At 52.9% G+C, this 115,343-nt stretch carries 90 protein-coding genes, 2 pseudogenes and 1 other annotated feature (2 of these 93 cut by a window edge); of the genes and pseudogenes, 18 read left to right on the forward strand and 74 right to left on the reverse strand.

The genetic code is table 11. The features are described from left to right. From MKX70_RS30010 to MKX70_RS30040, 7 genes are all read right to left on the reverse strand, one after another. A protein-coding gene (locus MKX70_RS30010; RefSeq protein WP_340841429.1) for an alpha/beta fold hydrolase crosses the window boundary here: on the reverse strand, nt 1-43 show its 5' end (the start). 854 nt of this gene lie to the left of the window's left edge; only the first 43 of its 897 coding nucleotides appear in the window; its start codon is at nt 41-43; its stop codon lies beyond the left edge, outside the window. A 32-nt stretch (nt 44-75) separates the two neighbouring features. Beyond that, nucleotides 76-735, reverse strand: coding sequence for a TetR/AcrR family transcriptional regulator (locus MKX70_RS30015; RefSeq protein WP_340841430.1), 660 nt, complete (start codon nt 733-735; stop codon nt 76-78). Nucleotides 736-1,679: 944 nt separating this feature from the next. Continuing rightward, nucleotides 1,680-1,934: an aspartyl-phosphate phosphatase Spo0E family protein gene (locus MKX70_RS30020; RefSeq protein ID WP_231637810.1), complete on the reverse strand. Its 255-nt coding sequence runs from the start codon at nt 1,932-1,934 to the stop codon at nt 1,680-1,682. A 193-nt stretch (nt 1,935-2,127) separates the two neighbouring features. Continuing rightward, nucleotides 2,128-3,318: an aminotransferase class I/II-fold pyridoxal phosphate-dependent enzyme gene (locus MKX70_RS30025; RefSeq protein WP_340789076.1), complete on the reverse strand. Its 1,191-nt coding sequence runs from the start codon at nt 3,316-3,318 to the stop codon at nt 2,128-2,130. A 13-nt stretch (nt 3,319-3,331) separates the two neighbouring features. After that, complete coding sequence (locus MKX70_RS30030; protein ID WP_039308379.1) at nt 3,332-3,832, reverse strand: Lrp/AsnC family transcriptional regulator; 501 nt, start codon at nt 3,830-3,832, stop codon at nt 3,332-3,334. A 207-nt stretch (nt 3,833-4,039) separates the two neighbouring features. Then, the gene (locus tag MKX70_RS30035; RefSeq protein WP_042234146.1) at nt 4,040-4,438 is read right to left on the reverse strand and encodes a spore coat protein; all 399 of its coding nucleotides are present in this window, start codon (nt 4,436-4,438) and stop codon (nt 4,040-4,042) included. Between the two features lie 129 nt (nt 4,439-4,567). Beyond that, on the reverse strand, nt 4,568-4,801 hold the full coding sequence (locus MKX70_RS30040) for a hypothetical protein (RefSeq protein WP_039308384.1): 234 nt from the start codon (nt 4,799-4,801) through the stop codon (nt 4,568-4,570). Nucleotides 4,802-4,988: 187 nt separating this feature from the next. Here MKX70_RS30040 and MKX70_RS30045 point away from each other — a divergent pair, with 187 nt between their 5' ends. Further along, on the forward strand, nt 4,989-6,227 hold the full coding sequence (locus MKX70_RS30045) for an NAD(P)/FAD-dependent oxidoreductase (protein ID WP_340841431.1): 1,239 nt from the start codon (nt 4,989-4,991) through the stop codon (nt 6,225-6,227). Nucleotides 6,228-6,366: 139 nt separating this feature from the next. Here MKX70_RS30045 and MKX70_RS30050 read toward each other — a convergent pair whose 3' ends face one another. Beyond that, nucleotides 6,367-7,926, reverse strand: coding sequence for a flavocytochrome c (locus MKX70_RS30050; protein WP_340841432.1), 1,560 nt, complete (start codon nt 7,924-7,926; stop codon nt 6,367-6,369). Nucleotides 7,927-8,105: 179 nt separating this feature from the next. Here MKX70_RS30050 and MKX70_RS30055 point away from each other — a divergent pair, with 179 nt between their 5' ends. Then, entirely contained in the window at nt 8,106-8,564 is a 459-nt protein-coding gene (locus MKX70_RS30055) for a hypothetical protein (protein WP_340789086.1), read from the forward strand. Nucleotides 8,565-8,670: 106 nt separating this feature from the next. Here MKX70_RS30055 and MKX70_RS30060 read toward each other — a convergent pair whose 3' ends face one another. The 4 genes from MKX70_RS30060 to MKX70_RS30075 are packed head-to-tail and all read right to left on the reverse strand — an operon-like array spanning nt 8,671 to nt 12,939. Continuing rightward, on the reverse strand, nt 8,671-9,465 hold the full coding sequence (locus tag MKX70_RS30060) for a PHP domain-containing protein (RefSeq protein ID WP_340841433.1): 795 nt from the start codon (nt 9,463-9,465) through the stop codon (nt 8,671-8,673). Between the two features lie 34 nt (nt 9,466-9,499). Beyond that, nucleotides 9,500-10,333 carry an energy-coupling factor transporter transmembrane component T family protein gene (locus MKX70_RS30065; protein WP_340789092.1) on the reverse strand — a complete coding sequence of 278 codons (834 nt, stop codon included), beginning with the start codon at nt 10,331-10,333 and terminating at the stop codon, nt 9,500-9,502. Beyond that, nucleotides 10,320-12,068, reverse strand: coding sequence for an ABC transporter ATP-binding protein (locus tag MKX70_RS30070; protein WP_340841434.1), 1,749 nt, complete (start codon nt 12,066-12,068; stop codon nt 10,320-10,322). The genes MKX70_RS30065 and MKX70_RS30070 overlap by 14 nt, the downstream gene beginning before the upstream one ends. Beyond that, nucleotides 12,061-12,939, reverse strand: coding sequence for a cell division protein FtsQ (locus MKX70_RS30075; RefSeq protein ID WP_340841435.1), 879 nt, complete (start codon nt 12,937-12,939; stop codon nt 12,061-12,063). The genes MKX70_RS30070 and MKX70_RS30075 overlap by 8 nt, the downstream gene beginning before the upstream one ends. 178 nt (nt 12,940-13,117) lie before the next feature. On the opposite strand from MKX70_RS30075, the gene MKX70_RS30080 reads away from it, so the two are divergent. Then, complete coding sequence (locus MKX70_RS30080; protein ID WP_340841436.1) at nt 13,118-13,951, forward strand: MurR/RpiR family transcriptional regulator; 834 nt, start codon at nt 13,118-13,120, stop codon at nt 13,949-13,951. 139 nt (nt 13,952-14,090) lie between these two features. Here MKX70_RS30080 and MKX70_RS30085 read toward each other — a convergent pair whose 3' ends face one another. The 6 genes from MKX70_RS30085 to MKX70_RS30110 form a co-directional block, all read right to left on the reverse strand. Then, on the reverse strand, nt 14,091-14,813 hold the full coding sequence (locus MKX70_RS30085) for a response regulator (protein WP_340841437.1): 723 nt from the start codon (nt 14,811-14,813) through the stop codon (nt 14,091-14,093). Beyond that, nucleotides 14,810-16,444 carry a DcuS/MalK family sensor histidine kinase gene (gene dcuS / locus MKX70_RS30090; RefSeq protein WP_340841438.1) on the reverse strand — a complete coding sequence of 545 codons (1,635 nt, stop codon included), beginning with the start codon at nt 16,442-16,444 and terminating at the stop codon, nt 14,810-14,812. Before dcuS ends, MKX70_RS30085 begins: the two co-directional genes overlap by 4 nt. A 91-nt stretch (nt 16,445-16,535) precedes the next feature. Further along, nucleotides 16,536-17,756 carry an MFS transporter gene (locus MKX70_RS30095; protein WP_340841439.1) on the reverse strand — a complete coding sequence of 407 codons (1,221 nt, stop codon included), beginning with the start codon at nt 17,754-17,756 and terminating at the stop codon, nt 16,536-16,538. 78 nt (nt 17,757-17,834) lie between these two features. After that, entirely contained in the window at nt 17,835-18,383 is a 549-nt protein-coding gene (locus tag MKX70_RS30100) for a hypothetical protein (protein ID WP_076242632.1), read from the reverse strand. A gap of 137 nt (nt 18,384-18,520) precedes the next feature. Continuing rightward, a complete protein-coding gene (locus tag MKX70_RS30105; RefSeq protein ID WP_340841440.1) occupies nt 18,521-18,940 on the reverse strand; it encodes a DUF350 domain-containing protein in 420 nt (139 codons plus the stop codon). A gap of 24 nt (nt 18,941-18,964) precedes the next feature. Beyond that, nucleotides 18,965-21,331, reverse strand: a complete 2,367-nt coding sequence (locus tag MKX70_RS30110; RefSeq protein WP_042135061.1) for an endonuclease MutS2 — start codon at nt 21,329-21,331, stop codon at nt 18,965-18,967. Nucleotides 21,332-21,483: 152 nt separating this feature from the next. On the opposite strand from MKX70_RS30110, the gene MKX70_RS30115 reads away from it, so the two are divergent. Beyond that, the gene (locus tag MKX70_RS30115; RefSeq protein WP_039308415.1) at nt 21,484-21,831 is read left to right on the forward strand and encodes a phage holin family protein; all 348 of its coding nucleotides are present in this window, start codon (nt 21,484-21,486) and stop codon (nt 21,829-21,831) included. Between the two features lie 120 nt (nt 21,832-21,951). On the opposite strand, the gene MKX70_RS30120 is transcribed toward MKX70_RS30115, so the two are convergent. Next, on the reverse strand, nt 21,952-23,007 hold the full coding sequence (locus MKX70_RS30120; protein WP_336102494.1) for a GGDEF domain-containing protein: 1,056 nt from the start codon (nt 23,005-23,007) through the stop codon (nt 21,952-21,954). A 311-nt stretch (nt 23,008-23,318) separates the two neighbouring features. Here MKX70_RS30120 and MKX70_RS30125 point away from each other — a divergent pair, with 311 nt between their 5' ends. Further along, entirely contained in the window at nt 23,319-23,711 is a 393-nt protein-coding gene (locus MKX70_RS30125) for a cupredoxin domain-containing protein (RefSeq protein WP_039308420.1), read from the forward strand. Between the two features lie 117 nt (nt 23,712-23,828). On the opposite strand, the gene MKX70_RS30130 is transcribed toward MKX70_RS30125, so the two are convergent. The 9 genes from MKX70_RS30130 to pheS form a co-directional block, all read right to left on the reverse strand. Beyond that, complete coding sequence (locus tag MKX70_RS30130) at nt 23,829-25,022, reverse strand: sugar ABC transporter permease (protein WP_076242628.1); 1,194 nt, start codon at nt 25,020-25,022, stop codon at nt 23,829-23,831. A 2-nt stretch (nt 25,023-25,024) separates the two neighbouring features. Continuing rightward, nucleotides 25,025-26,536 (reverse strand): xylose ABC transporter ATP-binding protein, encoded by a 1,512-nt coding sequence (locus MKX70_RS30135; RefSeq protein ID WP_340841441.1) that lies wholly within the window; start codon nt 26,534-26,536, stop codon nt 25,025-25,027. Nucleotides 26,537-26,624: 88 nt separating this feature from the next. After that, the gene (gene xylF / locus MKX70_RS30140) at nt 26,625-27,680 is read right to left on the reverse strand and encodes a D-xylose ABC transporter substrate-binding protein (RefSeq protein WP_340841717.1); all 1,056 of its coding nucleotides are present in this window, start codon (nt 27,678-27,680) and stop codon (nt 26,625-26,627) included. A 239-nt stretch (nt 27,681-27,919) separates the two neighbouring features. Continuing rightward, nucleotides 27,920-29,500, reverse strand: a complete 1,581-nt coding sequence (locus tag MKX70_RS30145) for a helix-turn-helix domain-containing protein (protein ID WP_340841442.1) — start codon at nt 29,498-29,500, stop codon at nt 27,920-27,922. A gap of 29 nt (nt 29,501-29,529) precedes the next feature. Beyond that, entirely contained in the window at nt 29,530-30,963 is a 1,434-nt protein-coding gene (locus MKX70_RS30150; RefSeq protein ID WP_340841443.1) for a sensor histidine kinase, read from the reverse strand. After that, nucleotides 30,960-31,952 carry a sugar-binding protein gene (locus MKX70_RS30155; protein ID WP_340841718.1) on the reverse strand — a complete coding sequence of 331 codons (993 nt, stop codon included), beginning with the start codon at nt 31,950-31,952 and terminating at the stop codon, nt 30,960-30,962. Before MKX70_RS30155 ends, MKX70_RS30150 begins: the two co-directional genes overlap by 4 nt. A gap of 531 nt (nt 31,953-32,483) precedes the next feature. Beyond that, nucleotides 32,484-34,649, reverse strand: a complete 2,166-nt coding sequence (locus MKX70_RS30160) for a hypothetical protein (RefSeq protein ID WP_445323727.1) — start codon at nt 34,647-34,649, stop codon at nt 32,484-32,486. 202 nt (nt 34,650-34,851) lie between these two features. Further along, entirely contained in the window at nt 34,852-37,296 is a 2,445-nt protein-coding gene (gene pheT / locus MKX70_RS30165; RefSeq protein ID WP_340789122.1) for a phenylalanine--tRNA ligase subunit beta, read from the reverse strand. Nucleotides 37,297-37,642: 346 nt separating this feature from the next. Further along, nucleotides 37,643-38,677 carry a phenylalanine--tRNA ligase subunit alpha gene (gene pheS, locus MKX70_RS30170; protein ID WP_042234103.1) on the reverse strand — a complete coding sequence of 345 codons (1,035 nt, stop codon included), beginning with the start codon at nt 38,675-38,677 and terminating at the stop codon, nt 37,643-37,645. A 59-nt stretch (nt 38,678-38,736) separates the two neighbouring features. Continuing rightward, nucleotides 38,737-39,024: a binding site (T-box leader), on the reverse strand. A 272-nt stretch (nt 39,025-39,296) separates the two neighbouring features. Between pheS and MKX70_RS30175 the strand changes: the two genes are divergently transcribed. The 5 genes from MKX70_RS30175 to MKX70_RS30195 all read left to right on the forward strand — a co-directional run bounded on the left by MKX70_RS30175 (nt 39,297) and on the right by MKX70_RS30195 (nt 47,556). Beyond that, nucleotides 39,297-41,948, forward strand: coding sequence for a hypothetical protein (locus MKX70_RS30175; protein ID WP_340841445.1), 2,652 nt, complete (start codon nt 39,297-39,299; stop codon nt 41,946-41,948). Nucleotides 41,949-42,010: 62 nt separating this feature from the next. Then, nucleotides 42,011-43,519 carry an efflux RND transporter periplasmic adaptor subunit gene (locus MKX70_RS30180; protein WP_340841446.1) on the forward strand — a complete coding sequence of 503 codons (1,509 nt, stop codon included), beginning with the start codon at nt 42,011-42,013 and terminating at the stop codon, nt 43,517-43,519. Next, the gene (locus tag MKX70_RS30185; protein ID WP_042234100.1) at nt 43,516-44,217 is read left to right on the forward strand and encodes an ABC transporter ATP-binding protein; all 702 of its coding nucleotides are present in this window, start codon (nt 43,516-43,518) and stop codon (nt 44,215-44,217) included. Before MKX70_RS30180 ends, MKX70_RS30185 begins: the two co-directional genes overlap by 4 nt. Next, nucleotides 44,214-45,386: an ABC transporter permease gene (locus MKX70_RS30190; RefSeq protein ID WP_042234098.1), complete on the forward strand. Its 1,173-nt coding sequence runs from the start codon at nt 44,214-44,216 to the stop codon at nt 45,384-45,386. Before MKX70_RS30185 ends, MKX70_RS30190 begins: the two co-directional genes overlap by 4 nt. 565 nt (nt 45,387-45,951) lie before the next feature. Next, nucleotides 45,952-47,556 (forward strand): diguanylate cyclase domain-containing protein, encoded by a 1,605-nt coding sequence (locus MKX70_RS30195; protein ID WP_340841447.1) that lies wholly within the window; start codon nt 45,952-45,954, stop codon nt 47,554-47,556. Between the two features lie 71 nt (nt 47,557-47,627). On the opposite strand, the gene MKX70_RS30200 is transcribed toward MKX70_RS30195, so the two are convergent. Together MKX70_RS30200 and MKX70_RS30205 are read right to left on the reverse strand one after the other, a co-directional pair. Then, on the reverse strand, nt 47,628-48,587 hold the full coding sequence (locus tag MKX70_RS30200) for an alpha/beta hydrolase (protein WP_340841448.1): 960 nt from the start codon (nt 48,585-48,587) through the stop codon (nt 47,628-47,630). A gap of 36 nt (nt 48,588-48,623) precedes the next feature. Next, entirely contained in the window at nt 48,624-49,478 is an 855-nt protein-coding gene (locus tag MKX70_RS30205) for an SDR family oxidoreductase (RefSeq protein ID WP_340841449.1), read from the reverse strand. A gap of 176 nt (nt 49,479-49,654) precedes the next feature. Between MKX70_RS30205 and MKX70_RS30210 the strand changes: the two genes are divergently transcribed. Then, entirely contained in the window at nt 49,655-50,032 is a 378-nt protein-coding gene (locus tag MKX70_RS30210) for a MerR family transcriptional regulator (protein WP_039310237.1), read from the forward strand. 85 nt (nt 50,033-50,117) lie between these two features. Here MKX70_RS30210 and pulA read toward each other — a convergent pair whose 3' ends face one another. The 14 genes from pulA to MKX70_RS30280 form a co-directional block, all read right to left on the reverse strand. After that, nucleotides 50,118-52,520 carry a type I pullulanase gene (gene pulA, locus MKX70_RS30215; RefSeq protein ID WP_340841450.1) on the reverse strand — a complete coding sequence of 801 codons (2,403 nt, stop codon included), beginning with the start codon at nt 52,518-52,520 and terminating at the stop codon, nt 50,118-50,120. Between the two features lie 328 nt (nt 52,521-52,848). Then, a complete protein-coding gene (locus MKX70_RS30220) occupies nt 52,849-54,090 on the reverse strand; it encodes an MFS transporter (protein WP_340841451.1) in 1,242 nt (413 codons plus the stop codon). Nucleotides 54,091-54,271: 181 nt separating this feature from the next. After that, nucleotides 54,272-55,984, reverse strand: coding sequence for a phosphoenolpyruvate--protein phosphotransferase (gene ptsP / locus MKX70_RS30225; protein WP_042234094.1), 1,713 nt, complete (start codon nt 55,982-55,984; stop codon nt 54,272-54,274). Then, nucleotides 55,977-56,252, reverse strand: a complete 276-nt coding sequence (locus tag MKX70_RS30230; RefSeq protein WP_039309348.1) for an HPr family phosphocarrier protein — start codon at nt 56,250-56,252, stop codon at nt 55,977-55,979. Before MKX70_RS30230 ends, ptsP begins: the two co-directional genes overlap by 8 nt. A 98-nt stretch (nt 56,253-56,350) precedes the next feature. Then, nucleotides 56,351-58,408 (reverse strand): glucose-specific PTS transporter subunit IIBC, encoded by a 2,058-nt coding sequence (gene ptsG / locus MKX70_RS30235; RefSeq protein WP_042234092.1) that lies wholly within the window; start codon nt 58,406-58,408, stop codon nt 56,351-56,353. 241 nt (nt 58,409-58,649) lie between these two features. Beyond that, a complete protein-coding gene (gene glcT, locus MKX70_RS30240) occupies nt 58,650-59,528 on the reverse strand; it encodes a glucose PTS transporter transcription antiterminator GlcT (protein ID WP_042234091.1) in 879 nt (292 codons plus the stop codon). 140 nt (nt 59,529-59,668) lie between these two features. Further along, nucleotides 59,669-61,288: a hypothetical protein gene (locus tag MKX70_RS30245; RefSeq protein ID WP_340841452.1), complete on the reverse strand. Its 1,620-nt coding sequence runs from the start codon at nt 61,286-61,288 to the stop codon at nt 59,669-59,671. Further along, nucleotides 61,281-61,988 (reverse strand): ABC transporter ATP-binding protein, encoded by a 708-nt coding sequence (locus MKX70_RS30250; protein ID WP_042234087.1) that lies wholly within the window; start codon nt 61,986-61,988, stop codon nt 61,281-61,283. Before MKX70_RS30250 ends, MKX70_RS30245 begins: the two co-directional genes overlap by 8 nt. A gap of 89 nt (nt 61,989-62,077) precedes the next feature. After that, on the reverse strand, nt 62,078-63,652 hold the full coding sequence (locus tag MKX70_RS30255; RefSeq protein WP_042234084.1) for a flotillin family protein: 1,575 nt from the start codon (nt 63,650-63,652) through the stop codon (nt 62,078-62,080). Further along, the gene (locus tag MKX70_RS30260; RefSeq protein WP_042234082.1) at nt 63,652-64,188 is read right to left on the reverse strand and encodes a hypothetical protein; all 537 of its coding nucleotides are present in this window, start codon (nt 64,186-64,188) and stop codon (nt 63,652-63,654) included. The genes MKX70_RS30255 and MKX70_RS30260 overlap by 1 nt, the downstream gene beginning before the upstream one ends. 263 nt (nt 64,189-64,451) lie before the next feature. Continuing rightward, nucleotides 64,452-65,615, reverse strand: coding sequence for an iron-containing alcohol dehydrogenase (locus tag MKX70_RS30265; protein WP_340841453.1), 1,164 nt, complete (start codon nt 65,613-65,615; stop codon nt 64,452-64,454). A gap of 698 nt (nt 65,616-66,313) precedes the next feature. Further along, nucleotides 66,314-67,897 (reverse strand): UDP-glucose--hexose-1-phosphate uridylyltransferase, encoded by a 1,584-nt coding sequence (locus MKX70_RS30270; RefSeq protein ID WP_042234077.1) that lies wholly within the window; start codon nt 67,895-67,897, stop codon nt 66,314-66,316. A 332-nt stretch (nt 67,898-68,229) separates the two neighbouring features. Then, a complete protein-coding gene (gene galE / locus MKX70_RS30275) occupies nt 68,230-69,216 on the reverse strand; it encodes a UDP-glucose 4-epimerase GalE (protein WP_042234075.1) in 987 nt (328 codons plus the stop codon). A gap of 1 nt (nt 69,217) precedes the next feature. Next, the gene (locus MKX70_RS30280; RefSeq protein WP_042234073.1) at nt 69,218-70,396 is read right to left on the reverse strand and encodes a galactokinase; all 1,179 of its coding nucleotides are present in this window, start codon (nt 70,394-70,396) and stop codon (nt 69,218-69,220) included. 195 nt (nt 70,397-70,591) lie between these two features. Between MKX70_RS30280 and MKX70_RS30285 the strand changes: the two genes are divergently transcribed. Continuing rightward, entirely contained in the window at nt 70,592-71,494 is a 903-nt protein-coding gene (locus MKX70_RS30285) for an AraC family ligand binding domain-containing protein (protein WP_042234072.1), read from the forward strand. 100 nt (nt 71,495-71,594) lie between these two features. On the opposite strand, the gene mgrA is transcribed toward MKX70_RS30285, so the two are convergent. From mgrA to MKX70_RS30305, 4 genes are all read right to left on the reverse strand, one after another. Then, nucleotides 71,595-72,599 carry an L-glyceraldehyde 3-phosphate reductase gene (gene mgrA / locus MKX70_RS30290; protein ID WP_042234069.1) on the reverse strand — a complete coding sequence of 335 codons (1,005 nt, stop codon included), beginning with the start codon at nt 72,597-72,599 and terminating at the stop codon, nt 71,595-71,597. A 99-nt stretch (nt 72,600-72,698) separates the two neighbouring features. Next, nucleotides 72,699-73,439: an NAD-dependent protein deacylase gene (locus MKX70_RS30295; RefSeq protein ID WP_042234068.1), complete on the reverse strand. Its 741-nt coding sequence runs from the start codon at nt 73,437-73,439 to the stop codon at nt 72,699-72,701. 35 nt (nt 73,440-73,474) lie between these two features. Further along, entirely contained in the window at nt 73,475-74,245 is a 771-nt protein-coding gene (locus tag MKX70_RS30300; protein ID WP_042234066.1) for an HAD family hydrolase, read from the reverse strand. Nucleotides 74,246-74,294: 49 nt separating this feature from the next. Further along, nucleotides 74,295-75,044, reverse strand: a complete 750-nt coding sequence (locus MKX70_RS30305; protein WP_042234063.1) for an alpha/beta hydrolase — start codon at nt 75,042-75,044, stop codon at nt 74,295-74,297. 201 nt (nt 75,045-75,245) lie between these two features. Between MKX70_RS30305 and MKX70_RS30310 the strand changes: the two genes are divergently transcribed. Both MKX70_RS30310 and ilvD read left to right on the forward strand, forming a co-directional pair. Next, a complete protein-coding gene (locus tag MKX70_RS30310) occupies nt 75,246-76,286 on the forward strand; it encodes an acyltransferase family protein (protein WP_340841454.1) in 1,041 nt (346 codons plus the stop codon). A gap of 384 nt (nt 76,287-76,670) precedes the next feature. Further along, entirely contained in the window at nt 76,671-78,356 is a 1,686-nt protein-coding gene (gene ilvD / locus MKX70_RS30315) for a dihydroxy-acid dehydratase (RefSeq protein WP_042234058.1), read from the forward strand. 253 nt (nt 78,357-78,609) lie between these two features. Here the strand turns inward: ilvD and MKX70_RS30320 are convergent, their stop codons facing one another. The 12 genes from MKX70_RS30320 to MKX70_RS30375 form a co-directional block, all read right to left on the reverse strand. Further along, complete coding sequence (locus MKX70_RS30320; protein WP_445323728.1) at nt 78,610-80,937, reverse strand: glycoside hydrolase family 3 N-terminal domain-containing protein; 2,328 nt, start codon at nt 80,935-80,937, stop codon at nt 78,610-78,612. 55 nt (nt 80,938-80,992) lie between these two features. Next, nucleotides 80,993-82,573, reverse strand: coding sequence for a response regulator transcription factor (locus tag MKX70_RS30325; protein ID WP_340789176.1), 1,581 nt, complete (start codon nt 82,571-82,573; stop codon nt 80,993-80,995). Next, a complete protein-coding gene (locus MKX70_RS30330; RefSeq protein WP_340789179.1) occupies nt 82,563-84,371 on the reverse strand; it encodes a cache domain-containing sensor histidine kinase in 1,809 nt (602 codons plus the stop codon). Before MKX70_RS30330 ends, MKX70_RS30325 begins: the two co-directional genes overlap by 11 nt. Before the next feature lie 71 nt (nt 84,372-84,442). Continuing rightward, nucleotides 84,443-85,273, reverse strand: coding sequence for a carbohydrate ABC transporter permease (locus MKX70_RS30335; RefSeq protein ID WP_042234052.1), 831 nt, complete (start codon nt 85,271-85,273; stop codon nt 84,443-84,445). Nucleotides 85,274-85,303: 30 nt separating this feature from the next. Continuing rightward, the gene (locus MKX70_RS30340) at nt 85,304-86,179 is read right to left on the reverse strand and encodes a carbohydrate ABC transporter permease (RefSeq protein ID WP_340789181.1); all 876 of its coding nucleotides are present in this window, start codon (nt 86,177-86,179) and stop codon (nt 85,304-85,306) included. Nucleotides 86,180-86,279: 100 nt separating this feature from the next. Continuing rightward, a complete protein-coding gene (locus MKX70_RS30345) occupies nt 86,280-87,584 on the reverse strand; it encodes an extracellular solute-binding protein (RefSeq protein ID WP_042241936.1) in 1,305 nt (434 codons plus the stop codon). Nucleotides 87,585-87,918: 334 nt separating this feature from the next. Further along, nucleotides 87,919-88,935 carry a glycoside hydrolase family 130 protein gene (locus tag MKX70_RS30350; protein ID WP_042234048.1) on the reverse strand — a complete coding sequence of 339 codons (1,017 nt, stop codon included), beginning with the start codon at nt 88,933-88,935 and terminating at the stop codon, nt 87,919-87,921. A gap of 138 nt (nt 88,936-89,073) precedes the next feature. Further along, nucleotides 89,074-90,090, reverse strand: a complete 1,017-nt coding sequence (locus MKX70_RS30355) for a sugar kinase (RefSeq protein WP_340789185.1) — start codon at nt 90,088-90,090, stop codon at nt 89,074-89,076. Further along, complete coding sequence (gene dagF / locus MKX70_RS30360) at nt 90,083-90,838, reverse strand: 2-dehydro-3-deoxy-phosphogluconate aldolase (RefSeq protein WP_042234044.1); 756 nt, start codon at nt 90,836-90,838, stop codon at nt 90,083-90,085. The genes MKX70_RS30355 and dagF overlap by 8 nt, the downstream gene beginning before the upstream one ends. Further along, nucleotides 90,831-91,943, reverse strand: a complete 1,113-nt coding sequence (locus tag MKX70_RS30365) for a DgaE family pyridoxal phosphate-dependent ammonia lyase (RefSeq protein WP_042234040.1) — start codon at nt 91,941-91,943, stop codon at nt 90,831-90,833. The genes dagF and MKX70_RS30365 overlap by 8 nt, the downstream gene beginning before the upstream one ends. After that, complete coding sequence (locus MKX70_RS30370) at nt 91,897-93,027, reverse strand: amidohydrolase/deacetylase family metallohydrolase (protein ID WP_042234038.1); 1,131 nt, start codon at nt 93,025-93,027, stop codon at nt 91,897-91,899. The genes MKX70_RS30365 and MKX70_RS30370 overlap by 47 nt, the downstream gene beginning before the upstream one ends. A 359-nt stretch (nt 93,028-93,386) precedes the next feature. Then, complete coding sequence (locus MKX70_RS30375) at nt 93,387-94,772, reverse strand: polysaccharide deacetylase family protein (protein WP_042234036.1); 1,386 nt, start codon at nt 94,770-94,772, stop codon at nt 93,387-93,389. Nucleotides 94,773-95,022: 250 nt separating this feature from the next. Between MKX70_RS30375 and MKX70_RS30380 the strand changes: the two genes are divergently transcribed. Continuing rightward, nucleotides 95,023-96,249, forward strand: coding sequence for an AI-2E family transporter (locus MKX70_RS30380; protein ID WP_042234034.1), 1,227 nt, complete (start codon nt 95,023-95,025; stop codon nt 96,247-96,249). Here MKX70_RS30380 and MKX70_RS30385 read toward each other — a convergent pair. The 3 genes and pseudogenes from MKX70_RS30385 to MKX70_RS30395 all read right to left on the reverse strand — a co-directional run. Next, nucleotides 96,210-98,015, reverse strand: a complete 1,806-nt coding sequence (locus MKX70_RS30385) for a peptidoglycan D,D-transpeptidase FtsI family protein (RefSeq protein ID WP_042234032.1) — start codon at nt 98,013-98,015, stop codon at nt 96,210-96,212. The two genes, MKX70_RS30380 and MKX70_RS30385, sit on opposite strands and share 40 nt — an antisense overlap. Nucleotides 98,016-98,123: 108 nt before the next feature. Continuing rightward, on the reverse strand, nt 98,124-100,187 hold the full coding sequence (locus MKX70_RS30390; protein ID WP_156123030.1) for a methyl-accepting chemotaxis protein: 2,064 nt from the start codon (nt 100,185-100,187) through the stop codon (nt 98,124-98,126). Nucleotides 100,188-100,327: 140 nt separating this feature from the next. Then, nucleotides 100,328-100,588 (reverse strand): annotated as a pseudogene (locus MKX70_RS30395) (glycoside hydrolase family 130 protein); the annotation flags it as partial. 100 nt (nt 100,589-100,688) lie between these two features. On the opposite strand from MKX70_RS30395, the pseudogene MKX70_RS30400 reads away from it, so the two are divergent. The 3 genes and pseudogenes from MKX70_RS30400 to MKX70_RS30410 all read left to right on the forward strand — a co-directional run bounded on the left by MKX70_RS30400 (nt 100,689) and on the right by MKX70_RS30410 (nt 103,799). Next, nucleotides 100,689-101,367 (forward strand): annotated as a pseudogene (locus tag MKX70_RS30400) (glycoside hydrolase family 113). 45 nt (nt 101,368-101,412) lie between these two features. Then, nucleotides 101,413-102,627 (forward strand): AGE family epimerase/isomerase, encoded by a 1,215-nt coding sequence (locus MKX70_RS30405; protein WP_340841456.1) that lies wholly within the window; start codon nt 101,413-101,415, stop codon nt 102,625-102,627. After that, entirely contained in the window at nt 102,627-103,799 is a 1,173-nt protein-coding gene (locus MKX70_RS30410; RefSeq protein WP_340789199.1) for a glycoside hydrolase family 130 protein, read from the forward strand. Before MKX70_RS30405 ends, MKX70_RS30410 begins: the two co-directional genes overlap by 1 nt. 125 nt (nt 103,800-103,924) lie before the next feature. Here the strand turns inward: MKX70_RS30410 and MKX70_RS30415 are convergent, their stop codons facing one another. The 11 genes from MKX70_RS30415 to alaS all read right to left on the reverse strand — a co-directional run. Further along, complete coding sequence (locus MKX70_RS30415) at nt 103,925-104,887, reverse strand: alpha/beta fold hydrolase (protein WP_340841457.1); 963 nt, start codon at nt 104,885-104,887, stop codon at nt 103,925-103,927. Nucleotides 104,888-105,113: 226 nt separating this feature from the next. Further along, nucleotides 105,114-106,178 (reverse strand): LacI family DNA-binding transcriptional regulator, encoded by a 1,065-nt coding sequence (locus tag MKX70_RS30420; protein WP_340789202.1) that lies wholly within the window; start codon nt 106,176-106,178, stop codon nt 105,114-105,116. Between the two features lie 226 nt (nt 106,179-106,404). After that, nucleotides 106,405-108,603 (reverse strand): methyl-accepting chemotaxis protein, encoded by a 2,199-nt coding sequence (locus tag MKX70_RS30425; protein WP_231637806.1) that lies wholly within the window; start codon nt 108,601-108,603, stop codon nt 106,405-106,407. A 649-nt stretch (nt 108,604-109,252) separates the two neighbouring features. Continuing rightward, nucleotides 109,253-110,575 carry a peptidase U32 family protein gene (locus MKX70_RS30430; protein ID WP_042234016.1) on the reverse strand — a complete coding sequence of 441 codons (1,323 nt, stop codon included), beginning with the start codon at nt 110,573-110,575 and terminating at the stop codon, nt 109,253-109,255. 260 nt (nt 110,576-110,835) lie between these two features. After that, nucleotides 110,836-111,768, reverse strand: coding sequence for a peptidase U32 family protein (locus MKX70_RS30435; RefSeq protein WP_340789234.1), 933 nt, complete (start codon nt 111,766-111,768; stop codon nt 110,836-110,838). A 48-nt stretch (nt 111,769-111,816) separates the two neighbouring features. After that, nucleotides 111,817-112,863, reverse strand: a complete 1,047-nt coding sequence (gene mltG, locus MKX70_RS30440) for an endolytic transglycosylase MltG (RefSeq protein WP_197073055.1) — start codon at nt 112,861-112,863, stop codon at nt 111,817-111,819. 134 nt (nt 112,864-112,997) lie between these two features. Beyond that, entirely contained in the window at nt 112,998-113,306 is a 309-nt protein-coding gene (locus MKX70_RS30445; protein ID WP_039295631.1) for a DUF1292 domain-containing protein, read from the reverse strand. Then, entirely contained in the window at nt 113,299-113,607 is a 309-nt protein-coding gene (locus MKX70_RS30450) for a DUF1292 domain-containing protein (protein WP_036696606.1), read from the reverse strand. The genes MKX70_RS30445 and MKX70_RS30450 overlap by 8 nt, the downstream gene beginning before the upstream one ends. A 13-nt stretch (nt 113,608-113,620) precedes the next feature. Continuing rightward, nucleotides 113,621-114,037 carry a Holliday junction resolvase RuvX gene (ruvX, locus tag MKX70_RS30455; protein WP_042140895.1) on the reverse strand — a complete coding sequence of 139 codons (417 nt, stop codon included), beginning with the start codon at nt 114,035-114,037 and terminating at the stop codon, nt 113,621-113,623. Next, the gene (locus tag MKX70_RS30460) at nt 114,037-114,312 is read right to left on the reverse strand and encodes an IreB family regulatory phosphoprotein (RefSeq protein ID WP_036696603.1); all 276 of its coding nucleotides are present in this window, start codon (nt 114,310-114,312) and stop codon (nt 114,037-114,039) included. The genes ruvX and MKX70_RS30460 overlap by 1 nt, the downstream gene beginning before the upstream one ends. Nucleotides 114,313-114,631: 319 nt before the next feature. Next, a protein-coding gene (alaS, locus tag MKX70_RS30465; protein WP_042234012.1) for an alanine--tRNA ligase crosses the window boundary here: on the reverse strand, nt 114,632-115,343 show its final stretch. The gene runs 1,922 nt beyond the window's last position; 712 of the gene's 2,634 nt are visible here — the last part of the coding sequence; the start codon falls outside the window, past its right edge; its stop codon occupies nt 114,632-114,634.

The raw sequence follows: 115,343 nt of genomic DNA on the forward strand, positions 1-115,343 counted from the left end.
GAACCCGTTCTTTGCCGGCATCGCTTTTAAATACCTTGACCATGGCTGATTCCACCTTTTCGGATATAGAATGGGCTAACGATCTTTTTTCATGAAGCGCAGTACCAGTTCAGCCGATGGAAAAGGAGCAGCAGCTGTGGTCTGTACCCTTGCTATGCCAAGCCCTTGTATGAATGAGAAATAGGCGACGGCGATTTCGACCGGATCACCCGGAACAATCTCCCCTGCCTGCTGCCCGGCAATAATCAGGGGAATGAGATGCTCGAACGGCTTCATAATCTTCTCCTTGGCTACACGCTTGGCTTCCTCCGGAATGGCTTCCGAAGTTGCCGTCTGCAGCAGAATAAGCCGGAAGTGCTGCAAGGCAATACTGTCCGGTGACAGGAAGGCCTCCGTCAGCCAGGTGATCCGCTCCATCGGGCTTCCCTCCAGCTCTGCTGCATATTGCACCGACATCCCGGCTCCGTCCGAAGCCAGCTCAACAATCCTGGTGAAGATATCGTCCTTGGATTTGAAATACATATAGACATACCCCTGGCTGAAGCCTGCACTGGCGGCGATATCCTTGATTTTGGTCCCGGCATAGCCTTTCTTGGAGAATACCTCGACAGCATGATAAATGATCTGCCGGATCGCCTTGTCCGGAGCCAATTGCTCAAAGCCCTCAATGAATTTACGTTCCAGTAATTTGCCGTTGTCGCTCATGCTGTTATCACTCTTGCTGTTATCACTCACGATTCCCATCTCCCTCAAAATGAATGACTGTTCATTCATTTTACTGCGAAAGGATATTTATGTAAATCGAAAGAGGGGTGACTCTTTGCCACGGGCAAATGATAAGTACCCGTTTATCATTATATTTTTATATCATTCTTCGATTCAGTACAACTCATGCTAACAGGTAAATTAATCTGGTGCTTATGCGGCTTATGATGCCTGTGCAACATATGCAGATATTAAAGCTACCTCCCAATACTTTCCTAAGAATACTTCCGGGGCAGTCCCCTGCGAAATTGCTCACCAGAGCTTCTCCTTTCCTCCTTTTGCGTGCAACCTGTGAAGCGCTTCCGGCCGATTCAGGGGCACTTTTGCCCCTCATTTCCTCCTGCCGCCCGCTTCCGGCGGATTCAGGGGCACTTCTGCCCCTCATTTCCTCCTGCCGCCCGCTTCCGGCGGATTCAGGGGCACTTCTGCCCCTCATTCCCTCCTGCCGCCCGCTTCCGGCCGATTCAGGGGCACTTCTGCCCCTCATTTCCTCCTGCCGCCCGCTTCCGGCGGATTCAGGGGCACTTCTACCCCTCATTTCCTCCTGCCGCCCGCTTCCGGCCGATTCAGGGGCGCTTTTGCCCCTCATTTCCGCATCCCACCTGGCGTTCGGCGTATTCAACGGGATTTATCCCTTTGATTATCCCATCCCGCCCACGTTCGGCGTATTCAAAGGGATTTATCCCTTTGATTCACCCTACCGCCCACTTTCAACGGAGTCAGCGGGATTCCTGATACAAGAATAGTTCCGTCCTTCAGACGGTCAGCTCCCAGTTACAAAAAGACTTATCCACAACTGACGAAAATCATACTCACCTCTAATCATAATCACCTCTAGATGGTGCAACTGTGAGGCAGACTAAAAAACGGACATCCCCCTAAGGGAAATGTCCGTTTCAATATAAATCAGCCGGTTAATTGTTCTTACGGTGGCGGCCTCTCATATACTCATTAATCTTCAGGTCCAGCAAGCTGCTGATGGCAATGACATTATCCGAGGTAAAGGAATTCTCCTGTAAAAAGAGTTGTTCCATTCTGCTGCGGAGTACCTGTATTTCATTTTCCAGCGAGAGTCTGCGTGCATGTGCATCACCCCTGGGAGGATGTTTCCCGCTTCCGGAACTACATTCCCCGCCATAGGAAGGTAAGTAATAATCTGCGCTCAGCACAATCATCCCTCCTAATGTATTATTGCGCGATATCCGAGTACTGATTCTGAATGCCTTCCTACTCGCACCCTGCGCCCTATCCAGAATAAGAGCTCCATGTAAGTGTATTACAGGTGTTTCCTGTCCTTAGAGTAAAATAATACCATATAGAAAGGTGATCGGCTATAGTTCAATTTACTTCATTACCCTTACATTACTCTGCCCGCTCGCGGGCCAGTTGTGAGACAAATGCCCCAATTCGTTCTACCGCTTCGTTCAGCTGGGATACCGAGGTTGCATAAGAGCAGCGGAGGTACCCTTCACCGCCCAGACCGAATACACTGCCCGGAACTGCAGCCACCTTATATTCCAGAAGCAGGCGCTGGGCGAATTGATCGGAGGTCAGTCCGGTGTGCTGAATACTCGGGAAAGCATAGAACGCGCCTTGCGGCTCATGGCAGTCCAGCCCGGCATCACGCAACCCTTTGACGATCAGCCGGCGCCGCTGATTATAGGAATCCGCCATCCGGTCTTTCTCTTCCATTCCGTTGGTCAATGCCTCCAGAGCAGCCACCTGGCCCATCGAAGGCGCGCACATGACTGTGTACTGGTGAATCTTCAGCATCGCGGAGATCAGATCCGGGTGACCGCAGGCATACCCCATCCTCCATCCGGTCATCGCGAAGGCTTTGGAGAAGCCGCTGACCAGGATGGTGCGGTCAATCATACCCGGAAGGGAGGCAAAGCTTACATGATTGCTTCCATAGGTCAATTCAGCATAAATTTCATCGGAAATTACTATGAGATCATGTTTCTCTACCACTTTGGCAATCGGTTCCCAATCCTCACGGCTCATAATCGCACCCGTCGGATTGCTCGGATAGCAGAGAATGAGAATCTTGGAGCGCGGGGTGATCTTGGCTTCCAGATCAGCCGCCGTAAGCTTGAAGTTATTCTCTCCGAAGGTCTCAATACCGACCGGAATCCCGCCGCCAATTGCTGTTATCGGTGAATAAGAGATATAGCAAGGCTCGGGAATCAGAATCTCGTCTCCCGGTGAGATCAAGGCCCGGAGGGCCAGATCTATTGCTTCACTGCCGCCGACGGTGGCGATAATCTGGTTCGCAGGATCATATTGCACCGCGAAGCGGGTCTGCAGATATTCGGCAATGCCATCGCGTAGCTCCGGCATGCCTGCATTGGAGGTATAACCGGTGAAGCCGCGCTCCAGCGAGTATACGCAAGCTTCCCTCACATGCCAGGGAGTTTTGAAATCCGGCTCCCCGACACCCAGTGAAATAATATCCTTGCTACCTGCCGCCAGATCAAAAAACTTGCGGATGCCCGAGGGCTGTATCTGCTGGACCAGCGGGGCCAAATAGGAATTCATCGACTTCGTAATCATGGCATTACATCCTTCACGGAGATATCATCAGACGGTTGTCTTCTTCATGCTCTTCAAAGATGATACCGTCCTGTTTGTATTTTTTGAGCGTAAAGTTAGTTTTGGTAGAGAGTACCGCATCAATCGGCGACAGCTTCTCGGAGACGAAATTGGCGACCTCCCGCAGATTGCGGCCTTCCACTTCGACCAGCAAATCGTATGCGCCGGACATCAGATAGACGGATTTGACCTGCGGATACAGATAGATCCGCTCGGCGATTCCTTCGAACCCGCGGCCCCGTTCCGGTGTGATCTGAACCTCGATCAGTGCAGTTACCCGTTCATCGTCCACCTTATCCCAATTGACCACAGTAGCATATTTCACAATGACATGATCCTGTTCCATTTGTGCAATTACGGTCTTGACATCTTCTTCTTCCGCACCAAGCAAGGTTGCCATTAAAGCCGTTGAGCTTCGCGCGTCCTCCTTGAGCAGTTCCAGCACTTTCCTCTTCAAATCATTCATTTCCTTCATGCCTTCCCTCCGGATAGTTCGCCAGTCCGGTACCCCTGCTTCAGGGCAGAGCGCCTGCGAAAAGAGTTTAGTATTAATATGACACGAAAATGACAGTTCTGCAAACAAAATAACCCCGCCGGGGCGGGGTTACAATGGATCTTTTTATTTGTGTTTCTCCACACCAGCGGACGGGGAGTCCTATGCTTCATCCGCCCCGCGTGAGGGTTACATATAGTAAGAACCATTATTATGCTGCTGCACATTAGCCTGGTGCACAGGAACATTGGAGGCCTGGTTATAGGCACCGGCTCCACCTGTCTTCTCACGCACGAACTGCTGGCATTTCTGCTGTGTCTGCTGGGCGCTCTGAATCTGCTTGTCGATATCCTGACGCAGCGCTTTCCCCGGAGGGGTATACATGTTGAGCTGCGACATTTGCATATACAGCTCACCCTGAAGTCTGAGCGTATCCATCGTTAAATCGTTGAACACGCGGCGTACCGTCTGACAATTCGACTCTGTGGCTGCTGTTGTATATTCACGGACTGTCCGCTTCAAATCAGCCAGAACTGTGTTCAGTAAATCTTCATCCGCCATGAATGGCGTTCCGTTTTGTGCGTACACAGTAAAACCTCCCTAAAGTTTGTGAGCCTATGCTTCTTGAGTGATCTTCGTACAAACTCACTCCGAAAGCATACGCTAAGTTTGTGTGTAATAATTTCGTGAGCTACTGCTTCCTGCAGTCCGCAGTATTTATTGCGGCTGCGTCGGCGCATATTGCTGATGCTGATGCAGCAGCTGTACAAGCATGTCCATATGGTGTGTGTGGCTTTGAATCTGCTGTACACAGATTCCTTGCACCGTGGAGTTTTGAGTGGTTCCGGCTGTAGCGGCCAGCTGCTTAATCAGCAAATCCTCGTTGGAAATGGAATCAGCGATATATTCCAGTTCTTTTCCGCTTAGTGCCTGCATTTGGTTCGATTGCATGTTCGGTAATCCCTCCTTCTGGATGTTCAAGCGTTCCTTAGTATGCCGCAGAGCGGAATTCTTTATGTGCCAAAAAGCGCAAAGGTGCCTTCAGCAAAATTGATTCATCACCGTTATACCAGCGCATGAGCGGCTGAACATTTGCAAATAATACCCTATCGTTATCATACAAAGGAGCGACCAAACCATGAAACTCAACAGCGGGCAACTGCCCTGGGAGAATACTCTGCCTCATCCGCCGGTTTATCCGGTACTTGAAGGAGATATCACCTGCGACTGTCTCATTATAGGCGGCGGTATGGGCGGAGCGATAATGTCCTACCGCATGTCCCTCAGCGGAGCAGATACAGTCCTCATCGACAAAAGAGCGGTAGGCAGCGGAAGCTCCCACGCCAATACGGGACTGCTGCAAATCGCGAATGACAAATCGCTGACCGCCTGCATGAATACCTTCGGGGAAGAGAACGGCGTGCTGTTCTACAAGCTGTGTCAGCAGGGCGTCCGCTCCATTCTCGAATTGCCGGGCAAGCTGGACATCGATCCGCAGATCATCGCCCGCAGCAGTCTGCTGTATGCCAGCGTTCCTGAAGATGTACCCGCTCTGCGGCTGGAGCATGAGAACCTGACACGGCACGGATTTGATTCAGAGTTCTGGGATGAAGAAACCATCCGCTCGCATTATTCCTTCTCCAAACCGGCTGCGCTCTTCTCCAGGGGAGATGCCGAGACTAATCCGCTGCGAACCGTGCACAGTCTGATTGACAAAGCGCATTCCGGCGGAGTCCGCGTCTACGAGCATACCCAAGCCCTTAATTATGAATATAGTGCTGACGGCGTAGTCTGCCACACGGAGAATGGCCGGATCATTGCGAAGAATGTTGTGTTTGCCATGGGGTATGAAACCCAGGATATGAAAAAGGACCGGGGTGCGGAGCTGATCAATACCTACGCTATTATGACCAAGCCTGTTCTGAACTTTCTAAAGTGGTATGAACATAGTCTGCTCTGGGAAACCGCGCGGCCCTATTTGTACTTCCGGACCACTCCGGACGGCCGGATCATTGCCGGAGGCAAGGATGAGCAGCTCACCAGTCCGGAGCGCCGCGATGTTCGTGTGCTCTCCCAGAGCCAGCGACTGCTGGAGGAGCTTGTCGCCCTGTTCCCGGAGCTTCAGGGAATAGAAGCCGAATATTCCTGGGGAGCGGTCTTCGGCTCCACCCGTGACGGATTGCCTTATATAGGGCCGCATCCGGAGTACCCGCACTGCTATTTCATTGAAGGCTACGGGGGCAATGGAACCGTCTACAGCATGATCGCGGCCGAACTTCTCTCAGATACTCTTGCCGGCAAGGTACGCCCCGAGCTGGAGCTGTTTTCACTAACCCGTACAGCGAAGCCTTCGCCGTCCCCGGCAATCCAGGCGTAACCAGCATAGAGCATAGCTAAGGGAGCCTTGCTGCTTCCGGCGGGAGCAGCAAAAGGCACATGCAAAAAGGGATGTCCGCGAGCCTGATGGCTGCGGAGCATCCCTTTTTATGATAAACCCGATAATATGGAATAATAGCTTATTGCGCTTTTACAAATTCAGCAGATTTGATCCCTGCCTGGCGTCCGAAAATAATGATCTCGGCTACAGAGTTCCCGCCGATCCGGTTCTGGCCGTGTAATCCGCCGACTACCTCGCCTGCTGCAAAAAGTCCAGTGATCGCTTTGCCGTCTTTGTTCAAGACCTCTGTATTGGTGTTAATCACCACACCGCCCATGGTGTAGTGAATTCCCGGGCCGATTTGAATCGCATAGTACGGTGCGCCGGATAGATCATTGTCCATACCTGTAGTTCTGCCGAATTCCGCATCCGACTTATTCTTCACTGCGCTGTTCCAGGTATCTATGGTCGTTTTCAGCTGATCTGCCGGAACATTCATTTGTTCTGCCAGCGCCCGGGTGGTATCCGCTGTTTTGACAACACCCATCTTGATGTACTGGTCCACCGCTTTGACACGGGACTTCACACCGGAATCAAATACCAGATAAGCGGATTTCTCTGGAAGCTTATTGATGGAAGCCGTCACTTTATCGCGGGTATCCATTTCATTACCGAAACGTTTGCCGGTGCTTGAGACAAGGATTGCGCCTTCGCCCCGCACAGCTTCACCGATCAGGTAGGATTTCTCCTGCTGTACTGTCGGGTGAACCTGGATCTGATCCATATCCACCGTTGTGCCGCCAACCTTCTCAATCATCTTGATGCCGTCGCCGGTGCTGCCGATCTGATTCGTGGTTACTAATCCTTCCAGATCAGGTCTAACCTCGGAGATCAATTCCTTGTTCGCACCGAAACCGCCGGTTGTAACAATAACTGCTGCTCCAGTAATCAATTTCTCATCGGCCTGGTTAAACAGCACCTTGACACCGTTCACCTTGCCATCTTGCACTGTAAGTTCCTTCACGTCCGCATTAACGAACAATGGAATCCCTTGCTCTTGTACATTTCTTACGAGTCCTGCAACCAGATATTGACCGACTGCTGAACCGTCTTCGGGACGGTGGGTACGCTTCTCTTTCATTCCGCCGGTAATCGTAATATTGTTCAAACGGATTCCAATTGAATCCAGCCAGTCAATGGCACTTGCGGAATTATCCACGAAGAAACGGAGCAATTCCTTGTTATTCGTGTCGTGACCGCCTTTTAGCGTCTCTTCATAGAACAGATCATTGGTGTCCTCGATGCCCTGCTCCTTCTGGAACTTCGTATGCGAAGCGTTCATACCCGAAGAGGATTTGGTAGTATTACCGCCGGCAACCGGCATTTTCTCGAGAATAACCGGGTTCATGCCGTTAGCCTTGGCTTCCAGCGCTGCCGACATTCCGGCACCGCCTGCGCCGACAATGATGATATCATATTTATCTTTTAACTGATCGTACGGTGTATAGCTCGCTTCGGATGCTCCCGATACGGCTTCGGCTGTCTCTTTAGGTGCAGTGGTTGCTGCAGGCTCTGTGGTTGCGCTGTTCTTACCCTTGCTCTCATTGACACTGCCGCCCGCATTGTTGTTACCGCAGCCTGCGATAACCAGCATAACGGAAAGAACGAGTATAAGAGTCGCTGCAAATCTCTTTTTCATAGTAATGCTTGCCCCCTTGTGCATATTTTCACAATTAGCATAGCGGCAAAAGGGCTGTCCTTGGAAGCTTACGTAATTAAAGAAATCATTAAGTAACTAAAGTAAGTGAATTTGCGTACGGAAGTTTATAGTTTTATAATTGGGACTTACACATTCGTATGAGTAGGAGGAACTGAACCATGGACAAAAGCAAAAAATATGTGCTTACCGGCGCCATCCTGACCGCAGCTGGTGTTTCTCTAATGACCTATACAGCAAACCGTTACACTTCCTTCAACAAAGTGGTGTCCAGAACCATCCGGCTGGAGGATATCGCCTCCCTTGAAATCACCCGTCTGTCCTCTGTTCCCGGTGAACAGAAGGATATTGTGGTTACGGAGCCTGAGGCCATCAAACAAATATGTGATGATTTCGCCGACGTCCGGTTAATGAAATCAGCGCGGAATGTAAGCACAGACAACAAATACAGCTATTATATTACCATCGTACAGGCTGACCGGAAGCAGCGGTTTGATATCATTCTCAAAGGCGGGCAGCATATGATAATTTACGATAATGATATGAACAATCCGCATTTGAAAGCTTATAAAATTATGGGTTCCTTCCATCCGCAGGCATTGAAGCTGGCTTTTGCTTAAAACCGCAAGGCGTAGCGTAAATCATCCCCGGAAGCATAGAAGACATTACCTATGAAGTCATGGCCGGAGGAGTCCGGACATGACTTCATAATATTTTAGGGCCGCTTTAAGCCAGATAGCCAATCTCCGCTTCATCCCTGGAAGGCACTTCGCCGGCAAGCTGCTTCAGCAGCTTCTTCATCATGACCGAAGCCTTCACCTTGGTATGGAGACACGGTGAAAGCTCCATCTCATAGTCCCCCTGCTTAATAGCCTCCTTCAATTCCTCAACTGTAGAGCAGGATACATGTAGCCGGTTTATTACGCTGCCATACTGCAGGCATTGATGACTGTCACTGCCGGCAACCACAGGAACGCCAATCTTCTCTGCAAATGGCGTAATCAGGTTCTTGTAGGCTTCAGCCCCCTGCACGTAAATATCTTTAGCATTGAAATCAAACGCATCCAGCCGCTTAAGCAGCTGAAGGTCTAAATGATGAAGTGGAGTAGAGGTGCGGAACGGATGGGCCCCTATTTTCCACAGATTGAATTCATCCGCCAGATCCAGCAGTCTTTTGAAAGGAATAAAGCTACACTGAGCAGTGTAATCTTCCAGCAAAGAACGGACAGCAAGAACATTCTCCTTAAGCCCGATCAGCAAGATGTGGCCTGTCTCGGCAATATCCACTTCCATTCCCGGAAACAGCTTCAGCCCGTCCACATCATAGTAATGTCCGTTATACGGATACATCTGATCCAGTGCCTCGTACATTGCGAAGAAATTAGAAGTATTAAAATGCTCTGTCAAAGCGGCTGCCTGCAGTCCGTTCACTTTAGCTTCCGACATCATTTCTGCGAAATACGCCGGGGAAAATGCTGATTTCTTAGACAATTTTCCGTGTGTGTGCAGATCAATATTCATATAGGTTAGGCTCCTTTTAAGTTTGCAGATTAGGTTAATACACCAGCTCAGGGTACAGGGTTCCAAACCAGAACAGCAGTATAATGTAAATCGTTGAACCGGATAAAAAAGCCCAGTCCGGCCTCTTCATCCGCAAATAGGACAGCTTGATCTTCTTCACCTTCGGATTGCTGAGACCGTAGCTGAATCCACGTGTCTCCAGTGCTTCAATCGTGGTTCGCGACCGTTTGGCTGTATTGAGCATGAGCGGGTAGAAGACCAGCACCACAATCCGCAAATAATACGCAACTGTTCTCCAGTAGAACACCCCGTGACGATGCGGTCTTTGCCCCCTGAGTCTGAAGGACAACAATATCTGGTGGAATTCTTCCAGCAAAGTAGGCAGAATACGATAACCGTAAGATAAACTAAATGCAAAGGCATCAGGTATGCCTAAGGATAAAAGTCCGTCACTAAGCCGTTCGGGATCCAGACTGGAGAATACAGTGATGCTCGCCAGTGAAATGACAGAAAGCTTCAGCGTCAGCGTTAACATTGGCAGCAGGGATTCACTCCCCCCTCCGAAAAAAAGCGTCAGCACGAACATCCAGCCGATCTGTCCGGTCAGGCCAAGACACAGGATACAGATGATTAGCGGACTAACCCGTGACAGGACAGTTGTTATGACCATGAACACGAACATTCCTAATAAGATTGTCCGGTTATGCACAAACCAGGGCACGATGGCAAAAAACAAATACCATAACAGCAGTGTCCGGGGGTCAAGCCTGCCCAGAAAGGTAGCGCTGTTGTTATACGCGGTCCCCAGTAATTCCAGCTTGATCTGTTCTACAGAGATCCGGTCCAGCGCTTTTTTAACAGCCTCCATAGATTCCGGCCACCTCCTTCTGTAGCTCCACTTGGCTCACAAACTCGTCCAGGCTGCAGCAAATGCGCGGCAGGCCGAGTATGCGGCTTAGCTTCATTAATTGTGTCTCTGCCAATCCGGCACGCCTCAAGAGCATTCCGTCAGCAAATATTTCATCCTTCGTTCCGTCAGCAATGATCTGTCCCTGATGCATAACAATAATTCTACTGGCCCATTCAGACACAAGCTGCATATCATGAGTGGCGATTACCACCGTCTCCACATGGCTCCGCAATGTCTCAAGGACGCTAACCATTTCCTGCTTGGTCGAAATATCCAGATTCGCGGTGGGCTCGTCAAGCAGCATAACTGCAGGGCGGATAGCGGCACCGATTGCCAGGGATACCCGCCGCTGCTGACCGCCGCTCAGCAGACGGGCATCCCTCTCAGCGAGCTCACTAAGCCGGAACGCCTGGAGCATCTCTTCTACTCTCCGGTCTGTATCCGCTAACTTCCGGGCCTTCAGATAATAGGAGATTTCTTTGCGTACAGAATCCTCGATAAACATATCCTCCGGATTCTGAAATACATAAGCAACCGTACCGGACAGGCGCTCGGGCGGCACACCATTGACTTCTATGCCTTTCACATTAACCGTTCCTGAGGAGGGTCTGGCAATACCTGAAATCAGTTTCATTAAGGATGATTTCCCTGCACCGTTATTCCCGATAAGGGCTACCGATTCCCCGTGTTTCAGCTCCAGCTTTACCCCGTTCAGAACAGGATGAAGTGTCTTGTGAATCGTGCGGTACGACAGGTGAACATCCTTCATTTTAACGATAGAATCCACATCCCCCATGCCTGTGCGGATCTGCCCGCAGACTGGATAGGCGGACCCGGCCTGTCCAGCCGGCCCTTTACGGAGGATCATCCGGGCAAGCCCCCCCTCAGGGGTCAAAGGGAACGGTCCTGCGTTCCGGTCATTCTCCTCCAGCATCCAGACAGCTCTGGTCACATCCGGCGGATAAATGCCAAGCTCCAGCAATTCTTGTACCGAGGACAAAGCTTCACGCACCGGCTTCTGCCAGCGTATGGATCCTTTATCCATTAAGATAACGTTCCTGCAGTATTCTGCTATAAATTCGGCATGGTGCTCAATGACTACGATGGTCTTCCCGTGCAGCTCATTCAATTGCCGCAGGATATCATAGATATGACGTGCATGCTGTGGATCAAGCTGGGCAACCGGCTCATCTATGACCAGTATTTCCGGATCCATTGCCAGTGCTCCCGCGAGAGCAAGCAAGTGCTTTTGCCCGCCGCTAAGCTGCCAGATAAATTCATTTCTCAGTTCGCTAAGTCCGGTCAACGCCAGCGCCCGTTCTCCCCGTTCCTTGTAGTCCGCAAAACCATAGTTCAGCGGGGTAAAAGAAACATCATCAAGCACGGTCGGACGCACCAGCTGGTTCTCGAAGTCCTGATAGACATAACCGATATGCCTCGACAGTTCAGCGACACTCCGCCCTTCCGCCGGTTGACCGCAAATCACCGCTTCTCCGGCGAAATCGCCTGTGTAATAATGCGGGATTAATCCATTGAAGCATTTACAGAGCGTGGATTTGCCGGATCCGTTGCTGCCGATCACGGCAACAAAATCCCCTTTCTCCAGTTGCAGAGATACATCCCGCAGTACAGATTGTTCCGCCCCCGGGTAAGTAAAGGACACTCCTCTAAGCTCCAGGACCAGTTCATGCATCTGCCTGTCCTCCTTCCTGACGCCTGCGTGCAGCACGCCGGATTAGCGATAGAATGGTCACAACCGCAATGATGACGGCAACCAGCATACTCAGCCAGATCAGCTTTTCCTCACCTGATTCAGCCCAGGCAAATTCAAAATCACCGAAGTTCCAGCCTGATTCCGACAACAATTCGGAACCCAGCGCAACCATGATCAGAATCGTACCTGAAATGACAAGCTTTGGCGACAGCCAGACCCCGGATGCGTATTTCATATTCCGCTCACGCGGCTTCATGCCGAGCAGCGGCTCAATCTTGCCGTATAAGCGGGGAACCAGATACATCGTAGGCAGAAGGGCGAACAGAATGCCCGAGAACAGCACATCATTCAGAAACCCGACACCTTCGATGATGACGATACTTTCCGCCAGACCCTTAACCGCTTCCAGTTCCTCCACACCGACCCATACCTTCAAGATATCTACCGCTGAGCTAAAAAACTGGTGAATCGCCACTCCGGTAATTGCGGCTACGCCTACCTGTCTGCGGTTCTTAGGATCGGATACCATAAGGCCTGCTGTATACATCGCAAGAGAGAAGGTAATGAATTTCTCCAGCTCGCCCAGTCCGCCGAATTGACCCAGCATCAGCTCACCAAAGATCACTTCACCGACAGCCGCTCCAACAGCTGCATACAACGGGTGAAACAGCATACATAAGGTCAGAGGAATGAAAGCGAAATATTCAATCGACAATTCAACCGGACCCAACTGGATGCTAGGCACTAGCTCCGTAAACATATTAGACAAACCATACAGCGACATCGACAGCACAAAAATCATCATTTTTTGAGATTGGGTCAGCGTGTAGCGGGTCTTTAACGTGCTCATAAACAGGTGGCCTCCCTACAGGAATTTATCTTTATTATAAAAAGGCCATGTCAGCACAGGTTTTTCCATTTGTTAAGCTGGAGTAATATTTTTTTCAAAATTTTTAACGCTGTAAAAATATTTACAACATCTTCAAGCGTTATATTGTGTAAAAAGGATACATCCGGAGGAAACGCATATGTATAAAGACTGGAATCACCGCCCGTTCTCACCCAACCAGCGGATCATCGCCGATTTTATCCAGAAGAATGAGCAGCGGGTTGTCTATATGACAGAGCAGGAAGTTGCTGACGAGCTCCATTTGAGCATCGCCTCCGTCTCACGTTTCTGGAAAGCAGCCGGCTACAAGCATGCCAAGGATTTCAAAAACCGGCTACGGTTCCGGTTCGAATCTACGCCCTCGGTCAAAATGCGTGACGCAATGGAGCGATCCGATGAAAGTTCACTCCCCCAGCTGCTGCTGAATAATTCCCTTCACCATCTGCAGGAGACACACCGTTATTTGAATGAGACGTCCCTGCAGTCTGCGGTAAACAGTCTGTCTGCTGCACGGATTGTATATGTTTATTGTCCCGGCCCCTGCGGCGGACTGGCTGAACTGATGATCTACCGGATGGCGCGCTTTGGTCTTCAGATGAAGCGGATGGCTCCGAGCGGCCACGAGCTGCTGGAGACCCTAATGCATGCAGACAAACAGGATGTGGTACTGGTTTTTGGATTTGTGCAGCTGTTACCCGAAATCGAGGTGATTCTGGACCATTCACGGGAGGCAGCTTATCAGGTCATTCTGATCACTGACCGACTTGTATATCCCCGGTCACAGGATGCAGATATCGTGTTGTATGCAGGAAGAGGCGAGGTTTGGGAGTTTCATTCAATGGTCGGCCCTATCTACATCATTGAGAATCTGATTCTCGGTGTAGGACTGGTGGGCCGGGATCATAACCTGAGCAATCTTGACAAGCTCCAGCAGCTGCGGGCGCAGTATGGAGGGAAGCTTCCGCGTACCTGAACCCGCAATTAAGCTCCAAAGAAACAGGATACCGATTCTTTTTCACACTGTTCAATTTTCACAGGCTATACGAACGTGCTCAGCCACGCACGCAATGATAAAAAAAGGACCCGAAGGTCCCCGCTAACACGCTTGCCGCTTATAAATATTTACTTATATTGTCCTTCCCCTCCGGCTTCACCTTGTACATATATACCGGTCTGCCTACCGCGCCATAGCTGAGCTCCATCTCCAGAATGCCTGCCTCGGTCAGAAAAGCCAGATATTTGCGGACGGAGATCCGCGAGATCGGCGCCTGGCTGCTGATATCTTCAGTGGAGAATACCGGGTTCTGCAGTTGCTTAATTGTATCCCAGATGCTCTCCAGTGTGCCTTCGGTAAGACCTTTGGGCAGGCTCTGCGCCCCAATCTTGTCTTCTTCAGCCTCCGGAACGGAATGGCGCAGCAGCTTATCCAGCTGTTCCTGGCTCAGATGCTCCTTGTGCATTAACCGAAAGTCTTCGCGGTATGCCGACAAAGCCGCCTGAAAACGTGCAAACTCAAATGGCTTGATTAGGTAATCCACAGCCCCGTTCTGCAGCGCCTTGCGGATGCTCGCATTATCGCTGGCGGCAGAGATCACGATGATATCCGCCTTGCTCCCCTTCTCCCGTAGCGTGGACAACAGCTGAAGCCCGCTTGTACGGGGCATATAGATATCCAGCAGCAGGAGATCGATCTCCTGTTCCGCCAGCATCTTCAAGGCCTCTTCTCCTGAAGCCGCCCAGCCCGCGAACTCGAAGCCCTGTATCTGTTCAAGATAATGGCGGTTGAATTTCGCTACCATCGGGTCATCTTCTACAATCAGTACTTTAATGTTCATTGGCTCTCCTCACCCTTTGCCGTATATGGCACATCAACGATGAACGTGGTTCCCTGCCCGCCGCAGGCGGAAATCTGTAGATGTCCCTGCAGTTTGTCTACACTCTTCCTGACCAAATACAGTCCGATCCCCCGGTGTTCCCCCTTGGAGGAGAAGCCCTGGACGAAGATCTGCTCCCGGAGTGCCTCCGGAATCCCCGGTCCGTTGTCGCTAACCTCACACAGCAGCCTTCCCTCTTCATAGTGAAAAGCAAGTCCGATGCGCTTATTGCTGTGTACATCTCTGCTGTGTTCGTCAGGCCCGGGCCCGCCCAGCGCTTCCATCGCATTGTCCAGCAAATTCCCGGCAATGGTAATCAGCTCATGAATAACCTGCGAATCTGCCGATTCCGGCAGATAACTGTCCGCAGTCAGCAGCAGTTCAATTCCCGTCTCGCGCGCCCGGCTCAGCTTACCCAGCAGAAAACCCGCCATAGCCGGATCTTTAATCTGTCTCGTGATAGCCCCGATCTCCTGCTGGTAGTTATTTGCCGTTCCCAGAATATACTGCTGCAGCTCGTCATATAAGCCCATATGCGTCATGCCCATAATTACATGCAGCTTGTTCATGAACTCATGGGCACCTGCCCGCAGGGCGTCTGCATAGACAGAAATACCCGACAGCCGTTCGGCCAGAACTGCCAGCTCAGTCTTGTCACGAAATGTAGCGATGGCTCCGGCAATCTCGCCGCCTACGCGGACCGGCAGGCTGCTTACGAGCAGGGAGATACCGCCCAGCTCCAGCTCCTGGTCCTGCCTGCCTTCCCCGCTGGCCAGCACATGCTCCAGACGCAGCTCTGGCCAATAATCGGCAATCTGCCGGTTTACAACAGCGCCGTTGATCCCTGCCGCCTTGAGAAGCCGGTGCGCTTCCATATTGATAAGCGTAATGCGCGCTTCCTGGTCAATCGCAATAATCCCCTCGCGAATGGACTCCAGCATGGCGCTGCGTTCCTGCAGGAGTCTGGAAATATCGGCAGGCTCCATGCCGAATATCATTTGCTTGATCCTCCTGGCCAGAACAAAGGCGCCTCCGGCTCCAAGCAGCGCGCCTGAGACCAGAATGGCAATAATCGTCCATTCATTCTGCCTGACCAGACGCTGCACCCTGTCCATCGACAGTCCAGCTACTACGACCCCGAGCTGATGACCTCTGCCGTCAAAGACCGGCACGAATGCCCTCAGCGAATTTCCGAGCGTTCCTGTTCCTTCGGAGATGCTCTCTTGTCCGCGCAGCGCAGCCTCCTGCCCGCCTCCCACGAAGGGCAGCCCAACCTTGTAGGCATCCGGATGAGAATACCGGATGCTGTTCATATCCATCACCACTACAAACAATATATCATTGCGGCGTGTAATTTTGGAGGTATAGGCTTGAATCCCCTTGCTGTCCCCTTTGCTTAAGCCCTCTGAGAGCAGCGGCATCAGGGCAATCGTGCGGGCAATCGTAATGGCCTTATCCTCCAGCGCATGCCGGGTCTGGGGAATAATCTGATTGCGGAATATAATATATAAGACCAGCAGCACCAGGACTACGACGGCAGATACCATCACCGCTACCGTTGTCCTTAGGCTGTAGCTTTTTTTCTTGGCCAAGGATGCCATGCCTCCTCATAAATAACATTTGTAGCAGGATATCCCGGCTAGATCCAAGCCGGTTCAGCACCTGCACCCGGATCTGTTCAGCTCAAGTTATCTTGTTATGCTTAAGCCCGGCTCCTTGCTTAAGCAACCGCCGCAGCACCAGCCAGCCCCCCAGCGGAGCCGTTCCCAGCAGCAGCATAAGCCAAGTGACAGCCTGCGGGGACTGATTGACCGACAGCACAGCAATGAACACAAGCAGCCCCATCAGCCGCCCGGTCATCAGACTCAGCTCTCTAAGCACAACCAGCTCCACCCGTTTGCCGGCACTCTCTTCAGAGACACCCATCAGGTCGAAGCTGGTAGACGTCATCGGCAGCATGTAGAGCGGGATGCACAGCGAGGTTCCAATACCCATAATTAACAGCGTGGCGTAATTCACCTTCCACAGAAGCGGCAGAATGAAAACGGCCAGCAGCAGACTGCCTGCCAGCATCCCCCTGAAGCGGGTTCCAGGCTTGAACCATTTGCCGACCGCATAGTAGCTGATCAAAGAAACTGCCGAGGTAATCAGCGCGAACTGCCCAAGCTTACTCTCCTCACGGGCGGCAATATAGACCAGCAGTCCGATCAGGAACGAGAATACGCCCTCCCGTACTCCCTGGAACAGCAGCGCCGCCGCAGCAGGCCGCCAGGGACTCTCCTTGCGGCTAAGCTCGCGCCAGGGCTCCAGCCACAGGTAAGTTCCGCCGCGCGGCCGCTTCTCCAGCCCAAAGCTGAGTACAGCAGCCACTCCATAGATGCACAGGGACAGGATAAACACAATACGGTAGCCCTTGTCCCCATGCCACAAGGAGATCAGACTACCCGACACCCACGGACCTACAATGCCCGTCAGCGAACCCAGCAGTCCCATCCAGCCGTTGAAGAAATCGCGGTTGTCCGCCTCGGTAATCTCAAAGAAAACAATATTAAAAGCCAGCCAGTAGAACCCGATGGAAAGACCGAGAATGAGTCCCAGCGGCCAGATATAATGCACCGCTTCTCCGCGCAGCCAGAGCACCAGCAAATAAAAAAAGCCCGAAACGGCAATTCCCAGCCGCAGGGCATTCATTTTGTTATGCTCCTTCACCCATTTGCCGCCCAGCCAGAAGCTTAGTCCGACTGCGAGCTGCTGGGCAACCGTAAACCAGCCGATCATGGCGAAGTTCTGCCGGCTTTTCCACAAATATACGTTCAAAAAAGTACCTGCCAGCACCGTAGCCAGCAGGTAAAGCCCGCCCACAGCGAGCAGCAGCGCCGCCTGGTTCCGTAATAACCTCCTCATGCTATACCTCCCTGCTATTCTGGACATCTCATGTAAACATAACATGTCCAAATTACAGGGAAAGCATGAATCGGAAGCTTACTCCGATGCAGTGCTGAGATTGCGCACAAGCTGAATGCGGTCTTCCTGTGCCAGACTGTGCTGCACATGGAAGCAGGAAGGACATACGAACAGATTCAGCGAGAACGGCGGCTTCAGTACCGGTCCGCCGCCCAGCGCTTCCGGCGTTGCCGGGGTAAATCCGCTTACCTGCTGAGTGCCGGAGTGAAGCATCAGCTCATGGCATTGCGGACATTCCGGTGCTTCCAGCTGCGCGGCCAGCAAGCTGGCGACACTCTGCTCATAACGCGTCAGATCATAGTCATCACCGAACTGGACCAGCGTATTAAATATGGGAACCACACTATCCTTGTCACCGTCGTCATCCCACAGATCCTCGTCGCTGACCTCTTCCTGTACGGAAGCGTCCTCAGTGTCCAGCTCTTCATCTTCAAGATCGTCAGCACCTATTGTAATTGTGCGGTAACCGCTAAGCTCATTATTGCAATGAGGACAAGTGTCCTCCGGGCCAAACTCCTCATCCCATACAATCTCGGTATGGCACCAAGGACATATTGTCGTTTCCATCTGTATAATCTCCTTCGTTCCTCACATTAGGTTCACTTTCAATGCAACATTAAATAAATAATCCCGGCCGCTATAAACGCCAGAGCGGAAATGAACAGAACCCGAACCAGAATCTTCATAATTTCCTGCTCCCTAAATCAAAATATAGCGGCGCCGATGACATAGGACAATGAAACGGAGATCAGCAGTGCTGTCAGTCCCACGGCCCGGTTATCCGCAGCAATCTCGTCATCAATCGAAAAGACGGGGGTTAGAAATTCAAACAGGAAGTACGCCAGCAGCAGCAGGAGGAAACCCACAACCGACCATTTCATCGTCTCATAGATCGATGCTCCCGCTTCAATGCTGAAGCGCAGAATATTGCAGATGCCGAAGATCTTGCCTCCGGTTGCCATCGCTACGGACACATTCCCCTTGCGGATTTCTTCCCAGCAGTTATATTTAGTCACCATTTCAAAGAAGGACAGGAATACCACCAGACCCAATATGGCCACAGTGAAGTAGCCGAGCAGCGCTCCCAGCGGATGATCCAGCAAAAGATCAATATTATCTTGCATACTTCTCCCTCTTTCTGCCGGACGCTACTGCAGTTCAGCCACGGTTACGCCCGCGCCGCCTTCGTTGTAATTCCCGAGCCGGTAGCTTTTGATATGCTTATGCTTGCGCAGATATTCCTGTATCCCCGTCCGCAATACCCCCGTGCCTTTGCCGTGGATAATCGAAATCTGCCCAAGGTTGCCGAGGAACGCTTCGTCGATGAAGCGGTCGGTCTCCATGATGGCCTCTTCCAGATTGGCCCCGCGCAGATCGAGCTCGGTGCGGACATTCTCATCCCGCGTACGCTTGACTGTCGTAGCCCGGCGCAGAGCCGGCGGAGGCGCATCCGGTGCAGAGGCCAGGAACTCCAGATCAGCAAGGTTGACCTTCATCTTCATAATGCCGAACTGCACCACGGCTTCCTTGGCACCGCTAAGCTCTACAACAAGGCCCTTCTGATTCACATTAGCCACCTTGACTTCATCCCCGGGCTGAATCTTCCGCGGCGCCTTGGTGCTGCTGCGGGCAATAACCTTCTTACGCGGTGCAGGCTCCGCTTCATCCAGTCTCCGGCGCGCTTCAATCAGCTTGTGCTCCTTGACGGACGCCCCTTCCTCCATTGCCAGGCGGCGGAGGTCACTGATGATCTCCTCGGCTTCCTTACGCGCCTTGGCGAGGATATCGCTGGCATCCTTCTCTGCCTTCTCCAGGCGTTTGTCGCGCTGGCCTTCCAGCTTCTCCAGCTCCAGCTGCTGCCGCTTGCGGAATTCTTCCGCTTCGCGGCGCAGGCCCTCGGCCCGTTCACGCTCATTCTCTGCGGTGAGGCGGTTCTCTTCCAGGGAAGCGATCATGTGCTCGACGCGCATGTCTTCTTCCTTGACTTCGCCGCGCGCATGCTCAAGAATGGCATTCGGCAGGCCGAGGCGCTCGGCAATGGCGAATGCATTGCTTCGTCCCGGCACACCGATCAGCAGCCGGTAGGTAGGACTCAGACTGGCCACATCAAACTCCATACTGGCATTGATGACGCCTTTGCGCTCATACGCATAAGCCTTCAGCTCACTGTAATGCGTAGTTGCCACCATCCGGCATTCTGTACGGTGGATATTCTCCAGAATGGCAATCGCCAGGGCCGATCCCTCCGCCGGATCCGTTCCTGCTCCAACTTCATCGAGCAGAATCAGACTCTTCGGCGTCATTCTCTTCAGAATGGAGATGATATTGGTCATATGGCTGGAGAACGTACTTAGGCTCTGCTCAATACTCTGCTCATCGCCAATGTCGGCATAGATCGCATCGAAGACGCACATCTGGCTGCCTTCCTCTGCCGGAATGAACAGTCCCGACATCGACATCAGGCTGAGCAGACCGATGGTCTTCAGGGTAACTGTCTTACCGCCGGTGTTCGGGCCGGTCACGATAATCGAGGTGTACTGGTTGCCCAGCTCCACATCCAGCGGCACAACCTGCTCTGCGGGAATGAGCGGATGGCGCCCTTTGCGCAGACGCAGGTAGCCGCGGTCATTCATACGCGGCTGGGTAGCCTTCATGTCGCGTGCCAGGCGCGCTTTGGCGAAGATGAAATCGAGTTCGCCGAGAATATCGATATCATAAGCCATCTCTTCGGCAATATCGCCGACAAGTGCCGTCAGGCGGTGCAGGATAATCTCGATCTCCCGCTCCTCGCGCAGCCGTGTCTCGCGCAGCTTGTTGTTCATCGCCACAATCGATTCCGGCTCAATGAACAGCGTCGCCCCGGAGCCGGACTGATCATGAACAATGCCGCCGAAATGGGCACGGTACTCCGCTTTGACCGGAATGACAAACCGGTCACCACGGATCGTCACAAGCTGATCCTGCAGCATCTTCGATACCGAAGACGAGCGGATCATGGAATCCAGTTTCTCGCGGATGCGGGTCTCGCCGCCGCGCAGCTCCCGGCGGATGGAGGCCAGCTCTGTACTGGCCGAATCCATGACATCCGCATTCTCGTCGATACACAGGCGGATGGCATCCTCCACATGCTTCTGCTCCGAGAGCAGATCACTCTGGGCGAAGAGGGTAGGGATCTTCTCATCCTCGTGCATCGCCCCGAGGAACCGCTTCACTCTGCGGGCTCCGCCGATCGTGTTGCCGACAGAGAGCAGTTCAGTGGTGCCCAGCATTCCCCCGATCGAAGCGCGTTTCAGGGCGGGCTTGATGTCAGTCACACCGCGGAAGGAAGGAATTCCCTTCAGCCGGTCAACATTAGCAGCCTCATCCGTAGCCTGCAGAAGCAGCTTCACTCCTTCGAAATCCCCGGAGGGCTTCAGCAATTCGGCAGTCAGCCGTCCCATCGGTGTCTGCGTATACTGCATCAATTTATTTAAAATCTTGCGATATTCAAGCGTATGCAAAATTTTGTCGTCCAATTACTGTCACAACTCCCTTCATAGATGGTTACATTATACCTAATTTAGCCCATTTTCGCTATTTGGGTATGATTTCTGGGCATAGAAAAGCGGCTGCGGGCCACAATAACAACGCACATATCCTTACGCGAACGCCAAAGGAGGTTAGTTAGGTGAGATTCTTAGGTCATGTGGTACGTTTCGTGGTCGCGGCAATCGTTCTGATGGTGGTCGGCTGGATTGTCCCGCAATTCACGGTCGGGGGGTTCTGGAGCGCGCTTGTGCTTGCGCTGGTTATCGCTCTGCTCGGCTGGGTGGTTGAGGGCATTTTCGGCAAAAAAACAACACCCTTCGGCCGCGGTATCGTCGGCTTCCTGGTCAGTGCCCTGGTGATCTGGATTGCCCAGTTCATTGTGAGCGGAGTCAGTGTCACCATTCTCGGAGCGCTGCTCGCAGCCCTGGTCATTGGTATTATCGACCTCTTCCTGCCGGTATCCACTCCGTTTGAAGCGGCCAAGTAGAAACGGCTGAACCACCCTTAGGGGACGGTATCCGTTTCAGCGCACAACGAAACCCCCAATCCCCGGATTATACCGGATACTGGGGGTTTTTTGTAATTAAAAAATTTTTATAACTAAAAATTACGCATAGGACACAACCGGATCATCGCCATGGGTGACAGCAGCCGTGACGACAGCATTTTTACCGCCCCGCTTGGCGCTGTACAGCGCTTCGTCCGTCTTGCGGAACAGCATTTCCTTGCCGTCCCCCAGCTGATAATCGCAGAATCCGATACTGACCGTAATCGGCTTGCCTCCGGCATACGGATGCTCCATAGCGGCTATACCTACCCGCATCTCCTCGACGGCAGCATAGGCTTCCTGAAAGCTTTTATCCGTAAAAATCACCGCGAACTCTTCCCCGCCGTATCTCGCCGCGAAATCATTCAGCCCGATCAGACCATTCACCTTTGCTGCCACCTCCTTAAGCACGAGATCGCCGACCCAGTGTCCGTACGTATCATTAACACGCTTGAAGTTGTCGATATCAAACAGCGCCAGCTGCAGCCTCAGCCCGTTGCTCTCGCACTGCTCCAGCAGGGAGTCCAGATATTCATGAAAGGTTTTGTGATTGTACAGGCCGGTAAGCGCATCGATCTTCAGCAGCTTGTCGGAAATCGCCCGTTCCACCATCAGCCCCTGCTCCGACTTGGTCAACTGTTCCAGATATTCGCGGGTCTCACGGGCCCTGACAATGACAGCCTGCGCCATCACGGCGAACACAATAAACACACATTCCACCATCAGAAATTCCAGCAGCGGTTTGTCCAGCAGCGGCTGCTCCAGCCCGAAATAAATCCCGCTATAGAATAGCGTGCTGAATACCCCGAGATAGTATAGCAGCCGCTGGTCGAAATAGATCAGGGCAATCATAATCGGCATCATAAGTGTCATCTGGGCACCGTCTACAAAAGGCTCCAGCACAAAATACATCAGATAAGAAACGATGAATCCGCAGATCACAACGGCCTGCTTATGATAATGCTGCATCTTACGCAGCCAAATCTCGGCGGAAGCCATAGCTATAATGATCATCAGATTACAGGCGATGAACAAGTGGCCCTTACTGGGGATGAGGATGGTCTTAGTCTCAGTGGAATGGGAGGACAGCATAAAAATAAATTGGGCTGCCAGCATACAGAGCACAATAATCCAGTATCCGGTTAATATTCTGCGGTGCCATTTCTCAGAACTTTGCGATTCGTGGGCTAAAATAATGTGGATCCCCTACTTCTAACCAAATAATATAAAAGTTAAAATTATAATAGCTTTAATTATAATAAATTTTAATTGTTTTTGCATCATATTTTTGCATTTTTCGACAAAGTTTGGAGTCAGCTTCCGGTCAAACAATTTCTCACAGATTATCCAAGACAACTATCAGGATTTGAGCTATGCTAATGTCATCTGTTATCACAATTCATCACGAACCTTTTAGGAGGATGCTTATGATCAGGAAGGCGGCTATTCTTTGTTCCATTGTATTTGCACTACTGCTTACGGCTTGCGGAGCCGGCGGGGGCAGCAGCAATTCTGACAGCGCTAACAGCCCGGCTGCTGACACCAATCTTACGGCGGAAGAAGAAATCGTCATTACAGCAACCAACTACAGCTTTGACCAGAAAGAATACCACTTGAAGAAGGGCGTACCTGTCAAAATCATCTTCAAAAACGAGAGCGGCAACCACGGCATTCTTGTGCCTGAGATGAAGCTGCGGCTGGATGCCAAAGATTCCTCCAAGGTGATTCTCCCCGAGGAGGCAGGAACCTTCGAGGTCACCTGCGCGATCATGTGCGGCTCCGGCCACAGCGGAATGAGCGCCAAGATTATCGTTGAATAGGCAGCTCTATACGCATAGCAAAAAAGCCGGCCAAGGACAACTGTGGGACTGACCCCATTGTCCTTGACCGGCTTTTTGGTTGTTCTGCTGAAAGTTGTTAACCGGCTGAAGCTGCCGTTACTTCACACCCTTGCTGCGATTGGAAATATCCAGCCAGACTGCAATGACCAGGATTGAGCCTTTGACGACATACTGCCAGAAGGATTCCAGTCCCATCAGCGACATTCCGTTATCCAGCGAGGTCATCACCAGCGCTCCGATAATGGCACCGATGACTGTGCCGGCTCCGCCCATCAGGGAAGTGCCGCCAATGACGCAAGCGGCGATAGCATCCATCTCAGCCATATTACCTGCAGTGATGGTGGCCGAGGCCAGGCGTGAGGTGAGCACGATGGCGGCGATCGAGCCCAGCAATCCGCTCAACACGAAGATCAGCATGGATTTGCGCTTGATGTTAATGCCGGAGAGGCGTGCCGCCTCAATATTGCCCCCTATTGCATAGATATGACGGCCGAAGGTGGTCTTAGTCGACAGGAAATAGAAGATGACTGCCAGGACAATTACGAAAATAATCGGGAATGGAATCCCCTTGTAATTATTCATCACGGCTACAAAAGCCACCACCAGCAGGGCAAGTCCGGCCACCTTGGCGATGTCCAGGCCCAGCGGGGCGATTTCGAAGCCGTATTTCCTGCGGGAACGGCGTTTATTGAACGCACTCCAGAGCAGCAGTCCTACTGCGATCACACCAAGGATGATCCCGAAGCCCGGGGCAAAATAAGCATTGCCGAGCAAGGCCAGCACCGGGTCGGATACCGGAATGGTCATCGACTCGGTCACGCCCATCAGCACCCCGCGGAACACCATCATTCCCCCGAGGGTGACAATGAAGGCGGGGATCATTTTATACGCCACCAGCCAGCCCTGAATCAGGCCCAGCACGGCACCTGCGGCCAGTGTGCCAAGAATGACTACAATAGCCGGCAGCTCCAGCCAGTTGCTGAGAATAGCTGCCATGCCGCCGGTCAGTCCGACGATGGAGCCGACAGACAGATCGATATGCCCTGCCACAATGACCAGCACCATGCCGATGGCCAGAATGGAGGTCACCGACATCTGCGTGAACAGATTGGACAGATTCCGCGAAGTCAGGAAGGTCGGATTCAGTACTCCGAACAGCACCCAGATCAGTATTAATGCACCCACCATCGTATAGGCACGCATATCCATTTTGCCGAACAAGCCGCGTAAGCGCGATCCTCCGGCTGCCGGAACCGCTTCAGGTTCCCTAAGCTCTTTTTGCAGCTGCATCTCTATCTACCTCCCGTAGCGGCCAGCATAATATTCTCCTGCGTCGCTTCCCGCCAATCATATTCCCGTACGAACTGTCCTTCACACATCACCAGAATCCGGTCGCTCATGCCCAGTACCTCCGGAAGCTCCGAGGAGATCATAATAATGGCAACGCCCTGCTCTACCAGCTGATTCATCAAATTATATATTTCGTACTTCGCCCCGACGTCGATGCCCCGGGTAGGTTCGTCCATAATCAGGATTTTGGGGTCTGACATCAGCCACTTGCCGATAACCACCTTCTGCTGGTTCCCCCCGGACAGTGTGCCTACCAGCGTTTCCAGCGAAGCTGTTTTCGTCTTCAGATCCTGCACGTACCGGTCTGCCCACTTAATTTCCTCATTCTCATTGATGACCCCCAGCCTTGCGACTTTGCCCAGTGTGGCTAAAGTGGTGTTACGTTTGACATCCATCCCCATGACCAGCCCCTGGCGTTTACGGTCTTCTGTAACCAGGGCAATCCCCGCCTTGATCGCCTCGGCTATGGAACGGATCTTAATGGCCTTGCCTTCAATCAGCACCGTTCCTTCGGCCCGGCCCCCATAGGCGCCGAAGAGGCTGCTGACAAGCTCCGTGCGTCCGGCGCCCATCAGCCCGGCAATACCCAGTATCTCACCTTGACGAAGGCTGAATTCAATATCGCGGAGCACCTTCTGCCGGCGCTTCTCCGGGTGCCATACATTATAATCTCTGACCTCAAGCACCTTCTCCCCAGGCGAATGCTCCACGCGCGGATAACGCTCCGTGAGTTCACGGCCAACCATTAGGGATACAATCTGGTCGTCATCTGTCTCACTGCGGTCAAGTGTAGCTACCGTCCGCCCGTCCCGCAGCACGGTGATGGAATCAGCCAGTGCGAACACTTCAGGCATTTTGTGTGAAATATAGACACAGGTTACCCCTTCGCGCCGCAGCTGGTTCAGAATGCCCATCAGGATAGACACCTCGCTCTCGGTCAGAGCTGCCGTCGGTTCATCCAGAATGAGAATCTTGGTATGCTTGGAGAGTGCCTTGGCGATCTCGACCAGCTGCTGCTGGCCGATGCCGAGATTGCCGATCTTCGTGTCCGGAGACAGATTCAGCCCGACCTTCTTCAGCCATAGCGAAGCCTGATGGTACAGCTCATTCCACTGGATCGCCCCCCGCTTCACCGGCTCTGCCCCCAGAAAGATATTCTCGCCGACCGTCATTTCCTTCACGAGTGCCAGCTCCTGGTGAATAATCGCGATACCGGCCTTCTCCGCATCCGTTATTCTATGAAAAGACTTTTTCTCCCCATTGATCAGGATTTCCCCGCCGTATGTCCCTGCAGGGTATAGTCCGCTCAATACCTTCATCAGCGTGGATTTACCAGCGCCGTTCTCGCCGCATAAGGCGTGAATCTCCCCTTGCCTGACCTTGAAGTTCACATGGTCCAGCGCCTTAACACCGGGGAATGTCTTGCTGATCTCTACCATTTCAAGTACATTCATGCCTTCCGCTCCTCCTTCCGGCCCTTAAACCTGCAAGCAGATGCGGTAACGCCACAGGCGCCGCATCTGCTTGACGGACAGGCCGCCCTTATTGTTTCGGCCACTGGTCCTTCGGAACGTTCTTGTAGACATCCTCAAGCTTGTGGAAGCCGTCCTTGATCAGTACGTCCAGGTTATCCTTATTGACCGCTAGCGGATCGAGCAGCACAGAAGGAACATCAATTTTACCGTTGTTAACTGATTTTTCAGTCGAAATACTTTCGCCTTTGGCAGCTGCTATTGCCATTTCCGCAGCTTTGGTTGCAATCGCGTTGATCGGCTTGTAGACCGTCATCAGCTGCGTGCCTTCAGCGATACGCTGTACCGCAGCAAGGTCAGCATCCTGGCCGGATACCGGTATTTTACCGGCCATGCCCTGAGCCGTGAGCGCCTGAATCGAACCGCCTGCAGTCCCGTCATTGGCTGCTACCACACCTTGAACATCATTATTGTTCGCGGTCAGCGCATTCTCCATATTTTTCAGCGCTTCTTCCGGCTTCCAATCCTTGGAGAACTGGTCGTAGACAATCTTAATGTCGCCCTTCTCTTCAAGCGGCTTCAGAATATTCATCGCCCCTTCTTTGAACATATGGGCGTTGTTATCGGTATCTGCACCGCCGATATAGACGATATTGCCTTTAGGGGCCTTATCTATGACCGCCTGAGCCTGGAACTCTCCGACACGCACGTTATCAAACGAAATATAATAGTCTACCTCAGCATTATTGATCAGGCGGTCATAGGCAATGACCTTGATGCCTTCCTTATGAGCCTTCTCTACGATCGGAGCCGTTGCTTCCGCGTTATGGGCAATAACCACAAGCACATCCACACCCTGGGAGATCAGCTGTTCCGCCTGGCTCAACTGGGTAGCATCATCACCGTTTGCAGCCAGCACCTTCACTTCACCGCCAAGCTCCTCCACTTTTGCCGTAAAGATATCCCGGTCCTTCTGCCAGCGTTCTTCCTTCAAGGTATCCATCGACATGCCGATGACAATTTTGTCTCCGTCCTTCGTAGCCCCGGTTGTCTCCTTCTTCTGATTATCACCGTTTGAGACTACTCCACAGCCCGCCATTGACGCTGCCAGCACTAACGCTGCCATCCCCAGTGAAATCGCTCTTCCGTATTTTCTCACTCTGCCCTACGCCCCTTTTCATTAGCCGCATATTTGATTGCGCTTACAAAAAAAAGTGTAGCATGGATCATCCTCCGCCGGAGCCGCTATTCCCAGCACTTTCTTGCTCTCCGCCTGCATTCCGTTATCCTCTCCTGTAATGTAATTCTTCCCGGCCGCTTTCATAGGATTATCCGGGGCAGGGGCACAAAAAAGTCCTTGCTCTATTAGCAAGGACCCTGCTTCTCATGCTGCTGCCGGAATTCGCTTGGCGTCATGCCGGCTGCTTTTTTGAAGACCCTGCTGAAATAATTCGGGTCCTTGTAGCCTACCTCGTAACAAATCTCCTTGAGGTTCAGCTGATCTCCGGTGATCAGGCGCTTCGCTTCGTTAATTCTTAGCCGTGTGACGTAATCAATGAAGGTTTCGCCCGCATGCTGCCGGAACAATTTGCTGAAATAATGCGGGCTTAAGTTCACATACTCAGCCGTCTGCTCCATGGAGATATCCTCTTTATATTTCTGGCTGATATAGAGCAGCGCCCGCTGATGGACATGGGAACGGTTATGCTCCTGTTCCTGCTCCAGATTGTGGATCAGCCGCTCCAGCCAGGTTTCTGCGCTCAGCCTGAGGGAGACAGGGTCCTCCGCCGCACTTAAGGAAGCGAGAATCTCCGCCCCCGCCACAGAATGAACCCCTCTGGCGAGGAACAGCAGGAGCCCGGTCACCTCTCCCCTTATCACAGGCAGCTGCCGCTCACCGCCCTGCTCGAAATAGGCATACAGCGTACCGAAACGCTCTAACGCTTCCTGCTTGCTCCGCTGCAGCAGGGCATCCAGCAGCCGCTTCTCCTCATCCAGGGATACGGCCGTCTGCCCCGAGCTCTGGATGATATCATCATAGTGGTGCACGCTGAAGGAATCATGGTGATCCGCACAGACACGGACCGCTTCCCGGTAGGATCGGCTAAGCCCGTCCCAGCCCTCGCGGATCGAGCCGATGCCTATGCTGACCGGCAGACCGAACCGCTGCTCCATCAGACTGCGGAGCCGCTCCCCCCAATCCATCGAGCTGACGCGCTGTGAGTAACCGGTCCGCCCCGGCGGCAAGGGGATAAACAACGCCAGCTGATGCCCGATTAGCGGCCCGGACAGACAGCCAAGCCCTGCTCTGGCAAACTGCTTGACCGCCTCATAGATCCCCCGCTTGCCCTGCTGGAACTCTTCCCAAGCTGCGCCTGAATGTCTGGGGAATGACAGCACCATCGCATAGCCTTTGGCCCACTGCAGCTCCAGCAGACCAGCGACTTGTTCCAGCTCCAGATCCTGCACATGCTCCAGCATGAGCATCATTGTCAGTTCGTTCTCGGCCAGCGGAAGCAGGTGGGCCAGCTTCTCCTGCAGCTCCAGCTGCTCATTCCTGCGCTGCTTCTCCTCCTGGATCACCGTCATCAGCTGCTTCAGTACATCCGCCACTTCGTCCCGTCTGGCCGGCTTCAGCAGATAATCACGCACTCCCAGCAGCAGCCCCTCCTTGGCATAGGAGAAGTAATCATGAGCGGTAATCATCACGATCTGCGCGGAAGGAAGCTTGGTGAGAATCTGCCGTACGGCCTCCAGTCCCTGAATGCCCGGCATCTTAATGTCCATGAAGATAATATCAGGCCGGTGCTCCTCCGCGAGCTGAATGGCCTTCCGTCCATTCTCGGCATGCAGAAATTCAAATCCATCCGGGAAAATATGGCGGATCATCAGCTCCAGCCCTTCCCGTTCCAGCGCCTCATCATCGGCGATCAGCAGTCTATACATCGTAATCTATCTCCTTTCTCACCTGCGGCTCAGGCAGACGGGCGGAAGGGTACTTTGAACAGCACCGCCGTCCCCTGCCCTTCACTGCTGTCAATCTCGATCAGCTGCTGCCCGTCAAAGAACAGATGCAGGCGTTTGAATACATTATGTGTCCCAAGTCCGGTGGACTGACCTTTACCGCTGAAATACGGGGCTTCTTCCTCGATTGATCCCATCAGCCTCGCTACAGTCTCCCGGTTCATGCCCACACCGTTATCGCTGATCTCAATCTCTACAAGTCCGCTGCGGTAGCGGATCGACAGTGACAACACCGCCCCTGCCTCCATTTGCTCCAGCCCGTGGACAAAAGCATTCTCGAAGATCGGCTGAAGAGTCAGGCAGGGAATCATTCCGCCGAGTGCCTGCTCATCAATATCCATCTCAAAAGAGATCCGGTCACGGAAGCGGGCCCGCTGAATGTTAATATACTCGTTCACATGCTCTACTTCCTCGCGTAGCGGGACGGCCTGGTCAAGCTTCTGCAGGTTATACCGGAGCAGGCGGGATACCGATACCGTCAGATCGCTGGTCCTTTCCGCTCCTTCCAGATACGCCAGCTTGGCGATGGAATTCAGCGTGTTGAACAGAAAATGCGGATTGATCTGGCTCTGCAGCATTTTCAGCTCCAGCTCTTTAACCAGCCGGTCCTTCTCAACGCTCTTGATATTCTCCTTCATGAGCTCCTGGATATTGTCGATCATTCCGTTAAAAGCCCGGCACAGGATGCTGATCTCATCGTTGTTGACACTCTCCGGCGCTTTCGTATCCATCCTCCCCTTGGAGATCTGCTTGGCGGTGGCCACGAGGCGGCGGATAGGTCCTGTGATGCTCTCGGACAGCCAGATCGCCATACAGATACTAAGCAGCGCTGCGGTAATTACCAGCAGACTTCCCAGCCGGTTCAGCTTGGCCGTCGTGGACATAATCTCCGCATAGATCGGCTTGTACTGGTCCAGTTCCAGGTCAACCAGCTCCTGGGCTTCCTCGCGGATGAACCGCTGTGTCTGCTCCGCCTCGATATAGGCACCGGCCAGTGTGTTGGAGTCCTGACCATCAATCTCTGTAATCATCTGCCCGGCCTGCTCCAGAAACGTATCAATGATATGACTGTAATTCATCAGCGGAAGGCCGCTTCCCCCGATGGTCGCCATTCCGTCCAGCTTCGCCCGCAGCTCCTGCACTGCTCGCAGATGCTTCTGCACCTCAGGGAAGCTGTCCGCGTCCACCTGCATAATGAAACGGTTCAGGGAGCGCATATTCTCCCCTACCTCATAGGATACTTCCTTGTACAGCATGATCCGGTTCATCATCAGATGGTAGCTCTCCTGCACGTTCTTTCCGCTCTCAAAAAGCACAAAAGAGACTGAGCTCATCAGCAGCACAAGCAGCGGAATACAGATGAGCAGCTTATGGCGGATACTCATAGGCTCTCTCCCTCCTGCACATTAGACTTGTCCAGCACCTTCACCCCGGTGAAGTATTTGGACTCCAGCTGCATTCCCTGAAAATGCTCATGGAGCAGCCGTACAGCCGTAGCCCCCATAAGATAAGGCTGCTGTGCCACGGTGCCTGTGATATCCCCGCGGCTGATGGCAGCAAGGGTCTCTGCCTGGTTATCGAAGCCAATGATCGTCATCGGAACACGCTTCAGGCTCTTGGAGGCCTGCAGTACTCCCAACGCATCCGTTGAGCTGGTACCGATCATCACATCAATCTCCGGATGAAGCCGCAGCATATCGGCTGCCTGCTGAATTGCCTCCATATGTGAGATGTTAGAGCTGCGGACATCCACAATTGCAAGACCGCTGTAATTTTTCACAATATTACTGAGGCCGTTCAGACGCTGAACCTGATTCTTAGCCAGCTCGCTGCCGATGATCACACCGATCTTCCCTTTACCGCCGGTCGTCTGAACCACCATCCGGCCCAGCGCCTCGCCTGCTGCAACATTGTCGGTCCCTACATAAGCCAGCCGCCTGCTCGCCGGAGCGTCGGTATCAATGGTGATTACCGGAATCCCCCGGTTCACGGCTTTATCAATTACGGGGGTGAACTTCTCGTCGTTCAGCCCCTGCACAATGATCGCATCCGCCTGTGCGGCAATCGCTTTTTCCAGCAGGCTGATCTGCTCCTCCATGTTATTGCGAACCGGGCCGGTGAACTCGATATCGATCCCATACTTTGCAGCAGCCTCCTTGGCGCCCTTCTCGACCATTTCCCAGTACGGATGGTACCGCTCTTGTTCGATCAGCACAATATGATAGCCCGAATTATCCCCGCTAGAGTGCCCGCTCAATTCATTGACAATACTGCCCATCCGGCCCGAATGATTGGCAAAGTCTATAAACAGATATGCCAGCAGCAGAAAAAGCACAATAACCCCCGCGCCGCTGACCCATTTTTTATCCATCATGTTCACCTCAATCAACATCCTACCCCGAGTTGTAAACGGTTGCAATATTTAATTTATGAATAACATATTATGTTAAACCTATAAATTCTGAATCATTAATTGCAAGAGTTGCCTATTCGCAGCCAAACCCACCAGATGGCGATTTAAGCGACACACCAGTGTTTGACTTATCTCCACATGCCTATTGCTAGAGTCAAAGGGGATTTATGATTTCCTCAGTCCCCTCTACCGTCCACCTCCGGCGGATTCAGGGGCACTTCTACCTCTACCCTCTCGGAGGCGCATTGTACTCGGTTATTCGCATACATTCGGCTCATCTACTCTACCTGCCTACCGCCCACTACTGGCGGATTCAGGGTACTTCGGCTCTTCATGCCCGCCCTTTGGTCCGCTTCCGAAGAAATCAAGGTTGCTTTGAATCACCTTATCATCCACTTCCGGTGGACCCGGTTGGACTTCCCCTACTAAGCAAAAGAGCCGTTCCAAGCAGTCTCCTGCTTAAAACAGCTCTTTCGTTAATGCATCCGCCATTCAACTGTCCTGTTCGATCAGTTGAATCCATTCATTATATTCACTCTGCAGCTTGGCATATTCCGCCTGCAGGCTGCGGTGCTCCTGGGAGAGCTTGTCCAGCTCACCCTGCTGCAGCTCGAACTGGGCCTGAACCAGACGGAGCTGGCCCTGGACGAGCTCGTAGCTCTCGCCGATCTCCCCAAGCTGCTGCACGGTCTCGCTGCGCGAGCGGCTCACAGATTCCGTCTGGGCTTCAGCGTCCCCGGCTTCCTGCTGCCAGATCTCAATCTCCTCACGCAGCTTCGCTTCCTGCTCGCTCCACTGCTGCTCGCGCTGCTTCAGCTCTTCGTGCTTCTGCTTCCATGAAGCTTCGTACTCCCTGGTCTCGCGGAGCGCTTCCTGCTGCTCCGCCGCCGCTGCGGCAGCTTCGCGGCCTGCCTCATACAGCTCTTCCAGACGCCGCGCAGCTTCCTCGCCTTCGGCTTCCAGCAGCTCATAACGTTCCTTCAGCTGTTCGCCATCCTGCAGAATTTCATCATACTGGGCGATCAGCTCTTCGTAGCGGCCGCGCAGCGCCGCCAGTTCCTTATGGGCTGCCTCTGCCGCTTCCTGGTGAAGGGCAGCTTCCTGCTCCGCCTCAGCACGAAGCTGGGCCTCCAGGTCAAGCTGCTGCACCATTCCATCCGCCTGTCCGCGGAGGGTCTCTACTTCACGCTGCAGCGCTGCCGATTTCTCGCCGGCTTCCAGAAGGTTCATCTCCAGCTCGCCGATATCCTCCATATGCTTGTTCGCAAGCTCCTGCCAGGAGCTTGCTTCGAGCGCGGTACGGTCAAATTCCGCCTGTGTCCGGCTTAGATTATCCGTCGTCTCCCGCAGAGATTTGCGCAGAGACGACGCTTCTTCCTGCGTCAGCTCATAACGCTGGCGTAACCCCTCCAGTTCATCATTCAGCAGACCGCTGAGCTCATTGGCAGTCTGCAGTTCTTCCAGCGCCGCACTTAGCTTGTCCGCTGTTTCCTGCAGCGCACTGTTAAGTCCCGCTGCTTCATCCTGCGCCTGCACGTAACGCTTGCGCACTTCCTCCAGCTCTGCGCTATGCTGCTGCCCCTGCTCTGCCGCAAGGCGCAGCTCTTCGCCAAGCTGCTCTTCCCGCTTCAGCACAGCTTCGTACTGCGCAAGCAGCGTCAGGCGCGCATCGCGCTCGCCCTTGAGCCCGGCTTCCGCCGCGCGCAGCCGGGACTGCAGCTGCCCGGTTCCGCCGCGCAGCTCAGCAAGCTGCTTCTCCAGCTCCTGAAGCTGCTGCTTGTGCCTGTGCTCCTGCGTCCCCTGGGATTGCCGCAGCTCCTTATTCTTGGCAAGCTCCTTCTCAAGCGCTTCGCGCTCTCCGCTGAGCTCACTGGTGAGCGTCGCCTTGGTATCGGCGAGCTCCTTGCTCAAGGTGGTACGGATCTCAACAATCTCACTGCCCATAGACTCCCGGGTCTGGATCAGCTCCTGCTCCAGACCTGCCAACGTCTCCGCTTTCTCCCGGGTCAGTGTCTCCCGGAGCTGCTCCAGCTCCTGCAGATGAGCAGCCTTCAGCTCTTCAAGCTGCTGCAGCCGTAACGCTTCAGCCGCTTCCAGCTCCTGTCTTGCAGCTTCGCGGCTTGCAGCCTGCTCTGCTTCGTAAGTCTCCCGCAGCGCTTTGAGCTCTGCTTCGCGCGCCTGCAGTGCATCTGTCAGCTGCCCGCGGCTGGAAGCAGCAGCCTGCTTTTCTTCCTCCAGCAGCTGTGCGTGCATCTGACGCTCCTGCTCCTGCAGGTCCAGATGCCTTGCGCGTTCTTCTTCCACGGCGGCAATCAGCCGTGCCGCTTCTTCCTTGGCGGCCGCTTCAAGCTTCTCGTATTCTTCCTGCCGTTCGCGCTGCGCCTCCTGAAGGCGTGACACCTCCACGCGCAGCTCGGTACGTTCACCGGTCAGCATATTCAATTCATTCTTGAAATCCTGAACCTGGATAGCCTGCTCTGCCATATGTACAGCTGCAAGCACCGCGATCCGCGGGGTATCCAGTCTGGAATGTGATTTGGATATTGCACGCATATGCTCATCGACATAACGGGCAACCTGCTTCATATATTCAGTGCTGCTTCCGACAAGTTTATAGGAAGTTCCGTATATCTCCACGGCGACACGAGTCCGGTCCATAGCCACAGTTGTGCCCTCCTTTGTATGTGTGCGGATTCTAAGCTGATTTCCTTACTGCTATTGTAGCGTTATTCCTTAACCTTTGGCAAAAAAACGTGTTCATTTCATAGATTTAAACCGGACTCTGTACTTCACAAGGGTACAGCAAAGCCGCAGCGAATCGGTTTCTAAATGGATTCGCTGCGGCTTTGCACAATTCCTGCTATTTTCTTAATTCTGCGCCAAAAGTTTGCTCCAGAGCAGAAACGACTCTGTCATGCACTTCCACAACCTCTTCATCGGTAAGTGTACGGTCCGTATGACGGTACAGCAGCGAGAGGGCTACGCTCTTCTTTCCAGCTTCCATTTTGCCGCCGGTGTAGACATCGAACACTTGCACATTCTGCAGCAGTGTTCCGCCATGTTCACGGATGGAAGCTATCAGGTGCCCTGCAGGAACCTCTGCGTCTACTACTACCGCAATATCCCGTTCCATCCCAGGGAAGCGGTGAAGCTCACTGTACTGTAATTGGGCGCGCGCCGCATCATAGAGCGGCTGCAGCAGCACTTCAGCTACATAAGTATCCTCCAGATCCATCTGTCGCTGAAGCTCCGGATGCAGCTGTCCGATGGTACCGATCTTATCACGGCCTTCAGCCTGCAGCAGGTAGACGGAAGCAGAGCGTCCCGGATGGTAGCCTTCAGGAGCATCCCCTTCATAGATTATGCGGTCCGTAAGGCCAAGATGGGCAAATACAGTTTCAAGCGCACCCTTAAGATCGAAGAAATCTACAGGCTCAGCCGCTACATTCCACTGCTTGGCAGCACGTGTGCCGCTCAGCAGCAGTCCAAGTACCGGCAGCTCGTTCGGCTGGCGGGTAAGCACTTCTTCATCGGTGAAGAAGACATTGCCGATTTCGAACAGCGCCAGATCGCCTTGACGGCGGTTAGTGTTATAGAGGGCAATGTCCAGCAGCTGCGGCAGCAGGCTGGTACGTAGCACGCTGCGTTCCTCACTCATCGGCATCGCCAGCTTCACGGAGAGCTTGCCGTCCGCAAGTGCCGGGAAGAGCTTGCTCTGTTCCGGCTGGATGAAGGAATACCCCATAACCTCCTGATACCCGCCAAGGGCCAGCAGGCGGCGGAGCTCACGGCGCAGGAACTGCTCTCTGGTGAGTGCCCCCGGTGTAGTAGTTCCTTCAATAAGGGTTGTCGGGATGTTGTCATATCCGTACAGGCGGGCAATCTCTTCAATGAGATCCACATCATAGCTGATGTCGCCGCGCCGCGTGGGAACCTGAACTTCGATGATTCCCTGGGCAGCATCACCGCACTTGAAGTGCAGACGGCCGAATAGGGTCTTCACTTCCAGCAAAGACAGCTCGGTACCCAGATATTGATTCAGCTTCTCCAGCGACAGGGTCAGTACTTTCTCCTCAGTAGAGACACTGCCTGCCTCAACAATACCTTCATGCACAGAGCCGCCGGCATAGCGGGCGATCAGGGCAGCCGCACGGTTAAGTGCAGGAATGACGGCATTCGGATCGACTTCCTTCTCGAAGCGCTGGGAAGCTTCAGAACGCAGACCCAGCTGACGCGAGGTCTTGCGTACAGTCCCGCCGTCGAATTTGGCGGATTCCAATACGATATTGACGGTATTTGCTGTAACCTCAGTCGATAATCCGCCCATAACGCCAGCCAGGCCGATAGCTCCTGACCCGTCAGCGATGACAAGCATCTGCGGCTCCAGCTTGCGCTCCTGGCCGTCAAGTGTTGTCAGCAGCTCACCTTCATGAGCGAACCGTACACCAATCGTTCCGCCTGCCAGCTGATCGCCGTCAAACGCATGCAGCGGCTGTCCGTATTCCAGCATTACGTAGTTGGTGATATCGACGATATTATTGATCGGGCGTACCCCGGCCGCCATCAAGCGGTTCTGAATCCAGAGCGGGGATGGAGCTGTCTTCACTCCGGCAATATAACGCACAGCATAATGGCTGCAGTATTCTTCATTTTCAATATTGACAGTGATGGAATCCGCTGCCCGTCCGCCTGCTTCCACAAGCTCTGCCGCCGGATCTGCCAGCTGCAGGTCACGGCCCAGAATTGCGCTCACTTCATAAGCAGCACCGATCATGCTCAGACAGTCGGAGCGGTTAGGCGTCAGGTCGAAATCCAGGATTTCATCGTTCAGGCCAAGCACCTTGAGGATATCCTGGCCGACTTCTATATTCTCAGGCAATACGAGAATACCTTCCTGCAGCTCTTTGGGCAGCAGCTTGTCGTTCAGCCCCAGCTCTTTGGCCGAGCAGATCATCCCCTGCGACAGCACGCCGCGCAGCTTAGCTTTCTTGATTTCCAGTCCGGGCAGCTTAGCGCCAACCAGTGCGACCGGAACCTTCTGTCCCGCTGCGACATTCTTGGCACCGCAGACAATCTGCAGATCCTCGCCCTGTCCGGCATCCACGATGCAGATGTTCAGCTTGTCGGCGTCCGGATGCTTCTCTTTGGATTTCACATAGCCGGTTACGATTCCGGAAATCCCTTTGTTACGGCGTTCAACTCCGTCAATCTCAATGCCGGCGGTAGTGATTTTGTCCGCAAGTTCATCAGCGGTCACCCCGTCCAGCGATATATAATCAGCCAGCCAGGCGGTTGATACTTTCATTTTCGCACACTTCCTTTTGTTTCAGATGTATTTATCTCTCCATGCCGGCCTATGCTTGGCGCGCGGGAGCGGATCTAAAACAAGCCACGATGCCAACTTCGTTCTATTAAAATTCCTGTAAAGCAGTGTTCCTACAGAGAATATTTGGACTTCCGGCCGCTGTTGTCCCCAGATTTCTTTATTTATACCGCTCTTCGCGGTTGAAATCCGGTGACAAAGGCGGACGCTGACGCTCCTACAGTTCCAAAATCCCCCTCCGGTCCTTCTATTACAGTCATTTCTATAGAACAGCCGTCATCGGCTTGCCAGTATCCAATCCCACGCACCCCGCACACCCGCCAAATCTCTAAATCCCCTTGAACTGCTTCACAAAACCCATATCATTCGTGTAGAAGTAGCGGATGTCATCGATTCCGTATTTCAGCATCGCGATCCGTTCCGCACCCATACCGAATGCGAAGCCGCTGTAAACTTCAGGGTCGTATCCGCCCATCCGCAGCACATTCGGGTGAACCATACCTGCACCAAGGATCTCCAGCCATCCACTCTGCTTGCAGAGACGGCAGCCTTCGCCGCCGCATTTGAAGCAGCTTACATCCACCTCAACGCTCGGCTCGGTGAACGGGAAGAAGCTCGGACGCAGGCGGATGCCGGCCGTAGGACCGAACATCTCTTTCATGAACTGCTGCAGTGTCCCCTTCAGGTCGCTCATCCGGATATTACGGCCGATGACCAGACCTTCAATCTGATGGAACTGGAAGGAATGGGTCGCATCGTCATCATCGCGGCGGAACACTTTGCCCGGACAGATGATTTTGACCGGAGCTTCGCCATTCATAGCCTGCATGGTGCGGACCTGCACCGGAGAAGTCTGTGTGCGCATCAGAATGTCTTCCGTTATATAGAAGGAATCCTGCATATCACGGGCCGGATGGTTCTTCGGCAGGTTAAGGGCTTCGAAGTTGAAGTAGTCTGTCTCCACTTCCGGTCCTTCTTCAATCTGGAAGCCCATCCCGATGAAAATATCCTCGATATCCTGGATCACCCGGCTCAGCGGGTGAACTCCGCCCTGCGGCAGGCCGCGGCCCGGCAATGTAACATCAACCTTCTCCGCATTCAGACGGTTCTGTGTTTCCTGCTGCTGGAAGAGCTCCTGCTTCGCGCCGATGACCTCTTCAATGGCACTGCGTACCAGGTTGGCCACTTGGCCGATCACCGGACGTTCCTCTGCGCTGAGCCCGCCCATACCGCGCAGAACTTCAGTAAGCTCACCTTTTTTACCAAGGTATTTCACGCGCACATCATTCAGAATCTGCGGATCGGTTACCTCCTGCAGCTTCGCCAATGCCTCGGCCTTCAATGCTTCCAATTTCTCTTTCATGCCTTGTACTGCCCCCTTAAATCTCGTATTGTTCAACAAAAAAAGGCCTTTCCTCCCGGTAAAGGGACGAAAAGACCGTGGTACCACCCTTGTTAGACGGCTGCAGCGCTTCCCTTAAGAGCAATATTCCCTCTTTCGGTGCGGTGGAGACCTGTCTCACTTTAACAGAAATAACGGTCTGCGGCCGGTATCCCCTACTGTCTCCCTCAAGGCGAACCTGAGTGGAATTCAGGGAACTGCTCCGGAGTGAACTTCGGCAGCTCTGCTCTCTTAGAAACGCTCTCAATCTGCGGCGCTTCCTCCCTGTAAGCCAGGCACTGCGTACTTTTCTCCATCAATGCATTTATGCGGATTGTGTCAAATACACTCGATCTTCCAGTTCAGAAGATATGTCTATTTATTATATGCAAAAACAGCGCTTTTGACAAGTTGCACAATTTTAGGTTAATTTTTATCTTCCTTTAAGCTTCCTTTAAGCTTCAGCACCGTTTGAAGGGCTTTTTTTCAGCAGACGTTCAGCCGGATTTGATATTTTCCCTATTGAGAAAAGCCTAGCTGTCCTTATTTTGAATGCGGCAGCTTTGGGATCGTATCGGCTTTTATACAGGGAGGGAATTTCATGCTTAAACGAAGAAAGGCATTTGTCCTGCTGTTACTCAGTACATTTGCTGCAAGTCAACTCGCGGGGATCGCGGGAACCACGGCGTTTGCTGCCCCGGCCAGTACAGCCACTGCCAAAACAGCGGCCACAGTAACGGAAGTCTCCACACTCACCGGTCTCAGCGCGATTAAGCTCGGCACTACGCTTAGTGTGAAGCTGAGCCATGTAGGCATTCAGAGCCAAACCGGAGGTAATATTCTCACCTATACACTCACTTATACTAACAATGCTGGCAGTAGCGTCAATCTGGTGAACTATTTCTCCAAGATTGTGACTACCGGCGGCAGCATCATCAAGGGAATCCCCGTCACCGCAGACAGCACTACCAAGAAGATAGCTGCGAAGCAGAGCACCAGCATTACATATTATGCGAATATCGGAACAGCCGCCTCGGTCAAAGGGCTTAAAGTCAACATGTACGGCTGGAACTTCAGCTCCGATAATTATGAACAGCGTATAGGTACTTTTACCGTTCCGTCTAACTATTCGCTGTCCGCCCTTAAGGGTGAGATCCGCAAAGTTGAACTAAGCAGCATTCCGGTCAACACCAAAGCTGAATCTGTGCAAATCTATAAATATAACGGCAAGGTCTATGCCAAGGTTGGACTGAGCTTAACAAATCTGGGCACCAAGGTGCTTACAGACCCGGGCTACAGCCTGTACCTGAAATCCTCGGGCGGCTCTACCTTCACGCTCACGCTGGATGACAGCAGCTCTGAATACAAGATTCAGCCTCAGGAGAAGAAGACGCTCTACTATATGACTGAGATTCCCTCCTACATGAACGTCACCAAGATGACGCTGCAGATCGCCAAGCTGGATGAAGGGCTGAAGCTCTATCTTCCGGTCTCCTCCTATTCCCTTCCTGCTGCGGGTACAGCTGATTTCACCGTGGCGGCTGGCTATACCAAGAAGATCTCCATCGACAGCAATATTGTAGACATGAAGCTCGCGGACGCAAGTGTGCATGCAGACAATGGCAACGCCGTGTGGAGTTATCAGCTCACCCTTAAAAATGCCGGCACCAAAGCAGTGACTTTACCTGCGTATGAGCTTGCTGTCAAATCCGCTGAAGGCTATACCTTCCCGGTAACAACGACTGCGTTCAGCTCCCTTACCTTGAAGCCGCTGGAAGAGAAGCTGATTGAACTAACCGCCAGCGTTCCGCTTGAACTGGGTCAGGATACGCTCGAACTGCAAATGGTTGCCCCTGCGGGCAGCAGCACCAGTACCACCACAAGTAGCACCAGCAGCACCAGCAGCAACGGCAGCAGTGAGAGCAGCAGCAGTTCAAGTAAAGTAATACTGCCTGTAGCCTATTTCAAAATCCCTTATTCCCTGGCAGGCAATACTCACATTTCTACAGAGAACAGCATTACCAACAGCTACGGCACCTTCGGCGTCACACTGAATTCCCTGCAGCGTCTGCCATGGGGCAGCGAAGATATCGTACAGGCTAAGGTCAGCATCAGCAACCATTCCTCCAAAACAATTACTCTGCCTGCACTTACCGGTGTGCTGAAAGTGGATCAGACGGATTTGAGCTCGTCCTCGCAGCTGTACATGGAGAGTACCAGCACGGTTCTGGCGCCTGGAGCCAGCATGCAGGTCTCGGTGCTTGCCCGCGTGCCCTATACGCTTGATTTCAGCCAGGCCCAGATTATTCTGCAAGAGACTTCCGGCACCAGCACTACCCAGTTCCTCTCCCTTGGCACAACGGACGGGCTTAGCAGCGGTATTACGCCTTTGGCTGCAGGTGAATCGTTCAAGATTACTTCGACCGGTAAAAAAGCCAGCGTGAAGGAACGTTCAACCCTTGTATACAGCGGAACCAGCAATAACCTCATATACAGTGAAGTAGAAATGAACAGTGAAGAAACCCGGCAGACTGATCTCTCCCGGCTGTATGGACAATTCAAAACCGCAGACGGACAGTATTTCGAGGCAACTGCGGTCCAGTCGGAGAGTTCCACGAGTCCGGCAGGCAAGACCCTGGTTACCTTCTGGGCTAACATACCGGCTGCCGTTGACACAAACGGCCTTCAGCTGTATGTCAGCCAGGGGATTGCAGACGGTAAGCTGACTTCAGCCGGAACTGCGGCTACAGCTTATGTGAATACATCAGCACTGACACTGGCTCCTGTGGTGCCTGCACCTGCTTCCAACCTGACTTCTGTATCCCTGTATCCTTACACACTGGCCATTTCAAATTCCACAGGCACTATTACATCAGGCACCACCAGTCTTGCATTGGCGTTTAACTACAATCTCTCGCGGGATACAACTTACCAGATGGGAGCATTCGACCATAAGCTGATTCTGCACATCACTGACCCGTATGGACAATATTTCGAGAAAACGCTGTCCCTTGGAACGGATTTGGCAGTAGGAACTTATGGCTCCTACACAACGACCATTACCAACTCACTGTTCAAGAACTTAAGCGGAGGCACTTACAAGCTCACTCTGTACGACGAATTCCAAGGCCAGCGTAGAGAGCTTGGCGGACAGGTCTACTCCATCGATGTTGTGACCAAAGCAGCTTCAACTACGGATACCGGCACTACAGCGGCCGCAGGTAATGGAAGCACCGAAGCAAGCGGTTCTTAAGATTCTCAGGTACACCTATTACATCAGGGCCTTATATTATTTGAGTAAGATGGAGGATCGGAATGAAAAAGAAGAAGAAAATGATTATCGCCTCAGCCGTTGTTGTTATTGCTATTGCAGGAATTCTGGGCTATGTATTGTGGCCGGATCAGAACCCGCAGGTCAATGCCGCTCCAATGAATACTTCTATGGTGACCAAGGGAAATATCCTCGTCGGTGTCTCCGGCTCCGGCTCAGTTTCGGCAATCAACAGTGAGAGCATCCGCACCAAAGAAGCCGGTGAAGTGGATACAGTCATGGTTAAAAAAGGCGATGTCGTCAAAAAAGGCGATGTGCTGATCACCTTTGTGGCGGGCGATTTCGACGACAAGCTGAAGGAAGCCAACAAATCGCTGGAGAACCTCAAAACAGAGCTTACGAACAAGCAGGAAAACTACAAAACGATCGCGATGAATAATGCTACAGATGAAGAGCTGGAATCGGCAAAAACAGCCATTGATAAAGCCAAAAGCGATATTGTAGATCAACAGGATTCCATTGCTGCCATCTATGAGGATATGGTTCCGCCAGATCCGTTAACGGCTCCTATCGACGGAACGATCACAGCTGTAAATATTACGGACGGCGAACAGGCTCAGAATGGTACAGAGCTGTTCACCATGACTGACTACGTTAATTTGAGCGTAACGGTACAGGTGGATGAACTGGATATTCCTCAGATCAAACTGGATCAGGTGTCAACGATTACGCTGGATGCGCTTGAGGATAAAGAGTTTGCCGGCAAGGTTATTGATATCGCCAAGGAAGGAACCTCCTCAAACGGCGTCTCCCTGTTCAATGTCACAGTAGGCTTGAATGACTCTGAGGGAGTACTGGTCGGCATGTCCGCAGAAGTCGCGATTACCATTGAAGAGAAAAATGATATTCTGACCGTGCCGATCGAGGCGGTATCCGAAGTGAATGGCAAATATTACGTGAATGTACCTGTGACCGAAGGCGGGGAATCCGCGGCAACGGACAGCGGTGCGGCAAGCGGTCAGGCTCCGAGCAGTGATGCGGTGGGCGGCCAGATTCCTAGCTCTGATGCGGCAAGCGGTCAGGCTCCGAGCGGTGATGCGGTGGGCGGCCAGATTCCTAGCTCTGATGCGGCAGGCGGTCAGGCTCCGAGCGGTGATGCGGGTGGCGGCCCACCTAGCGGTGAATGGCAAGGCCGAGAAGGTCAGACAGGCGGCCGGGGCATGCGCAGCGGCGGTTACGGCGGCGGTGAATTCCCGGGCGGCGTATCCGGCGGCAGAACCGCAGCAAGCTCAGCATCCGGCCAGAAACGGGTTGCCGTTGAGGTGGGTATTCATAACGAGAGCAATATCGAAATCGTGAGCGGCTTAAATGAAGGGGATGAAGTGATCATTCCAACTGTGATCTCTACAGGCAACACTTCCACCCAGCAGACACAGATGCAAGGCGGTATGGGCGGCAGCTTCGGCGGCGGAATGACCGGCGGCTTCACTGGCGGCGGAGCTGGCGGCGGAATGACGGGCGGCGGCTTCTCCGGAGGCGGTGGCGGACGATGAGCACCTCCGAACCGTTAATCCGGGTTCAGAACATGCAGCACAGCTATACAATGGCCGGAGAATCAATGGTGATCCTCAAGGACCTGACCTTCAACATCGAATACGGTGAGTTTGTTGCGATCATCGGACCCTCAGGCTCGGGCAAGTCGACCCTGATGAACATGCTGGGGTGCCTGGATGTCGCGAATGAGGGTAATTATTTCCTGGACGGCCAGGAAATCCGCAAGCTGTCCGACAACAAGCTGGCCCAGATCCGCAATGAGAAAATCGGCTTTATCTTTCAAAACTTCAATCTGCTGCCGAAATTATCGGCAGTAGAGAATGTGGAGCTGCCCCTTATCTACCGGGGAATGTCTCACCGGGAACGCCGAGAGATTGCCCGCAATGCTCTGGTCAGTGTGGGTCTGGAGAGCAGAATTGATCATCTTCCGTCCGAGCTGTCGGGGGGCCAGCAGCAGCGTGTGGCAATCGCCCGCGCCCTTGCCGGCACCCCTCCTATCCTGCTTGCCGATGAACCGACTGGTGCGCTTGATTCCAAGACGGGCAAGGAAGTTCTGGAGATGATCAAAGCGCTTAATGAACAGGGACATACCATTATTCTAATCACGCATGACCTCGAAATCGCCGAGCAGGCCAAACGGATCATCCGCATTCAGGACGGGGATCTCGTGGAGGATCGGAAGGTGTCCCACTCATGATGCTGTATCAGAGTATGAAAATGGCTTTTAAAAGTATTCTCAGCAGTAAAATCAGAGCCTTCCTCACGATGCTGGGCATCATTATCGGTGTATCCTCCGTAATCGCCCTAGTCTCGGTAGGCCAGGGAACGACTTCGCAGATTACGGAATCCTTAAGCTCTCTTGGAACCAACCAGCTGACGGTTAACATTATGGGACGCGGGGCGACGACTTCCTTAACCTACGAGGAAGCTCTGGCACTTGGAGAGATTGAAGGGGTGGAGAATGTATCTCCTGTAATCACGGGGAATGTTACCGCCAAGAATGGGACCGAGAACGTTTCAGTATCCGTTGAAGGGATAACACCTGCCTATGAGGAGGTCCAGGATTTCCATGTGCAAGCCGGACGGTTTCTGCTGGAGATTGATACAGAGTACCGTCAAAAGGTAGCCTTGATCGGAACAGATACGGCTGAAGATCTGTTCGGCACGGATGACCCTGTAGGTCAAAAGGTACAGCTCAATGGAAGCAGCTTCAAGATCGTCGGTCTGCTGGAGAGCAAAGGCTCAACCAGCGGCGGCTCCAGCGACGAGAAGATTCTGATTCCTATCTCAACCGCTGAACGGTTTCTGCAGAGTAAGGGTGTCCGCTCGATTACGATCACAACTACTTCCAACGATAATGTGGAGGATGTGAAAACCGAGCTGGAGTCTACTCTCGATGCCAAATTCAGCGGTGCGGAGAACTCCTACTCTGTCTTCGATTCTCAGGAAATGCTGGAAACGGTGAACGAGACCAGTGATACGCTCTCTATGGCACTTGGCGGCATTGCCGGTATATCCCTGTTCGTCGGCGGCATAGGAATCATGAATATAATGATTGTCTCCGTTAACGAGCGGACGCGGGAGATCGGAATCCGCAAAGCGATCGGGGCCAAAAAAATCAACATCATGATGCAGTTCATGATTGAGTCTGTAGTCTTAAGCGGAACAGGGGGCCTGATCGGAGTCGGGCTGGGGCTTGGTGCCAGCTGGGCCGTGGGGAAATATACAACCATGAATGTGGCGACATCCTGGAACATGGTCCTGATCTCCTTCACATTCTCCCTGATCATCGGGGTTGTCTTCGGAATGATCCCGGCTAACAAGGCAGCCAGAATGCGGCCAATCTACGCGCTGCGAACCGAGTAGCCTTCCTGTATTAACGAGCCTGGTTATATCATATTTACTCTATCCGTCCGTCTCAGATTGGTTGAGGCTGGCGGATTTTCCTGTTCCATCCACCCTTTCCGGGTAAACTAAGCCGTTTCAGCAAAATTAACTTTTAATTAATCCCGGGAGGGGTATCGTTTGCAATAAATGTGGGTAATAGGTCTCAAGGGTAGAATACTTATAGTAGTTAGTTATACATATATCTTCGTAAAAGTAGCACGTCATATGTCTCAAGCAATTTCCTTCCCGGTTTCCCGGTTCGCTTGACGACCCGTAGATCCGGCAGCAGGAGATGATGAGGCTTATTATTTTTTTCAGCAATTGCTCTCTATGAAGGTAGTCCTATATACTGGTGAAAAGAAACCGCGGTTAAACCGGGATTTTTTCTTTCATTTCCCTCCTTCTTCCCCTGCTTTTAGGACTCGCTAACATAATCTCTCTTTATCTGCCAGCAAACAGCCATTTGCCGCATAAGGATAAGTTCCGCATGCACCCAAGGTACACCAATGAGATTCGTAAAGTTCTATGCGGGGAGAGGATGACAGTGGCAGTTTTTTCCGAGATCACAAGTACACGCAGATTAATCCTATTATTCACCTCCATCTCCGTACTTCTGGTTGGCATCAGCGTTGCCTCCCTGTTATATCTGAATTATACGATGAATAAACTATCGGATTCCTTATACAGTGATGTATACCAGAACTCCGAGCTTGTGCTGAATGCCGACCGTGATCTGCATCAGTCTGCCATCGCGCTCCAGACTTCCCTCAGCGGCAATATAACGGATGCGCAGCGCAGTGTGCTCTCTCAGGAGTTCGAGGACAATAATGCCCAGGCGCAGCAGCGGGTCAGCACTGCCCGTTATAATCTGGATTCTGTAGAGAGTCCATACAGTGGAATGAAGCAGAGTGAGCTGCTGCTGGATGAGCTGGGAAGCGAGCTGGAGCAGTTCGAGACCTCACTTAAGCTCTGGAAGGATAGCGGAAGGGAACTGATCTCGCAGCGGGTCCAGAGTGATTGGAACCCTGCGGCCTACTCCCCGCTGGCCGTACATACCCAGCTCACCGAGGTAAGGGGGACGCTGGATACCGCCGAGGATCTGATCGACAGCTATGCCCGGCAGGTTATTCTAGAGTTCAAGAATCTGAAAAGCTCGCTGTTCGCCGTCTATTCAGTATTCCTGTTCCTGCTTGTCCTGGTTATCATTTATCTCTGCCGCAGACTCATATCATTGCAGAATGAAATGCTGGAAGAGAAATCACTATACCAGCTGATCGGCGAAACCATGTCCGATTTCATTATTTTGACCGATCACAATGGCCTGATCCTGTACGCATCCCCATCTCATTCAAGTGTACTTGGGTATGTTCCAAGCAAGGGCGCCCCTCTCTCCAATTATATCCGCGAAGCCGAGATTTCCTGGGCCAAGCTGAAGAGTGTAGTTCAGGCTTCACCGCGGATTTCCGAGCTGCGTATGCGTTCGGCAGAAGGGCACTGGGTATGGCTCGAGACCAAAGTCACACCTATTCCGGGAAGCCGGGCTTTCCCTGCACAATTCATGCTGGTATCGCGTGAGATTACCCAGCGCAAGCAATATGAGGAACGGCTGCACAAGCTGGCCTTCTATGATCATTTGACTGCCATTCCCAACCGGGCCCATTTCAAAATGTACATGGAGAATCTGATTAACCAGCCGGAGGAGCGCCGGCAGGAGATTGCCGTAGCCCTGCTGGATTGCGACCGGTTCAAGCAGCTGAATGATACGCTGGGGCATCTGGCAGGGGATGAATTCCTGCAGTTGCTCTCACGGGAGCTGCAGCAGACCGTTAAGGGCTCAGGCCAGGCGTTCCGCATCGGCGGTGATGAATTTGCGGTGGTGTTGCACCGGTTCACAAGTCCGGAAATGCTCGATGAAATGCTGGCGCGTCTGCTCCAGCTGTTCAATAAATCCTGGTCGGTCAACAAAGGCTCCAGCTTCCATACTTCTGCCAGCATTGGTGTAGCCCTCTATCCGCAGCATGGCAGCAGCATCAATGATCTGCTCCGCGCCGCTGATCTGGCCATGTACCGCTCCAAGAATCATGGCGGCAATGAGGCCAATCTGTACAGCGAGAATGTGGATGAAGAATACACTCGCCAGCCGAAATAGCCTAAGCCATTCAGATAGAGGGGGCGCATTCCTTAGCGAATGCGCCCCCTCTATCTGTTATGCTGAAGAAATCAGCTGTTCATTTGTATTTTGTATAAGGCATGTTTTAAAGCCGTGCAATATTCTTTCACAACTCTTTGGCTGATCTCCGCAGAAGGAAAGTATTCTTCAAACCCATGAAAACATCCGGGGTACAAATGAAATTCAGTCGGCACACCCGCCTGCGTGAGCCTTAACACATACTGAATGGTTTCATCGCGAAACGGATCTAAGTCACCGACGCAGGTGTATGTGGGCGGAAGTCCTGACAAATCGTCTGCCCGTGCCGGAGCGGCATACGGGGATTCTTGGCCTTGTTCTCCTAAGTACATTTCCCAAGCCAATTGGCTTTTGGCTCTGTTCCATACTCTTTCATCTGTTATTTCGTTACTGGACCTTGTAAGGAGCTGATCGTCAAGCATCGGATAGAGGGGCATTTGAAACATAATCGGAGGGCCGTTTCTATCTCTTGCCAGCAGGGAGAGAGCAGCCGTTAATCCGCCGCCGGCGCTTGGGCCGAATACTGCGATTCTGGATGAATCGCTTCCCAGTGATTCTGCGTTTTCGGAGAACCAGGTGAGTGCAGTATAGCAATCTTCAAGAGGAGCCGGAAACGGATGCTCCGGAGCCAGCCGGTAATCCACAGAAACGATGATACACCCTAGCTCTGATACCAGCTGCTGCAGGGTAAAGTCCATCATATCGGCGGACCCCAGAATATATCCTCCGCCGTGAATATATAAGACACCCGGGAGAGTATGATTTTTCACTCTGGGCTCGTATATTTTAATGCGGACATCCGGCTCTCCTTCTGCACCTGGAACCTTTCTTTCTGAGATCAGGACTTCATCATTAAAGGGCAGCGATGCCGCCATTCCGGCAGTAAACTCCTGCATCTCTTTCCTCTGTGCTGCCAAATTCTCTCGCGTATATACAACTTTTGGTAAACCGGAAAACATATTTTGAAGTTCCGGATGTACTTTTTCCTCCATTCTCCAACCATCCTTTGTGAAGCAGATTATTATTCCTTATTGAATGTTAGCTTGTCCATTTCGCCACGCCGTTTGCCCCAACAGCTCCCGCATGGTCTTCATGTACTTCTCTTCCGACTGGGACCATCTCAATCTAGCTGTTTCTTCAGCGTCCGGACCTGCCAGATAGCGCAGCCGGTCAGACGGATCGCATGCAGCGGCATACACCTGATCTGCAGCCTGATTCTCATCTGAACTCTCAAACGGATAGTCCAGCATACAGTTCATCATCTGTTCAAAATAAGCCTTGTACGCTTCCGGAACGGACAGGTTTTGAGTTGCGGCCATGGTGTTCGACGAGAAATTCGTAGTAACCATGGCTCCTGGTTCCACAAGCTTGACGGAGATATTCTGCGATTCCAGCTCGTACGAGAGTGATTCGGACAGCCCCTCAATGGCATGCTTGGTTGAGACATATACAGCCAGAAGCGGGTTGGATGCAAAACCTACGTTTGAAGTGATATTGATGATTGTGCCGCCGCCTTCTTCGCGAAAATAAGGGGTGATTGCCTGAATGACGTTCATGACACCGAAGACATTCGTCTCGAAAATTCCGCGGGCAATGTCCATGGGTGTTGCCTCAAATATCGAGAGAATACTGACTCCGGCGTTGTTCACAACAGCGTCGATCCGGCCGAACCTGTTGATCCCAGCCGCAATGGCCGCCTCGATGGAAGCGGGCTTAGTAACATCAAGCTCGGTGACGAAAATCCGTTCGGGATTCTCCTCAGTCAAGCGTTGGTCCGGTTTGCGCATCGTCGCAATCACATTCCATCCTTCATTCGCAAACTTCTTCGCTGTTGTATTTCCCAGTCCGGTCGAACTCCCGGTGATCAGTACTGTTTTGGGCATTGAACATCCTCCTCATTAGTTTGTTGCTGCTCTTTCAGCTTAGCGGATTGAAGCGGCTCTAAGTCAAATTCCATAGATTCATCCTATTAAATAGGGGATATTATGGACTGGAGGCAAGTTCGGAATGTAAAATATACTAGAGTCACTCTAACATTCAATAGGCGGTGAAACATCTTATGGCTTATACGATTAGGGATATCGTTGAGAAAACGGGCATTACCGCATATACATTGCGTTATTATGAGAAGGAAGGCGTATTGCCGGCTGTTGACCGGGATACAAACGGGGTCCGCCAATTCAACGATCACTACATCGAGTGCGTTGAGACGGTTCAGGCTCTTCGTTCGACAGGGCTGCCTCTGTCAGAAATAAAACAATACGTTGAGCTGTATAAGCGCGGAGATCGTACACTGCACCTGAGAAAAACGATGCTGTTCACCCAAAAGAGCAAAGTGGAGGAACAATTAACACGGATGATCAAAATGCTGGAAAAGATCAATTACAAGCTCGCCTTAATCGATGCCCAAGAAAATAAATTTGACAGACTTCCCTGATAAGTGAATTTTTATGATGTGCCTTATAAAAAAAAGCTGATCTGCCCGTCCCCCGGGGGACGGAACAGATCAGCTCTTATTCTATCTAACTGGTTCGCTGCAGCGGATCAGCCGCCTCACCGTCGTGCTCCAGCTTACGTTCCCGTACGGTTACTTTCAACACCTGCTCCTCGCTGCCGGAGCAGTCGATGAAGCGGTCTCCGGCACCGTCCTTCTCCTCCCAGTCATTCAGCCGGAGGATGTACCCGATAGACGCCGTGCCCGGCAGCACTTCGATCCGCGCCACCGCGTGACCGTCCTCCATGTGCTGGAAGTCCCGTTGTCCATCCTGAATGCCTGTACCCCATACCCAGAGATTCCAGCCCCGGTAATCGCCGTCCGGCCGTTCATAATGAACTTCCACTACCTTCGATCTCGGTTCAGGCTCGCCGTATTTATCGTAGAGCACCATCATCGACAATCCGGCAATTTCAACATTGCCGTTCTCCGTCTGCCGGAAAGCTTCCGCTCCAGCATGAGTATGATCAACAACGATATTCCAGCAGCCCGAGGATTCAGGCAGACACTGGGTTACCGGTCCCCTATTTGCATTGTAGATTACGACAATATTACTCCAACCATCGCCGCCGGCATGATTCTTCAGCACATAGGCAATGACTCCGCTGTCACAGCGCAGGAACTCAAGACTGCGCTCAATCTCCTGACGTCCATGCAGCCGGAAAGCCGGATGTCCCCGCCGCAGCTCAATCAGACCTTTGTAATATTGATATACGGGAATGAACTTCTTCTTGTTCTCCCAGCGGATGGCATTGATGCAGTCCGGACTGCGGTAGCTGTTATGGTCACCGTATTTGCTGCGCAGAAGCTCATCTCCGGCGTGCAGGAACGGTATTCCCTGCGAGGTCAGGATAATCCCGTTAGCCAGCAGAGAACGCCGTACAGTCTCATTCTCCAGCACATCCAGGGTATCAATCGCGAAATACGGATCAGCCTGCTCCACAGCGGTTTCCAGATCCCCGCCGCCCCGCAGCCTGCCATTCTCAAGCTCCAGTAAACGCGCTTCCTGGCGTAATCCCTGGGTAGCGAGAATTTTGTCCCACAGATTGAGATTATCATGTGCCGTTACATAGTTCACTGTCTCTACAGGCGAATCGGTGAACTCATGTATGGCTCCCTTGATCCCGGAAGCAACCGCACCTTCTTTACCGTATTCTCCGGTAGTGAAGCCCTTGCCCCAGCCGTCACTGTCTCCCTTGAGGGCAGAGCGGAAGTTATCATTGAAGACGGCATAACCTTTCCCGCGCTGCACACCCTTCAGGGTCTTGGTGGCAAGCGGAGAGTCTCCGCCTGTCCAGGGCTCACCGTAGAGCAGCAGATTCGGATTAATCTCCAGCCGCAGCTCTTCCGTGATCTCGCGCATGGTCACACTGTCCATTAATCCCATCAGATCAAAGCGGAAACCGTCGATATGATACTCTGATGCCCAGTAGGTCAAGGAGTCTTTAATATATTTGCGGACCATCGGCTGTTCTGTCGCCAGCTCATTACCGACACCCGATCCGTTGGAGAGCCGGCCGCTATAGTCATGGCGGTAGTAATAATCCGGTACAAGCGGCTGGAAGGGTCCTTTTTCTAAAGAATACGTATGGTTGTAGACCACATCCATAATGACAGAGATACCACGGCTGTGCAGGGCCTGCACCATCTCCTTGAACTCACGGATACGGGTAGGCGGACTGGCTGGGTCTGTGCTGTACGAGCCTTCAGGCACATTATAGTGCTGGGGGTCATAGCCCCAGTTGTAGTCTGTGAATAGCGGAGACAGCGGTGCTTCACCGGGAGCCTTCAGCTCATCCACCGTCTGGAAGTCGAATACCGGCAGCAGATGCACATGCGTAATCCCCAGCTCAGCCAGATGATCTATGCCCAGTGCATGACCCGCAGCATCCCGCAGCCCCATCTCAGTGAACGCCTTGAATTTCCCCTTATGGGTAAGACCCGAGCTCTCATGAGCCGAGAAATCACGTACATGCAGCTCATAGATTACAGCATCGGCCGGATGCGCCAGTACAGGGGAAGTATCCTGATCCCAACCAGCCGGATTCGTATCCTGCAAATCGATGATCGCCGTCCGCAGACCATTAGCCGATACAGCCGTTGCATAGGGGTCTGCAGCTTCATTGATGCTTCCGTCCGCAAATACAGCCCGGTACATATAATACTTACCCTTAAGATCACCGGAAACCCTGACTTCCCAGACCCCGCCGTCTGAGCGCTGCATGTTGATAATCCTGCCACTGTCCTTGTAATCTCCGGTATGGCCGGCTGATATGCCATTCCCGCCGGTAGCATACAGCACCAGCGATACTGCAAACGCAGTCGGTGCCCAGACTTTAAACATACTGTACTCCGCAGAATACGTTAATCCAAGGTCTTTGCCTTCATAGGTCTCCATTACTGATTCTGCATTTATATAATTGCTGCTCATTTCTATTCACCATCCTAATGCTCTCTGCCATCCGGCCGAAAACTGATCACTCTATTACAACCAAGCTATTTCCATATATCACCAAACTAATACTTGCACAGCTCTGCAAGCGGGTATTGCTGAGAATTCTTACTCACGGTTCATCTTATAATATGTAACATTATGTTCACAGGTTTGGGTTACGGGGTAGAATAGCATCTGCTTGCTATATCCTATATCGGCATGAAGTCCCGGGTATTTAAGCTCATGAGGTGGTCGCTGCGAATCTACCCGGAAGTATACTTGTCCTACTGCCAAATAACAACTGTTAAATGTTGTTTTGCTTCTTTTAGCGTTTACGCATGACCTTTCCGAACAACGCCAGAATTGGAAGCAGCAGGAATCCGGCAGCCAGAATGGAGGCCCTGATCGAGATACGGCTGCCTATATAACCAACAACCGGACCGCCTGCGGACTGGCCGAGTGCATCCGATTGACTAATCATCGACAGGACTGTGGCCCGGTTCCGGCTTGGAAGCTTCGAGTTCAGCCAGGTAGTATAGATAGGATCGCTCACGGAACCGGCCACCCCCAGGAGAAGCACTGCAAAGATCGCGGCCGTGAAATTCGGCGCAAGCGCAAGCAGCAGAATGCAGCCCATGCGGATACAGGTCAGTATGAACAATGCGGCAGAGATCCTTCGTTCCAGGAGCAGATCCATTCTTTTCCCGGCAAAACGCACGGCCAGTATCCCAAAAATTGTTGCCGCTGCACTGATCAGGCCGAACCATACCGCCATTGACACGGAGGCATCCGGGAAGCCGATTTCATCGATGAGGTGGATTTGCCACAGGCGGTCATACCCTTCAGACGCAGCCCCGTTAAATAATGTTACAACGGTCAGCAGCAGAAGCAGGGGGTGATGTCTGAGTACGGATACGCCGCTTACCCAGGTCTTGCCCAGTTCACGGACTGGTGAGGAGTGCGGCTCACGCTCCCGCCGGATAAAGCCCGTTTCCTTCATATAACGGATTAATACCAGCCCAAGTATGAAATAGACAGCGCCTCCTGCCAGAAACGGCATATTCGGCGCAAGCAGTGATAATCCAACACTGACAGCAATGCCCAGCAGTGATGCACTTAGCGCAAATACTTTGGAACGCATAAAAATCGCCCCCGTCTGCTCCTCATCCAGCTCGTCTACAATCCAGGCCGTGTCCGCCCCGCTGACAAACGTCCAGCCGATGCCATACAGCATCTGGGACATAAGCAGCCAGGCAAATGCAGGCAGCATGGAGGCCGGGTACATCATCCAGACAATACACCCTTCCAATACAAAAGCACTTCCCAGCACGAACATTCCGATAATAACCGACAGCTTACGGCTGTATGTATCTGCTACAACACCTGTTATACCTTCGAACACTAACACTGTTATCTCTAGAACCGTTCCAACCAGTACGAGCTGGAACGGATTTAACCCTAGCTCAGTAACATAATAAATGCTGTAGGTTGTAAATATGGTGCTGCCCGCTAATGACATCATAAACACCATGAACATATAAAGCTGCGAGGCACTGAATTTCTGCAAAAATAATTCCACCCTTCGGAAGTGATGGACTTATTATATATAATGCTGCCGGAAAGGGCGGTTCCGTTCTTGCTGAAGTGGATGCATGATCACAATTCAAAAAAAACCGGCCTCCTGTATCGGAGACCGGCTAAAGTAGTTGGAAAAGTGGAACTGCCTCAAACAGAAAACCAAAAACGAATTAATTCACACGGCTTTGCACAAGTGCCGCTACTTCCTCGGCAGTGCCGAGCTGCAGCGCCTGGGCAGCCATTTCCTTCATATCTGCAGCAGACAGCTTGGCAATCTGGCTGCGAGCCGGCAGAATGGAGGTTGCACTCATGCTGAATTCATCCAGGCCAAGGCCGAGCAGCAGCGGAATCGCTGTAGCATCGCCGGCCATTTCACCACACATGCCGGTCCACTTGCCTTCGGCGTGTGCTGCATCAATGACGATTTTGACCAGACGGAGAATTGCCGGGTTGTATGGCTGATACAGATAGGATACCCGTTCATTCATACGGTCCGCAGCCATTGTATATTGGATAAGGTCATTCGTACCAATACTGAAGAAATCCACTTCTTTGGCGAACTGGTCAGCCAGTACTGCGGTCGAAGGAATCTCAACCATGATGCCCAGCTGGATGTTATCGGATACTTCTTTGCCTTCTTCACGCAGCTTGGCCTTCTCTTCCAGCAGCAGATCACGGGCTGCACGGAATTCGCCGAGCGTCGCGATCATCGGGAACATAATCCGCAGGTCACCGTGGGCACTGGCTCTGAGCAGGGCACGCAGCTGGGTGCGGAAGATATCCTGACGGTCCAGACACAGACGGATCGCACGGAAGCCGAGGAACGGATTCATTTCCTTCGGCAGATCCAGATACGGCAGCTCTTTGTCACCGCCGATATCCAGTGTACGCACAACTACCGGCTTACCTTGCATGTTCTCAAGCACGCTGCGGTAGGCATTGTACTGAATTTCTTCGGAAGGCAGCTTGTCGCGGCCCATATACAGGAATTCAGTACGGTACAAGCCTACGCCTTCGCCGCCGTTCTCGATTACACCCGTTACATCATTCGGTGTACCGATATTGGCAGCCAGCTCTACATGCTTGCCGTCAGCCGATACAGTTGGTTCATCACGCAGCTTCTTCCACTCGGCAATCTGCAGATTATAAGCTTCCTGCTTCGCGGTGTATTCAGCGACTTCAGCCTCTGTCGGGTTGATCAGCACATCGCCGTTCAGACCGTCAACGATGATCAGATCCCCTGCTTTGACGAGAGACAATACGTTCTTAGTGCCTACTACAGCCGGAATTTCCAGGGAACGGGCCATAATCGCGGAATGGGAAGTACGTCCGCCGATATTGGTTGTGAAGCCTTTAACGAAATTCCGGTTAAGCTGTGCCGTATCAGAAGGTGTCAGATCCAGTGCAATCACGATAACCTCTTCACTGATTTCTGCCGGACTCACATAGTGAATGCCGAGCAGGTGGTTCAGTACGCGCTTGGTTACGTCACGCATATCGGCTGCACGTTCCTGCAGGTACGCGCTCTTCATGTTCTGGAACATTTCTACAAACTGGGTGGCTACTTCATTTAGGGCATAGTCCGCATTTACCGATTCCTCGCGGATTTTATCCATTACAGGCGTAATCAGCTCGGGATCATCAAGAATCAGCAGATGAGATTCGAAGATCTCTGCTTTTTTCTCGCCAAGCTCTGCCAGTGTGCGCTCTTTGATGCTCTGCAGTTCGCCTCTGGATTTATCCAGCGCATCATTCAGCTTCGCAAGCTCAGCGTCCACATCCGTGACCGCTGTTCTGGTAATGGTGTAGTCCGGATGTTCCAGGATAAAGGCACGGGCTACTGCAATACCTGCGGAAGCCGCGATTCCTGAAATTTTACTCATGAACTTCTCCCAGCCCTTCTTTAACCATAATTTCCTGCAGTGCGCTGAGGGCTTCAGCTTCTTCACTGCCTTCAGTAATAAGGGTCAGGGTATCTCCTGCTTCAAGGCCCAGGGACAGAACGCCCAAGATGGATTTAAGAGTTACTTTTTTGCCTTTGGCTTCCGCAAAAGCCTCAGTGCCTTTGAATTTTGTAGCTGTATTTACCAGCGCTGTTGCCGGGCGTGCGTGAATTCCATCTTCGTCAATGATTCTGAAAGTTGTTTGCATAATAATATCCAACTCGCTTTCTATTAATTAGGATAGTTGCTTATGGTGAAGGCCGCGCTCCCTATAATTATAATGGAAGCGCTTCGCCTTTGCACATTTTACTGAATGGTGATGATATCCTTATCACCGATGACTACTTTGCCCGGTTTCTTCAGGGTGACCGAAGAGCCTTCAGGCAGGTTGGAGAAGATCACCGGAGAAATGACCGAAGGTGCATTGGCCTTCACATACTCCAGATCCACTTCCATGATCGGCTGCCCGGCAGCTACCAGATCGCCTTCTTCTACCAGTACAGTGAAGCCCTGGCCCTTAAGCTTAACGGTATTGACACCGATATGCACGAGCACTTCCTTGCCGCCGTCGGACATAATGCCGATCGCATGCTTGCTTGGGAAGACATTGAATACCTTGCCGTATACCGGCGAGGCAATCTTGCCGTCATCGGACAGGAAGGCGAAGCCGTCACCGGTCATCTTTTGCGAGAAGACCGCATCGGGAACCAGTGTAATATCCATCAGCTCACCGTTCACAGGGGATACGATATCCTCGGCAATAATAGCCTCACTCTGCTCGCCGGCCTGTTGCTCAAGCTCCGGCTTCGGCGCTACAGGAGCAGCAGCAGGTGTCCGTCCGTTCATGACATCCTGAATCTGCGATTTGATCGTGTCCGAACGGGTTCCGAAGATCGCCTGTACGTTGTTACCCACTTCCAGAACCCCAGAAGCACCAAGTTTCTTCAATCGGCCCTTGTCAACGCCTGCTTTATCCTTCACTTCGACACGAAGGCGGGTAATACAAGCATCAAGATGTGTGATATTCTCTTTGCCACCCAGAGCAGACAGAATGTTGCGCGGCAGATCGTCGCCGGTCTTGGATACACTTTCCGTGCTCATTTCTTCCTCGTCGTCCGATGCCTCTTCACGGCCCGGAGTCTTCAGGTTGAACTTGCGGATAACGAAGCGGAATCCGAAGTAGTAAATCACTGCCAGGACCAGACCTACCGGAATGACCAGCCACCAGGCTGTGCGGTTCGGAATGACGCCGAACAGCACATAGTCGATGAACCCGCCGGAGAAGGTCATACCGATTTTGACATTAAGGATGTGCATGGTCATGAAGGAAAGACCAGCAAATATCGCATGTACAGCGAACAGCAGCGGAGCAACGAACAGGAATGAGAATTCCAGCGGCTCGGTAATACCTGTCAGGAAGGAAGTCAACGCTGCAGAAATCATCAAGCTTCCGACAACCCGTCTGTTCTCAGGTTTGGACTCATGATAGATCGCAAGGGCGGCTGCCGGAAGTCCGAACATCATGAACGGATATTTACCAGTGGTAAATGTACCGGCTGTGAAATCCACACCGTCACGAAGCTGCTGCATGAAGATTCTCTGGTCACCACGGATCAGATCTCCAGCCTTGTCTACATAACTTCCGAACTCATACCAGAACGGTGAATAGAAGATATGGTGCAGGCCGAAAGGAATCAGGGAACGCTCGATAACCCCGAAGATAAAGGCTGAAAGCGTCAGATTGGTGTTGATCATACTCTGCGATACATAGTTCAGACCGTGCTGGATCGGCGGCCATACCAGAGTAAGCGCAAGACCGAGAATCAGGGAAGTCACCGCAGTCATAATCGGTACAAAACGTTTACCCGCGAAGAAGCCGAGATAGGACGGCAGTTCTATACGGAAGAACCTTTTGTACATGGATGCGGCCAATATCCCAACCAGGATACCACCGAATACCCCTGTCTGCAATGTGGGGATCCCCAGAACACTGGAATACGAGAAATCTTTCCAGGTCAGCACGTATGCGTTGACGCCGACCACCGTACCCATGGTTACGTTCATAACCAGGAATCCGATAATAGCCGCAAGACCTGCTACACCTTCGCCTCCGGCCAGCCCGATGGCTACGCCGACTGCAAACAGCAAGGAGAGATTATCAAATACAATTTGCCCCGAATTCATCAATACGGTAGCAATCGCCTGTACCACATCATTCTCCAGCGCCGGAACATACTGCAGGAAATCCGGATTAACGAGCATGTTCCCTATGCCGAGCAGCAGACCAGCAGCAGGCAGAATGGCAACAGGGAGCATTAGCGCCTTACCAACTCTCTGCAAAACGCCAAATAACTTTTTGAACATTGAGGTCACTTCCTTAATCGTTGATTTCGTTCAAACAGAAGCCAAAAAAGGCATGAGCAATACAGTACACAGGTTGTCGCCTAACGCTAAAGTTAGATTACCCCGAGTTGGGGCTAGACAACCATAATACTGTAAATCACTCATGCCTGATCGTATCAGTTACACGTTTGTATTCTGTTTTGTTAATAACAGGGATCATTGTAGCACCGATAATTTGAAGTTGCAAGCATTAATTAACAGGCTAAATGCTGTCCTGCTGTTCCATACCGGATTCATCTTCCTTCTTCTGGGCAAGACGCTGCAGATGAATCGTCAGATAACTCACCTCGGCAGGATATACCGGGATATGCACGCGCTGTTCGATAACCTTGGTCAGCTTCCAGGCAAGCATATACATCTCGGGATATTCACGTTTCATCAGCCCGTCAAGGGACGAAGTCTCACGTACAGTCTCCCCCCGGCGCAGCCTCTCCAGCACAAAACGCAAATGAGTCACCAGACGTGAATAGTCCAAAGAATCACGCGGAATGCGGTATTCGAGGTTATCCTCCACCAGTCCCACCATGTCGCCGATCAGCTGCGAGTGCTGCTTAACCTCCGAGATATGCCGGTTGCTGAGTGCACTGACAATGTGAAGCGCCACAAATCCGATCTCATCCGGCGGCAGTGATACCTTCATGGCTTCGTTAATCCGGTCCACTGCATATTCCGCCAGCCTGTATTCCTCCGGATAGATCTCCCGGGTCTCGTACAGAAAGGGGTTATGTATGGATATATGCTGTTCACTCCTGCGGATGGCAAAGGAAATATGGTCGGTGAGCGCGATATGGATATGCTCGTTAAGTGCCTGCCGGCTGCTCTGCATAATATGCAGGACGATCTCCTGGACCACCTCAATCAGCTTCTCGTCCACCTGGGGCACCAGCTGCTTATACTGCTCCTGCTCCTCCTGGCTCCGCAGAATGAACATTTTTTCCACAGAAGAGAGGTTGATCCGGTCCCGTGTCTTACGGTTGAAGCCGATACCCTTGCCAATGACCACTACCTCGGCATACTGGGGATGCTCAGCAATGATAACGTTGTTATTGAGTACCTTGCCCACTGTTATGCTGCTGCTCACTTGCGACACCTCTTTTAATTCTGGATACCCGATCTATTTTGGCAGCACGATACACGTATCAGCATGTGAAGATTAACCTTGAGCTACTATCATAACATCAAGAATCTCAAATTAGAAGTGTGCGGCAAAGAGCCTGGGACTCATTTCACCCGAAACGTCCGGCCTGAGAATTTGTAGACCAATATCAGGGCCGCCAGCATATAGACAGCAGCAGAGAGCACTACAATAAAAGCAAAAATCCCGGGCTCGCTCTTGAACTGCATGGCTATAAAACCGGCTGCCAGCACGATACTGTTCACAATCGTAAAGAACGGATTCTTCACATTCAGCTCGGTACTGTACGGCTGGAAGATGTAATACATGAACAGATGATGCACCGAGAAGAACAGGGACAGGGCCACAATAATCACGCAAAAGATAACCGCATCCGCAGCGCCCCAGCTCTCACCCGACAGCAGGATCAGCAGATTCACCGCCAGGCAGATCGCGGCAGCCGGAATCAGATTAAGCAGGCTGATGCGCAGCAGCCGGATCCGAAAGTTGCTCAGGATCGCCGACTGTTCGCGGTAGAACCCGTAACGCAGCAGACTGAGATCACAGTTGTAGAACATAGCCTTGCAGACACGTTCACCGATGGAGGTGTAATTCATAAGGATCAGAAAGGTCGGCAAAGCGCTGATCAGATAATGGGCCATTCTGTTAAAAGCTGCTTCCGAGAACAGCAGCGTCAGCAATGCAGCCGCGAAGAGTGCGCCAATAATCACCAGGCGCCGCTGCACTGGATGAATGAGTAACCGCCGGTGGCGCGAGAAAAATATCGCATTCAGATAAGCATACCCGCTTTTGCCTGCGAATCGTCCGTGGTTCAGCTGCTCCGCCGTGTACTGTTGCTCCCGGGTTGCGACATCCTTCACCCGTGCCTCCTTCATCATGCGTCCCATATCCAGCAGCGGATCATCAATTTTGGTCACGGCATCCACTGCATTGCGGTAATCCGGATAACGGGCGATGTAGACTGCACAGAGGGCTCCCAGCACGGTCACACCAAGCACCAGAGGCAGACTGAACAACGTAGAACTGTCCACCAACGCAAATCCCGGGAGCAGAGGTACATAAGCCAGCAGGTATCCTGCACCAATGGCGGTCCAGACCCAGCTAGTTTTTTTGACAACCACAATGCCGTATTTATCAAAAAACCACAAATGCAGGGCCTCGCAGGCAATACGCCAGAAGGTCAGCAGCAGAGCAAGAACACCTCCCTGCCACAGCGGAGCCCCCAGAAGATTCCCGAAGACCATCATCGCCGGGATAAACGTAACCGCAAAGCTGATCCCGCGCAGCGCCAGCGTAACACGCATATATCTCTCCGCAGGGAGCCTCATTAGCTTCACGAATATATACTTGTCCCGTTTGGGCTCCAGAATAACCGCGCTGGAAACCGCAGCGACCAGAAAGCTTAAACAGAGCAGGACCTGCAGGTACAGCTGATATTGTGCTGAAAGCGTTAAGGTTAATTCACTGCCTGCAAGCTTTACGGGCAAATAGACCATAAGCCCCAAATAGGCAAACTTGGACAAGAAGGCCCAGATGGCTTTGAGGATATAGACGATTACCGATAAAGTCTGCTTAAGCGCCGTCTCAGAATAGACTGAAGCCGGTACCAGCTTGCCGATAACGGGGATTTTTCTGAAATAGAACATCAGCCGGTTAGCGCCGGACATCCCGCGAATCTCCATGATCGCCCTCAGCGTGCTAATCATGGTCTCCATCCTTCAGCAGCGCGATAATCTGCTCCTCGAACTCCGGACTGCGCAGCGTTTCCGCGGGAATCTCACGGAGCGAGCCATTATTCAGAATTACCAGCTCATCACAGAGATCGGCAGCCAACTGCAGGATATGGGTGGAGAAAATAATAATATGCTTCTGCTTCATCTCACGCAGCAGCTTCTTGATCTCCAGCGCGACCACCACATCAAAGGAGGTCAGCGGCTCATCCAGCAGAATCAGCGGCGGCCGGGAAATGATGAAGCAGAGCATCTGAATTTTGTTCTTCATCCCGTGGGAGTAGCCCTTAATCAGGCGGTGGCGGTCCTCCTCCTCAAAACGGATGATATCAAAATACTCTTCGATACTTCTGCCCGGTTCTATTTTATCCTTATTGATATCCATGTAGAACTTCACAAACTCATAACCCGTTAAGAAATCCGGCAGAATCGGCAGGGAAAAGACGTAGCCGATCTCCTCTTCGCGAAGCGGAAGACTCACTTCCTCCCGCCGCAGAAACGCCCCGCCGCTGTCCATGCGTATCTCACCGCTGAGGCAGTTGAACAGCGAGGTTTTGCCGGCACCGTTGCGTCCCAGGAGCCCGTAAATCTTGCCTTGCTCGAAGGTGAAGTCAATTCCCTTCAGCACTTCCTTACCGTCAAAGCTCTTGCGTATATTATCCAAAATGAGCTCCATGCCTGCACCTCCGTTTCTTAATGCGGTATTTCTATAAAAAAGGTATGACAGGCGGTTAAACCTGCCGGCCATACCTCCGTGATACGCTATTATTCCTCTGGTTGTTCAACCGGGGCGGCCGATGGTAATACGGCCGGTTTCGGTTTACCCGGGAGGGCGGTTACTGGCGCTCCGGTATATTCGGCAGATGCTGCCAGCTCCGGCTTGCCTTTGGTTTGGGTCAACCCTTTGATCAGCGCTTCGACATCAATGCCGGACACGCTTTTCAGCATCTCAGGGGCCGTCGCCATCAGTTGGGTCACATAATTGCTGACCCGGGCCGCGCCTTCCCCGTTGCCGGTATCCACAACCGTCAGCTTATCAATGGAAGCCAGCGGCTCGGCAATCTTCCCGGCCAGCTCCGGCAGCATTTTGACGATAATATCGAGCACCGCCGCTTCGCCGAACTTCTGGAAGGCTTCCGCCAGCTTCTCTTTGGCTTCCGCTTCGGCCAGACCGCGCAGCCGGATAACTTCCGCTTCTGCCTTACCCTTGGCCAGTTCGGCATCCGCGACTGCCTGCCCTTCCAGACGTTTCTGCTCGGAGGTCGCTTTAGCCTGAGTCTCAATACTGTACTGCAGCGCATCCGCTTCACGCATCCGCTTGGCCTTGTCGGCTTCCGCCGCCTGCTCCACCGCATAACGGTCAGCTTCCGCTTTCTTCTTCACTTCCGCATCATACTGCTTCTCGCGAACCTGGATTTCCTTGGTCTGCAAATCAATTTCGCGTTCCTTGCGGACCAGCTCGACCTTCATCTGCTCTTCAACCACCGTCTGCTTGGCCCGCGCCTCCTGAATATGGTACGCCTGGTCCGCTTCCGCTTTGGCGGTATCCTGATCACGTTTGAACGCCGCTACCTTCAGCTGGTTCTCCTTCGAGGCTTCGGCGATATTGGTATCACGCAGCAGTTCTGCCTTCTGCCCCTGCTCTTCGGCATTGGCCTTCTGAATCCGCGCATCCCGCACAGCCTCGGCTTCAGCAATCTCTGCATCCCGCTTCACTGCGGCAATCCGCGGCTTACCCAGCGCTTCCAGATATCCGTGCTTATCACGCACATCCTTAATGGTGAACGAGACGATCTGCAGCCCCATCTTCTTCAAATCACGGGCTGCAACACCTTGAACCTCCTGGGCGAAACGGTCCCGGTTGCGGTAGACCTCTTCAACGGTCATTGAACCGAGTATCGCCCGCAGATGGCCTTCGAGTACTTCCTGGGCTTCGCTCTTCAGCGCCTCAATCGGCTTGCCCATGAACTGCTCGGCTGCCGTAGCTACATCCTCGGTCGAGCTGCCCACCTTAATGATCGCGACCCCATCGGCAATAACCGGAACACCCTGCTCGGTGTAGACCTCCGGGGTCGTCACGTCGAGCTTATGGGAGAGCAGTGACATGAACTCTGCCTTCTGAAAGACCGGCAGAATGAACGCACCGCCGCCGCGGACAATTTTGATTTTGCGGCCGGAGCCGTCATCTGAGATATGATTACTGCCCAGGAAGGAGCCGGTAACGATCATCCCTTCATCAGGTCCTACCGTTTTGTAACGGGCCCAGAACGCAATACCGAGTACAAATAATACAGCCACAACGACTGCAGGAATAAACAAAAAATCAGGAATACCGAACATTAAGAATCCTCTCCTCTTCTCTCTTCGAATTCTGACACAAGGGCTACCCCCTCGCGGACCTCCACAACTACAACCTTGATACCGGCCGGCAGCAGATGCTGTTCAAAGCTGGCCGCCGTATGCAGACTGTTACCAGCGCCGAACTTTACCATAATCTCTCCGTAGCCTGCAGCAGGTACCGGGACGGTAACCTCGCCGATTCTGCCCGGCAGCTCATTCATTGAGAATCCGTTCGACATTTCGCTGTTCCTCATTGGCTTCACGACAACAAGATGCAGCACTACTCCCATAAAAGCCGCAATCAGCAGGGACAAGGCAAGAATTGCGCCATCTTCCAGTCCACTGTAGCGGCTAAGCAGTACCCCCGCTCCGCCGAACACCGTTACTCCGCCCGCCAAGATGGCAGGATTGACGAAATCAAAAGATACGAAGTCAAAAACCCCGTGCAGAGCGCCTCCGATCAGGTCGCCTACAAGTACACTGACTACAGCAAAAATAATGCCCAGCGCCAAACAGCCCAAATACAGCGTTTGCATGTTTGTCTCCTCCCGTCTTTACTTCCGGACTGTCATACTAGTTTAAACGCTGAAACCATGTCCTTGGTTTCACAAAGTTGGGTATTAATCTCAATATTGTATCTCTGAAGAGAGATTATTTAGGGATCTTCATGTTAAAAAACCGCTCCCGGCGAACGGGAACGGCTGAACAATGGTGCAGCATATAGGGTTAACCATTGCCGGTATGTCTATCCAGCTGCCTTACAGGGCCAGCTTACAAGGTCAACTGCCTGTAAATGAATTTACAGAGCCAGCTTGTAAATCTCTACAACATCCTCACGCTGAAGCTTGCGGAAGTTGCCGAATGGGCCAAAACGGACAGCCTTGTCAGCCATATTGCCGATTTCGCTGTCATCGATGTCATAATCACCTAGCGTCTTCGGAGCCCCGATCGAATCCCAGAAGCTGCGAAGCGCCACGATGCCTTCAAGCCCGACCTCTTCATCGCTTCTGCCGGCCGGATCGATGCCGAATACGTTCACTGCCAATTGGCGGAACCGGGCTGGGTTCGTACTGAGGTTATACTTCATCCATTGCGGGAACAGAATGGCCAATCCTCCGCCATGCGGAATATCGTAAACTGCGGATACGGCATGCTCAATATTGTGGGTAGCCCAGTCACCGGCAAAGCCCATGCTGACCATCCCGTTCAGTGCCATGGTGCCGCAGTACATGATGGTCTCACGCAGTTCGTAGTTATTCAGATCTTCGATCAGCTTGGGTGCAGTCTCGATTACAGTACGAAGCAGGGTTTCACAGAAGCCGTCCTGTACCGGTGTGTTGCCGTCTGTGTGGAAATAATGCTCCAGTGTATGGGACATGATGTCCACCATGCCGTAGACCGTCTGATCACGCGGCAGGGAGAAGGTATTCTCAGGATCAAGAATCGAGAATGCCGGATAGGCATGCACGCTGCCCCAGCCCATTTTCTCCTTGGTCACTTCATTCGTAATTACCGAGCCGTTGTTCATTTCCGAACCGGTAGCCGCCATAGTCAGCACAGTCCCCAGCGGAAGAGCTCCCTGAGGCGCCGCTTTGCGCTCCACGAAGTCCCACATATCCCCATCGTATTTCGCACCGACAGCTACAGCCTTGGCACAATCCAGCACACTGCCGCCGCCGACGGCGAGGATCAGTTCGATTCCGTTCTCGCGGCATAAATCCACGCCTTGATGTACGGTAGACAGGCGCGGGTTAGGCTCCACTCCGGCCAATTCCGTCACTACAGCTCCGATGGCATTCAGCTCAGCAATTACTTTGTCGTACAGGCCGCTGCGCTTGATGCTGCCGCCGCCGTACATCAGCAGTACATTCTTGCCGTATTTCGGCACTTCGGTGCGGAGTGCCTGCAATGTCCCTTGTCCAAAAATCAGCTTGGTAGGGTTATAGAACTCAAACTTACGCATATGGGTAAACCTCCAAGAGTATATGAATGTGACGCACTTGTATATTATAGACCTCCGGCTTGCCGCATTCAAATGGCTGCGAAGAAGGGGCAAAAGGTCGGTATCGTGTTTAAAAGACACGGCGTACCCTTAACGCCTGCCTAGCACAAATTCAAAGGGATTTATCCCTTTAATTTCCGCCTGACGCCCGATTTCGGCGGATTTAGGGGGATTTATCCCTTTGATTCCCCCATATCGCCCACGTCCGGCGGGATCAAAGGGATTCTGCCCCTCATTTCCTCCTGTCGCCCACTTTCAGCGAAATCAGGGGCACTTCTGCCCCTCATTTCCTCCCGTCGCCCACTTTCAGCGAAATTAGGGGCACTTCTGCCCCTCATTTCCTCCCATCGCCCGATTTCGGCGGAATCAGGGGCACTTCTGCCCCTCATTTCCTCCCATCGCCCGCTTTCGGCGGAATTAGGGGCACTTCTGCCCCTCATTTCCTCCCATCGCCCGCTTTCGGCGGAATCAGGGGCACTTCTGCCCCTCATTTCCTCCCGTCGCCCGCTTTCAGCGGAATCAGGGGCATTTCTGCCCCTCATTTCCTCCCGCCCCTCACTTCCGGCGGACACATCATTGCATCGCAGTTTCTCGCGCAATATAAAAATGTCCCCGCCGATACTCCGGCAGGGACATCCCATTTACAAGACACAGCAGTCTTAGTTGAACCCGCTGGTGTTCACGAACCGGCGGAATGCCGCCTGGCCTTCCGGTGTGCGTTTGTAGACTCCCGCATGCTCCAGAATATGCGTGAACTTGGTGCCTACCTCGTTCTGCACCGTCTTCACCGCTTCCTCGCGGCTCAGGGAGGTGCCGAAACGGCCGGCCAGCTCCGCGATCCAGGAGGCATGCTGCGCGAGCGGATGATCAGCGCCCTGGCTCTGGACCGCTTCCAGCAGCGCGGTGTCTCCGGCCAGAACGCCAGCGACAGCATCGAGCTCTTCCTTGAGGCGTCCCGGCAGAATCGCCAGGCCCATAACCTCAATTAGCCCGATGTTCTCCTTCTTGATGTGGTGCATTTCCCGGTGCGGGTGGAAAATCCCTTCGGGATATTCTTCGCTGGTCCGGTTGTTGCGCAGCACCAGATCCATCTCATAGCCGCCGTCTTCTGCCCGGCGGACAATAGGTGTAACCGTGTTATGCGGCACGCTCTCCCCGGCTTCTTCACTGAAGGCCAGGACATCAGCTGCCGGATCGCTGTAAGTCTTCCAGGCCTCATAGATACTGTTGCCGGCTTCCAGCAGCACGGCAGGATCTGCCCCCTGCATCCGCAGCACAGACATTGGCCATTTCACAATGCTAAGGCTAACGCCTGGATATGCAGCATGGGTGAAGCTATCCTCTTTGGGCGCCTTCTGGATGGGGAAGGTGTGGCGTCCGCCCTGGAAGTGATCATGGGTCAGAATGGAGCCGCCGACAATCGGCAGATCGGCATTCGAGCCGATGAAATAATGCGGGAAGGTTTCAACAAAGCTAAGCAGACGCTTCAGCGTATCCTTCGTCAGCTTCATCGGCACATGATCATGGTGGAACACGATACAATGCTCGTTATAGTACACATACGGCGAGTACTGGAAGAACCATTTCTCATTGTTCATCGCAAGAGGAATCACTCGCAGATTCTGGCGCGGCGGGTGATTGACCCGTCCGGCATAGCCGACATTCTCGCGGCAGAGCTGGCATTTCGGATAGACCGGCGGCGGGAGCAGCCGGGCCATGGCGATTTCCTTCGGGCTTTTCTCCGGTTTGGAGAGATTGATCGTCATCTCGATATCCCCGTACGGCGAATCCTGGAGCCAATACACATTCTTGGCCACCCGGTCCATACGGATATAGTTGGAATCAATACTCAGCTTATAAAAGCGGTCAGTGGCCGCCTGAATGCCCTGCCCCGCCTGGATCGCGGCGAACTCCGCATTTACCTCAGACGGCCGGGCCATCAGAAGGCCCATGATCTTGGCGTCCAGCAGATCGCGGTAAGTGTCCGTATTCTCCGGAATCAGCCCGGTCTCAAACCCGTAGTCGATCAATTGATCCAGCGGTGCCTGCGGACTCTCAAGCGGACCTTCAGTGAATTCACCGGCATACGGCTCACTGAAGCCGAACTGGTCCAGCAGTTCATTGCGGCTGTAATCAACGTCAGCAGGCTGAATCAGCTCCTTGTGCTGCGCGAACAGGACCAGCTGCTCAATCGCATACAATGCCTTCTCAGAGGCTGCAGCCGTAATATTATCGTTCTGCATTTCAATTCTCCTTATTTGCTGCAACCTGTATAGCTGAACTTAAGATATTAACTTAAGCCATAGACGTCACTACGGTGAATATTTGGACTTCCGGCCGCTGCCCGCCCCCAGATTTCTTGATTGACCCGCTGATTGCGGCTGAAATCCGGTGACTGCTGATGCTTCCGAAGCGAGCTTTCCTGCGGAAAGCTTTCAGGCGGTCGCTAACGCTCCTACAGTTCCAAAATCCCCCTTCGATCCTTCTGGCTTTTTATTTTTCTTTTGTTCATCTTATGATTGCCTATTCTTCAAGCCAGGCTTCCATACTGTTCACAACAAGTACAGTGACAGGCTTAGACGCCATACCCTTCCGGGTTCGCGGAGTGCCAGTTCCAGGCGCTTTGGATGATGCCTTCCAGATCGGCATGCTGCGGGTCCCAGCCCAGGATCGTCCGGGCTTTGGCCGAAGAAGCGACCAGTACTGCCGGATCACCGGCGCGGCGCTCCTGGATTACAACCGGGATGTCCAGGCCGGTTACCTTCTTCGCAGTCTCAATCACCTGCTTCACTGAGAAACCAAGGCCGTTGCCCAGGTTGAAGATATTGCTTGCACTGCCGCTGCGCAGGTAGGTTACCGCACGGACATGCGCATCCGCCAGATCGCTGACATGGATATAGTCTCGTACGCAGGTTCCGTCTTCTGTCGGGTAGTCTTCGCCGAAGACCGCGATGTTCTCCCGCTGCTTGAGTGCAGCCTGGAGCACCAGCGGAATCAGGTGACTCTCCGGACGGTGGTCTTCACCGATTTTGCCGCTGGCATGTGCACCTGCAGCATTGAAGTAGCGCAGCGCTACGTATTTGATGCCGAGCACCTTGTCGAACCAGGCCATCATGCGCTCCATGGTCAGCTTGGTCTCCCCGTACACATTCGCAGGTTCAGTGCGGTCCGTTTCTTCAATCGGCACCTTTTCCGGTTCGCCGTAGGTTGCGGCTGTGGAGGAGAAGACGATTTTATCCACTCCGGCATGCTGCATCGCTTCGAGAAGACACTGTGTACCGTACACGTTGTTGTCGTAATATTTTACCGGATCCTTCATGCTCTCGCCTACCAGAGAACTCGCTGCGAAATGGATTACCGCTTCAATCTTGTTCTCGGAGAAAAGCTTGGCCAGCAGTTCCTTGTCGCGCAGATCTCCCTCATACAGCTTGCCGCCCAGCAGCGCCTCGCGGTGCCCTGTCAGCAGATTGTCGATAACTACGACCTCTTCCCCGCGGTCCAGCAGCTCTGCTACTGTGTGGGAACCGATATATCCTGCTCCGCCCGTTACCAGAATCGCCATCTTATTTCACTCCTTTCAGTTCTTCAACGCCGTTGCCGATCGTGCATACATAGAACTCGCCCGTCAGACCGGATCTATTCTTGTAAGCTTCGCCGACTTCGGTAATGAAACGTTCCACATCATCCTCATGTACCAGAGATACTGTACATCCACCGAATCCGGCACCTGTCATACGCGAGCCGAGTGTTCCCGGAATACGCTGCGCTTCTTCAACCATAATGTCCAGCTCTTCGCAGCTGACTTCATAGAGGTCACGCAGGGAGACATGGGAATCGTTCATATAGAGTCCGAATTGCTTCAGGTCATTGTTCTTCAGGACTTCAACCGAGTCAAGTACACGCTGGTTCTCTTCCACCACATGACGGGCGCGGCGTCTAACGGTTTCGTCGGTGATTTTATGCTGATGAAGCTCGAATTGTTCAGGTTTAAGCTCGGCCAGATAAGACAGGGTTGGTACCTCTTGCTTCAAAATAGCCAGAGCCTCCTCGCATTGGCTGCGGCGTTCATTGTACTTGGAGTCCACAAGACCGCGCTTCTTGTTCGTATTGCCGATAACCAGCTTATATGAGCCAGTCACAAATGGAACCAGGCTGTATTCCAGAGTGTCACACATCAGCAGGATGGCCTGGTCGCGTTTGCCATTGGCGACAGCGAACTGGTCCATGATACCGGAGTTTACGCCGACATACTGGTTCTCCGCACGCTGCGACAGCAGGGCGATCTCTACAGTATCCGTGTCTCCACCAAGCAGTGTCAGGAAGGCATAACCTGTTACTACCTCGATAGAAGCGGAAGAGGATAAGCCCGAGCCGTTCGGAATTTCTCCGTGGAACAAGAGGTCATACCCTCCCGATACCGGAAGGTCCTTCTTGGCCAGCTCGACCATAACACCAACCGGATAGTCAACCCACTCGCCGGTTTTGGCTTTGCCGATTTCGCTGTAGCCGATAGAGGCTTCATAAGGGAAATTCGTCGATGCGAATTGAACCTTGCCGTCTGTACGCGGACGCACGATAAGGGTAGTTCCAAAGTCCAGTGCTGCCGGGAACACATAACCGCCGTTGTAGTCCAGATGCTCTCCGATGAGATTCACACGGCCTGGTGCGTAGAACACCCGCGCCTCTTCGCTGCTCTCTCCGTATTTCTCGATAAATTTACTGTTAAGTTCCTGTACGCTCATTATTGCCACTCCATCCTTTCGCTGCTTGTGCTTGGGCTTTCAACTTGTTTCCAACTTGCTTCCTTCATGCTTACATTATAATAAAATCAGACTTGCCCTGATAATGCAATCATGTGTGCAATACATGGACAAATGTGACTTCCAGCCGCCGGGAGGATATACTGGAGATAAAGATTCATTTCTGCGCTTCCCCTCATGCTTAGCTATGATAGCGTTATATTCAAGAAAGGCGGATGGCCGTTGGAACATACCTATTCCGTAGGATCAAATCCCGTGTATTTCGATCAGCAGCCTCTGCATGTGCTGTTCGCCGGGGAGAGCCAGACGCTTCCGCTGCATCAGGCCGGCCCCAAGATCTACGATTATTATCTGCTTCACTACATTGAGTCCGGCTCCGGTGTATTCCGGACCGAGCAGCGCAAGTATGAACTGGGAACGGGAGACTGCTTCCTGATCCACCCGGCCCAGCTGGTCAGCTACATCTCCGATCAGCAGCAGCCCTGGCGGTACCGCTGGGCCGCCTTCACCGGAGCGGAGGCGGAGCAGCTCGCCTTGCAGGCCGGATTCTCCCCGGAGAAGCCGGTCCTGACCTCGGCTGAGGGCAGTGTGATCCCGGGCGCACTCGCCGGGATGATGTCCGCCTTCTATGGGGGTAAGGAGAGCGCGCATCTGACCTCGCTCGGCTATCTTTACCTGATTGTCGGCGAAGCATCCGGTCTGCTGATCTCCTCGTCACGGTTGCCTGGGGCAGAATCGCAGGTCAAACGCACGGTGAAGCAAATGATCAACTATATGGCTTCCCAATATGCCCATCCGGTCTCCATTGAACAGATGTGCGGCAGCCTGGGCTATAACCGCGCTTATCTGTCACGCATCTTCAAGCAGGAGACCGGCCTCTCGCCGGTGACCTATCTGCTGAAGCTGCGCATCGAGAAGTCCCGCCAGCTGCTGCGTGAACGCCCCGAGCTATCGGTAGAGCAGGTCGCATCCTCCGTCGGCCTGACCGATGCCCTGTACTTCTCCCGGCAGTTCAAACGCTTTTGTGCCCAGTCCCCCAGCACTTACCGGCAGGCGACTGCCAATCCCGGGGAGAAATAGGCTCAGGAGAACATCCGGCGTTCTACCAGAACTCCGCTTAAGCCAACAGCCCGTTTCCTGTTCCGGAAGCGGGCTGTTACTTGTCAATTCTATAGATTACTCAGGCTTCATCCTCTGTTCCAAGGATCGTCTCAATCCGTTCCAGCTCTTCCTGCGAGAAATCACCATGCGCCAGAGCAGCGATATTCTCCTCGATCTGGCTTACACGGCTGGCGCCGATCAGCGCCGAGGTCACCTTGCCGCCGCGCAGCGTCCAGAGGAGCGCGAACTGGGCCAGGCTCTGGCCGCGTGCTACCGCCATCTGGTTGAGCGCGTGGATCTTGCGCAGCACCTCCGGCGTAATCCGGCTCTCATTCAGGAAGGCGGATGGCCCGGCGGCCCGGGAATCGCCGGGAATGCCGTTCAGGTATTTGCTGGTCAGCAGGCCCTGAGCCAGCGGGGTAAAAGCGATACTGCCGATGCCATGCTCCTCCAGCACATCCTGCAGCCCGCCTTCAATCCAGCGGTCGAGCATGGAATACCGCGGCTGATGAATCAGAAGCGGTGTTCCGAGCTCCTTCAGGATGCCAATTGCCTGCTCTGTCTGCTCAGCCGTGTAGTTGGACAAGCCGATGTAGAGCGCTTTACCTGAACGTACAGCATGATCCAGTGCTCCCATCGTTTCTTCCATCGGGGTTTCGGGGTCTGGACGGTGGGAATAAAAAATATCCACATAGTCCAGTCCCAGCCGTTTCAGGCTCTGGTCCAGGCTGGACAGAATATATTTGCGTGAACCCCAGTCGCCGTATGGGCCGGGCCACATATAATATCCCGCCTTGGTGGAGATTACCAGCTCGTCACGGTAGGGAGCGAGATCACGGGCAAGAACTTTGCCGAACAGTTCCTCTGCCGAGCCTGCCGGAGGACCATAGTTGTTAGCCAGATCGAAATGGGTAATTCCGAGATCGAAAGAGCGGGTGATCATCTCGCGGCCATTCTCATAAGTGTCGATGCCGCCGAAATTATGCCACAGGCCCAGTGAAATTGCCGGAAGCTTGAGGCCCGACCTGCCGGTGCGGTTATAACGCATGACTTCATACCGTTCATCGCTAGCCACATATACCATTGCTTATCCCTGCCTCTCGTTTCCTCAGTTATTGCAATACCCTATTTTAAACTCCGTACAGACTTTGTAATCTTCACCCCGGGGAAAAGCTTGAAATCCTCATCCGAGCAGTCCTTGTATTCTGCCCATCACATCGCCAATCCGGTCCGTAATGATCAGATCTGCCTGATGGTCGTACGGGGTCGGATCGCCGTTAAGCAGCACCGTATGCCTTCCCCGGAAGTAGGTGATCAGGCTTGCCGCCGGCTGGACTGTGAGCGAAGTGCCGCCAATCAGCAGCAGGTCTGCTGCCGCAATCGCCGCCACTGCTTCGACCAGCACATCATGATCGAGCGCTTCCTCATAGAGCACCACATCCGGCTTAATGATGCCGCCGCACTCCGGGCACAGCGGCACAGCAGCCGTCTGCTCCAGAATCTGCTCCAGACCGTAATAGGTATTGCAGTCCATGCAGTGATTGCGGTGAATCGAGCCGTGCAGCTCCAGCACCCGGCGGCTTCCCGCCAGCTGGTGCAGACCGTCGATATTCTGTGTAATGATTGCCTTCAGCTTGCCCTTGGCTTCAAGTTCAGCCAGCAGCCGGTGGGCCCCGTTCGGCTTCGCCTCGGGATGAATCATCTTACTGCGGTAGAAATCAAAAAAAATGTCCGGCGAGGACATGAAAAAGCTGCGGCTCAGCATCACTTCAGGCGGATACGGAGAGTTATGCTGAGCCTGATATAGACCGGCCGCCGAACGAAAATCCGGTATGCCGCTCTCCGTTGATGTTCCGGCGCCGCCAAAAAAAACAATATTCCCGCTGTCTTTGATCCAGGAAGCCAGTAGCTGCAATTGATCCATAGAGTCCCACGTTTCCTCTCTGTACAGAAATGAAATCAGAATGTAACCCGGAGCTGGGCATAGCCGGAAACAACAATATCCGCATCCAGCAGGTGGGCTGCGGTCCCATCTGGAGACAGACCCACAGCAAGCCGCAGTCCGGCACCCTTGCCCAGCTGCATATCCGCATTGCTGTCACCGATAATGACCGTCTCGCCGGGCAGCAGGCCCAGCTCCCGGCAGGCCGTCTCGGCCATCTCCGGTGCAGGCTTGCCGTGCTTCACTCTGTCTCTGGTGACGACGGAATGGAAATACCCGGAAATCCCAAGCCACTCCAGATGCTCACGGGTAGTGGCCATATGGTCTGAGGTCACGACACCGAGTTTCAGGGAAGCGGCCGCACACTGCTCCAGAAAAGCATGCAGCCCCGGCATCGCCACCGCCGCCCTCTGCCGGCGCAGCTCGTTCATAGCTTGCTTGGAGATCGCATTCACCTGCGTTACCGCTTCATTCCAGGGAACACCGGCAGCATACAGCTGCCAGGCCAGAATCCCGATCGTTTCTTCAGCGGTCGCCATAGAGAGCGGTCCGGAGGGGTCATACCCGGTCACCTTGCCGGTGGCATCATGAACCGTACCCAGCACAGAAGCAAGCTCCGGCCCGCCTCGCGGCAGGCCGCCGATTATTGCCAGCTGGCTGCCCAGCCCCTTCAGAATCAGGTCCGCCCAGCTTCCCCAGGTGGCAAGCAGATCCAGCAGCGTTCCATCCTTGTCGAACAAGATGCCCCTGCACGGAACGGATATCTCATTAATATGCAATTCAGGCATTCAGACTGACACTCCTCTCCCAGGCGGAGTTACTTCCGTTATTCGGTGCTCACTTGCTCTGACGCAGGTTCCCTATCCAATCCAGCAAGGCCCGCGCAGTGCGGTTCTGCTGCTCTTCCTCTGTGATGGTGGCTATGCCGTCACCCTTCTGAGGGCCGTAGCTACCGAACTGGGCATGATTGCCTCCATTGACCGCCGTGTATACCGTGTTGCCCGGAAGATAGGCGCGGCCTTTATTATAGCTCTCCTGATCAACCACCTTGTCCTCGGTACCCAGCACCGACAATACGGACAGCGTAGTATTCTTTAAACTGCCTTTCTCATCCGGGTAGGAAGCCAGAAAAAAAACGCCTTCCAGCTGGTCGGCATGAGCTGCAGCGAAGCGCGAGGCCATTACCCCGCCAAGCGAGTGCCCGCCAAGCACAAAGGACTGCTTCGGATGCACGCGGATGATCTCTTCGGCAGCATTCCCCTTGATCACTGCCAGGTTAAGCGGCATTCTTGCGATATAGAACGGGTGGCCGGCTGCTGCAATTTTCCTGGCAAGCGGAGCATAAGCTTCCGCCTCGACCAGTGCGCCGGGATAAAAGATCACGGCGGTGCCGAGTGCAACCGACGGCTCGAACGAGATCCAGTTGTCATTCTGCTCTACTGTAATTCCCCCGGCAGAGACAAGTGCAGTCTCAGCTCTTTCAGCAGGCTGATACGGAGTCAGGTACTTCCATATAAACACCCCAGCCACCAGCAGAATCAATACAATTCCTATAAGCACATTGCGTTTGGTACTGCTTTTTCTCAATAGAGTTCACTCCCGGATACTGCATACAGAAAATTATAGTGTAATCAATGAAATCAAACAACCTTCAACACTTCGCCACATCTAGCGACCATGAGAGCGCTTACCATTGTGATATATTTCACTATTTATTTACCGAAAATCATGTATTTTAAAATTAAAGTATTAAGCAATGCGCAAACCGCATTTATTGGAGGTAACGTCATGATCCGGGAAAGCTCGCTCGACACGCGTGGAGAAACGTTTTTTCTTAATTTACGCTTCATGCTTATTGTAACTGTCTTTGTGGCCAATGCGATCGAACCCCTGATTCTTGAAATGAGCGGACTCCACACCCTGTACCAATGGATCTTCAGCTTTCACATGCCGCTGTTTGTGCTCGTGACCGGTTACTTTGCCCGTAAAAGCTTACAGGGCTCAGCCGGCCGTAAGGTGCTGCTGCAGATTGGACTGCAATATATTATTTTTCAGAGCCTCTACTCGGCACTCGACATTTCCTTCTTCCATGTAAATAACATACAGCATTCCTTCTTCGCTCCTTACCTGCTCCTGTGGTTCCTGGCCAGCCACGCCTTCTGGCGTCTGCTCATGCTGGGGATGAGCCGCTGGAGCAAGAGCGCCCAGTTTGCCTTTGCCATAGCCGCAGGTGTGGCTGTAGGTTATCTGCAGCTGGATGGCATCTGGTTCAGCATCAGCCGCACCTTTGTTTACCTGCCCTTTTTCGTCATCGGAACTCATTTCTCCTTCGGAGCTTTCGTTAAGCTGTATCAGCAATATGTCAAAACCGCTGCCGCTGCCGCTTCACTCCTGTTGCTTATCGTGATGGGCTTAGCGGGACGCGGTCTCCCGATGGGCTGGCTGTTGGGCAGTATGACCTATATGCAGCTCGGTGCCCATGAATGGTATGCGGGGGTGTTCCGGCTCGCTGTGTATGCTTTGCAATTTGCCGCTTCCCTGGCGTTCCTGGGCCTGGTCCCTTACGGGTTAAGCCGCATGACAGATTTGGGACGCCGCACCCTCTACGTCTTCCTGCTTCATGGATTTATTGTCCGGGCAGCTGCCGTTTCCGGCCTGTATGCCTATATCGGAAATGCTTCCGGAGCCGCACTGCTGATTGCAGGCGCAGTATCCTGCACGGTGCTGCTGGCCCAGCCCGCTGTCAAACGTATGCTGAACCCGCTGGTTGAGCCGTCTGTAGACTGGATGATCTCGCTCCAGCGCGCCGCCATCAGACGTTCACTTTAGTAATTATTTACTGAAACCTCTTCCCTTCTTGATATGTAGAAGCCTGTCCCGCCGCGGATAGGCTTTTTGTTTATGAATGCCTGTGGAGGACAGTGTAGCCGTTTCCATTCGTGTGCCGGGAGATGACTGCGACAAACTTCACATTGCCCGGTAGAAAAATGAGGTTTTTTGTGATAGACTCTCTATTAACGTTCGTATCCAATCCGCTTATTTTATAGAAACGGCTCCGCCCTACTTCTGTTCACTGCATGAAGCTGGACCTTGTTCCTTCTATAAACCGCAGACACGCAGCCTCTGGGATTGCAATGCGTTAATGCGGCACTATATTTGTTCTCACCGTTCCAAGAGGTTAGGCTCACAATACTTTTAGGGGGAAATCTCATCATGGCAAACAAGAAAATGCGTTCAGACATGATCAAAAAGGGCTTTGACCGCGCTCCACACCGCAGCCTTCTGCGGGCCGCAGGCGTTAAGGAAGAGGATTTCGGCAAGCCGTTTATCGCAGTCTGCAATTCCTATCTCGACATTGTACCGGGTCATGTGCATCTGCAGGAATTCGGCAAAATCGTTAAGGAAGCTATCCGTGAAGCCGGCGGGGTTCCATTCGAATTCAATACCATCGGCGTAGATGACGGTATTGCCATGGGACATATCGGAATGCGCTATTCGCTCCCAAGCCGCGAGATTATTGCCGATTCTGTGGAAACGATGGTTTCCGCTCACTGGTTCGATGGAATGGTGTGCATTCCCAATTGCGATAAAATCACCCCGGGCATGATGATGGGCGCACTGCGCGTCAACATCCCGACGATCTTCGTCAGCGGCGGACCGATGAAGGCCGGCGTAGACAGCAAAGGCAAGAAGCTCTCCCTGACATCCGTGTTCGAAGGCGTTGGCGCCCATCAGGTCGGCAAGATCAATGACGCTGAACTGCTTGAACTGGAACAATTCGGCTGTCCAACCTGCGGATCATGTTCGGGTATGTTCACAGCCAATTCCATGAACTGTCTGGCTGAAGCTATGGGCCTCGCTCTCCCGGGCAACGGCACCATTCTGGCTGTTGCCGAAGAACGCAGAGATTTCGTCCGCAAATCAGCTACCCAGCTAATGGAACTGATCAAGCTGGATCTGAAACCGCGTGATATCGTAACCCATGAATCGTTGGACAATGCCTTTGCGCTGGATATGGCTATGGGCGGCTCCACCAACACTGTGCTGCATACCCTGGCACTGGCTCAGGAAGCTGAAATCGACTATCCGCTGGAGCGTATCAATGAAGTAGCCAACCGCGTGCCTTACCTGGCCAAGCTGGCTCCGGCATCCGATATCTTCATCGAGGATGTGGACCGGGCAGGCGGCGTCAGCGCTGTGCTGAACGAGCTGCTGAAGAAGCCGGGTGCCATCTTCGGCGACTGCATGACCGTAACCGGCAAGACTCTGGCCGAGAATGTCACGGGTCATGAGATTCAGGATACGTCAGTTATTCATACAATAGACAACCCTTATTCCCCAGTAGGCGGATTGGCTGTACTCTACGGCAACCTGGCTCCGGAAGGCTCCATCATCAAGGTTGGTGCCGTAGATGCTTCCGTTGGCGGCTACCACAAAGGACCTGCCATCTGCTTCGACTCCCAGGAGCAGGCGCTGGAAGGGATCGCGAACGGCAAGGTCAAAGAAGGCCATGTCGTTGTTATCCGGTATGAAGGTCCGAAGGGCGGACCGGGTATGCCGGAAATGCTGGCACCGACTTCGCAGATCGTCGGTATGGGTCTTGGCGCCAAGGTCGGCCTGATCACCGACGGCCGGTTCTCCGGAGCGTCCCGCGGCATCAGTATCGGCCACATCTCGCCGGAAGCGGCTGAGGGCGGACCGATTGCTTTTGTCGAGGATGGTGACATCATCGAACTGGACCTGAAGGGCCGCAAGATCGAGCTGCTGGTTGAAGAAGAAGTGCTGGCTGTCCGCCGCAGCGGCTGGAAAGGCTTCGAACCGAAGGTGAAGACCGGTTACCTGGCCCGCTACTCCAAGCTGGTTACCAATGCAAGCAAAGGCGGCGTGCTGAAGATCTAATCGGCTGCAGCGCAGTGAACTGATACAGCAGAGGAACTGAAGCTGTCACAAGCTGAATATTAAGGGGCTGTCCCGTAAGCAGATATTCTGCCGGCGATGACAGCCCCTTTTATATTCCCAAGGCTTATAACGTCAATAGAGCAGTGATTCTCCAATAACAGGAGAACCGCTGCTCTATATTGTTGTGTTCGTATGCTGCTTGTCAATGGATTTTGGGCAAGGGAAAGCCAACCGGCCCCAAGCGATTCTCTGACTATGTCCCCGCACTGAAACCGCCAGTAATCACAAGCTCCGCTGTCCGGGTGCCGGCAAGGCTTCCTCCCGCCATCACCGTAACCCGGCAGGGAACAGGCGCAAACTTCATTGACGTATTCCATATCCCCAGCTCTTCCACGCCCAGATGGAAGGTTACGGTCTGCTCTTCTCCGGTCTGCAGAGAGATTTTGCTGAAGCCCTTCAGCTCCGCAATCCGGCGGGTGATCCCCGACTCCCGGGCACGGATGTACAGCTGGACTGTCTCCAGCCCTGAGATAGCGCCGGTATTCTTCACATTGATGCTGACAGCGACCCGGCTGCCTGCATCCAGATCAGCTGTTGAGATGGAGTCAGCAGGTAACGAGACACTGCCGTATTCGAAACTTGTGTAGCTAAGCCCGTGTCCGAAGGCATACAGCGGGGCAGACGGCATATCCACATATACCCGGGGACGGCCCGGGTCCTTCTGGTTGTAATACACCGGCAACTGCCCGGAGGAACGCGGCAGAGACACCGGCAGCTTGCCGCTGGGATTCACGTGGCCGAACACAATTTCAGCGATGGCCTGTCCGCCTTCCGCGCCGGGATATGCCGCGCAGAGAAGTGCACCGGCTAGCGGCTCCAGTTCGTCCAGTGCATGCGGACGGCCTTGGATAATGACTGCGACCACCGGTGTGCCGGTGGCAGCCACCGCTTCAGCAAGCTGCAGCTGGATGCCGCCGAGCCGCAGGTCGGCCAGATCCACACCTTCTCCGCAGTCCATTTCGGATGGACTGCCTTCACTGATAATTGCGGCACCGTTGGCCTCAAAGTCGCCGCCGAACTGCCGTGCACTGCTGCCTCCCAGCACCAATACAGCAACATCCGCACGCTGTGCCAGCTCCACCGCTTCGCTCAGGCCGGCTGTGGAAGATTCGCGGATGCCGCAGCCCAGGGCATGTACAACCTCAACCCCGGGCGGGGCACATTGCCTGATGCCCTGCAGTACCGTCGTACCGCTTCCTTCCCGTTGTATGCTGGTATAATCGCCGAGCTGATTGTAGAGCCGGTCCGCGTTCGGACCGATAACCGCAATCCGCCGTAGCTTGCCGGCGAGCGGAAGCAAAGCGTCTTCGTTCTTCAGCAGAACGGCCGATTCCCGCGCCACCTGCAGGTTCAGCCTGCGGGTATCCGCATGACCCACCACGGAAAGCGCCAGCTGCTCATCCGTATATGGACGTTCAAACAAGCCGAGCCGAAATTTCAGCGCCAGCACACGGGATACTGCGCGGTCAATATCAGCCTCGCGGACAAGACCCATATTCACCGCCTCCTCAAGCGTGCTGAACGCTTTGTCCCACAGGCTCAGGTCAACGCCGGCGGATAAGGCCAGCGCCGCTGCGCCTTCATAACTGCCGGTCAGCGCAATCAGACGGTCAACAGCCTGACCGTCAGCCATAACGATCCCGCCGAAATCCCATTCCCCGCGTAGAATACCGCTCAGCAGCGCCTCATTCGCATGGCAGGGAATGCCGTCGATTTCATTGTAGGCTGCCATGAATCCGGCCGCACCTGCCGCTGCACCTGCCTGCGCGGCCGGGAGATGAATCTCGCGAAGCTCACGTTCACCGATTGCTGCCGGCCCGGCATTCCTCCCGCCCTGCGCTGCTCCCTGAGCGCACAGATGCTTAAGAATCACTGCAACCTTGTCTGGTGAATCCAGCTCTTCCGGCGTTGTTCCCTGCATCCCGCGCACAGCCGATGCCGTGAAGGCAGCCGCCAGGAACGGGTCCTCGCTGTAGCATTCCTCGGAACGGCCCCAGCGCGGATCTTGCAGAATATCCAGGGCGGACAGCAGCCCGAGGTGAGCCCCCCGGCTGCGCAGCTCCAGCGCTACACGGCTGTAAGTCTGTTCCATCAGTTGTGGATTCCAGGTTGCTCCGGCAGCCAGATTCACGGGCAGCAGTGTTCCGTCCAGTGCCTGATGCCCATGCGGGCATTCCTCACTAAGCAGCACAGGAATGCCCAGCCGGGTATGCTCCAGCACGTAGCGCTGCACCTTGTTCGCAGCAGCAGCGCTGGCGGCGGCTGTAATCCCGTTGCTGTAATCCACCCCTGACCACGGGTCACTGCGGAATAATCCATACAATGCCCCCATGCCTGCTCCTTCAGCCACTTCCCGGCGGAAGGCCTCGGTAAGCACAAGCTCCCCGTTCTCCCAGGCATAAGCATCCCAGCCATACATCCGCTGGTTCAATTGGCCCGTCTTTTCACGCAGTGTCATGCGGGACAGAAGATCCCGAACCCGCTCCTCCACACTATAGGAAGGTTGCTTATATATTTCCATCATCTTGCTCCTCCCGCTTGCCAAAGGTTATCTAACTGACTTGTCCGGCTTAACCTTACAAGTCCTTGCTCGCCCTCAAGCCCCGATATTCCTTGGGGGTCATGCCCGTATAGGACTTGAACACAGTTACGAAATATTTGTATTCCTTGTAGCCCACCTTGTCGGCAATTTCGAAGATCTTATCATGTGTAGCCGCAAGCAGTGCCTTAGCCTGCTCGATCCGCAGCTCGTTCATATATTCCGTGAACCCCTTGCCCGTGCTCTGCTTGAAAATATAGCTGAAATAACTGGGCGTAATCTTCAGCCAGGCCGCGACCTCGGATGCCTTCAGATCCGTACGGTATTGCGCTTCAATGTAACGCTTGGCCTTCTCAACGATCCAGTAGGAGCGGTCTGTGCCATTCTGTTCAATCAGCTCCAGCAGATCGCCCATGTCCTTCTGGATCAGCTCCTGCAGAGCATCGTAAGAATTAAACAGGTAGAGGTCCGGTGACTGGCGGCCGTAATCCATACCGGTAATTCCGCTCTTGCGCAGCCGTTGGCGCAGCAGAGCGAACAGCTCCTCATACACAGTCACGATCTCATGCAGCAAATACGATTCACGCTTGAAAAAACTCAGCATTTCCGATACCAGCTCCCCGGTCTCACTGGCATCCTGCTTGAATAGAGCCGCTACCAGATTCTGCACCGTACCTGCAATATCCAGTGCCGCAGGCTCCCTTGTACCGCTCCACTGCCGGACAATATCTTCCTCAATCACAGCAGAGTTATCCAGTACAGCATAGCGCAGCAGCCCCACAGCTTCCGCACATCGGTCCGCCGTCTCTGCGGCATCGTCATAAGTCTGCGATGCTCCGCAATTCAGCTCCGCCCCGGGGATAAGCCCGGGAACGAAGCCCTCCAGCCATTCACGCCATTCCTGCGGCTCCAGCCGGTGGTCTGCCGCCGCCAATGTAATCAGCAGATTCTCATGATCGAAGATAGAGACAAGCTTCAGGCCTGGTAACGCCAGCTGCCCCTGAAGGCAGCCTATCCACTGCTCCTGCAGCTGCTCATACTCCTCTTGCCCAAGCTCCGAATAACGCCCGTAGAAGCAGCTCAGCTGCGTGGCAAGAATTCTGAACTGCTCTCCCTGAAGTGAAGAGGGAGCAGCCTTGCGGTAAGCCATCCCTTGCCGGGCCATATTGGTCAGCCAGAGCTTCACTTCATCCCTGCCGCCCTCCTGCTTCTGCTGCCGGATATCTTCTGCCAGCTTGCCCACTACTCCGGTAAGCTCGTCTATATTAACCGGCTTCAGCAAATAGTCGTTCACCCCGAGCCGGATCGCCTGGCGTGCATAATCGAAATCTTCATAGCCGCTGATAATTATCATGCGGACCTCAGGATAACGCCGCCCCACTTGCTCGGCAAGCTGGAGACCATCCATACCGTCCATCCGGATGTCCGAAAGCACGAAATCCACCTCATGCTCCCCCATAATCTGCAGCGCTTCCTCGCCGTCGTAAGCTTCGCCGATGACCTCTATCCCCAGCGCAGCCCAGTCGATGGTCAGGCGAAGTCCTTTGCAAATGACCGGTTCGTCATCAACAATCAGCATTTTAAGCCCTTTGGTGTCAGTTCGTCCGTTATTGCTCATGATCTTCTGCCCCCTCGCTTCCGGCCTGCCGCAACGGGAGCGAGACACGGATTCGTGTGCCTTCACCCGACGTATGGATAATCCGCAGCCCGTAATCCTGTCCGAAAAAAATAGACAGCCGTTCATGAATATTGCGCAGCGCCCCTTCGTGGCCGCTTACGCGCATGGAAGGCTTGTGATCCAGGGTAGCTGCGATTTCCCGCATTCGCTCCGGAGTCATGCCTATCCCATTGTCGGTCACATCAATTCGTATTTCATCTTCAGCCGTATAAGCCTTTACATCAATCGTGTGAACAGGCTTGCTTCTATCCATAGCGTGCTTGACCGCGTTCTCCACCAGCGGCTGGAGGGTCGCCTTCAGAGTAACTGCCTCTTCAATGCCCGGCTCCAGGTGCAGCGAATAGGACAGCTTATCCCCCAGACGGTACTGCTGTAAATACAAATAAGCCTGTACAAATTCCATTTCCTTGCCCAACGTCGTATGATAGCTTCCGTTATTGACGCTGGCGCGAAAGAATCTGGACAGCATTTCGATCAGTTGACTGGATTGCTCCGCCTGCTCCAAGCGGGCCGTCCAGCGGATCATATCCAGGGTATTGTACAGAAAATGAGGGTCCATCTGATTCTGCATCAGCCTTAGCTCCGCTTCCCTTTCGCGGAGCTCCAGCTTGTATTTATGATCAATAAGCTGCTGGATGGTCATGACCATCTCATTAAACTTGCTGCCCAGTTCTGCAATCTCATCCTGAGAGCTGACGGGCACCCTCGCGCTGAAGTCACCGCCGGCCACACGCCCAGTCTCGATCTTCAGCCGCAGAATCGGACGGATAATCGTATAGTGGAATCCAAGAAGTGCAGTGAGCGCCAGCACCAGAATAGCAATCAGGATAATGGACATCACGATCTTGACGCTGCGGAATTCCTCCGCCATCTTCTCTTCGGAGATCATAACGACCACTTTCCAGTCGGAATTTTCAATTTGGTTATACATTGTCAGATACCGCTGGCCCCCGATTTCAGCGGTGGCCAGCTTGCTGCTGCCAGCCGTGAGCCTTTGCATCAGGCCCTGGTCCGGCACATAACCGTCCGGCAGACGGTTGACGGATTCCAGGATCAGATCACCTGCTCCGCCCATTACGAACACGCTGCCGTAACCAGCTGCCAGCACGCCTTTTTCAAGCTGAGCGGCGATATCCGCTTCATCGAGCCGGATGGTCAGCATACCGAGCGGCTTCGTAATCTCACTGAAGGAATTCAGGACCCGGATCATGGAGAGCACCCGGACCTGCCCATTCCATGAACTGTTCAGCGGATAGCCCTCAGTCCAGAGAATCCCGCCTTTTCGGGCCACCGCCTCACGCTCCCACTTGTCTTCATCCCCACTGAACGGCTCGCCCATCTCGATGGTATTACCGTTGTAGCCGGAAATCTCAATGGATCGGATATAACTTCTCGACATTAATTGGAAGGTCAGGAAATCCTCAATATTGCGTTTATATACAGACCTTTGTTCAGCCTCAAGCGGCGGATAGCTGCGGAGAAAGTTCCGCATGTCGGGACTCAGGATGAAGTAGTCGGCGATATCCTCCACCATTTTGGTCTGTTCGCCAAGCTGGCTGGTCACATTATCAAGGTTGCGGCGGGTAGCACTGACGAACTGCTCGCGGAGTACCTTGTTGTACTTATATTGAACAATGACCCCGACCCCGATGGTCGGCAGAAAGACAAATAGCAGAAATATCACCATAGCCTTGCGCTTCAAGCCGAAATTACCGGCCTTTCTCCAGCGTGTTTGCATCCTCAGACTCCTTTTTTCCTCCACCGCCGCTGCTTCCAGGACCTGCTGCACCCATCACTGCGGACCCGGATTTAGCCTTTGACAGCTCCAGCGGTCATCCCGGTAACCAGCTGCTTCTGCAGCAGCAGATAGAAGATCAATATTGGGACGAGTGCAATCGTCAGCGCCGACATCTGCAGCGTATAGCTCGCCGTCTCCACACCGACGAAGTTCGCCAGCCCCAGCGGAAGCGTCTTAAGCGAATTGGAAGTGATCAGTACAAGCGCGAATAAGTATTCATTCCAGTTGTAAATAAAGTTGAGAATCACGACGGTAGCCATAGCCGGGCGGGTGATTGGCAGAATAATAGACCAGAAAATGCGGAATACACCCGCTCCGTCCATAATCCCCGACTCTTCCAGATCCTTGGGAAAGCCCCGCATAAAGCCCTCCAGAATGAACACCGTAAGTGACAGGTGAAACGCCGTATACGGCAAAATTAGCGAGAAATACGTATCTATCAGGCTCAGTTTCTGCATAATCAGGAAGATCGGGATCAATGTGGCGTGAATCGGCACCAGCATCCCCAACAGGAACAACGCATACGTGAAGCCCCTGAGCTTGAAGGTGAACCGGGCAAGGAAATAGGCGGCAAGCGAACCCAGCAGCACGGTCACAATCAGCGATACGAACGTAATCAGCAGACTGTTCAAGAAGTAAATGTTCATATTCGCAATTTCCCAAGCCTTAGTGTAGTTGGAGAAATGCAGTGTGGTCGGGAAGGAGAACGGGTTCGCCGCATATTCCTGCTCTTCCTTAAACGAATTAACGATCATCCAGAAAATCGGAATTATATTCATAATAGCGAACAGACTCAAAAATGTGTAGGCCATGACTTTGAATAACGGTGTTTTTTTATCCATAACTTCTCTCCTCCTTTCTGTAGATCTTCATCAGGCGTCCTTCTCCCGGCCAATCCGGTTAACGATAGAAATCACAACAAGACTGAACAGCAGAATCAGAATCGATACTGCGCTGCCATAGCCGTAACGCAAATTCATAAATGCGCTGTTGTACATATAGAGCGTCATGACTTCTGTCTGATGTGCCGGCCCGCCGCCGGTCAGTACCTGAATCAAATCAAATACGCGGAAAGAGTTACTGATGCTGTATACGACCGCTACCATAATTGTGCTGCGGAGCATCGGAATCGTGATATGCAGTGTCCGGCGGAATCCTGTGGCACCATCCAGCTCGGCAGCTTCATTAACTTCATCCGGGATATTCTGCAGAGCAGCAAGGAAAATAACCATGTACAGCCCGCAGTTCTGCCAAATGTAGGCCACACTGATGGACAACATAGACCACTTCATGTCCCCCAGCCAGTTCTGCTGCCAGCTCTCCAGTCCGAAGAAGGCCAGCATGCTGTTCAGCATCCCGTATTCCGTGTTATAAATCATGCCCCAGATTAAGGAAACCATGACGGACGAGATGACAACAGGCATGAACCCTACGGTACGGAAGAAGCCAGAGCCCTTAAGTCCCTTGTTCAGCAGCATCGCCATGATCAGCCCCAGCGGAATTTGACCGACCAGCCCCGTCAGCATAATGACAATGTTATTCTGTACAGACAGCCAGAACGTATCATCAGTAAGAATACGGGAGTAGTTGTCCAAGCCGACAAACGTCATCTTGCCGATCCCGTTCCAGTCCATCACCGAGTAGTAGAGCGAAATGCCGATCGGTATGATCGCAATTCCAAGATAGATGACCAGCGCCGGGAATAATCCGATAAAGATCGCCAGTTTATTTTGCTTAAGCGTATGCACAGGGCATCCCCCTTCCAGTTGAATCCTCTTCTGCTTATGAAATGGAGAAACGGCTTCGCCTGATGATGCAAACGGCGGTTTCCGTTTCTCCCTGTTAGTCCTAGTTCATTTGGTCAAAAGCTGCCTGTGCATCCTTGGCGACCTCTTCCGGTGTGCCGCGGCCTATAGTGAGCGCCTGTATGCCGTTCTGCACAACGTCAACCACTTGTGTCGGAATGATGCTGTCGAATACAGGAGCCGTGCCTTTGCTGGTCAGCTCAAGCATTTCTTTCAGATAAGGGCTGGCATCCTCAGGAATTTCTACGGTGGCCGGAACTACAACCCCGTTGCGGATCAACTCCTTGTACAGGTCCTCACTGACAAAATACTTCATGAATTCCTCAGCCGCCGCTTTGGTTTTCTCATTCAGTCCGCTCTTAATGGCGATGCCGTACTGCACCACACCCGCACTCTTCACCGGATCACCTTTGCCGCCTTCCACACTCGGGAACAGGGCAATGCCGAACTTGTCGCCTTCGTCATTATTGATCCGGATTCTCGCATCTACCGTTGAGGAAGAGATATGCATAGCTGCTTTGCCCTGGATGAAATAATCCTGGCCTTGTACGGAATCCATGTTGTTGGCATCGGTATTGAAGGCCTTCAGCTTGGTCAGCTCATCAATGACCGCAATCGCTTTGACGAACTCGGGGTCAGTGAATTTCGCTTCCTTATTTACCACCTTTGTAAGGAAGTCACTGCCGGTAAAACGGTCTCCGAGAATGGACAGATAGGAGGACTGTAGCGGCCATTGCTCCTTGTTGCCCAGCGAGATTGGCGTAATCCCCGCCGCTTTCAGCTTGGTGACTGCGTCGATGAACTTATCGTACGTATCAGGAAACTCTGTGTAGCCTACTTGGGCGAACATCTCTTTGTTGTAATAAATGATGTCTACGAAGGTTTGTTTGGTCGGAACGGCATACTGCTGACCGCCTATATTGAACCCGGCCAGGGCGCTCTCCGGCAGAATTGACTTCCAGTTATCCATCAGACCATCAATCGGCTCCACCAGGCTGCCTTCCACCAGCGGCTCGAGATCGGCTCCAGGCCATACGACATTGATGTCCGCCAGATTGTTGGCGGCTGCAAGCGTCCGCAGCTTAGTTTTATATTGTGCAGAAGGCACTCCGTCCTGCTTGATCACAATATTCGGATGCTCCGCCTCAAATTTGGCGATCCGCGCCTTGTATACCTCATTGTCCACATTGGGCGAGGTCCAGGGATGCATCATATTCAGGGTGATGGTCTCTTCGCTATTCCCGCTCCCGCTTGCATTACCCGCGTTGTTGCTGTTGCCGCATGCTGCTGTGAACAAAGCCAGCGCGCCCGCCATCCCAAGCAAAGCTACTTTTTTGGTCTGTTTCATTGTCACCCTAATCAACCCTCTTTCTACTATTATTAGTATCTGCTATTCCCGCACCTCAGATTCCCTCTTGCAGGGACTACCTGAGCTGTTACGTTAATTATAAAAGCTATTAGCTGCGGTCTATATCCCACAAATGTTAGATTATATCCGATATTCTACAGCGGATTTGCAATAAATATGAAAAAAACACTAAAAACCATGAAATAAAGTCATATTATATTACATAAGACGTTATATAAATACCTCTTTTTCCGGGGGACTTGCGGGTAAACGCTTCCAATATTAACAGGATAGGAACCGCCTGAAAATATCCAAGCGGTTAGCGAACATCCTTCTACAATACCGTCTGCCCCAGCAGATGCTCCAGCATATCGGAGAGCGGAACAGTTGCCAGTGCGATGGCTGTATCGGTTACGCCGTAGTAGATATGCAGAATTCCGTCATCGAGTACACAGCCGGTCGGAAAAATAACATTGGGAATCTGATAGCCGAATTTCTCATAATACGTCTCGGGCTCCATGATGAATTCTTTCGTTCTGGCGATCACCTTGGACGGATCTTCCAGATCGAGCAGCATCGCGCCCAGGCGGTACACTGTATCGTCATCTACACCGTGGTACAGCAGCAGCCAACCATGCTCCGTACGAATGGGCGGAGTGGAGGCACCGATCTTTTTGTTCTCCCAGCTGTTTTCCGCTTTGGCCAGCAGCTTCGGGGCTTCCCAGTTTTTCAGATCCTCCGAGTAAGAGATCCAGATTGCTGCCTGCTCTGTTCCGTAAGTTTCACCGATGTACTCCTCCGGTCTGCGCAGCAGCGCGTATTTGCCGCCTATTTTCTCCGGGAACAGCATGTTGTTGCGGTCGTTAATCTCAAGCGGGGTTGTAGTACTTACATACTCCCAGTCCGTCAGATTGCGGGAGGACATCAGAATGGAGCGCGTCAGCCAGTGTCCTTCCTCTTCTCCCCAGCCATCGGGATATTCAGGTATGGAGCGCTCTGGAATGCCGGTTCCGGTCGGATAATAATTCATTGCACAGGGGCGGAGCGCAAAGCTCATGTAGAACAGATCCCCAATTTTCACTATTCTCGGGTCCTGTACACTGCCGTACGGAAAGCCGAGCATATCGGGTGTAACCACCGGCTCGTCCTTCACATGAGTGAAATGGACACCATCCTCGCTTTCCAGCAGACCCAGAACATTTTTGCACGGCGTCAGGGAGCCTGCGGTCCGTTCAATCATATAGAATTTCCCGTTATCCTTGATCACTGCCGGATTAAATACCGTCGCCAGCCGCCAGTCATATTTGCCCGGAACCACGATTGGATTCTCCGGATGTCTGTTGATTTTCATTGCTCTGCCTCCTCAGGGTTAACCTGTACTTGAATTGAATTATCCCCATTATAGCCCGCCCCCGGGCGTCAAAATATCCCGCGCAGTATAGAAATCATCCGAATAATAGCGCTAATATGCCCGGTTAAGGGAGAAGACTCAGCGCTGAACATCGCCGCCCGGATTCATCAGCATCCGGAAGACATCCTGCTCGGAGGACATCGGCGAGTCTCCCGCTACAGTATGCGCCAGCACTCCGGCAGCGGCAGCGAATGAAACGGTATGCTGCGGATCAAAGCCCTCCAGCTCACCGTGAATAATACCGCTGGCATAAGCATCTCCCGCTCCGACCCTGTCCAGGACTGTAAATGTCAGATTATCTGAGAACGAGAAGCAGCCTGCCTTGAAGATATACCCGCGCAGGGAGTGACGGTTGTCCTCATGAATGGTCCGCTGCGTTCCGGCAACTGTACAGAGACTGTAACGGGCAGCCACTTCAGGAATCAGCTCCCGCAGCTGTGCCTCCCGTTCGCCTTTTACCGCATCCATGCCCAGGATGAACATGGCATCCTGCTCGTTCATGAGCACAATGTCAGCCAGATGAAGCATCTCTTCATAGTGCGGCTTCGCCAGCTCATAGCCGCCTTCCCTCCAGAGGGACGGGCGGTAATTGCAGTCAAAAACCACGAGGCCTCCCTTGAGCTTGACCGCTTCGGCGTAGCTTTTCATCGCCGTTCTGACACCGTCATTCATCGCCAGCGTAATGCCGCAGAAATGGACAGCATCCGCTTTGCCAGCAAGCCCGGCAAAGGAATACGTATTCTGCGGAGCTGTATTGAAGCTGCTCCCGGCCCGGTCCGTGTAGGTCACTCTGCCGGGCCGGGCCCCGAACCCGTTCTCCAGGAAATACATTCCGATATACTGCCCGCCGCGCTCAATATAGCCGGAATGAATGCCCAGCTTGCGCAGGCTGGCGATTGCGGCATCGCCCAGCGGCCCCTCGGGCAGCCTGGTAACCAGACTGCCCTGATGCCCGTACCGGGTCAGAGCGGATAACACATTCACACCACTCCCAGAGAATGAATAGTTCAGATTGCTGGCTTGTGACAGCAGCTCATATCCGGGTACCTGCAACCGCATCATCACTTCGCCGAAAGCGGCGATCTGTTTAGACATAGCTGTCCGCCAGCCTGGTCATCATCCGGTATAGCTTCTGCACATCGGCAGGCCGCGTAAGCCCGGTACCCTGGTCAATAATGGAGGTATAGACATGGGGAATGACCTGCGGGACGCCAGCACTAAGCGCAATAGACAATATAGCCTCAAAGTTGGATAGGTCAATGCCGCCTGTCGGCTCCAGCGCAAAGCTCTCCTCGGCACAGGCTTCAGCCACCGCACGCAGCTCTGCTTCCCTGCTCAGACCCTGCATGGGGAAATATTTCAGTGCATTGCCGCCCATATCCCGTACTAGGGCGATTGCTGCCTTCACAGGAATAACCGCCTGCTCCGTCTGAGCGGCGCTAACCGGTCCAGTGGAGATATTAACATAGCCGGGCTGCCCTGCCGGAGAGACCAGACTGTTGATCCAGCTGTTCTTCCCGCCCAGACTTGCACGGGTGATGCCTACGGCAGGAAATACCTGATTGATGTGGCTTCCGCCATAGTACCTGGCGATTTCCGCCACCACTGCAGCTTGACGGTTATCCCCGGCTCCCAGTCCGATGGATACTGCACCGTCAATTTCCCGGTCATAGGCTTCCATTGCTGTTACCGCTTCCTGGACAGTGGCATAATCCTTCGAGAGTACGCCAACCAGTACATGCCCCTCGGACGCCTCGAACACCTCTTTGGCGTTCCCGATATCCCGGGCCAGCACATTCAAGGCGACCCGTCCCTTGTAGAACCGTTCTGCAATCTTAGACATCTGCTTCTCCTCCAGTCAATTGGCGAATTCTCGCCGCAATGATGTGAATGTCATCGCCCGTGAGCGGACGCGGATCAATATCGAAATAACCCTGCCGGACGCCGTAGTCCCGGGTATAAATGGCGATATCCCCCTGCTGCAGCCCTTCGGACAGCTCCTGTGCGGAAATTCCGGCCAAAGCCCGGTCCACCTGGACTCTCCCCCGGAAGATCGCCCGTCCAGCTTCATCCTGGACAACAGACACCTGTATGCCGGGAAGCCCATTCAGGGTCAGCAACGTCTGCAAGGCTGCTTTTTCCTGCCTGCTGTTATCCTGTTTAACCGCATACTCATCCAGCGCCTGCAGCAGCCCGAACGTCGTTTCTTTGCCGACCTTCATACTCCGTCCGATGCCGTGGAGCTGTACCTTCAGCCATTCGATATAGGTCCGCTTGCCCGCGACAATGCCGGAGGTCGGTCCTTCAATAGCTTTAGAACCGCTATAAATAACCAGATCGGACACCTGCACATATTTCTGCAGATCCTCTTCTGCTGCGGCATCCACAATCAACGGAAGGCCTGCCGCCTGGGCGACCTCCCAGGCCTCTTCGACAGAAATCATATTCTTCTGCACCGCATGATGGGATTTCACATACAAAATGGCAGCCGTCCGCTCCGACACAGCGTCCCTGAGATGCTCTGCCCGGCCTTCATTGGCATAACCGGCTTCCAGGACTGCCCCGCCGCCGAGGTAGATCATAGTTTCAACAGGCGCACCATATTGCACGTTATGCCCCTTCAGCATAATAATCTCATTCCGGTACAGCTTATCCTGATGCAGGCGAAGGCTTGCACGCGGTTCGCCGCGTGTTACCACCGCTGCTACCGCAAGTGCAATTCCGCTGGAAGCCGAATTGACAATCACCGCAGCCTCCGAACCGATATGCCGTGCTGCATAGTCTCCAGCCTTATCTACCAGCTCGGCAATCTCCACATACCGCTGTCCTCCCTGCTTCATCGCATCCATCACCGTATCCGTAGGGGCTGATACCCCCAGGATACTCATGCGGCCGCTGGCATTAATCACCCGCTTCAGGCCGTATTTCGCATTCAATGAATCTGCCATCAACGAACACTCCCATCGCTTCAATAATTTGCCGGCCTACCCGCCGCGTGCCTTCTGAATCCACCAACTCGACCAGCTGGTCCTTCACTCGGAATAACGTCAGATTAGCCTCGCCTCCGGTGCGGATTTCACCCAGCTCAGGTCTGCCAAGCCAGTCTGCAACCTGTGTTGTCACCCGTTCCACTGTTTCCTCAAGAGAATAGCCGAGTGCAAGAAATTTAGTCAGCACATGGGCCAGACTGAAGACCGGGCCGTGCATCCGGTTGCCCCGGTAGATGTCGCTGCTGATCGTATCCGGATGGACACCGCTGCGCCTCGCGGCTTCCGCCACATCAAAGGAAAAGCTGGCTGTTCCGTGTCCGACATCCAAATGGACTCCGCGTAAGACCGCTTCCTTCAAGACTTCAAGCGGCTGGCCCGCACCGTCAAACAGATTATTGCTTTTGCCGTTCAAATAATGGGTGATGATATCCCGCCTGCGCAAAAGCGGAATCACCTCACGGATATCCGGAGGACCCGAGCCGATATGTACCATCAGCGGCAGGCCCGTCTCTTCCGAGAGCTGAACCGCCGCATGCAGCGGCTCAAGTCCGTTCTCCTTCACCACACTCCGGCTGATCCTCGCCTTCAGTCCTACGATAAATCCCGGGTGCTTCGAGACAGCCAGCAGTAGCCTTGCCCGGTTAATCCATTCCATATCGGCCAGCTCATCAATCCGCTGCAGCCCGATATGTGATATGTTGAGGAAAGCCAGCAGCCTGGTAGCCGCTCTCCGCCCCGCTTCTGCAAGCTCAGCGATCCGGTCAGCCCCGCAGCTTCCGGCATCCACAATAGTGGTCACGCCTTGCTTCACGCCTATCTCATCTATCTCGTCCCCGTACGGGTCAAAAGCGGGAAAAGCATGAACATGCATATCAATCCAGCCGCTGGAGACATAGGCTCCCGCCGTCTCCCATACCCGGCCGCCGGCCGCATCTGCGGTACCTGCGGGTACAATCTCTGCGATCCTTCCATTCTCCACCACCAAATCCACTTCTTCACCGTTCATCCGCCTTACCCGGCGGAGCAGCAACCGCTCTGTCATCATCCTCATCTCCCTTCAGTTCAACTGTTGATGCCGCCCACTGTATGAATTAATCATAGCCCGGCCCCGCAGAAAGAAATATCCCATAAAATTGCGATTATATCGTGAGAATTCAGATCATTCTCCAGTGCATGGATACCAGAAGTATTTCCTATTTCTGCCGCAACGCAAAATAACCCCACAAAGTGGGGCTTAGCATCTATGATTACTCAGGTACTTTGCTCGGACCCCCATAGCCTAATTTTCATCAAAAAAAAAGCCTTCAAAACCCGCAGGTTATGGAAGCTTATCTTATAATTAGTATTATAATTAGTATTATAATTATTATTATGGCTATTTCATTTAATTCCTTATGCGCTTCAATGAACCACCGTTGCTCCGGGCAGTTCAAGCTCAGCTTCAAGGGAGTGCTCCTCTTCCCGCACCCGTTCCCGCTGCTTCACCGGCTTCTGCGGCCGCTGCTGGTTCATCTGGCCAGACAGCTGCGACACGGGCATCAGCATCATTTTGGGTACCAGCAGCTCACTGCGGACTTTAAGTCTCGCTCCGCCTGACGGATGAATGACGCTGAGCAGAATACTGAGATAGAATTTGGTGGAGCTTGCGAACAGGCCGTTTGGCAGATCCAGAACCATGAATCCGAATTTCTCCGGCCCGCGGTTCAGCAAGCTCACACCGTAGAGCGCCTTGGCTTCCGCCAGTTCCACATCACCGGCAATCCGCTCCGCAAGCACTGGGAGATCCTTCTCCATGCGGCGGATCATGCGGATGGCCAGCTGTGCCGAGGAACGCGAATGAACGCCCAGCTCGAACAGCTGCCTGTTGTCGATATGCAGCTCTATCACCTTATCACCTTTGCTTAAGGTCTCGCCGTTATCCATGTGCACGGGATTCCCCTGATACTTACGCAGCCGGTAATGCAGGAACGGATCTGCCGGAGAGATCGTCTTGATCTGGAACAATAGCTGGAATACCTGTTCCCAGGCCAGCCATAAGCCGACAACCAGCCGTTTGCCGAAAGACAGCCTTGTAATAGGGGAGTCCTGTACCGCCTTGATCATCTCGTCAATCCGGATACTTCGCAGCCCCCGTCGATCCGCTTCTTGAAGCATCCGCTCCAGAGCAATAAGCATATGCTCTGGTGCATGCGGATCGGCACCGAGCGTAGTACCACAGTCATGAAGCAGCAGGACCTCACCGGGACCCAGCTTAGAGATCAGCTTGTCGGTCAGCCGTTCCGCCCCCAGCTTCTCCTTCCAGTCGCCGAACATGGCCGACCAGAGTACAATCTGCACCTGCCGCCGCTTCGAGAAGTCAAACAGGTTCACAATCCCCCACGGCGGACGGTAATACGTGCTGCGCTCGCCGGTTATTTTGAAGATAATATCATCGGTCCGCTGAATTTGCTTCCTCACCGTTGCCGGACGCATCAGCCAGTTCGTCTTGTGCACATAATTGTGAATCCCGATAAGATGCCCTTCATCATGCATACGCTTAATAATCTCCGGATGTGCTTCAGCATGTGCACCGACCACGAAGAAAGTCGCCTTAGCCCCATAACGCTTAAGCAAATCCAGCAATAATGGTGTATAGTGCGGGTCAGGTCCATCATCAAAGGTCAGGCCGTAATCCGTGCGCCCGATTCCCTTTCGAAAGACACGATAACCAAATATCCGGCTGATCATTCCAGGAATGAAAGCATAAAAGGTAGAGATATAAAATAGCCAGAGCAGCAAAGTCTGCATGTAAATTCCCCGCTTTTCCAGAGTTGACTTTGGCTCGTCTTACGTGTGATACGGCCAAGTAGAGTAAGTAGAAGCGTCTGCTGTCCTGCAAGAGGACAATACCGTTGTGGCGACAAGTAGTGCATTCAAAAAACATTACCCCCTATTTTAACACAGCTGCCAAAGAAATAGACGCTTTTTTAATAAAATCGTGTACAATGAATTGAAGTGATTATTGTAAATTTATCTAGAAAAGGAGTCGTTTATCTCTATGCTGCCGCTGTACAAAAAATATTGGCGCACTTTTTTCGACATCGGATTGGTTATCCTGACGCTGTATCTCGTGATGCTGGGATTCAGTAAGCTGTATCAGCTGGCCGCTCCTGTGTTCCTGTCCTTTTTTGTCTTCCTGCTGATTGAGCCGCTGGCCCGGTTCCTGAACCGCAAGGGAATGGCTAAGCCTTTTGCCTCCGCTATCTCCGTGGTCCTCTTCCTAGTGATCCTGCTTGGCGCCTTATTTGCTGCCGGACTGTTAATTACGACCCAGGTCATTCAATTCCAGGATAATCTGCCCAGATATACATACATAGTCCAGCAGCATTTTACTGAGGCTACCACCTATCTCCAGCAAAAAATCGATGCGCTCCCGCCCGATCTCACAGATAAGCTGAACGGTTATTTCACCGATGCTACCAATGTCCTCTCGACGTGGATGGTCACCTTCTTTAAATATATGATCGGTGTGCTTGGCTCCTTCTCTTCCTTTATGGCTAATTTCGGCATTGCGATTATTCTGGCCTTTTTTCTCAGTATGGAGATTAAGGACTGGCGCCGGATTGCCCATGACAAGCTGCCCAAGACCTTTAAGACGGCTTACGCTTTCCTGCAGGGGAATGTGTTCAAGGCTATCGGTTCTTATCTAAAAGCCCAGCTGATTCTGATCAGCATTACCTTCGTGATCGTTCTCGCCGGACTGCTGATCCTGCAGACTGGAAATGTTCTTACTCTAGCTCTGATCTGCGCCTTGTTCGACCTGCTGCCACTACTTGGAGTACCGGCGATTCTGATCCCCTGGATCATTTATTTATTCATTGTCGGCAATACCTCACTGGCCATTGGTCTGATCATTCTGCTGGCAGTGGTGATGGTGATCAGACAGCTGCTGGAGCCCAAAATCACCGGAAATTCGATTGGCGTCTCCTCGGCGTTCCTGATGCTATCCTTCGTCATTCTGTCTTCCTCTGTATTTGGTATCGCTGGCCTTATTCTGTCGCCGATCCTGCTGATCCTGCTCAAGGAGCTGATTCAGCAGGGGTATCTGCAGCGCTGGATCTATCTGCCGCAGGAGGAATTCATCGTGTCTCCGTTCGCCGCTTCTGAACCCTCCACAGCAGGCGGCCCCGTATCGGGTAATACGGCAGGTACAGCTTCGGCAGGTACAGCAGGCACCGACGATACTCAGGCCCCCGTTGACCCGGACAGCAGCTCAAATACTTGACCGAATAATTTGGCAGCTGCCTGCGGACTGCTTGGAGCCACGTTCTCGACAGCAACGGATACAGCATATCTCGGATGGTCTACCGGGCCATAGCCGATGAACCATTGATTATTGCGGGCCACGCCTTTGACCAGAGTCTGCGCTGTGCCTGATTTGCCGGCGACCGGCCATTCAAGGCCCTGCAGCGTCTTGCCTGTTCCTTCTGTCACCACTTTACGCATCATGGACAGCAGCACGCGGGCGGTTGCCCCCGATATTCTGCCCTGCGGGGCAGGGGCCAGATGTCCCGGAAGCTCCTTCAGCGTCTGGCCGTTGGCAAAAGCCACCCGCTGCAGAATACGCGGCGCTCTAACCTCCCCGCCATGCAGCAGCGTGACTACGAGGTTCGCCGCCTGCAGAGGCGTAATCCGCACATCGCGCTGGCCGATCGCGGTCTGCACCCTGGCCCCGCCGTCATCCGGCAGCAGCGTGGTGAAGATCGTCCCCGTCTGCTCCCCGGAGAGCGGCCGGAGCAGTGGAAGGCCCAGCGTATTCTCCGCCTGCCAGCCGATGTCCCGGCCAAGGCCAAGTCCCAGAGCAGCAGCATTAAGTTGTGCTCCACTAAGCCGCTCGGCAAGCGTGGCGAACACGGTATTACAGGACACGGCGAACCCTTGCGCCATCGTAAGGGCGCCGTGTCCTTTGCCGTTCAGGCAGGTTAATCCGTATTTACCGTATTCCCCTTTACAATAGAACGGTTCCTCCGGTGAAGTTAATCCGGCCTCCAGGGCAGCAGCGGCAGTGACTATCTTGAAGATGGACCCGGGTACCGCTGCCTGCAGCGCCCGGTTGTTCCACTCCCCTCCTTGCGGTGAGATCTGCTCCGGGTTGTAGAACGGCAAGGATACCATCGCGGCAATATCGCCGTTCTGGCTATCCAGGACTACAACTGCCCCCTCCTTTACGTCCGCTTCTGCGGCCAGCTGCTCAATACTCTCCTGTAGTTTCTTATCAATCGTGGTATATAAAGACAGCGGGTAATAAGGATTCCCCGGTGCTTTGACTATAATCGGACTGCCTGGAACACGGTTTCCCCGGGCATCCACCTGGGCAACCGCCTCCGTATGCCCCACTCCCTGCAGCAGCGGCTCCAGTGTTTTCTCCAGCCCGTCCGTACCTGTACGCGGAATCCGCAGACCAGTCGGTGATTGCCGTAGCGCTTCACCCGAAGCTTCAGACAAATAACCAAGCCATTGCCGTCCTGAAGCGGCTCCATCATATCTGCGGGCAAAGGGTAGCGCCTTAACCCCCTCAATTCCCAGCTCTTCCACTTCCCGGGCCTCTGACAACGACAATGCCAGCGGAGTGCCCCCCTTGCCGGAGGGCCAGAGCAGCGGCTCCTTAAGCCCTGTGCGTGTAGATTGCAGCTGGCTGTAGCTGACCCCAAGAATTTCTGCCAGGCGGTGCAATTGGTTATCCCCGGCAGGCTCCCCGGTAACCGTATGCAGCGGAAGTGATTCTTCCTGCGGAAACAGTGCCGCTGTCCATACAGTCTCTCCGGCCAGCGGTTCTCCGTTCCTGTCATAGAGCCGGCCCCGCCCACTGTCCAGTACTGTCTCCCGCTCGCTCTGAATTTCAGCCATCTGTGCCATCGTGTACCCGCTGCTGCTTACCTGCTGATTCTTCATCAGCAGCTGGACCCAGGCCAGTCTGATGATCAAGCCTGCAACGAGCACAGACAGAATCAGCAGACTCCAAAATATACGTTTGTGAACCAGCTTCTGCAAGTGTTATTCCTCCATCAAGTGGGCTGCTGAACTATGGGTTCTATTATGCCCACCCCAACCCGCAAAAAAACCGCTTCCCCAGAAGGAAAAGCGGTTAACACTCACAGCTTACACGCTAAATTTAGACAATCGTTCTTTAAGCTTGGATGAGGCATTCTCCAGTTTGGCGGAGAGATTGACCAAATATTCGCTTACGCTCTCCTGCTCGCCGGTGAGGGATGCCACCTCCTCGGAGGTGGCAGAGGATTCTTCCGCAAACGAGCTGACATTGCCAATCGTCTCGGACAGCACTCTCTGCGAGTGGTTCAACCCGTCTATCGACGATGACACGGAATCCAGCCGGGTGATCAGATGATTCATTTGACCCTGCACGCTGATGAAGATCTCGCTGGTGTTCTGTACATAGGTCATCTGTTCTCCAAACAAAGGTGCCACCTCGGATAATGCGGCTACAGTCTCATGCATGTCATTCATAATTCTGTCGGTGATCTCAGCCACTACTGCAATGGAACGCTTGGACTGTTCAGCCAGCTGACGGATTTCATCAGCGACCACGGTGAAGCCTTTGCCCGCTTCGCCTGCCCGGGCTGCTTCAATAGTAGCATTAAGGGATAAAATATTGGTCTGCTGGGTAATGTTCTGCATGACCTCAAGCACCCGGATGACTGACGAGGTGGTATCCTTGAGTTCATTGACCTTAATCACGAGCTTCCCTGTCCTATCGCCGGTCTCTTGCGTTCTGCCCAACAGCTCCTGCAGTTTGACGACACCCTCTCTGCTGGACGCCTCCACGCTATGTGCGGTCCCGCCAATCTCCTGGGCCGCAGCAATCACCGCATCCATCCGCTCGGAGATCTGGGCGGTCATCTCATTTCCGCGGTCTGCTTCCAGCGCCAGATTCCCTGCACCGCCGGCAATCTGTTCAGTTGCTGCGGCAATATCCTGTGCGGCTACAGCGGTCTCGCGGGATGCATTGCCCAGGGCATCTGCTGTCTCCAGCACTTCACGTGCAGTTTCATTGGTGTGCACGACCAGCTCTGTGATCCGTTCCATCATCATGTTGAAGGAGCCTGACAGCTGGCCGATTTCATCATTCGAGACTACCTTTGTACGCACACGCAGGTCACCTTCTGCCCCTTGGAACATCAGGTCCCGCAGGTGCGACAGCGGCCGCGAGACCATCCGTACCATCCAGAAGCCAATGAGAATGGCGATGAGTGCAGCGGCAGCCACTGCTATGTAGGTGGTGTTAAGTATACGTCCCGCATCCTTAATCAGATTCTCGGAAGGGACAACGCCCAGCAGTCTCCAGCCCGAGCTCTGCAGCGTACCATACACGGCAAGAATGGATTTGCCCTTCTCATCTTTGGTCGGCAGGGACCCTGTGCTCTCGCTGAGTCCCTTGAACAGGGTGCCGCCCAAGCGAAGATACGTGTCTGTCTCCTCATGCTGGGAAGAGGCAATCATCTCATCTTTGGTAGTCAGCAGCTGGATATAAGAGTCCATCCCCAGATCGACTTTGCTGAGCTGGCTGGCCAACTCCGTAGTCTTGATGTCACAGACAGCTATGTATCCTGAGCTTCCGGCTTCCCCCGCTACGGATTTGGCGAAATGGACCACGCCTTCTGCTTCCCCTTGCTTCAGTGCCTCGGTAATCCACAAGCCCTGCGGCTTATCCTGCAGCTGCTTGTACCACGAAGCTTTGCGGACACCCGCCAGGAATTCATTGTCCACAGCCCCCGCTGACGCGGCAGGCAGAGCTTCATTTAGAGGAATCAAATAAACCGCTTGCACATTAGTAACTGCAGTGAGCCAATGGTTCAACTCGCCACTGATCACAGCGGCATGTTCCATACCCCCGCCTGCGGCAGCAGTACTTTCTTCTGAGACTGCCTGCTGAATATCCTTGTTGTAGAACAGCTGTCCCAGATTATCTTCAAAACGCAGCAGAGTCACATCAAGCTTCTCTGCCGTTTGCTCGACTGTCTGCTGATTCGCGGACAGTGCATTGTTCTCGATAGTTTGTTTGGCAACAGAGTAGGATGTATAGCCCAAAGACAGAACAATTCCCATCGTCGCAACGAAAAACACGAGAAAGAGCCGCACCCCCAGCGACTTGGAGGGATGCAGCCGAGTTAGAATACTTTTACCGCGAACTGTTGACTTGCTCAAAAAATCACCGCCGGATCTGCTGTATTCTTGTAGGGAATGATTTCCGCACAAGGCCAGTATTAATAATATACCATCAGATCCTTTATCGCTGTGATTTTGTTGTATGAGATGAATGCTGCCTTATTCGGCCTAGATTCGATCTAGATTTTACCCAAATCCGCATCATTGCCAACCTCTTCATGGGTGTCGATCATGTAGTTGATGATTTCCTGCACTGTCGTATATGCAACACCTACATAAGTGTCAGCCGCCCAGTAGTAGATTGCAATGCGGCCCGTTTCGGCATCATTCAAGGTCGCGCACGGGAAGAGCACATTGTTCACGAAACCGCTCTCCTCATACCATTCTTCCGGCGTAAGTACGAAGTTCTTGGAGCGGTATTTGACTCTCGACGGCTCGTCTCAGGCTTCCCACGCAATTCCCTCTTGAAAACATTCATAAAAAGCGTTATAACTTAATTGTATTATTGTTATCATTAAATAACAATAACATAATAACAAAATACAAATAAATTATTATTTTTCCTGGGCCAATGATGCAGCGGAGTCTTCCATGGAGCTGATGAAGAGGTTTACCGGTGCGAATTGGACCGCCATCGCATTCAGCGCACTTCAAGCTACCCCGCAATCTACAGAAATCCCTTATTGGTCGGAACCTACGGTCAGTGATGAAGAGGTACGCTGGGCCATCCGCCAGGCAAAATCACTTGAACTGAAGGTTTGCCTGAAGCCCATTGTGAATTGTGCCGACGGCACATGGCGGGCTCATATCAACTTCTTCGACAAGGATGTTCCCTGTGAGCCGAAATGGTCAGAGTGGTTCCGTTCCTATACAGCCTTTATCCTTCATTATGCTGTGCTTGCCGAAGAGAGCGGCTTCTAGATGTTCTGTATCGGCTGTGAGCTGGTCCAGCCGGACCGGCAGTGCCGCCATCCCGAATGACTGGAATCTCGAGGGCGGCCCGGATCTTGAAGAGCAAAGCCGGTTCTACCTTGCCATGTTCGGCGCCTGCGGGAAGCGGGACTGGGTACGGGGCTTCATCCTGTGGGATTGGCCGGCACAGCTCTATCCGCTGGACGAAGCTGCGGGCAACGATGATTACTGCATGTACGGCAAACCGGCGGCCGGCATTATCGAAGCGTATTACGGTTCCAAGACGAAATCCTTGTCTACCCTGTAGCCGGATTTCAATATCTACCATTACTGTTTAGGAGTGAACAACCACATGACGAAATCGCCCCTGATTTGGCGGAATGAAATGGAAGCAGAGCTGAAAGACAATATCCTCAGCTTCTGGATGAAGCATACCCTGGATGAACAGCATGGCGGATTTGTAGGTGAAATTGACAACCAGATGAATACCAATCCGGAGGCCGGAAAAAGCCTGGTGCTGAACGCACGGATTCTGTGGACGTTTGCGAGCGCTTACCGCATGTATGGTGACGCTGAATATCTGACTATGACTGAACGGGCCTACGCCTATTTGCTTCAATATTTCACTGACACCGAGTACGGCGGCTATTACTGGATGGTTGATGCGCTGAGAGCCCCTTCCGAACGCAAAAAACAGATCTACGGCCAGGCTTTCGCCATCTATGCCCTGGCCGAGTTCCATCATGCCACCGGACGCCAGGATGCGCTTGATCAGGCTGTGGCACTGTTCCGTCTAGTCGAGCAACACGGATATGATCCGCTTAATAAAGGTTATATCGAAGCCCTTTCTGAGCAGTGGCAGATGACTGAGAATTTAAGCCTCAGCAGCAAGGACATGAATGAGAAGAAGTCGATGAACACCCATCTGCATGTGCTTGAAGGCTACACCGGCCTGTACCGCGTGTGGAAATCCGAGGAGCTGCGGGTCCGGCTGGCTGAGCTGATTGAGGTTATGCTCCTCCACATCATTGATGCTGAAGGCAAGCATTTCCATCTGTTCCTGGATGAAGAGTGGAATATCAAGTCCGACCATATCTCCTACGGCCACGATATCGAAGGCAGCTGGCTGCTGGTTGAAGCGGCTGAAGTGCTTGGGGATGAAGAGCTGCTGCACCGGGTGCTGGCAGTTGCATTGTCCATGGCCGAAGCTACATTGGCTGAAGGCATTGACACTGACGGCGGAATCTGGAATGAAGCCGATCATAATGGGCTGCTGGATAAGAATAAAGACTGGTGGCCGCAGGCGGAAGCAATCGTGGGCTTCTATAATGCCTACCAGCTATCCGGAGATCCACGCTTCCGCGAGGCTGCCGAGGCAGCTTGGACGTTCACTAACAGCTACATGGTCGATCATACATTAGGCGAGTGGTTCTGGGCCGTTGATGAATCCCTGCAGCCGCTGGAGCATGCAGCCAAGGTCAGTGCCTGGAAATGCCCTTATCATAACAGCAGAGCCTGCTTTGAAATGATCGGAAGATTGACAACAACCTCAAAGGAGACTAAATAATGAGCACATTATTCAGAGAACGCAAGGCGCAGTTAACAGAACGGTATGAATCACTGATTGCCCGCAAAAATGAGAAGGTTCCCTTTGGCAACGGTACCTATGACCGTTATCGGTACCCGCTGCTCACTGCAGAGCATGCGCCGCTGATCTGGCGTTATGACTTTAACCCGGCAACCAATCCTTATTTCGCTGAACGGATCGGCGTGAACGGCATCTTTAATCCGGGGGCTATTGAGCTGGACGGCAAGTTCTACATTGTGGCCCGTGTCGAGGGGAATGACCGCAAATCCTTCTTCGCTGTGGCCGAGAGCGACAGCGGTGTAGACGGCTTCCGCTTCTGGGATCATCCGGTTGTCCTGCCGGAAACTGAAGATCCGGATATCAACGTCTACGATATTCGTCTGGTGAAACATGCCGACGGCTGGATCTACGGCCTGTTCTGCACTGAGCGTAAAGATCCCGCTGCCCCGCACGGTGATCTGTCCAGCGCAGTCGCCCAGTGCGGGATCACCCGCACTAAGGACCTGAAGACCTGGGAACGTCTGGCTGACCTCAAGACCGGCTCTGCCCAGCAGCGTAATGTAGTGCTGCATCCTGAATTCGTAGACGGCAAATATGCTTTCTACACCCGCCCGCAGGACGGGTTCATTGATGCAGGCTCCGGCGGCGGCATCGGCTGGGGATTGTCCGATACTATTGAGAATGCTGTAATTACCAGCGAATCCATTATGGATCAGCGTTATTATCATACGATCAAGGAAGTGAAAAACGGCCAGGGCCCGGCACCGGTCAAAACCCCTCAAGGCTGGCTGCACATCGCCCATGGTGTCCGCAACACTGCTGCCGGACTGCGTTATGTACTGTACGCATTCCTGTCCGATCTAAATGAGCCGAACAAGGTTACCCATGCTCCCGGCGGACATTTTATCGCTCCGGACGGTGAAGAACGCATCGGCGATGTATCCAACGTTGTATTCTGCAACGGCGTAATCGCCCGGGACAACGGAGACATCTACATCTACTACGCTTCCTCCGACACCCGGATTCATGTAGCTACCACTTCAGTAGAGCAAATGCTTGATTATGTGCTGAATACTCCTGAAGATCCACTCCGCACTTATGCCTGTGTTCAGCAGCGCATTGCCCTGATTGACCGGAATCTCCAGCTGTAATTGCAGCTATAATTACAGCTGTAATTCCGTCTGAAGGAAGAGCTCATGAAGCGTCTCTACCAGTAAAAAGGCAGTACCTGCAGAATGATCTGCCGGTACTGCCTTTTATTCGTTTGATCCGCTGGCTATAAGGTATTCAATAATTCGGTGACGTATTTAACGACAGTCTCCGGTCTGTGTATGGGGATGGAATGCCGGGGATCTTCTTCGGTAATATGCTGTACATTTGGGGTCAACCTGGCTAAGCGCTGCTGGCCTAGCATCCATTCTTCATCCGGACTGCCCGCGCTAAGCACTGTAATGGGCAGCTTGCTGCTTAGCGGCTCTGCCGCCTTCAGCTGCAGGGCACTCTCTTCCGCGCAGAGCAGTTCCGCATATGCGGCCCGGTAAGCACTCTTACGGTATCCCAGACTTGAGGCGTTTTTTTGGATAGCTGCCGGGAGTCTCCGCCCTCCTACAGGCCTTCTTAGCAAACGGGGAATCCCCGCAGGCGCGAGCAGATAACCCAGCTTATATTGCCGTCTGTTCGCCTCCCGCTGCTGTTTCCGGCGGTTGCTCATTTCATCCGTAAGATAACGGCTCTCATGTACAGCATCAACCAGCAGGAGCCCTTCCACTTCATCCGGATATTCCCCCGCAAAACATCTCACAATCATACCTCCATAGGAGTGGCCCACCAAAATATAGGGAGGCTTGCAGTCCATTGCCTTCAGCAGTTCCCTGAGCTCGCGGACGTATTTCCTGCAGGTTGCACTTTCCGGCTGGCTGCCGCTCCCGCTCCACCCCAGGCCTGCCCGGTCATATGAGACTACCTTGGCATACTGCGACAGCTCCGGCTGCACCATGGACCAGTCCAGGGATGATCCCCCCATACCCGCTTCCAGAATTACGGTGTGGTCTCCCTTCCCTATAACTTGGGCATGAAGGCAGACATCCCGCACAGGAATCATTTCTCCAGGGGGCTTGTAGGTTAGAGCATCACGTTTCGTAAGAACATATTGAACGATGGACAGCGGTGAACAGATTATTGAAATGAACCGGTGCAGAGCCTGCTCGTTCTGCGGAATCGCGGCCATGTGTAACGTCACACCCTTCTCTTAACTGATGTCCAAATTATATAGGCGTGTGCTCAGACCAAAAAGAGAAACTATAACCGGGACATTTCCTATTTTAGTACAACAATTATACCTTCGCTGCTTACTTATGCGTCTCCATTCTACGGGTAGCGAATCGAGTGTAAAGGAAACGGCGTGTTCAGAGCAGCAGTTAACGCGCGGATAGCGGACAGCGGCTCAGACGCACTGATAATTCCAACTATGCTCTTGGTCCAGCCACCGAATCCCGGTGGACAATGTCGGCAGCAATCAGGATCTTCTCCAGCGGTGCGGCAGGATTATGGATACGGTTCAGCAGCTTCTCTACAGCCGCCCGGCCCATTGCCTCTTTTGGAACATGTACAGTAGTGAGCGGGGGAACCCCCCGTGTGGCGTCCTCAATATTGTCAAAGCCGGTTACCGAAACATCACCCGGGATCGCAAAACCTTCTGCTTTGAGCAGATCACTAATGGTGAGCGCAATGAAATCATTGGCACAGACTAGCGCGGTTGGCAGACTTTTGGTTTTCTTGCGTATGTGCATCCATTGCTTAAAGCTCTCATCAAAAGTGCCATCATCCATTCCCTCCAGCTGCAGCATTTCATCATCACCGGCAGGCGTCCTCATTCCATTCTCTTCCAGGGCGCTGCGGAAGCCGATCCAGCGGTCTCGGAAGCTGCGGGAATAGCGGATATTTCCGATAAAATGCAGCTCCGTGTGTCCCGTGCCCATCAGATGATTGCTGAGCCGGGTCATGCAATCCGTATTATTGGCGAATACCGTATCACTTGGAATAAGCGGATCTTCATGGTCAATCAGCACCATCGGCAGGCCGATACGGTGCACCTCCAGCAGCAGTGAGGTCGAGATCTGGCCCACGCCAATCAGCCCGAGCAGTCCGCTAGGGTTGAGAATATTGACGAAGTTATCCGTCCGGTGCTCAGAGACTATGACCATGCCCAGACCTTCCTGGTCCAGCGCAAGTGCAATGCCGTCAACAATCTTCCCCCAGTATAGGGAATCCTGGGTTTGCGAACGGATATTAGGCATAAGCACCAGGACTGACTGTTTGTTCCGGTCACTGTCCACAGGCTGCGGAGGGCGTTTGATACTTTGAACATAGGCATTCTTTTGAGTGAAGTAACCTAATTGCGAAGCCGCCTGAATGACCCTCTCCCGGGTAGTTTCGTTGACACCGCCTTTGCCGGACAGGGATTTGGACACGACAAACTTGGAAACGCCGAGATGGTCGGCGATTTTTTGCATAGTGACTTTCTTAGCCATATATAAGACCTCCAGATACTATTCACGGTTTAACATAACGAGTCTTTATTCAGTGTTGCTAACTTTTTCGGAAATCATAACTTTTAGCTAACAAAATTATTATACGGGGTCGCAAACCGATGTACAAGCATAAAGAAACCGCTCCTTCCCGGATGGAAAGAAGCGGCGGAATGCAACATATATATGCCCGGAACGATTCAATTTGTTATTGTACGTTGCCGAATGCTTAGATCTTAAACAGGGACAGCTTGCTCTCCAGCTGTGTCGATGCACTCTGCAGCTTACCGGACAGCGATACGAGCTGATCACTAACATTCTGCTGCTCATTGCTGAGGGAAGCAACTTCTTCAGAGGTGGCCGAAGACTGCTGCGCAACCGCACTTACATTGCTCATGGCATCGGACAACACGCCTTGGGAATGATTCAGGCTGTCGATGGCACCGGTGACCGATTCGAGGCTGGTAATGAAGTCTTCCATTTGTCCCTTCACCGATACGAAGATGTCACTGGTACTCTTGACTGAACTCATCTGTTCCTTGAACAGCGGGGCCACTTCTGACAGCACTGCTACTGTCTCATCCATTTCAGCCATAATCTTGTCTGTAATGCCGGCAACCAGGGCGATAGACTGCTTGGATTGGTCAGCGAGCTGCCGGACTTCACCGGCAACCACCATGAACCCTCTGCCTGCTTCACCCGCTCTTGCCGCTTCAATCGTTGCATTTAGAGACAGGATATTCGTCTGCTGGGTAATATTCTTCATTACATCCAGTACCTTAATCACGGAATATACCGTGTCCTTCAGGTTGTTGACCCGGTCCACCAGTGCGCTTGTCATCTCACCGGTGCGGCCCGTCTGTTCCAGCAGCGCTTCGAGCTGGCTGGCACCGTGTCCGCTGGCTTCCCCTACTCCGCGGGCGGCCTGATCCATCTCGGAATTAGCAGCAATCACACTTTGCATCTGCGTAGCAATTAGATCCGTCAGTTCATTGCCGCGTTCCGCCTCCTGTGCCAGACTTCCGGCCCCGCCAGCAATCTCTTCTGTAGCAGCAGCAATCTCCTTGGCAGAAATCGCCGTCTTGCGGGAAGCGTCGCCCAGATCATTGGCTGTTTCAAGCACCTCTCGCGCAGTTTCCGTTGTCTGGGCAACCAGTTCGGTGATCCGCCCCATCATCAGATTGAAAGAAGCGGACAGATCTCCGATCTCATCCTTCGAGACATACTCTGTACGGACGCTAAGGTCACCCTTGGCCCCCTGAACCATAAGATCCTTCAGACGTGCCAGCGGCTTGGCAATCATCTGTACCATCCAGAAGCCAACCAGAATGGCAAGCAGAGCTGCAGCTCCAGCCGCTATAAATGTTGTGAACAGAATCGGAGTGGCAGCTTCAACCAGCTGGCCGGTAGGAACAACTCCGGCGAGCTTCCAGTCTGCCTTCTCCATCGGGTTGTACACAGCCAGTACATGTTTGCCGCTCGCATCCTTGGCTTCCTGACTCTCGCTGTTCTTCTTGCTCTCCATAATAAAGTTAAGCTCTGACACCTTGCCGTCCTCTGCCGGTACGGAAGAAGCAACTACCATTCCTTCCGGTGATACCAGCTGAATCCGCGAACCGTCCCCAAGCTTCACGCTCTCGAAGGCTTCTTCAAGCAAAGTGCTCTTAAGCTCAAGCAATACAACATAACCTGCATTCGAGCCCAGGTTCTTGAGCGATCTGACCATAGCGATATTCTTACCGCCATCGCCTTTAACGGAAGTCGGGAACCAGTAGTTCTGTGCGGACTTCGCTTCCGAGGTATAGTAAGGCTCATACGAGGTTGAATTTTTGACAGCAGTCTTGTACCATTCCTGATCTCTTAAGCCGTCCATGGTAAGACCGGAGCTCCCGCTCGATATTATCGTCATCGCAGGGTCCTCAGGAATCAGTGAGATCGCTACGATATTAGAATCTGTTGTAGTCTGGCTGGAGAGCTTCTTGCTGATGGCATCTGTAGCCACAAATTTATCATAACTGCTCGCAGCAGTTGCAAGCTCATTCAGATTCGATTGCATTTGCGTATCGAAATACAGCTGAAGTGCCAAATTTTCATACTGCTTCAAGGTAATATCAAGCTTCTCAGAAGTTTGGATAATCGTCTGCCGGTTGGCTTCGGAAACATTATCCTTAATGGTATTCTTGGCTTTGTTGTAAGACAGAATCCCCAGGAACAGCACAACAATCACAATTGAAGATAAGAATATCAGGAAAAGCTTAACACCAACTGATCTCAGCGGGTTAACTCTCTTTACCTGGCGTACTGAACCATTCAGGACGTTCTTTAAAGTTAGTTTTTGAACTGCCGCTTTACTTGTTGTCTGGGTATCACCTGTTTGGCCTGTCTCAGCCTTTTGTACAACCTTAGGCTTTTTACTGTTCTTTCCCACTTTAATCCTTCTCTCTTTCGGTTTGTCTCTGTCGCTCTCCGGATTTGGAGCCCCCATTACAATCACCTGCCAATTAGATTAGACGTCGTATGTAAGCGTTACCTGTGGTATATATCGGCACAAAGGCTCATTTTTCTTAGTATTTTATAGAAATTGCTTTAAAATTTCTATGTTTTTGTCGAACTGCATTAGTATTTTGGTCTAGAACTAAACCCCCTACGGGTGAATCAAACCGGAGTGTATGAAGCTCCCATGCTGCATTATTTCCAGCCGGAACTTGGCAGACGCTTCATGGACACATCGGCTTGTGAGGAGGACTGAGATTCCGCTATTCGGCCAAATCAGGCAAAATCTCGCGACAACCGGACTGAGATTCCGTTAATTGTTCTGAATCAGCTCATTTGAAGCTTAGAAGAACAAGATAAAGGATTTAGTCCGATTCATCCAGATTAGGCAGGCTTTTGGCAAAATGGCGGATTCTCAGTCCGCTTCAGTAAGAGGTATCCTGCTCCGGGGAGCCGCCGGAAAGTTCATTCCACATTCATCTTTCTTCAGATCCAGCCCGCTTTCCGGCGGATTCCAAGGGATTTACGCAAAAAAAGGACGCCCTTCTAGAAGAAGGACATCCCTTTAAATCTTTCTTATAACTTTATTTTCTTTTACGCATCATGTCAAAGTAAGCTACAGGCTGGTCGACCTTCATGCGCACCCGCTGCAGCGGGTGACGGGCAACATCCAGCGGATTCCCCGCCTCGTCCCACAGCTCGCCGACGGTCTGCTTGAAGAAGGTGTCATCCGGTCCGAAGAATTCCACTTCCTGGCCCGGTTTGAAGTTATTGCGCTGCTGGACAAGTGCCATGCCGCTCTCCGCATCATATTCCAGCACCAGGCCGGCGAAATCATAAGGTGCCGCTTTTTCCTCCGGCTCATAAATATGATCCTCATGATCCGGCGTATCGTAGAAGAAACCTGTATTGAGCGGACGGTTAGCAGCCTTCTGCAGCTCCTCCAGCCATTCTGGCTTCAGCACATAACCCTCGGGGTCAGCCATATAAGCATCAATCGCTTTGCGGTACGCATTAACCACCGTTGCCACATAATGGATCGACTTCATTCGGCCTTCGATCTTGAAGCTGTCAATCCCGGCTTCGATCAGGTCAGGAATACTCTCCAGCATGCACAAATCCTTCGAACCCATCGAGAACGGATTATCCTCCGGCTGATGCAGCGGCAGCTGGGTTACGCCAGGCTGCAATGCCTGAGGCGCCACTGCCTGGTCCTCTTCCGATACCCAGGTTCCTTCCGGACGGCCATCCTCGAACAGGTCGTATTTCCAGCGGCAGGACTGGCAGCAACCCCCGCGGTTGGAATCGCGGTCTGTAAAGTGATTGGACAACACACAACGTCCGGAGTACGAGGAGCACATCGCACCGTGGATGAAGCTCTCGATCTCGATGTCCACATGCTGCTTGATCTCGGCAATCTCCTCTAAGCTGGTCTCCCGGCCAAGCACGACCCGCGGCAGTCCTTCCTGCTTCCAGAAAGATACTGCCTGCCAGTTGAGCGTGGACTGCTGGGTACTAAGATGTACCTCAAGGCCAGGTACAAGGCGGAGCGCGGTGTCTACAATTACCGGATCGGCTACAATAATGGCCGCAATCCCGGCCTCATATAAGTTACGCAGGTATTCTTCAATCCCGGCGATGTCTTCATTGTGAGCATAGATATTCGTCGCTACGAATACTTTGGCGCCATACTTCTTGGCAAATTCAACACCCTCGCGCATTTCCTCAAAGGTAAAGTTATCTGCTCCCGAGCGCAAGCCGTATTTCTGTCCTCCGATATATACTGCATCCGCGCCATAATGCACGGCGAATTTCAATTTCTCTAAGTTTCCTGCCGGAGCCAGGAGCTCCGGTTTGTCCAGACGATAACGTTTCCCCTTGAATTGGGGCTTGGTCATGGTTCCCATTCCTGTTCTCCCTCCTAATTGTCGCAGCTACTGCAAGATTGAACGGCCGGCATTTGGTGTGAAGGCGCAACTGCGGGGAATGTTTGGACTTCCGGTCGCTGTTGTCTGCAGATTTCTTGATTTATACCGCTTAGCGGTGAAATCCGCCGACAAAGGCGAACGCTGACGCTCCTCCAGTTCAAACTTCCCCTCCGCTGCTTACACTATAATGTAGCCTAGACAATCCATTGCAAAAGCTGAGACAATGCTTTTTATATATTTTAATATACCTGTTCTTTGTAGAAGAAGCCGAACGACAGTTCACGCTCAGGGTCCTGCAGCGCCCGGATCTCATCCATCCAGGCCTCATCGTAAGCATATCCGGCGGGATCGGCAGCATACAAGTCAATAGCATGGCGGTAAGCCTTAACTACGGCAACGTTATAAGCTACCGGCTTCAGCAGCCCTTCAATCTTCAGGCTGTGCACGCCAGCCTTCAGCAGGAAATGCAGATCCTCAAGGATACAAATATCGTCCGAGCTCATAATATGTGTTCCGTTCTCATCCTCATATATCGGGAATTTCTCATTCGGCCGTTCTGCTTCTATCAGGAAAAGCCCGCGCTCCTTGCCAAGACTGCCACCATCACCCGGACGTCCCTGATGAGACATGTAACTGGCTACCAGCTTACGCTTGGAATGATAAATATTCGTCATGCCATGTACCTGGACCTGGGCCTCTACTTGCAGATGAGGCACCATTTCGGTCATTTCGTCCATATTCAGCTCACGTGCCAGAACGACCCGCGAAGCTCCCTTACTGCCCCAATAATTGGCTGTGGCGTAATTGGTAGAGGTCATTTCTGCATTCCAGTGCAGCTTCAGCCCTGGCGCTTCCGCCTTCACAGCTGCCAGGACAGCAGGGTCTCCGAATTCGACCCCGTCTACACCCAATTCGCCGATGGCTTTGATGTAAGCAGGCAGTTCTTCCAGCATTTTATTGGAGATCAGCCCGTTTATGCTTACGTACACCTTACCGCCTGTATCATGTGCAAGCTTTACAGCCGCTGAAGTATCTTCCAGCGAGAAATGCCCGGCGAGCCGCATGCCGAAACGGTCATCCCCGATCAGCAGCGCAGTTGCGCCTGCCGCAAGCAAAGCTGCCGCTTCTTCCAGCGAGGCTGCTGTCGCCAGCAGCTCCGGTTTGTTATTCATTGTGTTACCTCCTGTGCCTATTGCATCAATACTATTGTAGCGCTTTTCCTACTGATTTTGTTTGCTTTTTTCGATATTGGCTAAATGTTCCTTGTAGGTCTTGGCGAATAAATGCGCCTGAGAGCCATCCTTCTTGGTGACATAGAAGAAATATTCCGATACCTCAGGAGTCATTGCGGCTTCAATAGAAGCAAGCCCCGGGCTACTGATCGGTCCAGGCGGCAATCCTTCCTGCTTGTACGTATTATAAGGGCTGTCCACCTTCAGGTCCTTCTCGTAGAGCCGTTCCTTCTGCTTGTCCAGTAAATATTGGACCGTAGCATCAATCTCCAGCTTCTGGCCCTTGTCCAGTCTGTTATAAATGATACCGGCGACCAGCGGTCGTTCCTCGTTCACTACCACCTCACGCTCTACGAGCGAAGCAACCGTCATCAGCTCATGCAAGGTAAGCCCACGGTTCGCCAGCTTCGCCTTCCACTCAGGGATCGTGTCCAGCTTCTTCACCAGCTGCTCCAGCATGGCTTCAATGACCTCCTGCGGAGTACTGTCCTTGGCCAGCTCATAGGTTTCCGGGAACAGATACCCTTCAAGACGGTGCCGCAGCTCCTTATTCTCCGGGATTCCTAAAGTTCCTACTGCCTCAAGGCCCGCACCTGAATCAATCAACTGCAGGAACACCTCTGCCTTCTGATTCCACGCTTCAGCCAGCTTATCTGCAACCTGAGTCGCAGTGTACCCTTCGGGTATCGTGAATACAACGGTATCTTCCTTCACGACATCCCCTGCATTCATCCGGCTGATCAAGGTATCATAAGAGTCCCCCGGGCTCACGTTATAATTTCCTGCCTTGAAGCTGGAGCCTTCCTGGACCCATTTTAGATACCCTTTAAAAAACAATCCGTTCTTGATGATTCCCTTCTCTTCCAGCAGGTCAGCAATTTGTGAGCTTCCCATACCCTTCTCTATTGTAACCGTCACGGCCGGCCCTGCGGGCTCTACCGGCTGCATTCCATTCCAGATATACCATGCTCCTCCCCCTGCAGCAGCTGCAAGGACAAGGATTATAATGAGCACAGTGCGGATCACGGCTTTCAAATGTTACGCCTCACTTTCCGACTATAAAGTATAAAATTGTATTGTTTTAAATTCAACATATTTTTATTTTCCTGCATTCCAAGCAAAAAGAGCGCGGAAAAAAATCCGCCCTCTTCCGTGCTAATGCTATTGGATTATTCGGTGTCTTCAGCCGGGAAGGTAAGCTCATCGTACAGCTCGGAAACATCCTCCCACTCTTCATCGTCCATAATGCTCTCCAGTTCAGGAAGCCCGTCAGGAGAAACCACGATCCGCAGAATTTCCTGCTCCGCAGCTCTTCCAGAACCGGCCAAAACAGCATAAGCACGATCACCGACAGCAAATTCAGCAATAATATCGTAAACGGAAGACTTGCCCTGCTCATCTTCCAGTTCTACTGTTTCTCCGTATACCTCTTTAAGCTTCGAAGTCCATACCGCTTGATCAGCGGAAAAATCAGTCATTCTCCGCTCCTCCATCCAGCTCGTCTACCAAAGTATTGAAGGTTTCTTCTACAATCGCCCATTCCTCGTCATTCTCAATCATGAACAGCTGCAAGTCGTCGCCGTCTTCTTCGTAACGGAACGCATAGACTTCATCAGTCTCTTCATCCTCAGAATCAAGTGGAACCACCATCATATACTTCGCATCCGATCCGTCGACTTCAAACTTCATGATGACCTCAAATTCCTCTTCATTACCTTCCTCATCAGGAATATAGATAATTTCCGGTTCTTCTTCTTGGCCGATCTGCTCGTTTGTCATATCCGCACACCCCTCACCTTTTACTGTTAGCATCCAAAAAATTTTGCAATATCAGGGCTGCGGCCATTTTGTCCACAATCCCCTTGCGTTTCTTCCGACTGACGTCCCCTTCAATCAGCACCCGCTCAGCAGATACCGTCGTCAGACGCTCATCCCAAAGGTGTACGGGTAAATCAAGTTGCTCCCGCAGCTGGTCTGCGAATTCGATGCAAATTTCACCACGGGGTCCTACTGAGCCGTTCATATTCTTCGGCAGCCCAACGACAATCTCACCGATTTCGTACTCCTTGACCAGTTCACGGATACGGTCGAATTCGTTGCCGTTTCCGCGCCGCTCAATAGTCTCCAAAGCCTGCGCTGTCCACCCGAAAATATCGCTTGTGGCGACACCGATTCTGCGGTCGCCGTAATCCAGTCCCAGCTTCTTCATCATTTCGGCTGGTCCACCCGATGATTGGCCAGATAGAACCGGACCAGTTCCTCAATCAGCTCATCACGTTCTTTTCTCCGGACCAAACTTCTCGCATTGTTGTGGCGCGGAATGTAAGCCGGATCTCCGGAAAGTAGATACCCTACGATCTGGTTGATCGGATGATATTCCTTCTCCACCAGCGCGTCGTACACGGCGAGTAAAATTTCCTGGGGAGAAGCTTCCTTTTCGTCGCCCTTCACATTGAATTTGACCGTTTTGTCCATGGAGTCCATTTGTGACACCTTCCTTCTGCAAAATCACCCCGATTCGGGCGGCTTCGCAAAGTTGCTGCTGTACAGCTTACTTGCTGCCTTCATCATAACATATTCATGGCCCAACGAGGAAATCCTGCCACTGTAAAAGCGCTTTTTTTGGTATTTTATCTACAAAAATAGATGTTTTTTTGGGTTTTAAGCTATTGCAAGCCCCGGGTCAATAATGAATAACCCCAAAAATTATACATTTTGTGAATAAAGCAGCGGTACTGATATGTTGCCCTCAGTACCGCTGTATCTTTATCCGGGGAATTTCTCAGCTATTTCAGGCAATCCGTTAAGCCAATGCAGCTACAAGCTCTTCGGCCTTCTTCAGGGCTTCGCCCAGCTTGGAGGCATCCTTGCCGCCAGCCTGTGCCATGTCCGGACGTCCGCCGCCGCCACCGCCGCAGACCGCAGCGATTTCTTTGACCAGCTTGCCGGCGTGGAAGCCTTTCTTCACCAGGTCCTGCGGCACAGCAACCACAAAATTCACCTTGTCATCCATTACTGCGCCGAGCACCAGTACGGCATCCGGAAGCTTGGATTTCAGTTCGTCTGCAGTCGAGCGCAGAGCATCAATATTGCCGGCTTGCACGGATACTGCCAACAGCTGCGTGCCACCGCCTACTGTAATCACACTGCTGGTCAGCTCAGCTGCAAAGGTTGCGCTCAGCTTGGACTGCAGCGATTCGTTCTCGCGGCCCAGCTCACGAACCTGGGCATGCAGGGCTTCGATCCGCTTAGGCACATCCGTCAGCGAGGACTTCAGCAGTGCTGCCGATTGCTTCAGCAGATCCAGCTGGCTCTCCGTGAACTGGTAGGCGTAGCGGCCGGTCACCGCTTCGATCCGGCGCACACCGGAACCAATGCCGCTCTCGCTGAGCAGCTTGAAGATTCCGATCTGCGATGTATTGGCTACGTGGCATCCGCCGCACAGCTCCAGGCTGTAGTCGCCGACCTGCACGACACGGACGATATTGCCGTATTTCTCACCGAAGAGGGCCATC

Origin of the sequence: Paenibacillus sp. FSL R7-0312, assembly GCF_038004445.1 — a bacterium.
Taxonomy (GTDB): domain Bacteria; phylum Bacillota; class Bacilli; order Paenibacillales; family Paenibacillaceae; genus Paenibacillus_AQ.

Excerpts from the sequence above, each read along its gene's own strand:
- MKX70_RS30045 (WP_340841431.1), top strand. The coding sequence starts at position 4,989 with ATGAAACTCAACAGCGGGCAACTGCCCTGGGAGAATACTCTGCCTCAT.
- pulA (WP_340841450.1), bottom strand. The coding sequence starts at position 52,520 with ATGAGCAGCAATTATATAAATGCAGAATCAGTAATGGAGACCTATGAA.
- MKX70_RS30375 (WP_042234036.1), bottom strand. The coding sequence starts at position 94,772 with ATGCAGACTTTGCTGCTCTGGCTATTTTATATCTCTACCTTTTATGCT.
- MKX70_RS30245 (WP_340841452.1), bottom strand. The coding sequence starts at position 61,288 with ATGATTAGCACGCTGAGGGCGATCATGGAGATTCGCGGGATGTCCGGC.
- MKX70_RS30100 (WP_076242632.1), bottom strand. The coding sequence starts at position 18,383 with ATGGAAACGACAATATGTCCTTGGTGCCATACCGAGATTGTATGGGAT.
- MKX70_RS30060 (WP_340841433.1), bottom strand. The coding sequence starts at position 9,465 with ATGAATATTGATCTGCACACACACGGAAAATTGTCTAAGAAATCAGCA.
- MKX70_RS30085 (WP_340841437.1), bottom strand. The coding sequence starts at position 14,813 with ATGAACATTAAAGTACTGATTGTAGAAGATGACCCGATGGTAGCGAAA.
- MKX70_RS30070 (WP_340841434.1), bottom strand. The coding sequence starts at position 12,068 with ATGCATGAACTGGTCCTGGAGCTTAGAGGAGTGTCCTTTACTTACCCG.
- MKX70_RS30255 (WP_042234084.1), bottom strand. The coding sequence starts at position 63,652 with ATGTTCGGTATTCCTGATTTTTTGTTTATTCCTGCAGTCGTTGTGGCT.
- MKX70_RS30135 (WP_340841441.1), bottom strand. The coding sequence starts at position 26,536 with ATGAATGTACTTGAAATGGTAGAGATCAGCAAGACATTCCCCGGTGTT.
- MKX70_RS30175 (WP_340841445.1), top strand. The coding sequence starts at position 39,297 with ATGCTTAAACGAAGAAAGGCATTTGTCCTGCTGTTACTCAGTACATTT.
- MKX70_RS30430 (WP_042234016.1), bottom strand. The coding sequence starts at position 110,575 with ATGGGAACCATGACCAAGCCCCAATTCAAGGGGAAACGTTATCGTCTG.
- MKX70_RS30200 (WP_340841448.1), bottom strand. The coding sequence starts at position 48,587 with ATGGAGGAAAAAGTACATCCGGAACTTCAAAATATGTTTTCCGGTTTA.
- MKX70_RS30055 (WP_340789086.1), top strand. The coding sequence starts at position 8,106 with ATGGACAAAAGCAAAAAATATGTGCTTACCGGCGCCATCCTGACCGCA.
- MKX70_RS30160 (WP_445323727.1), bottom strand. The coding sequence starts at position 34,649 with ATGGACCGGACTCGTGTCGCCGTGGAGATATACGGAACTTCCTATAAA.
- ilvD (WP_042234058.1), top strand. The coding sequence starts at position 76,671 with ATGGCAAACAAGAAAATGCGTTCAGACATGATCAAAAAGGGCTTTGAC.
- MKX70_RS30300 (WP_042234066.1), bottom strand. The coding sequence starts at position 74,245 with ATGCCTGAATTGCATATTAATGAGATATCCGTTCCGTGCAGGGGCATC.
- MKX70_RS30320 (WP_445323728.1), bottom strand. The coding sequence starts at position 80,937 with ATGGAAATATATAAGCAACCTTCCTATAGTGTGGAGGAGCGGGTTCGG.
- MKX70_RS30250 (WP_042234087.1), bottom strand. The coding sequence starts at position 61,988 with ATGGAGCTCATTTTGGATAATATACGCAAGAGCTTTGACGGTAAGGAA.
- MKX70_RS30295 (WP_042234068.1), bottom strand. The coding sequence starts at position 73,439 with ATGGATCAATTGCAGCTACTGGCTTCCTGGATCAAAGACAGCGGGAAT.
- MKX70_RS30065 (WP_340789092.1), bottom strand. The coding sequence starts at position 10,333 with ATGGAGGCTGTTAAAAAAGCGCTGGACCGGATCTCTGTAGAACAGATC.
- MKX70_RS30370 (WP_042234038.1), bottom strand. The coding sequence starts at position 93,027 with ATGACAGAGCGGTTGCTGCTCCGCCGGGTAAGGCGGATGAACGGTGAA.
- MKX70_RS30335 (WP_042234052.1), bottom strand. The coding sequence starts at position 85,273 with ATGGATAAAAAAACACCGTTATTCAAAGTCATGGCCTACACATTTTTG.
- MKX70_RS30420 (WP_340789202.1), bottom strand. The coding sequence starts at position 106,178 with ATGGCTAAGAAAGTCACTATGCAAAAAATCGCCGACCATCTCGGCGTT.
- MKX70_RS30185 (WP_042234100.1), top strand. The coding sequence starts at position 43,516 with ATGAGCACCTCCGAACCGTTAATCCGGGTTCAGAACATGCAGCACAGC.
- MKX70_RS30450 (WP_036696606.1), bottom strand. The coding sequence starts at position 113,607 with ATGACAAACGAGCAGATCGGCCAAGAAGAAGAACCGGAAATTATCTAT.
- pheT (WP_340789122.1), bottom strand. The coding sequence starts at position 37,296 with ATGAAAGTATCAACCGCCTGGCTGGCTGATTATATATCGCTGGACGGG.
- MKX70_RS30125 (WP_039308420.1), top strand. The coding sequence starts at position 23,319 with ATGATCAGGAAGGCGGCTATTCTTTGTTCCATTGTATTTGCACTACTG.
- MKX70_RS30405 (WP_340841456.1), top strand. The coding sequence starts at position 101,413 with ATGACGAAATCGCCCCTGATTTGGCGGAATGAAATGGAAGCAGAGCTG.
- MKX70_RS30330 (WP_340789179.1), bottom strand. The coding sequence starts at position 84,371 with ATGCAAACACGCTGGAGAAAGGCCGGTAATTTCGGCTTGAAGCGCAAG.
- mgrA (WP_042234069.1), bottom strand. The coding sequence starts at position 72,599 with ATGGTATATGTGGCTAGCGATGAACGGTATGAAGTCATGCGTTATAAC.
- ptsP (WP_042234094.1), bottom strand. The coding sequence starts at position 55,984 with ATGAGTAAAATTTCAGGAATCGCGGCTTCCGCAGGTATTGCAGTAGCC.
- MKX70_RS30105 (WP_340841440.1), bottom strand. The coding sequence starts at position 18,940 with ATGCAAGATAATATTGATCTTTTGCTGGATCATCCGCTGGGAGCGCTG.
- MKX70_RS30050 (WP_340841432.1), bottom strand. The coding sequence starts at position 7,926 with ATGAAAAAGAGATTTGCAGCGACTCTTATACTCGTTCTTTCCGTTATG.
- MKX70_RS30210 (WP_039310237.1), top strand. The coding sequence starts at position 49,655 with ATGGCTTATACGATTAGGGATATCGTTGAGAAAACGGGCATTACCGCA.
- MKX70_RS30155 (WP_340841718.1), bottom strand. The coding sequence starts at position 31,952 with ATGATGGATAAAAAATGGGTCAGCGGCGCGGGGGTTATTGTGCTTTTT.
- MKX70_RS30435 (WP_340789234.1), bottom strand. The coding sequence starts at position 111,768 with ATGAATAACAAACCGGAGCTGCTGGCGACAGCAGCCTCGCTGGAAGAA.
- MKX70_RS30075 (WP_340841435.1), bottom strand. The coding sequence starts at position 12,939 with ATGAGCACGTTAAAGACCCGCTACACGCTGACCCAATCTCAAAAAATG.
- MKX70_RS30460 (WP_036696603.1), bottom strand. The coding sequence starts at position 114,312 with ATGGACTCCATGGACAAAACGGTCAAATTCAATGTGAAGGGCGACGAA.
- pheS (WP_042234103.1), bottom strand. The coding sequence starts at position 38,677 with ATGAAAGAGAAATTGGAAGCATTGAAGGCCGAGGCATTGGCGAAGCTG.
- MKX70_RS30270 (WP_042234077.1), bottom strand. The coding sequence starts at position 67,897 with ATGCAGAACGATAATATTACGGCTGCAGCCTCTGAGAAGGCATTGTAT.
- MKX70_RS30205 (WP_340841449.1), bottom strand. The coding sequence starts at position 49,478 with ATGCCCAAAACAGTACTGATCACCGGGAGTTCGACCGGACTGGGAAAT.
- MKX70_RS30180 (WP_340841446.1), top strand. The coding sequence starts at position 42,011 with ATGAAAAAGAAGAAGAAAATGATTATCGCCTCAGCCGTTGTTGTTATT.
- MKX70_RS30040 (WP_039308384.1), bottom strand. The coding sequence starts at position 4,801 with ATGCAATCGAACCAAATGCAGGCACTAAGCGGAAAAGAACTGGAATAT.
- MKX70_RS30145 (WP_340841442.1), bottom strand. The coding sequence starts at position 29,500 with ATGTATAGACTGCTGATCGCCGATGATGAGGCGCTGGAACGGGAAGGG.
- MKX70_RS30025 (WP_340789076.1), bottom strand. The coding sequence starts at position 3,318 with ATGATTACGAAGTCGATGAATTCCTATTTGGCCCCGCTGGTCCAGCAG.
- MKX70_RS30150 (WP_340841443.1), bottom strand. The coding sequence starts at position 30,963 with ATGAGTATCCGCCATAAGCTGCTCATCTGTATTCCGCTGCTTGTGCTG.
- MKX70_RS30410 (WP_340789199.1), top strand. The coding sequence starts at position 102,627 with ATGAGCACATTATTCAGAGAACGCAAGGCGCAGTTAACAGAACGGTAT.
- galE (WP_042234075.1), bottom strand. The coding sequence starts at position 69,216 with ATGGCGATTCTGGTAACGGGCGGAGCAGGATATATCGGTTCCCACACA.
- ptsG (WP_042234092.1), bottom strand. The coding sequence starts at position 58,408 with ATGTTCAAAAAGTTATTTGGCGTTTTGCAGAGAGTTGGTAAGGCGCTA.
- MKX70_RS30345 (WP_042241936.1), bottom strand. The coding sequence starts at position 87,584 with ATGAAACAGACCAAAAAAGTAGCTTTGCTTGGGATGGCGGGCGCGCTG.
- MKX70_RS30265 (WP_340841453.1), bottom strand. The coding sequence starts at position 65,615 with ATGCGTAAGTTTGAGTTCTATAACCCTACCAAGCTGATTTTTGGACAA.
- MKX70_RS30230 (WP_039309348.1), bottom strand. The coding sequence starts at position 56,252 with ATGCAAACAACTTTCAGAATCATTGACGAAGATGGAATTCACGCACGC.
- MKX70_RS30030 (WP_039308379.1), bottom strand. The coding sequence starts at position 3,832 with ATGAAGGAAATGAATGATTTGAAGAGGAAAGTGCTGGAACTGCTCAAG.
- MKX70_RS30445 (WP_039295631.1), bottom strand. The coding sequence starts at position 113,306 with ATGACTGATTTTTCCGCTGATCAAGCGGTATGGACTTCGAAGCTTAAA.
- MKX70_RS30120 (WP_336102494.1), bottom strand. The coding sequence starts at position 23,007 with ATGCTGGCAGCCCAATTTATTTTTATGCTGTCCTCCCATTCCACTGAG.
- MKX70_RS30130 (WP_076242628.1), bottom strand. The coding sequence starts at position 25,022 with ATGCAGCTGCAAAAAGAGCTTAGGGAACCTGAAGCGGTTCCGGCAGCC.
- MKX70_RS30325 (WP_340789176.1), bottom strand. The coding sequence starts at position 82,573 with ATGAGCAATAACGGACGAACTGACACCAAAGGGCTTAAAATGCTGATT.
- dagF (WP_042234044.1), bottom strand. The coding sequence starts at position 90,838 with ATGTCTAAGATTGCAGAACGGTTCTACAAGGGACGGGTCGCCTTGAAT.
- MKX70_RS30365 (WP_042234040.1), bottom strand. The coding sequence starts at position 91,943 with ATGGCAGATTCATTGAATGCGAAATACGGCCTGAAGCGGGTGATTAAT.
- MKX70_RS30080 (WP_340841436.1), top strand. The coding sequence starts at position 13,118 with ATGTATAAAGACTGGAATCACCGCCCGTTCTCACCCAACCAGCGGATC.
- MKX70_RS30380 (WP_042234034.1), top strand. The coding sequence starts at position 95,023 with ATGCTGCCGCTGTACAAAAAATATTGGCGCACTTTTTTCGACATCGGA.
- MKX70_RS30310 (WP_340841454.1), top strand. The coding sequence starts at position 75,246 with ATGATCCGGGAAAGCTCGCTCGACACGCGTGGAGAAACGTTTTTTCTT.
- MKX70_RS30285 (WP_042234072.1), top strand. The coding sequence starts at position 70,592 with ATGCTTAGCTATGATAGCGTTATATTCAAGAAAGGCGGATGGCCGTTG.
- MKX70_RS30095 (WP_340841439.1), bottom strand. The coding sequence starts at position 17,756 with ATGAGGAGGTTATTACGGAACCAGGCGGCGCTGCTGCTCGCTGTGGGC.
- MKX70_RS30355 (WP_340789185.1), bottom strand. The coding sequence starts at position 90,090 with ATGTCTAAACAGATCGCCGCTTTCGGCGAAGTGATGATGCGGTTGCAG.
- MKX70_RS30260 (WP_042234082.1), bottom strand. The coding sequence starts at position 64,188 with ATGCAAACGCTGTATTTGGGCTGTTTGGCGCTGGGCATTATTTTTGCT.
- MKX70_RS30280 (WP_042234073.1), bottom strand. The coding sequence starts at position 70,396 with ATGAGCGTACAGGAACTTAACAGTAAATTTATCGAGAAATACGGAGAG.
- MKX70_RS30190 (WP_042234098.1), top strand. The coding sequence starts at position 44,214 with ATGATGCTGTATCAGAGTATGAAAATGGCTTTTAAAAGTATTCTCAGC.
- ruvX (WP_042140895.1), bottom strand. The coding sequence starts at position 114,037 with ATGAAGAAGCTGGGACTGGATTACGGCGACCGCAGAATCGGTGTCGCC.
- MKX70_RS30350 (WP_042234048.1), bottom strand. The coding sequence starts at position 88,935 with ATGAAAATCAACAGACATCCGGAGAATCCAATCGTGGTTCCGGGCAAA.
- xylF (WP_340841717.1), bottom strand. The coding sequence starts at position 27,680 with ATGGCAGCGTTAGTGCTGGCAGCGTCAATGGCGGGCTGTGGAGTAGTC.